At 71.7% G+C, this 115,343-nt stretch carries 89 protein-coding genes, 6 rRNA genes, 2 pseudogenes and 1 riboswitch (1 of these 98 running past the window's edge); of the genes and pseudogenes, 47 read left to right on the top strand and 50 right to left on the bottom strand.

Annotated elements, in window-relative coordinates; all coding sequences use genetic code 11:
- The 5 genes and pseudogenes from QWJ13_RS16640 to QWJ13_RS16620 all read right to left on the bottom strand — a co-directional run.
- A pseudogene (locus QWJ13_RS16640) lies at nucleotides 1–1,521 on the bottom strand (sugar phosphate nucleotidyltransferase); it reaches 907 nt to the left of the window's first position.
- Nucleotides 1,522–1,649: 128 nt separating this feature from the next.
- Nucleotides 1,650–2,220 (bottom strand): annotated as a pseudogene (locus QWJ13_RS16635) (CDP-alcohol phosphatidyltransferase family protein).
- Nucleotides 2,221–2,363: 143 nt separating this feature from the next.
- A 5S ribosomal RNA gene (rrf, locus tag QWJ13_RS16630) occupies nucleotides 2,364–2,480 on the bottom strand.
- Between the two features lie 81 nt (nucleotides 2,481–2,561).
- Nucleotides 2,562–5,640: ribosomal RNA gene (locus tag QWJ13_RS16625) — 23S ribosomal RNA — on the bottom strand.
- A gap of 275 nt (nucleotides 5,641–5,915) precedes the next feature.
- A 16S ribosomal RNA gene (locus QWJ13_RS16620) occupies nucleotides 5,916–7,402 on the bottom strand.
- Together the 16S, 23S and 5S rRNA genes form the textbook arrangement of a ribosomal RNA operon.
- Before the next feature lie 651 nt (nucleotides 7,403–8,053).
- Here QWJ13_RS16620 and QWJ13_RS16615 point away from each other — a divergent pair.
- A complete protein-coding gene (locus QWJ13_RS16615; RefSeq protein WP_316525319.1) occupies nucleotides 8,054–8,503 on the top strand; it encodes a PTS sugar transporter subunit IIA in 450 nt (149 codons plus the stop codon).
- 101 nt (nucleotides 8,504–8,604) lie between these two features.
- Nucleotides 8,605–10,275, top strand: coding sequence for a phosphoenolpyruvate--protein phosphotransferase (gene ptsP, locus QWJ13_RS16610; protein ID WP_316525318.1), 1,671 nt, complete (start codon nucleotides 8,605–8,607; stop codon nucleotides 10,273–10,275).
- Nucleotides 10,276–10,346: 71 nt separating this feature from the next.
- Here ptsP and QWJ13_RS16605 read toward each other — a convergent pair whose 3' ends face one another.
- Genes QWJ13_RS16605 through QWJ13_RS16595 form a run of 3 tightly spaced genes read right to left on the bottom strand, consistent with a single transcriptional unit; the run spans nucleotide 10,347 to nucleotide 14,022 of the window.
- Entirely contained in the window at nucleotides 10,347–12,449 is a 2,103-nt protein-coding gene (locus tag QWJ13_RS16605; protein ID WP_432277537.1) for an acetoacetate--CoA ligase, read from the bottom strand.
- 45 nt (nucleotides 12,450–12,494) lie between these two features.
- Entirely contained in the window at nucleotides 12,495–13,061 is a 567-nt protein-coding gene (locus QWJ13_RS16600) for an NUDIX domain-containing protein (RefSeq protein WP_316525316.1), read from the bottom strand.
- Nucleotides 13,062–13,119: 58 nt separating this feature from the next.
- Entirely contained in the window at nucleotides 13,120–14,022 is a 903-nt protein-coding gene (locus QWJ13_RS16595; protein WP_316525315.1) for an NUDIX hydrolase, read from the bottom strand.
- Between the two features lie 210 nt (nucleotides 14,023–14,232).
- On the opposite strand from QWJ13_RS16595, the gene mmuM reads away from it, so the two are divergent.
- From mmuM to QWJ13_RS16570, 5 genes are all read left to right on the top strand, one after another.
- Entirely contained in the window at nucleotides 14,233–15,162 is a 930-nt protein-coding gene (gene mmuM / locus QWJ13_RS16590) for a homocysteine S-methyltransferase (RefSeq protein WP_316525313.1), read from the top strand.
- 156 nt (nucleotides 15,163–15,318) lie between these two features.
- Entirely contained in the window at nucleotides 15,319–16,083 is a 765-nt protein-coding gene (locus tag QWJ13_RS16585; RefSeq protein ID WP_316525311.1) for an IclR family transcriptional regulator, read from the top strand.
- A 301-nt stretch (nucleotides 16,084–16,384) separates the two neighbouring features.
- Nucleotides 16,385–17,122 (top strand): MIP/aquaporin family protein, encoded by a 738-nt coding sequence (locus QWJ13_RS16580; RefSeq protein WP_432277536.1) that lies wholly within the window; start codon nucleotides 16,385–16,387, stop codon nucleotides 17,120–17,122.
- A gap of 98 nt (nucleotides 17,123–17,220) precedes the next feature.
- A complete protein-coding gene (glpK, locus tag QWJ13_RS16575) occupies nucleotides 17,221–18,741 on the top strand; it encodes a glycerol kinase GlpK (RefSeq protein WP_316525309.1) in 1,521 nt (506 codons plus the stop codon).
- Between the two features lie 172 nt (nucleotides 18,742–18,913).
- Nucleotides 18,914–20,509, top strand: a complete 1,596-nt coding sequence (locus QWJ13_RS16570) for a glycerol-3-phosphate dehydrogenase/oxidase (RefSeq protein WP_316525308.1) — start codon at nucleotides 18,914–18,916, stop codon at nucleotides 20,507–20,509.
- A gap of 186 nt (nucleotides 20,510–20,695) precedes the next feature.
- On the opposite strand, the gene QWJ13_RS16565 is transcribed toward QWJ13_RS16570, so the two are convergent.
- Nucleotides 20,696–21,916, bottom strand: a complete 1,221-nt coding sequence (locus QWJ13_RS16565; protein ID WP_316525307.1) for a metal-dependent hydrolase family protein — start codon at nucleotides 21,914–21,916, stop codon at nucleotides 20,696–20,698.
- 73 nt (nucleotides 21,917–21,989) lie between these two features.
- Here QWJ13_RS16565 and QWJ13_RS16560 point away from each other — a divergent pair, with 73 nt between their 5' ends.
- Nucleotides 21,990–22,610 (top strand): TetR/AcrR family transcriptional regulator, encoded by a 621-nt coding sequence (locus tag QWJ13_RS16560; protein WP_316525306.1) that lies wholly within the window; start codon nucleotides 21,990–21,992, stop codon nucleotides 22,608–22,610.
- Between the two features lie 90 nt (nucleotides 22,611–22,700).
- On the opposite strand, the gene QWJ13_RS16555 is transcribed toward QWJ13_RS16560, so the two are convergent.
- Nucleotides 22,701–24,089 (bottom strand): GntT/GntP/DsdX family permease, encoded by a 1,389-nt coding sequence (locus QWJ13_RS16555; RefSeq protein WP_316525993.1) that lies wholly within the window; start codon nucleotides 24,087–24,089, stop codon nucleotides 22,701–22,703.
- Between the two features lie 2 nt (nucleotides 24,090–24,091).
- A complete protein-coding gene (locus QWJ13_RS16550; RefSeq protein ID WP_316525304.1) occupies nucleotides 24,092–24,646 on the bottom strand; it encodes a gluconokinase in 555 nt (184 codons plus the stop codon).
- A gap of 203 nt (nucleotides 24,647–24,849) precedes the next feature.
- On the opposite strand from QWJ13_RS16550, the gene QWJ13_RS16545 reads away from it, so the two are divergent.
- Together QWJ13_RS16545 and QWJ13_RS16540 are read left to right on the top strand one after the other, a co-directional pair.
- Nucleotides 24,850–25,545, top strand: a complete 696-nt coding sequence (locus QWJ13_RS16545; protein ID WP_316525303.1) for a FadR/GntR family transcriptional regulator — start codon at nucleotides 24,850–24,852, stop codon at nucleotides 25,543–25,545.
- Nucleotides 25,546–25,720: 175 nt separating this feature from the next.
- Nucleotides 25,721–26,218: a hypothetical protein gene (locus QWJ13_RS16540; protein ID WP_316525301.1), complete on the top strand. Its 498-nt coding sequence runs from the start codon at nucleotides 25,721–25,723 to the stop codon at nucleotides 26,216–26,218.
- Between the two features lie 24 nt (nucleotides 26,219–26,242).
- On the opposite strand, the gene QWJ13_RS16535 is transcribed toward QWJ13_RS16540, so the two are convergent.
- The 4 genes from QWJ13_RS16535 to QWJ13_RS16520 all read right to left on the bottom strand — a co-directional run bounded on the left by QWJ13_RS16535 (nucleotide 26,243) and on the right by QWJ13_RS16520 (nucleotide 34,164).
- A complete protein-coding gene (locus QWJ13_RS16535; RefSeq protein ID WP_316525300.1) occupies nucleotides 26,243–27,013 on the bottom strand; it encodes a metallophosphoesterase in 771 nt (256 codons plus the stop codon).
- 41 nt (nucleotides 27,014–27,054) lie between these two features.
- Nucleotides 27,055–31,617, bottom strand: a complete 4,563-nt coding sequence (locus QWJ13_RS16530; RefSeq protein ID WP_316525299.1) for a hypothetical protein — start codon at nucleotides 31,615–31,617, stop codon at nucleotides 27,055–27,057.
- 42 nt (nucleotides 31,618–31,659) lie between these two features.
- Complete coding sequence (locus QWJ13_RS16525) at nucleotides 31,660–32,535, bottom strand: hypothetical protein (RefSeq protein WP_316525298.1); 876 nt, start codon at nucleotides 32,533–32,535, stop codon at nucleotides 31,660–31,662.
- 90 nt (nucleotides 32,536–32,625) lie between these two features.
- On the bottom strand, nucleotides 32,626–34,164 hold the full coding sequence (locus QWJ13_RS16520; RefSeq protein WP_432277535.1) for a hypothetical protein: 1,539 nt from the start codon (nucleotides 34,162–34,164) through the stop codon (nucleotides 32,626–32,628).
- Between the two features lie 185 nt (nucleotides 34,165–34,349).
- Between QWJ13_RS16520 and QWJ13_RS16515 the strand changes: the two genes are divergently transcribed.
- From QWJ13_RS16515 to QWJ13_RS16495, 5 genes are all read left to right on the top strand, one after another.
- Complete coding sequence (locus tag QWJ13_RS16515; RefSeq protein ID WP_316525297.1) at nucleotides 34,350–35,393, top strand: IPT/TIG domain-containing protein; 1,044 nt, start codon at nucleotides 34,350–34,352, stop codon at nucleotides 35,391–35,393.
- A 207-nt stretch (nucleotides 35,394–35,600) separates the two neighbouring features.
- Nucleotides 35,601–36,125 (top strand): hypothetical protein, encoded by a 525-nt coding sequence (locus QWJ13_RS16510; RefSeq protein ID WP_316525296.1) that lies wholly within the window; start codon nucleotides 35,601–35,603, stop codon nucleotides 36,123–36,125.
- A gap of 162 nt (nucleotides 36,126–36,287) precedes the next feature.
- Complete coding sequence (locus QWJ13_RS16505) at nucleotides 36,288–37,064, top strand: LamB/YcsF family protein (protein WP_316525294.1); 777 nt, start codon at nucleotides 36,288–36,290, stop codon at nucleotides 37,062–37,064.
- A complete protein-coding gene (pxpB, locus tag QWJ13_RS16500) occupies nucleotides 37,061–37,687 on the top strand; it encodes a 5-oxoprolinase subunit PxpB (RefSeq protein ID WP_316525293.1) in 627 nt (208 codons plus the stop codon). Before QWJ13_RS16505 ends, pxpB begins: the two co-directional genes overlap by 4 nt.
- An 11-nt stretch (nucleotides 37,688–37,698) precedes the next feature.
- On the top strand, nucleotides 37,699–38,562 hold the full coding sequence (locus QWJ13_RS16495) for a 5-oxoprolinase subunit C family protein (protein WP_316525292.1): 864 nt from the start codon (nucleotides 37,699–37,701) through the stop codon (nucleotides 38,560–38,562).
- Between the two features lie 76 nt (nucleotides 38,563–38,638).
- On the opposite strand, the gene QWJ13_RS16490 is transcribed toward QWJ13_RS16495, so the two are convergent.
- Nucleotides 38,639–39,409: an alpha/beta fold hydrolase gene (locus tag QWJ13_RS16490; protein WP_316525291.1), complete on the bottom strand. Its 771-nt coding sequence runs from the start codon at nucleotides 39,407–39,409 to the stop codon at nucleotides 38,639–38,641.
- Between the two features lie 117 nt (nucleotides 39,410–39,526).
- On the opposite strand from QWJ13_RS16490, the gene QWJ13_RS16485 reads away from it, so the two are divergent.
- The 3 genes from QWJ13_RS16485 (at nucleotide 39,527) to QWJ13_RS16475 (ending at nucleotide 41,901) form a co-directional block, all read left to right on the top strand.
- A complete protein-coding gene (locus QWJ13_RS16485; protein ID WP_316525290.1) occupies nucleotides 39,527–40,060 on the top strand; it encodes a PadR family transcriptional regulator in 534 nt (177 codons plus the stop codon).
- Nucleotides 40,061–40,130: 70 nt separating this feature from the next.
- A complete protein-coding gene (locus tag QWJ13_RS16480; RefSeq protein ID WP_316525288.1) occupies nucleotides 40,131–40,826 on the top strand; it encodes a class I SAM-dependent methyltransferase in 696 nt (231 codons plus the stop codon).
- A gap of 232 nt (nucleotides 40,827–41,058) precedes the next feature.
- Nucleotides 41,059–41,901 carry an undecaprenyl-diphosphate phosphatase gene (locus tag QWJ13_RS16475; RefSeq protein ID WP_432277552.1) on the top strand — a complete coding sequence of 281 codons (843 nt, stop codon included), beginning with the start codon at nucleotides 41,059–41,061 and terminating at the stop codon, nucleotides 41,899–41,901.
- Between the two features lie 87 nt (nucleotides 41,902–41,988).
- On the opposite strand, the gene QWJ13_RS16470 is transcribed toward QWJ13_RS16475, so the two are convergent.
- A complete protein-coding gene (locus QWJ13_RS16470; protein ID WP_316525286.1) occupies nucleotides 41,989–43,500 on the bottom strand; it encodes a HEAT repeat domain-containing protein in 1,512 nt (503 codons plus the stop codon).
- Between the two features lie 289 nt (nucleotides 43,501–43,789).
- Here QWJ13_RS16470 and QWJ13_RS16465 point away from each other — a divergent pair, with 289 nt between their 5' ends.
- Complete coding sequence (locus tag QWJ13_RS16465) at nucleotides 43,790–44,326, top strand: PAS domain-containing protein (protein WP_316525285.1); 537 nt, start codon at nucleotides 43,790–43,792, stop codon at nucleotides 44,324–44,326.
- Between the two features lie 42 nt (nucleotides 44,327–44,368).
- Here the strand turns inward: QWJ13_RS16465 and QWJ13_RS16460 are convergent, their stop codons facing one another.
- Entirely contained in the window at nucleotides 44,369–45,850 is a 1,482-nt protein-coding gene (locus tag QWJ13_RS16460; RefSeq protein ID WP_316525284.1) for a DNA-binding protein NsdB, read from the bottom strand.
- 492 nt (nucleotides 45,851–46,342) lie between these two features.
- Between QWJ13_RS16460 and QWJ13_RS16455 the strand changes: the two genes are divergently transcribed.
- Nucleotides 46,343–47,608 carry an aminoglycoside phosphotransferase family protein gene (locus QWJ13_RS16455; protein WP_316525283.1) on the top strand — a complete coding sequence of 422 codons (1,266 nt, stop codon included), beginning with the start codon at nucleotides 46,343–46,345 and terminating at the stop codon, nucleotides 47,606–47,608.
- Nucleotides 47,609–47,621: 13 nt separating this feature from the next.
- On the opposite strand, the gene QWJ13_RS16450 is transcribed toward QWJ13_RS16455, so the two are convergent.
- From QWJ13_RS16450 to QWJ13_RS16440, 4 genes are all read right to left on the bottom strand, one after another.
- Complete coding sequence (locus QWJ13_RS16450; RefSeq protein ID WP_316525282.1) at nucleotides 47,622–48,965, bottom strand: acyl-CoA dehydrogenase family protein; 1,344 nt, start codon at nucleotides 48,963–48,965, stop codon at nucleotides 47,622–47,624.
- Between the two features lie 166 nt (nucleotides 48,966–49,131).
- The gene (locus tag QWJ13_RS34365) at nucleotides 49,132–49,215 is read right to left on the bottom strand and encodes a putative leader peptide (RefSeq protein WP_350526312.1); all 84 of its coding nucleotides are present in this window, start codon (nucleotides 49,213–49,215) and stop codon (nucleotides 49,132–49,134) included.
- A 77-nt stretch (nucleotides 49,216–49,292) separates the two neighbouring features.
- Nucleotides 49,293–49,787, bottom strand: coding sequence for a hypothetical protein (locus tag QWJ13_RS16445; RefSeq protein ID WP_097235129.1), 495 nt, complete (start codon nucleotides 49,785–49,787; stop codon nucleotides 49,293–49,295).
- A 753-nt stretch (nucleotides 49,788–50,540) separates the two neighbouring features.
- Complete coding sequence (locus tag QWJ13_RS16440) at nucleotides 50,541–50,804, bottom strand: DUF397 domain-containing protein (protein ID WP_432277534.1); 264 nt, start codon at nucleotides 50,802–50,804, stop codon at nucleotides 50,541–50,543.
- Between the two features lie 316 nt (nucleotides 50,805–51,120).
- Between QWJ13_RS16440 and QWJ13_RS16435 the strand changes: the two genes are divergently transcribed.
- A complete protein-coding gene (locus tag QWJ13_RS16435; protein WP_316525281.1) occupies nucleotides 51,121–51,660 on the top strand; it encodes a PTS-dependent dihydroxyacetone kinase phosphotransferase subunit DhaM in 540 nt (179 codons plus the stop codon).
- A gap of 28 nt (nucleotides 51,661–51,688) precedes the next feature.
- Here QWJ13_RS16435 and QWJ13_RS16430 read toward each other — a convergent pair whose 3' ends face one another.
- The 3 genes from QWJ13_RS16430 to QWJ13_RS16420 all read right to left on the bottom strand — a co-directional run bounded on the left by QWJ13_RS16430 (nucleotide 51,689) and on the right by QWJ13_RS16420 (nucleotide 53,253).
- A complete protein-coding gene (locus QWJ13_RS16430; RefSeq protein ID WP_316525280.1) occupies nucleotides 51,689–52,177 on the bottom strand; it encodes an NUDIX hydrolase in 489 nt (162 codons plus the stop codon).
- 10 nt (nucleotides 52,178–52,187) lie between these two features.
- Complete coding sequence (locus tag QWJ13_RS16425; RefSeq protein WP_316525279.1) at nucleotides 52,188–52,736, bottom strand: sugar transferase; 549 nt, start codon at nucleotides 52,734–52,736, stop codon at nucleotides 52,188–52,190.
- A gap of 292 nt (nucleotides 52,737–53,028) precedes the next feature.
- Complete coding sequence (locus tag QWJ13_RS16420) at nucleotides 53,029–53,253, bottom strand: hypothetical protein (protein ID WP_316525278.1); 225 nt, start codon at nucleotides 53,251–53,253, stop codon at nucleotides 53,029–53,031.
- A gap of 479 nt (nucleotides 53,254–53,732) precedes the next feature.
- Between QWJ13_RS16420 and QWJ13_RS16415 the strand changes: the two genes are divergently transcribed.
- Nucleotides 53,733–54,818 carry a polysaccharide deacetylase family protein gene (locus QWJ13_RS16415; protein WP_316525277.1) on the top strand — a complete coding sequence of 362 codons (1,086 nt, stop codon included), beginning with the start codon at nucleotides 53,733–53,735 and terminating at the stop codon, nucleotides 54,816–54,818.
- Between the two features lie 837 nt (nucleotides 54,819–55,655).
- On the opposite strand, the gene QWJ13_RS16410 is transcribed toward QWJ13_RS16415, so the two are convergent.
- Nucleotides 55,656–56,426, bottom strand: a complete 771-nt coding sequence (locus QWJ13_RS16410) for a glutamate racemase (RefSeq protein ID WP_316525276.1) — start codon at nucleotides 56,424–56,426, stop codon at nucleotides 55,656–55,658.
- Nucleotides 56,427–56,483: 57 nt separating this feature from the next.
- On the opposite strand from QWJ13_RS16410, the gene QWJ13_RS16405 reads away from it, so the two are divergent.
- Nucleotides 56,484–57,632, top strand: coding sequence for a glycosyltransferase (locus QWJ13_RS16405; protein ID WP_316525275.1), 1,149 nt, complete (start codon nucleotides 56,484–56,486; stop codon nucleotides 57,630–57,632).
- A 79-nt stretch (nucleotides 57,633–57,711) separates the two neighbouring features.
- A complete protein-coding gene (locus tag QWJ13_RS16400) occupies nucleotides 57,712–58,458 on the top strand; it encodes an SAM-dependent methyltransferase (RefSeq protein WP_316525274.1) in 747 nt (248 codons plus the stop codon).
- 31 nt (nucleotides 58,459–58,489) lie between these two features.
- Here the strand turns inward: QWJ13_RS16400 and QWJ13_RS16395 are convergent, their stop codons facing one another.
- Nucleotides 58,490–59,164: a thiol:disulfide interchange protein DsbA/DsbL gene (locus QWJ13_RS16395; protein WP_316525273.1), complete on the bottom strand. Its 675-nt coding sequence runs from the start codon at nucleotides 59,162–59,164 to the stop codon at nucleotides 58,490–58,492.
- A gap of 124 nt (nucleotides 59,165–59,288) precedes the next feature.
- Nucleotides 59,289–60,488, bottom strand: coding sequence for a glycosyltransferase family 4 protein (locus QWJ13_RS16390; RefSeq protein WP_316525272.1), 1,200 nt, complete (start codon nucleotides 60,486–60,488; stop codon nucleotides 59,289–59,291).
- Nucleotides 60,489–60,967: 479 nt separating this feature from the next.
- Between QWJ13_RS16390 and mscL the strand changes: the two genes are divergently transcribed.
- From mscL to QWJ13_RS16365, 5 genes are all read left to right on the top strand, one after another.
- Nucleotides 60,968–61,414 carry a large conductance mechanosensitive channel protein MscL gene (gene mscL, locus QWJ13_RS16385; RefSeq protein ID WP_316525271.1) on the top strand — a complete coding sequence of 149 codons (447 nt, stop codon included), beginning with the start codon at nucleotides 60,968–60,970 and terminating at the stop codon, nucleotides 61,412–61,414.
- A 438-nt stretch (nucleotides 61,415–61,852) separates the two neighbouring features.
- The gene (locus QWJ13_RS16380; protein WP_316525270.1) at nucleotides 61,853–62,656 is read left to right on the top strand and encodes a DUF6643 family protein; all 804 of its coding nucleotides are present in this window, start codon (nucleotides 61,853–61,855) and stop codon (nucleotides 62,654–62,656) included.
- Between the two features lie 204 nt (nucleotides 62,657–62,860).
- Complete coding sequence (locus tag QWJ13_RS16375) at nucleotides 62,861–63,736, top strand: MOSC domain-containing protein (protein ID WP_316525269.1); 876 nt, start codon at nucleotides 62,861–62,863, stop codon at nucleotides 63,734–63,736.
- Nucleotides 63,737–64,130: 394 nt separating this feature from the next.
- Nucleotides 64,131–66,638, top strand: a complete 2,508-nt coding sequence (locus QWJ13_RS16370) for a right-handed parallel beta-helix repeat-containing protein (protein WP_316525268.1) — start codon at nucleotides 64,131–64,133, stop codon at nucleotides 66,636–66,638.
- Nucleotides 66,639–66,684: 46 nt separating this feature from the next.
- On the top strand, nucleotides 66,685–67,017 hold the full coding sequence (locus tag QWJ13_RS16365; protein WP_316525267.1) for a DUF6191 domain-containing protein: 333 nt from the start codon (nucleotides 66,685–66,687) through the stop codon (nucleotides 67,015–67,017).
- Nucleotides 67,018–67,144: 127 nt separating this feature from the next.
- On the opposite strand, the gene QWJ13_RS16360 is transcribed toward QWJ13_RS16365, so the two are convergent.
- Both QWJ13_RS16360 and QWJ13_RS16355 read right to left on the bottom strand, forming a co-directional pair.
- Nucleotides 67,145–68,263, bottom strand: a complete 1,119-nt coding sequence (locus tag QWJ13_RS16360) for a PLP-dependent cysteine synthase family protein (protein WP_316525266.1) — start codon at nucleotides 68,261–68,263, stop codon at nucleotides 67,145–67,147.
- A 145-nt stretch (nucleotides 68,264–68,408) separates the two neighbouring features.
- Nucleotides 68,409–69,689: an ROK family protein gene (locus tag QWJ13_RS16355; RefSeq protein ID WP_432277533.1), complete on the bottom strand. Its 1,281-nt coding sequence runs from the start codon at nucleotides 69,687–69,689 to the stop codon at nucleotides 68,409–68,411.
- A 17-nt stretch (nucleotides 69,690–69,706) separates the two neighbouring features.
- On the opposite strand from QWJ13_RS16355, the gene QWJ13_RS16350 reads away from it, so the two are divergent.
- Nucleotides 69,707–70,978, top strand: coding sequence for an MFS transporter (locus QWJ13_RS16350; protein WP_316525265.1), 1,272 nt, complete (start codon nucleotides 69,707–69,709; stop codon nucleotides 70,976–70,978).
- A gap of 122 nt (nucleotides 70,979–71,100) precedes the next feature.
- Nucleotides 71,101–71,673, top strand: a complete 573-nt coding sequence (locus tag QWJ13_RS16345; RefSeq protein WP_316525264.1) for a HutD/Ves family protein — start codon at nucleotides 71,101–71,103, stop codon at nucleotides 71,671–71,673.
- 8 nt (nucleotides 71,674–71,681) lie between these two features.
- Here QWJ13_RS16345 and QWJ13_RS16340 read toward each other — a convergent pair whose 3' ends face one another.
- Nucleotides 71,682–72,437: an acyltransferase gene (locus tag QWJ13_RS16340; protein WP_316525263.1), complete on the bottom strand. Its 756-nt coding sequence runs from the start codon at nucleotides 72,435–72,437 to the stop codon at nucleotides 71,682–71,684.
- A 122-nt stretch (nucleotides 72,438–72,559) separates the two neighbouring features.
- Complete coding sequence (locus QWJ13_RS16335; RefSeq protein WP_316525261.1) at nucleotides 72,560–73,333, bottom strand: enoyl-CoA hydratase family protein; 774 nt, start codon at nucleotides 73,331–73,333, stop codon at nucleotides 72,560–72,562.
- 661 nt (nucleotides 73,334–73,994) lie between these two features.
- Between QWJ13_RS16335 and QWJ13_RS16330 the strand changes: the two genes are divergently transcribed.
- Nucleotides 73,995–74,399: a RidA family protein gene (locus tag QWJ13_RS16330; protein WP_316525260.1), complete on the top strand. Its 405-nt coding sequence runs from the start codon at nucleotides 73,995–73,997 to the stop codon at nucleotides 74,397–74,399.
- Between the two features lie 108 nt (nucleotides 74,400–74,507).
- Here the strand turns inward: QWJ13_RS16330 and QWJ13_RS16325 are convergent, their stop codons facing one another.
- Nucleotides 74,508–75,818 carry an MFS transporter gene (locus QWJ13_RS16325; protein WP_316525259.1) on the bottom strand — a complete coding sequence of 437 codons (1,311 nt, stop codon included), beginning with the start codon at nucleotides 75,816–75,818 and terminating at the stop codon, nucleotides 74,508–74,510.
- A gap of 130 nt (nucleotides 75,819–75,948) precedes the next feature.
- On the opposite strand from QWJ13_RS16325, the gene QWJ13_RS16320 reads away from it, so the two are divergent.
- Nucleotides 75,949–76,935: an ArsR/SmtB family transcription factor gene (locus tag QWJ13_RS16320; protein ID WP_316525258.1), complete on the top strand. Its 987-nt coding sequence runs from the start codon at nucleotides 75,949–75,951 to the stop codon at nucleotides 76,933–76,935.
- A gap of 232 nt (nucleotides 76,936–77,167) precedes the next feature.
- Nucleotides 77,168–79,471: a glycosyl hydrolase family 18 protein gene (locus QWJ13_RS16315; protein WP_316525257.1), complete on the top strand. Its 2,304-nt coding sequence runs from the start codon at nucleotides 77,168–77,170 to the stop codon at nucleotides 79,469–79,471.
- A 143-nt stretch (nucleotides 79,472–79,614) separates the two neighbouring features.
- On the opposite strand, the gene QWJ13_RS16310 is transcribed toward QWJ13_RS16315, so the two are convergent.
- On the bottom strand, nucleotides 79,615–80,787 hold the full coding sequence (locus QWJ13_RS16310; RefSeq protein ID WP_316525987.1) for a geranylgeranyl reductase family protein: 1,173 nt from the start codon (nucleotides 80,785–80,787) through the stop codon (nucleotides 79,615–79,617).
- A gap of 394 nt (nucleotides 80,788–81,181) precedes the next feature.
- Here QWJ13_RS16310 and QWJ13_RS16305 point away from each other — a divergent pair, with 394 nt between their 5' ends.
- Nucleotides 81,182–82,546, top strand: a complete 1,365-nt coding sequence (locus QWJ13_RS16305) for a dipeptidase (protein ID WP_316525256.1) — start codon at nucleotides 81,182–81,184, stop codon at nucleotides 82,544–82,546.
- Here QWJ13_RS16305 and QWJ13_RS16300 read toward each other — a convergent pair.
- The 7 genes from QWJ13_RS16300 to QWJ13_RS16270 all read right to left on the bottom strand — a co-directional run bounded on the left by QWJ13_RS16300 (nucleotide 82,522) and on the right by QWJ13_RS16270 (nucleotide 90,296).
- The gene (locus QWJ13_RS16300) at nucleotides 82,522–83,469 is read right to left on the bottom strand and encodes a DUF4184 family protein (protein WP_316525254.1); all 948 of its coding nucleotides are present in this window, start codon (nucleotides 83,467–83,469) and stop codon (nucleotides 82,522–82,524) included. The two genes, QWJ13_RS16305 and QWJ13_RS16300, sit on opposite strands and share 25 nt — an antisense overlap.
- An 80-nt stretch (nucleotides 83,470–83,549) precedes the next feature.
- Nucleotides 83,550–84,617 (bottom strand): NUDIX hydrolase, encoded by a 1,068-nt coding sequence (locus QWJ13_RS16295; protein WP_316525253.1) that lies wholly within the window; start codon nucleotides 84,615–84,617, stop codon nucleotides 83,550–83,552.
- A 487-nt stretch (nucleotides 84,618–85,104) separates the two neighbouring features.
- A complete protein-coding gene (locus tag QWJ13_RS16290; protein ID WP_316525251.1) occupies nucleotides 85,105–85,980 on the bottom strand; it encodes a C40 family peptidase in 876 nt (291 codons plus the stop codon).
- 298 nt (nucleotides 85,981–86,278) lie between these two features.
- On the bottom strand, nucleotides 86,279–87,700 hold the full coding sequence (locus tag QWJ13_RS16285; protein ID WP_316525249.1) for an AMP-binding protein: 1,422 nt from the start codon (nucleotides 87,698–87,700) through the stop codon (nucleotides 86,279–86,281).
- A gap of 210 nt (nucleotides 87,701–87,910) precedes the next feature.
- Complete coding sequence (locus tag QWJ13_RS16280; RefSeq protein ID WP_316525248.1) at nucleotides 87,911–88,873, bottom strand: electron transfer flavoprotein subunit alpha/FixB family protein; 963 nt, start codon at nucleotides 88,871–88,873, stop codon at nucleotides 87,911–87,913.
- A gap of 45 nt (nucleotides 88,874–88,918) precedes the next feature.
- Nucleotides 88,919–89,704, bottom strand: coding sequence for an electron transfer flavoprotein subunit beta/FixA family protein (locus QWJ13_RS16275; RefSeq protein WP_316520395.1), 786 nt, complete (start codon nucleotides 89,702–89,704; stop codon nucleotides 88,919–88,921).
- Nucleotides 89,705–89,969: 265 nt separating this feature from the next.
- Entirely contained in the window at nucleotides 89,970–90,296 is a 327-nt protein-coding gene (locus tag QWJ13_RS16270) for a thioredoxin family protein (RefSeq protein WP_316525247.1), read from the bottom strand.
- A 298-nt stretch (nucleotides 90,297–90,594) separates the two neighbouring features.
- Between QWJ13_RS16270 and QWJ13_RS16265 the strand changes: the two genes are divergently transcribed.
- The 3 genes from QWJ13_RS16265 (at nucleotide 90,595) to QWJ13_RS16255 (ending at nucleotide 93,604) form a co-directional block, all read left to right on the top strand.
- Nucleotides 90,595–91,020, top strand: coding sequence for a DUF4395 domain-containing protein (locus tag QWJ13_RS16265; protein WP_316525246.1), 426 nt, complete (start codon nucleotides 90,595–90,597; stop codon nucleotides 91,018–91,020).
- A gap of 257 nt (nucleotides 91,021–91,277) precedes the next feature.
- On the top strand, nucleotides 91,278–92,048 hold the full coding sequence (locus tag QWJ13_RS16260) for a lysophospholipid acyltransferase family protein (RefSeq protein ID WP_316525245.1): 771 nt from the start codon (nucleotides 91,278–91,280) through the stop codon (nucleotides 92,046–92,048).
- 197 nt (nucleotides 92,049–92,245) lie between these two features.
- Entirely contained in the window at nucleotides 92,246–93,604 is a 1,359-nt protein-coding gene (locus QWJ13_RS16255; RefSeq protein ID WP_316525244.1) for a TolB family protein, read from the top strand.
- A gap of 67 nt (nucleotides 93,605–93,671) precedes the next feature.
- Here QWJ13_RS16255 and rrf (QWJ13_RS16250) read toward each other — a convergent pair.
- From rrf (QWJ13_RS16250) to QWJ13_RS16225, 6 genes are all read right to left on the bottom strand, one after another.
- A 5S ribosomal RNA gene (gene rrf, locus QWJ13_RS16250) occupies nucleotides 93,672–93,788 on the bottom strand.
- A gap of 83 nt (nucleotides 93,789–93,871) precedes the next feature.
- A 23S ribosomal RNA gene (locus QWJ13_RS16245) occupies nucleotides 93,872–96,992 on the bottom strand.
- Between the two features lie 278 nt (nucleotides 96,993–97,270).
- Nucleotides 97,271–98,794 (bottom strand): 16S ribosomal RNA (locus tag QWJ13_RS16240).
- A gap of 422 nt (nucleotides 98,795–99,216) precedes the next feature.
- Entirely contained in the window at nucleotides 99,217–100,293 is a 1,077-nt protein-coding gene (locus QWJ13_RS16235) for a threonine aldolase family protein (protein WP_316525986.1), read from the bottom strand.
- Nucleotides 100,290–101,048, bottom strand: coding sequence for an SDR family NAD(P)-dependent oxidoreductase (locus tag QWJ13_RS16230; protein ID WP_316525243.1), 759 nt, complete (start codon nucleotides 101,046–101,048; stop codon nucleotides 100,290–100,292). The genes QWJ13_RS16235 and QWJ13_RS16230 overlap by 4 nt, the downstream gene beginning before the upstream one ends.
- A complete protein-coding gene (locus tag QWJ13_RS16225) occupies nucleotides 101,045–102,445 on the bottom strand; it encodes a DUF6421 family protein (RefSeq protein ID WP_316525242.1) in 1,401 nt (466 codons plus the stop codon). Before QWJ13_RS16225 ends, QWJ13_RS16230 begins: the two co-directional genes overlap by 4 nt.
- Nucleotides 102,446–102,976: 531 nt before the next feature.
- Here QWJ13_RS16225 and QWJ13_RS16220 point away from each other — a divergent pair.
- From QWJ13_RS16220 to QWJ13_RS16200, 5 genes are all read left to right on the top strand, one after another.
- Nucleotides 102,977–103,864: an ABC transporter substrate-binding protein gene (locus QWJ13_RS16220; RefSeq protein WP_316525241.1), complete on the top strand. Its 888-nt coding sequence runs from the start codon at nucleotides 102,977–102,979 to the stop codon at nucleotides 103,862–103,864.
- Between the two features lie 110 nt (nucleotides 103,865–103,974).
- Nucleotides 103,975–104,853 (top strand): amino acid ABC transporter permease, encoded by an 879-nt coding sequence (locus QWJ13_RS16215; RefSeq protein WP_316525985.1) that lies wholly within the window; start codon nucleotides 103,975–103,977, stop codon nucleotides 104,851–104,853.
- Nucleotides 104,850–105,608 (top strand): amino acid ABC transporter ATP-binding protein, encoded by a 759-nt coding sequence (locus tag QWJ13_RS16210; RefSeq protein WP_316525240.1) that lies wholly within the window; start codon nucleotides 104,850–104,852, stop codon nucleotides 105,606–105,608. The genes QWJ13_RS16215 and QWJ13_RS16210 overlap by 4 nt, the downstream gene beginning before the upstream one ends.
- A gap of 326 nt (nucleotides 105,609–105,934) precedes the next feature.
- On the top strand, nucleotides 105,935–106,489 hold the full coding sequence (locus QWJ13_RS16205; RefSeq protein WP_316525239.1) for a DUF5134 domain-containing protein: 555 nt from the start codon (nucleotides 105,935–105,937) through the stop codon (nucleotides 106,487–106,489).
- Nucleotides 106,490–106,665: 176 nt separating this feature from the next.
- A complete protein-coding gene (locus QWJ13_RS16200) occupies nucleotides 106,666–107,613 on the top strand; it encodes a M56 family metallopeptidase (RefSeq protein WP_316525238.1) in 948 nt (315 codons plus the stop codon).
- Between the two features lie 40 nt (nucleotides 107,614–107,653).
- Here QWJ13_RS16200 and QWJ13_RS16195 read toward each other — a convergent pair whose 3' ends face one another.
- A complete protein-coding gene (locus QWJ13_RS16195; RefSeq protein WP_316525237.1) occupies nucleotides 107,654–108,085 on the bottom strand; it encodes a MarR family winged helix-turn-helix transcriptional regulator in 432 nt (143 codons plus the stop codon).
- Between the two features lie 87 nt (nucleotides 108,086–108,172).
- Here QWJ13_RS16195 and QWJ13_RS16190 point away from each other — a divergent pair, with 87 nt between their 5' ends.
- Nucleotides 108,173–109,687, top strand: a complete 1,515-nt coding sequence (locus tag QWJ13_RS16190) for an MFS transporter (protein WP_316525235.1) — start codon at nucleotides 108,173–108,175, stop codon at nucleotides 109,685–109,687.
- Between the two features lie 237 nt (nucleotides 109,688–109,924).
- Nucleotides 109,925–110,530, top strand: a complete 606-nt coding sequence (locus QWJ13_RS16185; RefSeq protein WP_316525234.1) for a TetR/AcrR family transcriptional regulator — start codon at nucleotides 109,925–109,927, stop codon at nucleotides 110,528–110,530.
- Nucleotides 110,531–110,612: 82 nt separating this feature from the next.
- Here QWJ13_RS16185 and QWJ13_RS16180 read toward each other — a convergent pair whose 3' ends face one another.
- Entirely contained in the window at nucleotides 110,613–111,479 is an 867-nt protein-coding gene (locus QWJ13_RS16180) for a Sco1979 family transcriptional regulator (protein WP_316525233.1), read from the bottom strand.
- 416 nt (nucleotides 111,480–111,895) lie between these two features.
- Between QWJ13_RS16180 and QWJ13_RS16175 the strand changes: the two genes are divergently transcribed.
- The gene (locus QWJ13_RS16175; RefSeq protein WP_316525232.1) at nucleotides 111,896–112,468 is read left to right on the top strand and encodes an ATP-binding protein; all 573 of its coding nucleotides are present in this window, start codon (nucleotides 111,896–111,898) and stop codon (nucleotides 112,466–112,468) included.
- A gap of 389 nt (nucleotides 112,469–112,857) precedes the next feature.
- On the opposite strand, the gene QWJ13_RS16170 is transcribed toward QWJ13_RS16175, so the two are convergent.
- On the bottom strand, nucleotides 112,858–113,121 hold the full coding sequence (locus tag QWJ13_RS16170) for a DUF397 domain-containing protein (RefSeq protein ID WP_316525231.1): 264 nt from the start codon (nucleotides 113,119–113,121) through the stop codon (nucleotides 112,858–112,860).
- A gap of 553 nt (nucleotides 113,122–113,674) precedes the next feature.
- Between QWJ13_RS16170 and QWJ13_RS16165 the strand changes: the two genes are divergently transcribed.
- Nucleotides 113,675–114,634 carry a sirohydrochlorin chelatase gene (locus tag QWJ13_RS16165; protein WP_316525228.1) on the top strand — a complete coding sequence of 320 codons (960 nt, stop codon included), beginning with the start codon at nucleotides 113,675–113,677 and terminating at the stop codon, nucleotides 114,632–114,634.
- A 433-nt stretch (nucleotides 114,635–115,067) separates the two neighbouring features.
- Nucleotides 115,068–115,230: riboswitch (cyclic di-AMP (ydaO/yuaA leader) on the top strand.
- Nucleotides 115,231–115,343 lie beyond the last annotated feature (113 nt).

The following is a 115,343-nucleotide window of genomic DNA, read 5'->3' as shown; positions in this document are numbered from 1 at the left end:
GCTGGACGGGAAGGTCAGGTCCCCGATCTCACCGGGAAGGCCCGTCGGAACTCATGGCGCGCGTAGACGCGATCAGCTTGCGCTGGCCCGGCCTGCGGAGGTCCGCCCGCGCTCGATGAAGAAGGATGTCCAGCGAGTCCGGCACCCCGGCGTGGTCCGCAGAAGATCCCGCCCCGCGCTCCCCCCGCGCCGTGTGCTGCCGGGCCGTATAGGCACGTTCTCAAGGTCGCGGACGTCGATCTTGCCCGGAGGTCTGGAGCGCCGGATCATCGCCCCGTTTGAGCGCGCGCACCCGCGGTGGTCGCGCAATGGTGACGGTGGCGCCCTTCTTCAGCGTCGCGTACGCCCCACTTATGCGGCCAGCTCGGGAGTGATCTCGACGTTCGGGATGCCCGGGCCGCGGACCCCGAACAGGTGCTCCCCAGCCGCGACTCCCCACCGAGGTGTTGACGACGGCGCCGGCCTCGATGTCTTGAACAGGTAGACCCGGACGTTCACCCCCGATGATCGACTCCTCGCCGACCAGGCACTCGTCCCCGTCACCGCGCCGTCCTCGATCCGCGCGGCCCGCAGCCATCGGTGTTCTTGCCGACCGCAGCCCCCACCGTTGCTCTGCACGGCCCGGCTTGTCCACGTTGTCGTGGACCACCGCCTTGTGCAGGAACGCGCCGCGTTTGGCGATGACCACGTGCTGCCCAGCACGGTGCTCGCGGGCTCCGCCGGCCTCGACCTTGGCGTAGTCCCCGATGTACAGCGGCCCGCGGAGCACCGCCTCCGGGTCCACCTCGGCCCCTCGGCCACCCAGACGCCCGGCGAGATCTCGAACCCGTCGAGCTCGACGTCGACCTTAGCGCCCTCCAGGACGTCCGCCTGGGCCTTTGCCATAGCTCGTGGGTACATCCTGCTCCCAGTAGCCCTCGGCGACGTAGCCTGAACCCGCTTGCCTCCTTCCCAGGGTTGTGGGAAGACATCGCTCGACCAGTCGACGGACTCACCCGCCGCGACGTAGTCGAGACCTCCGGCTCCATCGTAGATACCGGTGTTCACAGTGTCGGAAGACCTGCCCCCAGGTCAGCTTCTCAGGAAGCGCTCACCCTCCCCTCGTCGTCCGTGATCGTGATGCCGAACTCCAGAAGTTCGGCACCCTCGTGAGACAGACGGTGATGAAACGTTCTTGCTGCGGTGAAGATCGATCAATTCCGAGAGGTCGAAGTCGGTCAGCGCGTCACGGAGATCACCAGAAGGAATCGTATAGGCGCGTCCTCTGCGTTGACACTCCCCGCAGTGCCCAGTGGCGTCTCCTCGTGGGCATAAGTGAGATGCATGCCCAACTCTTCGCCATCACCGGAAATAGTTCTTGACCAGTGGCCTTAGGAACTGAACCGTGACGACGGTGTCGGAGAAGGCCGTGCCGCTTCAGCCGAAGCACGTGCTCCATGATCGGCTATTGGCGACCAGGCAGCGGCTTCCGGCATGCTGAAGGTCATCGAGCGGAGTCGGGGTGCCCTCGCCCCTGCCCATTACAACTTGGCGTGCAGGTGCGTCCTCCTTCGCGGTGGTGGACCGGCAGGTCCATCAAAGCGTTCCAGAGGATCTGCGGAAGGTATCGTCGACGCACCGAAGGGGCGTGGGAGCTCTCAGATCACGTCTCAGACTGTGGACGCCGAGCCGCAGCATACCCGGGCGATCTGCCTCGCCTGAACCGCGTAAAGGATCGCGGCCCACCAGTGCAGCGTGGTCCCCCGCAGATGAACGCCCAGCTCACCACCTCGGCCGGCCGGGCGATCCAGCTGTCGACGCTGCCGAGCAGCAGAAGCGGAAACGCGTACACATCAGATTGAAGAGTCGCGGCCTTCCCCGGGAAACTCGTCCTGGAGCGGACCGTAGCCGTGCCGGTTCAGAATCGGCAGCAGCGATGGCGATGAAGACCTCACCGGGCCAACAGGATCGCGGTGAGCCACCACGGCAGATCTCACGCCCAGGTCGAATCCGACCAGCGTGGAAAGCACATAGAGCCGGTCGGCCAGCGGGTCGAGCAATTGCCCCGCCCGTGAAGATCTGTCCCCACCGTCGGGCGAGCTTTCCGTCCAGGTAATCGCTGACCCCGCTCCAGCGCCAGGATCAGCAGTGCCCAGACGTCGTTCTTCGGGCCGCCGAACTCCGGCAGAGAATGAGCCAGAGGAAGATCGGAACACCGACCAGCCGGCCCATGCTCAGCATGTTGGGGATGGTGAGGACGCGATCGGTCTGGACCCGCGTCTCCTGGACCCCACCCGGGGGCCTCCTGTCTCTTGTGACGACAATGCATGATGACCCTACAACAAAGCCCCCGACCGGTTTCCCGGCGGGGCTTCTCTAAAATTGTTCGGCTTGGCGTCCTGCTCTCCACAGGTCCCCCTTGCAGTACCATCGGCGCTATGAGGCTTGGCTTCCGGGTTCGGAATGTAACCGGGCGTTTCCCTCACGCTATGACCGCGAAACACTGTAGAGCTGTGCACCGCACACCCCGACAATTCCAGGGCGGGTCGTTGTTTCAGAACAACACAGTGGACGCAAACGGCGAGGACGAAGCCCTCGGCCTATTGGTACCGGTCAACTCCACCCCCTCACAGGGCTTCCATGTCGGCCTATCAACCCAGTCGTCTACTGGGAGCCTTACCCTCTCAAGGGTGGGGTGCTCATCTCGAAGCGGGCTTCCCGCTTGGAATGCTTTTCAGCGGTTATCCCTCCCGAACGTAGCCAGCCAGCCATGCCCTTGGCGGGACAGCACAGCACACCAGAGGTTCGTCCAGGCCGGTCCTCTCGTACTAGGGACAGCCCTTCTCAACACTCCTACGCGCACAGCGGATAGGGACCGAACTTGTCTCGACGTTCTAAACCCAGCTCGCGTACCGCTTTAATGGGCGAACAGCCCAGCGCTTAGGACCTACTCAGCCCCAGGATGCGAACGAGCCGACATCGGGTGCCGACCATCCCGTCGATATGGACTCTTGAGGAAGATCGGCCTGTTATCCCCGGGGTACCTTTTATCCGTTGAGCGACGGCGCTTCCACAAGCCACCGCCGGATCACTAGTCCCCTACTTTTCGTACCTGCTCGACCCGTCAGTCTCACGGTCAAGCTCCTTGTGCACTTACACTCCAGCACCTGATTGCCAACCAGGCTGAGGGAACCTTTGGGCGCCTCCGTTGCACCGCTAGGAGGCAACCGCTGGTTAAACTACCCACCAGACACGCCATCCCTGATCCGGATCACCGGACCCAGGTTAGACATCCAGCACGACCGAAGTGGTATTTCAACGGCGACTCCACAACAACTGGCGTTGCTGCTTCACAGTCTCCCACTATCCTACACAAGCCAGACGAACACCAATATCAAGCTGGTAAAGGTCCAAGGGTCTTCCGTCCTGCTGCGCGAAACGAGCATCTTTACTCGTAATGCAATTTCACCCGAGGCCTATGGTTGAGACAGTCGAAGTCGTTACGCCATTCATTGCAGGTCGGAACTTACCCGACAAGGAATTTCGCACAGCAGGATGGTTATAGTTACCACCGCCGTTTACTGGCGCTTAAGTTCTCCAGCTTCGCCCTGACGAATCAGAGCTAACCGGTCCCCTTAACGTTCCAGCACCGGGCAGGCGTCAGTCCGTATACATCGCCTTACGGCTTCGCACGGACCTGTGTTTTAGTAAACAGTCGCTTCTCGCTGAATCTGCGGCCACCCCCAGCTCAGAGTGCAAGACTCGTCACCAGGAATGGCCCCCTTCTCCCGAAGTTACCAGGCATTTTGCCGAGTTCCTTAACCATAGTTCACCCGAACGCCTCGGTATTCTCTACCTGACCACCTGAGTCCGGTTTGGGTACGGGCCGCCATGAGCTCGCTAGAGGCTTTTCTCGACAGCATAGGATCATCCACTTCACCACAATCGGCTCGGCATCAGGTCTCAGCCTCAATGAGTGACGGATTTGCCTATCACTCGGCCTACACCCTTACCCCGGGACAACCACCGCCCGGGCTGGTTCTTCCTGCGTCACCCCATCGCTCACCTACCCCATTGGGTCACCGGCTCCACCACTTCCCTTTGCCCGAAGGCTCCAGGACGGCTTCACGGGCTTAGCATCCAAGAGGTTCAGCGTTGGCGCTTCAAAGCGGGTGCAGAGATATCAACCCGTTGTCCATCGACTACGCCTGTCGGCCTCGCCTTAGGTCCCGACTTACCCTGGGCAGATCAGCTTGACCCAGGAACCCTTGGTCAATCGGCGCAAGGTTTCCCACTCTTGTATCGCTACTCATGCCTGCATTCTCACTCGTATACCGTCCGACTGGTTTCCACCGCCAGCCACCCGGCACACGACACTCCCTACCCATCACAGCAGGCGTTGGCCCTTCATGCCACAATGACACGACTTCGGTGATATTGGCAGGCCCCGCTACATTGTCAGCGCCCGGAATCACTTGACCAGTGAGCTGTTACGCACTCTTTCAAGGGTGGCTGCTTCTAAGCCAACCTCCTGGTTGTCTCTGCGACTCCACATCCTTTCCACTGCTTGCAGCAAGGACCTTAGTCGGTGTTCTGGGCTGTTTCCTCTCGACCATGGAGCTTATCCCCCACAGTCTCACTGCCACAGCTCTCACTTACCGGCACATTCGGAGTTTGGCTAGGTCAGTAACCCAGTAGGGCCTTCGCCTATCAGTGCTCTACCTCCGGCAGGAAACGTGACCTTTTCATGCATTTTCGGGAGAACCAGCTATCACGGGTTTGATTGGCCCCTTTCACCCCTAACCACAGGTCATCCCCAGGTTTTCAACCCTGGTGGGTTCAGTCCTCCACACGGTCTTACCCCGCGCTTCAACCTGCCCATGGCTAGATCACTCGCTGGTCTTGGGCATGCAGCTCAACCGCCTATTCCGGACTCGCTTTCGCTACGGCTACCCCACGGTTGCCTCGCTACACACCGCAAACTCGCGGGCTCATTCTTTAAAGGCACGCAGTCACGGCCACCAGCAAAGCTGATGAACGACGCTCCACGGCTTGTAGGCACACACGGTTTCAGGTACTATTTCACTCCGCGCTCCGCGGTACTTTTTCTCATTCCCTCACCGGTACTATCCGCTATCGGTCACTAGGGAATATTTAGGCTTAGCGGGTGGTCCCGCCAGATTCACACAAGTTCTCCCGGGCCCCGTGCTACTTAGGTGTTCTCCAAGCGAGCCGCTGAATTTCGTCTGCGGGGTCTTACCCTCCCCCGCGGACCCTTTCGCATGTCGTGACTACCCATACGGTTCTGACTCGCCGACCGGCCAGACCGATCAAGAAGAATCCCACGACCCCGAGAACGGCAACCCCTGCCGGGTCTCCACACCATTCCGGTTTAGCCTCATCCGGTTCGCTCGCCACTACTCCCGGAATCACGGTTGTTTTCTCTTCCTGCAGGTACTGAGATGTTTCACTTCCCCGCGTTCCCTCCACTGCCTATGTGTTCAGCAGCGGGTGACAGCCCATGACGACTGCCGGGTTTCCCCATTCGGACACCCCCGGATCAAAGCTCGGTTGACAGCTCCCCGGGGCCTATCGCGGCCTCCCACGTCCTTCATCGGTTCCTAGTGCCAAAGGCATCCACCGTGCGCCCATAAAGCGGCCACAGATGCTCGCGTCCTGTGCAGTTCTCAAACAACACGACCAGTCGCACACCCTCGGCAACCCGAACCGGGCTACCTCCAAGTGAGGGCCGGCACTGAGACAACGGTCAACCCGTTCCCTCAGGACCCAACAACGTACCCGACACAGTCAATCCCAGAACGCGTTCCACGCCGAGCAGTACTGGCCCCTGGTCTCTTCCTGTGCCGAATAGTCAACGTTCCACCCATGAGCAACCGTGCAGGACGTTCGCCTGCAAGCGGCTTCATATTATCTAGAAAGGAGGTGATCCAGCCGCACCTTCCGGTACGGCTACCTTGTTACGACTTCGTCCCAATCGCTGGTCCCACCTTCGACGGCGCCATCCCCCTTACGGGTTAGGCCACCATTTCCAGGTGTTACCGACTTTCGTGACGTGACGGGCGGTGTGTACAAGGCCCGGGAACGTATTCACCGCAGCATGCTGATCTGCGATTACTAGCAACTCCAACTTCATGGGGTCGAGTTGCGGGCCCAATCCGAACTGAGGCCGGCTTTTTGGATTCGCTCCGCACTCGCGCGCCGCAGCCCTTTGTACCGACCATTGTAGCACGTGTGCAGCCCAGACATAAGGGCATGATGATTTGACGTCGTCCCCACCTTCCTCGAGTTGACCCCAGCAATCTCCTGTGGTCCCCATCACCCCAAGAGAGCATGCTGGCAACACAGAACAAGGGTTGCCGCTCGTTGCGGGACTTAACCCAACATCTCGACACGGGCGCGACAACCATGCACCACCTGTATACCGACCACAAAGGGGCACCTGTCTCAGGTGTTTCCGGCATATGTCAAGCCTTGGTAAGGTTCTTCGCGTTGCGTCGAATTAAGCCACATGCTCCGCTGCTTGTGCGGGCCCCCGTCAATTCGCTGAGTTTCAGCCTTGCGGCCGTACTCCCCAGGCAGGGAACTTAATGCGTTAGCTGCGGCACCGACGACGTGGAATGTCGCCAACACCTAGTTCCCAACGTTTACGGCGTGGACTGCAGGGCCTCTAATCCCTGTTCGCTCCCCACGCTTTCGCTCCTCAGCGTCAGTAATGGCCCGAGATCCGCCTTCGCCACCGGTGTTCCTCCTGATATCTGCATTTCACCGCTACCTGAAATTCCAGTCTCCCCACCACCTCCCTGGCCTGCCCGTATCGAATGCAGACCCGGGGTTGAGCTTTCACATCCGACGCGACGGGCCGCCTGGCTCTTGCGCTAATAATTCCGGACAACGCTCGCACCTACGTATTACCGCGGCTGCTGGCTGCGTGGTTAGCCGGTGCTTCTTCTGTAGGTACCGTCACTTCGCTTCTTCCTACTGAAAGGGTTTACAGCGAAGGCCGTCATCCCTCGCGCGGCGTCGCTGCATCAGGCTTTCGCCCGTGTGCAATATTCCCCACTGCCTCCCGTAGGAGTCTGGGCCGTGTCTCAGTCCCAGTGTGGCCGGTCGCCCTCTCGGGCCGGCTACCCGTCGTCTGGTAGGCCATTACCCACCAACAAGCTGATAGGCCGCAGGCTCATCCTGCACCGCCGGAGCTTTACACCAACCCCCATGCGGAGGAAGGTCATATCGGTATTAGACCCCATTTCCAGGGCTTGTCCCAGAGTGCAGGAGCAGATTGCCCACGTGTTACTCACCCGTTCGCCACTGATCCACCCGGGGGCCTTCACCGTTCACGACTTGCATGTATTTAAGCACGCCGCCAGCGTTCGTCCTGAGCCAGGATCAAACTCTCCGTGAATGTTTACCCGTAATCGGGTCGACACCCGCGTTGACGGCAGCAACCACCGGAATAGGGCGGCCCCGCGCACTGCGTCCTCGCTAGTGTTTTACTTCAAGGAAGGAATCTCCAACCCCAGAGAGCCTGAGGCCGGGGATGTCAACGCCATCTGGCGTGCGGCTTTTGGCACGCTGTTGAGTTCTCCAAAGGAACGGACGCTTCCTTCGGACTGCCTTCCAGCAGGCCCTCGGGCTCGTTCTTTCGTGTTCCCAGCTTATCAGACGTTTTCCGCTCCGTTTACCGGAGCTTTTCGCATCTGAAATCTGGTGTTAACCGCCGACTTGCGGCGACTCGACCAACCATAGCGGGTCGCCAGCCGGAGCGCGAATCGAGGCGCACCCGGAGTCCTCCGGACGGCGGCATGATTTGTTGCTCTCGCGAGCATATACAGCAATGGGTCCGATTCGCCAAGATGCCTGTAGAGTGCGGCGCATCGGCCGAGAGGACTAGACCACTCCGGGTTCGATGGGTCGCCGACCAGTAGGTGGGCGGGGCGGTTCTTCGCCCGGGAATGTCAGCGGATGTCCGAAGTTGACATGATTTAGGCTTCAGTCGTTTGTCGCGCCGCTCCTCGCGGCCGCTCGCTGTACTGCGCACTTGGGAGGCACAACCATGACCACTGTGACGTCGCCGCTGACCGGCAAGGTCGTCGGGCTCGCCGGCGTGCCGGACCCGGTGTTCTCGGGCGCGATGGTCGGCCCGGGCACCGCGATCGACCCGGTTCGCCAGCCGACCGAGGCGGTCGCTCCGGTGGATGGTGTCGTCGTCTCCATGCACCCGCACGCGTTCGTCGTCGTGGACGCCGAGGGCCACGGTGTGCTGACCCACCTCGGGATCGACACCGTCCAGCTGAACGGCGAGGGGTTCGAGCTGCTCGTCAACAAGGGCGACACGGTGACCCGCGGTCAGGCCGTCATCAAGTGGGACCCGGCCGCCGTCGAGGCCGCGGGCAAGTCGCCGATCTCGCCGATCGTGGCGCTGGAGGCCAACGCCGACTCGCTCGGCGGTCTGCGCGAGGACGGCGAGGTCCTCTCCGGCGCCCCCCTGTTCAGCTGGAGCTGAGCTCTCGACCACCGACACACGCCCGCCCCGCAGTAAGTGACGGGGCGGCCCGGCACTCAGCGGTTCCCGGCGGGGCCGCTCCTCTCAGCGGAGACAGGTAGATGGAGAAGACACTGCGCGGCGTGGGTGTCAGCCACGGGGTCGCGATCGGCCAGGTGCGGCACATGGGGACGGCGGTGCTGGAGCCCCCGGCCACCCAGATCCCGACCGAGGACGCCCCGCGCGAGCAGGCGCGGGCCCAGGCTGCCGTGGAGGCGGTCGCCGCCGACCTGATCGCGCGCGGCAACCTCGCGGGCGGCGAGGCGCAGGCCGTGCTGGAGGCCCAGGCGCTGATGGCGCAGGACCCGGAGCTGATGGCCGACGTGTCCCGCCGGATCGCCGTCGGCAGCAGCGCCGAGCGCGGCGTCTACGACGCGTTCGCCGCCTACCGTGCGCTGCTCGCCTCCGCCGGGGAGTACCTGGCCGGGCGGGTCGCCGATCTGGACGACGTGCGCAACCGGATCGTGGCCCGGCTGCTGGGTGTGCCGATGCCGGGTGTGCCGGACAGCGACGAGCCGTACGTGCTGTTCGCGCGGGACCTGGCGCCGGCCGACACCGCTCTGCTCGACCCGGCGCTGGTGCTCGGCTTCGTGACCGAGGAGGGCGGGCCGACCAGCCACAGCGCCATCCTGGCCCGCGCGATGGGCGTGCCGGCCGTCGTCGCGCTGCCGGGGGCGATCGAGGTCGCCGAGGGCACCGTCGTCGCGGTGGACGGCAGCTCCGGTGACGTGCTGCTGGAGCCGTCCGAGGAGAAGCAGGCGGAGCTGCGGGCGGCCGCCGCCGAGCGCAAGGCCGCGCTGGCCGCCTCCTCCGGCCCGGGGCAGACCTCGGATGGGCACCGAGTGCCGCTGCTGGCCAACGTCGGCGGCCCGGCCGACGTGCCGGCCGCGCTGGCGAACGGCGCCGAGGGCGTCGGCCTGTTCCGTACCGAGTTCCTGTTCCTGGACGACTCGGCGAAGGCGCCCAGCGCGGAGAAGCAGGTCGAGGCGTACCGCACGGTGCTGGAGGCCTTCCCGGAGGGGCGGGTCGTGGTCCGGGTGCTGGACGCGGGCGCGGACAAGCCGCTGGACTTCCTGACCCCGGCCGACGAGCCGAACCCGGCGCTGGGCGTGCGCGGTCTGCGCACCCTCCTTGAGCACCCCGAGGTGCTGCGGACCCAGCTCCGGGCGCTGGCCACGGCGGCCGAGGGCCTGCCGGTGCACCTTGAGGTGATGGCCCCGATGGTGGCCGACCGCAAGGACGCCAAGGACTTCGCGGCCGCCTGCCGGGAGGCCGGGCTGGACGCCAAGTTCGGGGCGATGGTGGAGATCCCGTCGGCCGCGCTGCGTGCCAGGGCGATCCTCCAGGAGGTCGAGTTCCTGTCGCTGGGGACCAACGACCTCGCCCAGTACACCTTCGCGGCCGACCGTCAGGTCGGTGCGCTGGCCCGGCTCCAGGACCCGTGGCAGCCGGCGCTGCTCGACCTGGTCGCCGCCGCGGCCGACGCCGCGCGGGCGACCGGCAAGAGCTGCGGCGTCTGCGGCGAGGCGGCTTCCGACCCGCTGCTGGCCGTGGTGCTGACCGGGCTGGGGGTCACCAGCCTGTCGATGGGCGCGGCCTCGATCCCCTATGTGCGCACCGCGCTCGCCAAGTACACGCTGGCGCAGTGCCGCCGGGCGGCCGAGGCGGCCCGGGCCGCGGACAGTGCCGAGGAGGCGCGGGCCGCGGCGCAGCAGGTGCTCTCGGGCGAGTAAGGGCACGGATACGGAGAAGGGGCGCTCCCGCCGATGGGGTGGGGGCGCCCCTTTCGTGTGCCTCGGGCCGGTCAGGCCTGGCGGTCGAGGCGGAGCTGCTCGAAGAAGCGCAGGTGCTCGATGTGGTCCACGGAGCCGGGGTTGACGGCCTGCTCCAGCGGGGTGCCGGAGAGGATGCGCTTGACCGGGACCTCGATCCGCTTGCCGGTGAGGGTGTGCGGGAGGCCGCGGACGACGATGACCTCGTCGGGGACGTGACGCGGGGAGAGTTCGGTGCGCACCGAGGTGCGGATGCGCCCGATGAGGTCGTCGTTCAGTTCGGCGCCGGGGGCGAGCACGACGAACAGCGGCATCCAGTAGCCGCCGTCGGGCTCCTCCAGGCCGATGACCAGGGACTCGGCGATCTCGGGCAGCCGCTCGACCACCTCGTAGATGTCCGAGGAGCCCATCCGGACGCCCTGGCGGTTGAGGGTGGAGTCGGAGCGGCCGTGGATGACGACGGTGCCCCGGGAGGTGACGGTGATCCAGTCGCCGTGGCGCCAGATGCCGGGGTAGGTGTCGAAGTAGCTGTCGTGGTACCGGGTGCCCTCGGGGTCGTTCCAGAAGCCGGTGGGCATCGAGGGGATGGGCTTGGTGACGACGAGTTCGCCGACGGTGTCGGTGTGCGGGTGGCCCTGGACGTCCCAGGACTCGACGGCGGCGCCGAGGCAGGGGGCCTGGATCTCGCCGAGGTACACCGGGAGGGTGGGGACGCCGCCGACGAAGCAGGAGCAGACGTCGGTGCCGCCGCTGACCGAGGCGAGCCAGACGTCCTGCTTGACCTCGTCGTAGATCCAGCGGAAGCCGTCCGGCGGGAGCGGGGAGCCGGTGGTGCCGATGCAGCGGACGGCGGAGAGGTCGAGGTCGCGGCCGGGGTGCAGTTCGGCCTTGCGGCTGGCGATGACGTACGCGGCGGAGGTGCCGAGGACGGTGGCGCCGGTGCGGGCGGCCACCGACCAGAAGGCGCCGGTGTCGGGGTGGCCGGGGCTGCCGTCGTAGGTGACGATCGTGGACCCGGTGAGGAGGCCGGCCAGCAGGAAGTTCCACATCATCCAGCCGGTGGAGGTGTACCAGAGGAAACGGTCCTGCGGGCCGAGGTCCAGGTGCAGGCCGGCCTGCTTGAGGTGTTCCAGCAGGATGCCGCCCTGGCTCTGGACGATGGCCTTGGGCAGGCCGGTGGTGCCGGAGGAGTAGAGGACCCAGAGCGGGTGGTCGAAGGGGACCGCCTCGAAGACCGGTTCGACGTCGTCGGCGACCAGGTCGTCCCAGGTCAGGGCGCCTTCGGGGGCGGGGGCGCCGAGCAGCGGGACGTGGACGACGGTGTGCAGGCTGGGGAGTTCGCGGCACAGTTCGGCGACGACGTCGGTGCGGTCGTGGTCCTTGCCGCCGTAGTGGTAGCCGTCGATGGCGAACAGGACGGCGGGTTCGATCTGCTGGAGGCGGTCGAGGACGCTGCGGGCGCCGAAGTCGGGGGCGCAGCTGGTCCAGATCGCGCCGACGGCGGCGGTGGCGAGGAGGGCGACGGCGGCCTGCGGGATGTTGGGCAGGTAGGCGCCGACCCGGTCGCCGGGCCCGACGCCGCGGGCGCGCAGGGCGGCCGCCAGCGAGCCGACCTGGCGGCGCAGTTCGGACCAGGTGAGGACGACGGGCTGCTCGGTGGTCTCGTCGAGGTGGAGGATCGCGGGGCGGTCGGCGTTGGCCTGGTCCTCCGCCGCGCGCAGGGCGTGCTCGGCGTAGTTGAGGCGGGCACCGGGGAACCAGCGGGCGCCCGGCATGGCCGGGTCGGCGAGGACGGCTTCGGGGGCCTCGGTGAAGCGGACGTCGAACCACTGGGTGACGGCGGTCCAGAACCGGTCGAGGTCCTCGGTGGACCAGGCGTGCAGGTCCGCGTAGAGCTGGGCGGCCTGCTGGTCGTCGGCGGCCGGGGCGAGCGGGGTGGCCGGGGCGCCGTGGTGTTCGGCGGCCCAGGCCTGGAAGGCCACCAGGCTGGTGGCGGCGGCGCGAGCGGGGTTGGGGCGCCAGAGCGGCTGGTCCTGGGATGGGGTGCTCACGGTGGTGGTCTCCCGGCCGGTGGTGGGGACGGGAGGGCTCGTGGCAGACCCGTCCGGTTGGGCTGTCGGTGCAGACCATGCCATGTGATCGCCCGCCGCGCCAGGGTCGGCCGATGGGTGGACGGGAGGTCAGCGGGGGGCGAACTCGCCGCTGAACCAGCGGCGCAGGACGCCGTTGTGGAAGTCCCAGACGAGGGCGGTGTCGGCGTCGGCGAGCAGCCAGCCCTCGGTCTCGTCGGTGGGGCGCGAGGGCGGGAGGTCGGCGAGCGGGCGGGCCGGGAGCAGGCCGCAGAGCATGACGAAGCGGCCGCCGGGGTCGGAGGCGGTGTGGATCAGGGTGACCTCGGCCGGGTCGGCCACGATGCCCGTCTCCTCGTGCAGTTCGCGCACGCAGGCGTGCTGCCAGCTCTCGCCGAAGTCCATGTAGCCGCCGGGGAAGGCGAGTTCGCCGTAGCCGGGTTCGATGGTGCGGCGGATGACGACCAGTGCCGGGTCGGCGTCGGGGCGGGTGACGGGCAGGACGGTGACCGCGACGGGCAGCGGGTTGCGGTAGCTGATCTCGGCGCAGCCGGGGCAGGTGCGGGGCCAGGCCCGGGTGCCGGGCGGGTAGGCCGTTCCGCAGAAGTGGCAGTGGGAGAACGGCCGGTGGACCGCCCGGGTCGCTTCGTCGGCGGGTGTCGCTTCGTCAGTGGTCATGGCCGGATGGTAGCCCGGTGGGTCGGCGGCGTTGCCGGGGGCTGCGGGAGACCGGGGGTCAGCGGGCCTCGGCGTCGTCGACGGCGTCGCGGGTGGGGCGGAGCAGCGCGGGGTGCAGCTGGCGGGCGTCGCCGGCGTGGTAGGTGCGGGCGCGGGGGCCGCCGCGGGCGCCGCCGCGCTCGGTGGTGCTGCCGGTGCTCTCGACGAAGCCGGGCACGGACAGCACCTTGCGGTGGAAGTTGCCGGGGTGGAGCTTCTCGTCCCAGACGGCCTCGTAGACGGCGCGCAGGTCGGGGATGGTGAAGTCGTACGGAAGGAAGGCGGTGGCCAGCGGGCTGTATTCGAGTTTGGCGCGCACCCGGTCCAGGCCGTCGGCGAGGATGCGGGCGTGGTCGAAGGCCAGCGCGAGCGGATCGGGGCCGGTGCGCCCGTCGACACCACCCCCGTGGGTGTCGGCGGGCGCACCGGCGGCTGGGGACCGGCCGTGCGGCCGGAGGTCCAGGTCGGAGACGGGGTGCCAGGCGGCGGCCGCGGCGTCCGTCCCGGCCTGGGGGTCGGGCAGGTCCGGGGCGAAGGCGAGGTAGGCGACGGAGACGACGTGCATCCGCGGGTCCCGCTCGGGGGCGCCGTAGGTGCCCAGCTGTTCGAGGTGGAGGCGGCAGCGCCTGACCTCGGCCTCGGAGGCGCTGTGCAGGCCCGTCTCCTCGGCGAGCTCGCGGGCGGCGGCCTCGTCGAGGCCCTCCTCGCCGGCTCGCAGGAAGCCGCCGGGCAGCGCCCAGCAGCCTTGGTAGGGCGGGGCGCCGCGCTCGACCAGCAGCACGTGCAGGCTGCCCTGGCGCAGGGTCAGGGCGACCACGTCCACGGTGACGGCGATCGGGGTGTAGGCGCGCGGGTCGTACGCGGCGAGCCACTCCTGCTCGGCCTCGGGCCCGGTGGAGGGCTGCCGGCCGTCCGCTGCCATCGCCGGGCTCCTCTCCGTGCCGACCGGCGCGAGGGCGGTGCTCGCCGGTGCTGTCCTGCGGTGGTGCTGGTCTTCGGGGGCCGGCCCCGCCGTTCTTCTCGGACTGAGCACAACGTAGCGACTGCGTGCCCCGGGGGCAAATGGTTTTGCCCTCGGCCGGGTCGCCCGCCTTCTAGGCTGTGACCAGGAACTCTGCCAGAGGAGGCCGTCATGCCCACCACTCCCCCGCCGGACTTCGCCGCCGCGCTGGCCGCCGGTCCGCTGGTGCTCGACGGAGGGATGTCGAACCAGTTGGCGGCGGCCGGGCACGACCTGTCGGACGAGCTGTGGTCGGCGCGGCTGCTCGCGGACGACCCGCAGGCGGTGGCGGCGGCGCACCGGGCGTACTTCTCCGCCGGCGCGGACGTCGCGATAACCGCGAGCTACCAGGCGAGCTTCGAGGGCTTCGCGCGGCGCGGGGTCGGCCGGGCGCAGGCCGCGCGCCTGCTGGCGAGCAGCGTGGAGCTGGCCCGGGAGGCGGCACGGCCCGGACCGGGCGGGCGGCGGCGCTGGGTGGCGGCCTCGGTGGGTCCGTACGGGGCGGTGCTGGCGGACGGCTCGGAGTACCGGGGCCGGTACGGGTTGAGCGTCGCGGAGCTGGCGGCCTTCCACCGGCCGCGGCTGGAGGTGCTGGCTGCGGCCCGGCCGGACGTACTGGCGCTGGAGACGGTGCCGGACGTGGACGAGGCGAGGGCGCTGCTGGGCCTGGTGCGCGGGCTGGGGGTGCCGGCCTGGCTGTCGTACAGCATCGACGGCGACCGGACCAGGGCCGGACAGCCGCTGGCGGAGGCCTTCGCGCTGGCCGCCGGGGTGGACGAGGTGGTCGCGGTGGGCGTCAACTGCTGTACGCCGCAGGACGCCGATCGGGCGGTGTCGGTGGCCGCCGAGGTGACCGGCAAGCCGGTGGTGGTCTACCCGAACAGTGGGGAGTGCTGGGACGCCGGGCACCGGGGCTGGCGCGGGGAACCGACGTTCCGCTCGGCCCGGGTGGGCGGCTGGCTGAGGGACGGGGCGCGGCTGGTGGGCGGCTGCTGCCGGGTCGGGACGGACGGGATCGCGGCGCTGGCGGCGGAGGTGGCGGTGCTGCGGGCGGTGGCCTGACGACGCGTGGGCGGGCGTCGGTCCGTACGGGCGGGTCGGCTCGGGTCGGGGGTCGCTCACCCGGGGGGATGTGCGCGGAGTGAGGGCGGCCTGGCAGACTCGTCCCGTCACCACTGTGGTCGACAATGTCGACCGCCTGTCAGCGCGGAGGTTCCCATGCCCGGCCCGATCCAGTCGCTTTCCCGGGCCGCCGCGATCATGCGCCTGCTGGCCGGCGGTGAGCGCCGGCTGGGCCTGTCCGAGGTCGCGACGGCACTGGACCTCGCCAAGGGCACCGCGCACGGCATCCTGCGCACGCTCCAGCAGGAGGGGTTCGTCGAGCAGGACCCGGAGAGCGGCAAGTACCAGCTGGGCGCCGAGCTGCTGCGGCTGGGCCAGAGCTACCTGGACGTGCACGAGCTGCGGGCGCGGGCGCTGGTGTGGGCGGACGACCTGGCCCGGGCGGCCGGCGAGACGGTCTACCTGGGGGTGCTGCACCAGCAGGGCGTGCTGGTGGTGCACCACGTGTTCCGGCCGGACGACACCCGGCAAGTGCTGGAGGTGGGCTCGATGCAGCCGCTGCACAGCACCGCGCTGGGCAAGGTGCTGGTGGCCTACGACCCGGTCGCGCGCGGGGAGTTGGGCGACGGACCGTACGAGTCGTACACCTTGCGGACGCTGACCGAGGCGGCCGACGTGGACGCCGAGTGCGCGCTGATCCGGGAGCGCGGCTGGGCGGACTCGATCGAGGAAACCTGGGAGGGCGTGGCCTCGATCGGCGCGCTGATCCAGGACCGGCGGCGCAACCCGGTGGGCGCGGTGTGCATCAGCGGAGCGGTCGAGCGGGTCTGCGAGGACGGCTTCGTGAAGCCCTCGCTGGTGGCCTCGGTGCGCAGCGCGGCGCGGGCGATCTCCCGCGACCTGGGCGCCGGGAGGTTCTGAGCGCGGACCGCCGGGGCGGCGGTCGATTCGTCACGCAGAGGCGCGGACGGGCTGGAGGCCTGTCCGCGCCTCTGGCGTTTTGTCCTGTTTCGCGGCACTCCGCTCGGTAACGTCGACGGACCGCCCGAGGCGCGGGTCACAGCTGCGTAACCCCGCCTTGACGCGGGGGCGACCTGGGGAGGAAGCTTCCGCATGACGGTCGACATTGTCGAACGATGGCCGGAGAGATCACTCCCACAAGGCGCTCACCCCGCACGGTGATCGACCGGCCGCCTGCCCCCACCCGCAACCTCCGGGCCTCATGGACAAGGGAGTCTTTGTGTCCGCGTTCTCCACCGGCGACGTCTTCGTCGGCGAAACCCTCGGCACCGCCGCCCTGATACTTCTCGGCGGTGGCGTCTGCGCCGCCGTGACGCTCAAGAAGTCGAAGGCCGTCAACGCCGGCTGGCTGGCGATCTCCTTCGGCTGGGGATTCGCGGTCCTCATCGCCGCCTACATGTCGGCCCCGAAGTCGGGCGCCCACCTCAACCCGGCCGTCACCATCGCGCTCGCCGTCAAGAGCGGCGAGTGGAGCCAGGTGCCGCTCTACCTCGGCTCCCAGCTGCTCGGCGCGATCATCGGCGCGGTTCTGGTCTACGCCACCTACCTGGGCCAGTTCCAGGAGAACAAGGAACCCACCCTGGGCATCTTCGCGACCGGCCCCGAGATCCGGAACCCGCTCCAGAACGTGATCACCGAGGTCATCGGCACCTTCGTGCTCTGCTTCGCGATCCTCACCATCGGCACCAACTCCGGCCTCTCCCAGTCCGGCACCAGCACCCTGATGGTCGCCTTCACCGTCGTCGGCATCGGCCTCTCGCTGGGCGGCCCCACCGGCTACGCCATCAACCCGGCCCGTGACCTCGGCCCGCGCATCGCGCACTCGCTGCTGCCGATCCCCAACAAGGGCACCTCCGACTGGTCGTACGCCTGGGTCCCGGTCGTCGGCCCGATCCTGGGCGGCCTGGCCGCCGGCGGCCTCTACAACGCCATGTTCTAAAGGCCGGGTTCGACCCCGCCGAGCACGGGGACTGACCGAACGAACGTGTCAGGCCCACCCACCCCGTAACCCCCGAACCCGAGCCGAGGACCCTCCCCATGACCTCCACCGGTAACTACATCGCCGCGATCGACCAGGGCACCACCTCCAGCCGCTGCATCATCTTCGGCGCCGACGGCCGGATCGTCGCCGTCGACCAGCAGGAGCACCGGCAGATCTTCCCCCAGCCCGGCTACGTCGAGCACGACGCCGCCGAGATCTGGACCCGGGTGCAGTCGGTCGTGCGCGGTGCGCTGGAGAAGGCCGGCCTGACCAAGGACGACATCCGCGCGATCGGCATCACCAACCAGCGCGAGACCACCGTCCTGTGGGACAAGAACACCGGCGAGCCGGTGCACAACGCGCTGGTGTGGCAGGACACCCGCACCGAGGGGCTCTGCCGCGAGCTGGGCCGCAACGTCGGCCAGGACCGCTTCCGCCGCGAGACCGGCCTCCCGCTGGCCAGCTACTTCGCCGGCCCGAAGATCCGCTGGCTGCTGGACAACGTCGAGGGCCTGCGCGAGCGCGCCGAGGCCGGCGACATCCTGTTCGGCACCATGGACACCTGGGTGATCTGGAACCTCACCGGCGGTGTCAACGGCGGCAAGCACGTCACGGACGTCACCAACGCCAGCCGCACCATGCTGATGAACCTCCACACCCTCCAGTGGGACGAGAAGATCGCCGAGTCGATGGACGTGCCGATGGCCGTCCTGCCGGAGATCCGCTCCTCCGCCGAGGTGTACGGCGAGGCCGTCGGCGACCTGGCCGGCGTCCCGGTCGCCTCCGCGCTCGGCGACCAGCAGGCCGCGCTGTTCGGCCAGACCTGCTTCGACGAGGGCGAGGCCAAGTCCACCTACGGCACCGGCACCTTCCTGCTGCTGAACACCGGCGAGAAGATCGTCAACTCGTACCACGGCCTGCTGACCACCGTCGGCTACCGGATCGGCGACCAGGCCCCGGTGTACGCCCTGGAAGGCTCGATCGCCGTCACCGGCTCGCTCGTCCAGTGGCTGCGCGACCAGCTCGGCATCATCTCCACCGCCGCCGAGATCGAGACCCTCGCCAACACCGTCGAGGACAACGGCGGCGCCTACTTCGTCCCGGCCTTCTCCGGCCTGTTCGCCCCGTACTGGCGCTCCGACGCCCGCGGTGTGATCGCCGGTCTGACCCGGTACGTCACCAAGGGCCACCTGGCCCGGGCCGTCCTGGAGGCCACCGCCTGGCAGACCCGCGAGGTCGTCGACGCCATGCAGAAGGACTCCGGGGTCGAGCTCACCGCCCTCAAGGTCGACGGCGGCATGACCAGCAACAACCTGCTCATGCAGAACATCGCCGATGTCCTGGACGCCCCGGTCGAACGCCCGTACGTGGCCGAGACCACCGCCCTCGGCGCCGCCTACGCGGCCGGACTCGCCGTCGGCTTCTGGAACGACCTCGACACCCTGCGGGCCAACTGGCACCGCGCCGCCGAGTGGACCCCGCGCATGGACGAGGACACCCGGGAGCGCGAGTACAAGAAGTGGCTCAAGGCCGTGGAGCGCACCATGGGCTGGGTGGAGGAGGAAGAGAACAACTGACCGACAAGCCGGTCGGGGCCCCGGCCCCGGCCGGCTGCCCGCTGTTCCGGCAACGGGTGTCACCGAGTTCCACCGGCCCGCCGCACCGGGCCGACCGGCCTCTCCCAAGAGGCCGCACCGCACACGAGAGGAGTAACGGCGCCGCCCGACCCGCGCGCCGTACACAACCACCATGGCAACCATCCCGACCCTGGGCGCCGAGCGCACCGCCGGCCGCACCGCCTCCCGCGCCGAGACCCGCGAGCTGCTCGGCAAGGCCACCTACGACCTGCTGGTGATCGGGGGCGGCATCCTCGGCACGGCCGTCGCCTGGACCGCGTCCCAGGCCGGCCTCAAGGTCGCCATGGTCGACGCCGGCGACTTCGCCGGCGCCACCTCCAGCGCCTCCTCCAAGCTCGTCCACGGCGGTCTGCGCTACCTCCAGACCGGTGCCGTCAAGCTGGTCGCGGAGAACCACAAGGAGCGCCGCGCGCTCTCCACCGACGTGGCCCCGCACCTGGTCAACCCGCTGACCTTCTTCGTCCCGGTCTACAAGGGCGGCCCGCACGGCGCCGCCAAGCTCGGCGCCGGCGTCTTCCTGTACTCGGCGCTGTCCGCGTTCCGCGACGGCATGGGCCGGGTCTCCACCGCCGCGCACGCCGCCCAGCAGGTGCCCGCGCTGCGCACCGAGGGCCTGCGCTCGGTGGCCGTCTACGGCGACCACCAGATGAACGACTCCCGCGTCGCCGTGATGACCGTGCGCGCCGCCGTCGACGCCGGCGCCGTGGTGCTCAACCACGCCGAGGTCACCGGGCTGCGCTTCACCGGCGGCCGGGTCACCGGCGCCGAGCTGCGCGACCGCCTGGACGGCACCGAGTTCGGCATCGACGCCCGCCTGGTGCTCAACGCCACCGGCCCGTGGGTGGACCACCTGCGCAAGATGGAGGACGCCGGCTCCGCGCCGTCGATCCGCCTCTCCAAGGGCGCGCACGTGGTCGTCAAGCGCCGCTCGCCGTGGCGTGCCGCGCTGACCATCCCGATCGACAAGTACCGCGTCTCCTTCGCCATCCCGTGGGAGGACCACGTCCTGCTCGGGACCACCGACGAGGAGTACACCGGCGACCCGAAGGACGTCCGGGCCACCGAGGCGGACATCGACCAGATCATGGGCGAGGCCGCGCACGCGATCCGCGACGAGCACCTCGACCGCGACCTGATCACCTACTCCTTCGCCGGCCTGCGGGTGCTGCCGGGCGGCCCGGGCGACACCGCCGCCGCCAAGCGCGAGACCGTCGTCACCGAGGGCCGCGGCGGCATGCTGTCGGTCTCCGGCGGCAAGTGGACCACCTACCGGCACATCGGCCGCACCGTGCTGGAGAAGCTGGCCCACGTGCCCGGCACCAGCCTCGGCGAGGACATGTCCCCGATCGCCCCGACCGTCCCGCTGCCGGGCGTCGGCGCGCCGAACGCGGTGGCGCACCGCCTGCTGATCGACCGTGAGCCGGGCTCGCGGATGGAGCCGCTGGTGGCCAAGCACCTGGCCAGCCACTACGGCACCCTGTCCTTCGAGATCGCCCGCATGATCGACGAGAACCCGGAGCTCGGCCGGCCGATCCACGAGGACGGCCCGGACGTCTGGGCCCAGGTCGCGTACGCGGCGGACAACGAGTGGGCCTACACCACGGACGACGTGCTGCGCCGCCGCACCACGATGACCGTGCGCGGGCTGGACACGCCGGAGATCCGGGCCGAGGTCGAGGCCTTCCTCGCGAAGCGTGGAACCAAGTAGGCACAGCCTCGCGAAGCGTGGAACCAAGTAGGCACAGCCTCGCGAAGCGTGGAACCAAGTAGGCACAGCCTCGCGAAGCGTGGAACCACGTAGGCACAGCCTCGCGAAGCGGTCCAAGGAGCGGTCCGAGTAAGTCGTTCGTAGCGGGCGGGCGTCCGGGGTTTCCCCGGGCGCCCGCCCGCTTCTTCACACGACGACGCCGGCCTTGACCACCCGCTTCGGGTGGAGGTCGGCGCGGGTGAGCACGGTGAGGTCGGCGAGCGGGTCGCCGTCGAGCACGAGCAGGTCGGCGTGGGCTCCGGGGGCGAGCGTGCCGATCTCCCCCTCCAGGCCGAGCAGCCGGGCCGCCGTGGTGGTCGCCGAGCGCAGCACGTCCGCGATCGGCTGGACCTGGGCGCGCAGGGTGAACTCCTCCAGCTGGGCCGGGTGCAGCGGGCCGAGCAGGTCGCTGCCGTAGACGAGGCTGACGCCCGCCCGGTGGGCGCGCTCCAGCGCCTCCAGGCCCCGGTCGCGGACCTCGGCGAGCTTGGCCAGTGAGGCAGCCGGCAGGCCGGAGGCGGTGCCGAGCCTGGCGGTCTGCTCGTAGGCGACCAGGGTGGGCACCAGGAAGGCCTCCTTCTCCAGCAGCAGGGCGATCGTGCCCTCGTCCAGCAGGTTGCCGTGCTCGACGCAGCGCGCCCCGGCCCGAAGCGCCCGGTCGATCGCGCGCGGATGGTAGGCGTGCACGGTGACGTAGCGGTTGTGGTTCTCGGCCTCCTCGACGGCCGCGCGGATCTCCTCCTCGCTGTACTGGACGGCGCCGATCTCGTCGTGCGGGGAGGCGACGCCGCCGGAGAGCAGCACCTTGAGGTGGCGGGCGCCCTTGCGGAACTCGTCCCGGGCGGCGGCCCGCACCGCGTCCACCCCGTCGGCGATCCGGCCGAAGTGCGGGCGGGCCTCGCAGCAGGGCAGGGAGTCGTCGCCGAGCGGGCGCAGGTCGCCGTGGCCGCCGGTCTGGGAGAGGGCCTTGCCGCCGTGCAGCAGGCGCGGGCCGGGCACCAGGCCCTCGGCCAGCGCCCGGGCCATGCCGTGGTCGGCGCCGCCGACGTCCCGGACGGTGGTGAAGCCGCGGCGCAGCATGCGCTCGGCCTCGGCGAGGGCGCGCACGGTGGCGTAGCCGGGGGTCCAGTTCGCGACGTCGGGCAGGTCGAGCGAGGTGACCAGCAGGTGGACGTGGGCGTCGATCAGGCCGGGCAGGACGGTGCCGCCGGCGGCGTCGAGGACCCGGACGCCCTCGGCGGCCGTGGGCGGGCGGCCGGTGCCGGTGGCGACGATCCGGCCGTCGGCGGCCTCCAGCCAGCCGAGGTCGGTGCGGGTGCCGTCCTCGGGGTGGAACAGGTGGGCGTTGGTGATCAGCAGTCGACTCACGACTTGACCCCTCGTTTCAGTACGGCTCGTATTGAATACGACCCGTACTGAATACACCATGTACCGTTCTGCTGTGAACCCACCCCCGACCGATGGCGGCGCCCCCCGACCGCCCCGACGCCGCATCCACACCCGCGCCCGGCTGCTCGCCGCGGCCCGCGAGCTGTTCCTCTCCGCCGGCTTCGCCCGGACGAGCATCGAGGATGTCTGCGCCGCCGCCGGATACACCCGCGGCGCCTTCTACTCGAACTTCGGCGGCAAGGAGGAGCTGCTGCTGACGCTCTTCGACGACCAGGCCGCGCGGCGGATGGCCGAGCTGGCGGACCTGGCCGCGGCCTGCGAGGGGCTGGCGCCCCGGGAGCGGGCGCGGCGGCTGGTCGAGGCGCTGATGCGGGTCGATCCGGCGGACAGCGGGTGGATCCTGCTGTTCCTGGAGTTCCGGCTGGTCGCGGCCCGGACGCCGGCGCTGGCCGAGCAGGTCGCCGCACACGACCGGGCGGTCGCACGGGCGCTGGCGGAGGTCCTGGAACGGGAGCTGCCGTCGCTGGTGCCCCCGGGCGCGAGCGCCGCCCAGGCCGCGGCGGTGATCCTGGCGGCGCGCGAGGGGCTGCTGGCCCGGACGGCGGCCGGCGGCACGGTCGCGGAGGACCTCCTGGCGGCGACGGCCGCGGTGCTGTCGGGGCTGCTGGACTGAGGGGCCCAAGGGCACGTGGAAACGCCGAGGGGCGGCACCCGTACGGTCACGGGTGCCGCCCCTCGGCGTTGGCGCTTGGCGCTTGGCGCGCTAGATGATCAGGCTGAGCGGCAGGATCAGGGCGATGGCGACCACCGAGATCACCGTCTCCATCACCGACCAGGACTTCAGCGTCTGTCCGACGCTCATCCCGAAGTACTCCTTCACCAGCCAGAAGCCGGCGTCGTTGACGTGCGAGAGGAACAGCGAGCCGGCGCCGATCGCGAGCACCAGCAGGGCCGCGTGGGTCGAGGACATGTTCGCGGCGAGCGGGGAGACGATGCCGGCCGCGGTGATCGTGGCGACCGTCGCCGAGCCGGTGGCCAGGCGGATCAGCACGGCGATCAGCCAGCCCAGCAGCAGCGCCGAGATGTGCCACTTGCCGGACCACTCGCTCACCGCGTTGCCGACGCCGACGTCGATCAGGGTCTGCTTGAAGCCACCGCCGGCGCCGACGATGAACACGATGCCGGCGATCGGGCCGAGCGACTTGCCGACGGTGTCGGAGATCCGGGCCTTGTCGAAGCCGGCCGCCTTGCCGAGGGTCACCATGCCGAGCAGGGTCGCGGCGAGCAGCGCGATCAGCGGGGAGCCGATGAAGTCGAACACCCGCTGGCCCAGCGCCTTCGGGTTGTCGATCACCACGTCGGCCAGCGCCTTGCCGAGCATCAGCACGACCGGCAGCAGGATGGTGGCCAGCACCGCGGCGAAGGACGGGGTGCGGTCGCGCTTGGCCGTCTCCTCGGGGGCGGTGGCCGCCGGGATCTCCAGCGGGCCGACCCAGCGCTCGGCCAGCCGCGCGAACAGCGGACCGGCGATGATCAGGGTCGGGACGGCGATCAGCAGGCCGAGGGCCAGGGTGATGCCGAGGTCGGCCTTCAGCGCGTCGACGGCGACCAGCGGGCCCGGGTGCGGGGGCACCAGGCCGTGCAGCACCGACAGGCCGGCCAGCGCCGGGATGCCGATCCGCATCAGCGGCACGTTGCCGCGGCGGGCGACCAGCAGCACGATCGGGATCAGCAGGACGACGCCGACCTCGAAGAACAGCGGCAGGCCGAGCACGGCCGCGATCAGCGCCATCGCCCAGGGCAGCGCCTTGTTGCCCGTGCGGGAGAGCACGGTGTCCGCGATGATGTTGGCGCCGCCGGAGTCGGCGAGCAGCTTGCCGAGCATCGCGCCGAGGCCGATCAGCAGGCCGACGCTGGCGACGGTGGAGCCGAAGCCCGTGGAGAAGCTGCTGAGCAGCTTGTCGAAGGGCGCACCCGCGACGGCGGCCAGCAGACCGGAGCCGAGCGTGAGGGCGAGGAACGGGTGCAGCTTCAGCTTGGTGATCAGTACGACGATCGCACCGATGCTGAGCAGCACCGCGATCAGCAGCTGGGAGTCGCTGCTGGTGTGCGGCAGGACCGGTGAGGCGGCTGCCAGCAGGGTGGGGGACATACTCACGCGAGGTCTCCATTGACGGGCCGCAGCAGCGCCGCGGCCATCTCGACGAGTTCTTCGGGGGACGGGCCCACGTCCAGGACGGCACCGCGCTCGTCCGCCGCCAGGGGTTCCAGGGCGGCGTACTGCGAGTCGAGCAGCGAGGTCGGCATGAAGTGGCCGGTGCGGTGGCTGAGCCGGTCCTCGACCAGCTCGTGACCACCGCTGAGGTGCAGGAAGAAGGCGCCCGGGCAGGCCGCGCGCAGGGTGTCGCGATAGCGGTGCTTCAACGCCGAGCAGGTGACCACGCCGCCGGTACCGGTCTCGGTCCGCTCCTTGAGCCAGGCGCCGATGGCGCGCAGCCAGGGGGCCCGGTCCTGGTCGTCCAGCGGGGTCCCCGCGGACATCTTGGCGATGTTGGCCGCGGGATGGAAGTCGTCCGCCTCGGCGAAGGGGAGGTCGAGGCGGTCTGCCAGCAGGCGGGCCAGGGTGGTCTTGCCGACGCCCGAGACGCCCATCACCACGATGGTGAGAGGGGTCTGCGGGAGGTCGTGGTTCTCGACGTTGAGAGCCATGGGGTGGTGCTCCTTCGTTGCCTGGCCGCCACTATCGCCTCAAAGATATGACGTATTCAAGTGATGGAAACCAAATCGTCATACTTTTGCGGTGTGGTCTGGGTCGCAGGGCGGAGTGACGGCTCGCGTCACGGCGCGTGGGGAGGCGTGACGGCGCGCGGGGCGGCGGAGGCTCGCACCCGGCGGACGTCTAGGCTGGGCGGATGGAGATCCAGGGGCTGCCCGGGCGGCTGCTTGACGAACTCGGGCCGTCGATCGCGTCGGGGGAGCTCCCCGAGGGGGCGGTGCTGCGCACCGAGGAGCTGGAGGAGCGGTTCGGGGTCTCCCGGACGGTCGTCCGGGAGGCGGTGCGGGTCCTGGAGGGGATGCGCATGGTGGCGTCCCGGCGGCGGGTCGGGATCACCGTGCAGCCGAAGTCGCTCTGGGACGTCTTCGACCCGATGGTGATCCGCTGGCGCCTGGCCGGCTCGGACCGCTCCGCCCAGCTGCGCTCGCTCGGCTCGCTGCGGATGGCCGTCGAACCGGCCGCGGCCGCGCTCGCCGCCACCCACGCGAGCGACGACGACCGGCGTGAACTCAGCTCACTGGCCGTGGATCTGACGGTCACCGCACGGGCCGCCGACCTGACCACCTTCCTCAAGCACGACATCGCCTTCCACTCGCTGGTGCTGCGCGCCTCGGGCAACGAGATGTTCGCCCACCTCGGGGACACCGTCGCGGCGGTGCTCACCGGCCGGACCGAGTACCATCTGATGCCTCATCAGCCGGAGCCGTACGCGATCCGGCTGCACCGCGAGGTCGCGGAGGCGATCTGCGCCGAGGACGCCGCCCACGCCGAGCAGGCGATGCGGACGATCGTCACCGGCGCGCTGGAGGAGCTCAACCTCCAGCTGGGCTGAGCCCGGTCGCCGTCGGCCGCTCCGGGTTTCCCGGATGACACGATTTGGCGGCAGTTCGGCGCTTTCGGACGCATAGTCCCGGTTCGACGGGGCAGAGTGTGGCGAGGGGCGCTTTTGGTGTGCGCCCGTTCCGTATCCTTCACCGAACACGCGCCACGCGCCTGGGGGTCGCTCGATGTCCGTGCCACGCCGCCGCCGTCGCCGCCTGCCCGACGAGGTGCGCGCCGCCGCAGTCCGGGCGGTCCTGTGCCTGTCCTTCACCCTGGTGGGCGTCGTGGTGGCGACCCTGGCCTCGTACGCGGGCAGTTGGCTGCTGACGCCCGCGCTGCTGGCGATGGGGCTCGGGGTGTTCGGCACCATGTGGTGCCTGCTGGAGATCCTGATCTCCCGCCAGATCGCCGCCCAGCGGACGCGGGCGCCGGGCTCGGCGCACCCGATGGCGGGCAGCCGGGCGCCGTCCGGGCCGCCGGCCGCGCGGCCGCTGCCCCGGCCCGCGTCCTCCTCGGTGTACCGGCAGCCGTACGAGTCGCCGCAGCCCCAGCCGTACCCGTACCCGTACCCGTACCCGTACCCGTACCAGCAGCCGCAACCGCCGTACGGGCCGGGGCAGCAGACGCACCCCCAGCCGTACCAGCCGCCGTACCAGGCCCGAGTGCGGACCAACCATCCGTAACGCGGAGCCCGTTGGCGCGCACCGTCAGCCCTGGAGCGGCAGCGCCCGGTAGTGGGTGGTGAGCCGGCCGTCCCCGTCCAGGACGTGGAAGGCCGGCATCGGCGGGTGGTCGAAGGAGATGCCGCGCCCGCCCTCGCAGGGCAGCGTGATGGTGGAGACCACGCCGGGCGCGACCAGCAGCGGCAGGCCGGCGAAGGTGGTCGCCGCGGGGGTGTGCGAGTGACCGCAGAGCAGGGCGGCCACCCGGGGGTGCCGGCGCAGCACCCGCGCCAGGCCTACCTCGCCGAACTGGCGGAGCCCGTCGACGTAGGGGATGTGCTCCACCGGCGGGTGGTGGAAGGCCACCAGGGCGGGCAACTCGTCGCGGCCCTCGGCCAGTTGCGCGTCCAGCCAGTCCAGCGTCGGCTCGTCCAGCCGGCCGTCGTCCCGCCCGGGCACGGAGGAGTCGAGCATCAGCACGTCGGCGCCGGGCAGTCGGTGCAGCCGGTTGACCGCCTCCTCCCCCGATGCCTCGCCGAGCAGCACCTCCCGGTAGGGCGAGCGGCGGTCGTGGTTGCCGGGGCAGGTGAGCACCGGGTACCGGGAGACCAGTACCTCCACGACCTCCCGGTACTCCTCCGGCAGGCCGTGGTCGGCGAGGTCCCCGGTGACCAGCACCGCGTCCAGCGGGCCGGGCAGGGCGTCGAGGTACGCCATCACCTGCTCGGCCCGCCGCCGGGCGCGCTTGCCGCCGTCCCCGCCGCGGACCTGGCCGGTGGGGGCACCTCCCGGCCGAAGGCTGGGGGAGGATGTCACTGAGGTGCGCGATCGTCAACATGGCGGCCACGCTAGTGACTTCACGCCTGGGCCGGAACCTCCGCGGGGCGCTTGAACATCCGGGTGGCGGTGATCTCGCCGTGGATGGTCGGGCCGTCCGGGTCCGGCGCGGCGGGCAGGCCGGGGCGCAGGTGCTCCTCGACCGAGATGTACTTGAGGCCGGCCCGCAGGTCGGCGTCGTTGCGCAGCCTGATCACCAGCGGGAACTCGGCGAGCGCGGTGGTGTCGAACAGGCCGGTGGTGTAGATCAGTTGGACGCCGAGCGCGTCGGCCACGGCCCGCTGGAGCTCCAGCAGGTAGGTGGCGTTGGCGCGGCCGATCGGGTTGTCCAGGAACAGCGTGCCGGCGTGCCGCAGCTGGGACTGGCCGCGGTCGTTGGCGCGCAGCGCGGCCATCGTGCAGTACAGCGCGATGGCGGCGGTGAGCAGCTGGCCGCCGGAGAAGACGTCGGACATCTGGCCGACGCTGACCCGCTCGGCGCGCAGCACCGCGTCCGGCTTGAGGATCTCGACGCTGACGCCCTTGGGGCCGATCGCGGCGGCGACCCCGCGCAGCAGCAGGGACATGCCGTCGCGGCGCAGGTCGCTGTTCTTCTTGACGGCGGCGCGGGTGGCCTCGTCGATGACCTCGCCCAGGCGCTCGACCAGGGTGGCGTGGTCCGGGTCCTCGAAGCGGATCCGGAGGAACTCCTGGCCGGACCACTCCCCCAGGCCCTCGGGCAGCCGGGACAGCCGCTGGGCGGCGCGCAGGGTGGTCAGCGAGGACTCGACCAGGCCGCGCAGCCGGTCCACGATCGAGCCGCGGTTCTTCTCCAGCTGGGTGAGCTCGTCGGTGAGCACCCGCAGCCGGGGGGCGAAGGCGGCGGCCCAGGCGGCGGCGTGCTCGGGCAGCGCGGAGGCGGGCAGTTCGCGGATCTGCTGGCGGGCGGGGGTGCGGACGGCCTCGTAGCGGGCGGCGTTGGCGTGCCGGACCAGGGCGTCGGCGGCGTCGCGGACGGCGAGTTCGGCGGAGGACAGTTCGCCGGCGGCGGTGCGCAGGGAGCGGCGGGCCTCGGTGGCGCCGGTGCGGGCCTCGGCCAGCGAGCCCAGGTACGGCTCGACCGGGTCCTCCTGGTCCTCCTGGTGGTCGCGCAGGCCGTCACGGAGCTGGCCGGCCAGCTCGTCGAAGTCGGCGGCGGCCGCCTGGGCGCCGTCGAAGGTGCGCTGGAGGTCGGCGTGGGCGGTGCGGGCCGCGTCCAGGGCCTCGCGGCGTTCGGCGAGACGGCTGGTGGCGGTGCGCAGCAGGGTCTGGGCGTGCTCCGGGTCGGTGGGGACGAGGTCCTCGGGCAGGTCGGTGTGCGCCTCGCCCTCGGCGGGGGCGGAGCGCTCGGCGTCGCCGCGCAGGCGGCCGAGCTGCTCGCTGGCGGCGGCGGAGCGGGCCTCGATGGTGGCGACCAGCTCCTCGGCGCGGGCGGCGGCGGCCTGGCGGGCCGGGCCGTCGGCGCCGTCGGGGCTGCCGAGGAGTTCCTCGGCGCGGGTGCGCACCTTGTTGGTGAGGCGGTCGAGTTCGGCCGCGGCGCCGGCCTCGTCGCCCTCGGCGCGGGCCTGCTCGGCGCGCAGGTCGGCGCCGACGCCGACCTTCTCGTACAGCTGGGAGGCGGCGCGGTAGGCCTCGCGCAGTGCGGGCAGCGCGGCGGGGGCGGTCTCGGTGGGCTCGTCGGACTGCTCGGCGGCGGGGATCTCGGCGCGTTCGGCTCGCAGCGCGCGGGCCGTGCGGCGGGCGTCGTCGGCGGCGCGCTGGGCGGCGCGGCGGTCCTCGTCGCAGGTGCGGGCGCGGTCGGCGCACAGCGCCTGGCGGCGGTCGCACTCGGCGGCGTCCTCGGTGAGTTCGCGCTGGCGGCGGGCCCAGTTGCCGCGCTCGCGCAGCCGGAAGGCGAGGCCGGAGAGGGCGTCGGCGCGGCGGCGGGCGCGCTGGGCGGCCTCGCGGTGCTCCTCGTGGGCGGAGGCGGCGACGGCGTGGTCGGTCTCGGCCTCGTCGTGGTCGGCGCGCAGGGTGGCCAGGGCGGCGGCGGCCGCTTCGGCGTGCTCGCGGGCGGCCTCGGCGGCGGCGGCGAGTTCGGCGAGGGTGCCGGGCGGGCAGCTGGCGTGCCAGGAGGCGAGGCGGGCGGCCAGGGCGCGGTCGGCGCCGAGGCGGCCGGCGAGTTCGCGGATGTGCTCCTCGCGGGCGCTCGCCCGGGCGCGCAGGTCGCGGCGCTCGCCGTCGGCGGCGGACTCGTCGTGCATGGCCGGGTTCGGCGGGACGAGAAAGAAGGCGGGCTCGTCGGTGATCGGGGCGATCAGCGAGGCGGCGGCGCCGACGGCCACGGTGGAGCGCGGCAGCAGGGCGGCGGCTTGCAGGGCCTCGCGGGCGCGCTCCAGCGCGGACGGGTCGGTGACGACGACGCCGTCGACCAGTTCCGGGCGGGCGGCGAGGATCGCGTCGTGGTCGGCCGGGTCGACGGACTGGGCGAGGTAGCGCCAGCCGGGCAGCGCCGGGATGCCGTGCTCGGCGAGGTACTCGACGGTCGCGAGCACGTCCGGGCCGGGCGGCAGCAGGCCGCCGTCGCCGAGTGCGGCGAGGATGCGGGAGTCGTCGGCGGCGGCCGTACGGAGGTCGAACAGGGTGCGCTCGGCGGTGGCGATGGACTCGTCGAGCAGTTCGCGCAGGTACTCGGCGTTGCGGTCGAGCACGGTCGGGGTGAGGAAGCCGGCGTCCTCCTCGGCGCCCTCCTGGTACGGAGTCAGGGAGAGCAGGTCGGCGAGGCGCTGCTCGGTGGCGAGCAGGGCGGCGGTGCGCTGCTCGGCGGCGAGCGCCCGGGCGGCGTCCTTGCGGGCGTCGCCGGCGCGCTCGGCGGCGAGTTCGGCGCGCGAGGTGGCGGCGGCGGCCTCGCGCAGCCGGGTGGCGGCGGACTCGGCGGCGGTACGGGCCTGGGCGAGCGCCGCGGCGGCGGCCTTCTCGACGTCGGCGGCGTGCAGGGCGGCGCGGGCCGGGTCCACGTCGCCGTCGGCGTCGATGAAGCCGGCCGCGACGGCGGCCTCGGTCTCCTGCTCGACCTCGGCGAGGCGCTGGCGCAGGTGCTCGACCTCGCTGCGGGCCTTCTGGGCGGCGGTGGCGGCCTCGGTGGCGCCGCTCTGCGCCTTGGCGCCGTCCTCCTGGAGCTCGCTCGCGCGCTGCTCCTCGGTGTCGGCGCGGGACTCGGCGGCCGTGGCGGCCGCCTCCAGGGCGCGGGCCAGGGCGGTGGCGGCGCGGGCGCGGGCGGCGAGCGCGGGGGCCGCGTCCAGCTCGGCCTCGCGGATGGCGGCGGCGACCCGGGCGACCCGGTCGGCGGCGGCGCGCTGGCGCAGTACCGCCTCGGCGGCCTGCCAGGCGGAGTGCAGGGTGCGGGCGTCGATGAGTTCGCGGCGCAGCGCGGCGGCCTCGGCGGTGGCCGCGGTGAGGCTCAACGTGGCGTGCCGGTGGGTGAGTTCGTCGGTGATCAGGCTGTGCCGGGTGCGGTCGGCCTCGGCCGCGGTGACGGCGCTCGCGGCGGCGGCCACCTCGATGGCGAGGTCCTGGGCGCGGTCGCGTTCGGCGGCGGCGCGGGAGGCGAGGGCGTGGGCGAGGCGGCGGGTGCGGCGCTCGGCGGTGCGGTGGGCCTCGCGGACGGTCTCGCGGGCGGTGGTGGCCTCGGCGATGCGCTCCAGCAGGTCCAACGAGCCGGCGGTGAAGTCGCGTTCGGCGGTGAGTTCGGAGCGGCGGCCGAGCTTGGCGGCGAAGCCGTGCACGAGGTCGGCGAGGCCGTCGGTGTCCCGGGTGTCGGTGACGGCGCGCAGCAGGAGGTCGGTGAAGTCGCTGTCGTGCTTGACCGCGAAGAGGCCGGCCGCCTCTCCCTCGTCGGCGTTCATCTCGCGCTGGTAGCGGAAGAGTTCGGGGTCGAGGCCGAGTTCGCCGAGGTGTTCGGTCCAGCGGTCGTGGCCGTCCTCGAAGACCAGGTCGAGGTGCGGGTGGCCCTTGCCGGCCTCGGTGAGGGCGTCGCGGAAGCCCTTCATGGTGCGGCGGCGGCCGCGGGCCTTCTGGTCGCCGGCCAGGCTGATCCGCTCGGCGACCGGCAGCGAGTCGAGCGTCAGGCCGGGGCCGGGGCGGAAGGAGTACCAGGTCTCGGCGAACTTGCGCGGGTCGGAGGAGACCTGGCGGCCGCGCCACTCGCTGACCTTGCCGACCACGATCAGCTCGCCGGTGACGGTGTGCTGCCACTCCAGGGCGACGTGGCCGCAGTCGTCGGCGAGCAGGAACTTGCGCAGCACGCCGGAGCTGGCGCCGCCGAGGGTGTTGCGATGGCCGGGGAGCATGACCGAGAAGATCAGCTTGAGCAGGACGGACTTGCCGCCGCCGTTCTCCAGGAAGAGCACGCCGGCCGGGGCGGGGCGGCGGACCGGGCCTTCGGTGTCCTCGCCGAACAGGCCGATCTGCTGCGGGGCCGGGTCGGCGACGGGGTCGCCGACGCCGCGCAGGTCGAGCACCGTGTCGGCGTAGCGGGCGCCGGCCGGTCCGATCGAGTAGAGGCGGACCCGGTTGAGCTCGTACATGTGCGGCGGTTCTCCGTGCTGTCTACGTGAGTCGGACGGGGGTCAGAGCGAGTGGAACGGCAGGCCGGCGTCGGCGACCAGCTCGTCGCCGGTGTCCGGCGGCAGCAGGCTGGCGGTGCCGTCGGAGACCGGGACGATGCCGAGGTCGAGCAGTTCGGCCATGGCCGCGCTGCCGGCCAGGTCGCGGACCTGGAGCTGGTAGCGGGCGGTGGTGCGGTAGGTGCCGCCGGAGTCGTCGGAGACCTTCTGGAGGAAGCCGGAGTCGACCAGGAACAGCACGGCCTTGGCGACGATGCCGATGGTGGAGCCGGAGAGCCGGCGGGCGTCCTTGGTGGCGCCGGTGGCGGTGCGCCGGGCCCACACCCGCCAGGCCGCCTCCAGGCCGGGGGCGTCGGAGGCCGGGTCGGTGTTGGCGCCCTCGGCGTCGGCCTGCTCCTCCAGGCGGCGGCAGGCCTGGCGGACGAAGGAGTCGACGCCGTTGACGGTGATCCGGCCGAGGTAGCCGTCGTCGGCGAGGTCCTCGGGGCGGGGGAAGGCCATCGCGGCGACGGCCAGGTGGGCGAGGCCGTGCAGGAAGCGGTCGGTGGACTCGGAGGCGGCGCGGCGCGAGTAGTCGCCCATCCGGACGGCGAACAGCGAGTCCTCGGCGGCGGCGACGGCCATGCCGGCCCGGGGGGAGACCTCCAGGACGACCAGGCCCATGCCGGTGGCGATGGCGTCGGCGAGCCGGGCGAACGGCGGGTCCTCGCGGTGGCGGCGCACCAGCTCGGCGTACTCGACGTCGCGGGCGGGCAGCAGCTTGGCCTGGAGGCCGAAGGAGACCAGTCGGGCGGCGTCCGCGACGTCGGCCGGGGTGATCGGCGCGGGGGCCGCCGGTTCGGTCTCGGCCGCCCAGGACGTGTCGTGGTGGGTCGTCACGGGCGGTGCTCCTCGGGGGTGGCGCGGTGGTTACGGTTCGTCAAGGTCGGTCCCGGCAAAGTCTGTTCCCGGCGGGTCTGGTCCGGCCGGTCAGCCGGCGTCCTTGCGGTCGGCTGCCATGCCGACCGCGTCGAGCAGGGCGCTGCCCACGATCAGGTCGGCGCCGCCGAACTCCCGGTCGCGCAGCGGGGTGCCGTCGTCCACGGCGAACAGCAGCCGCTCCTCGCCCTGGCGGTAGGCGGTGCCGACCGGCGGGCTGGCGGCGTGCACGGCGAGCAGGGCGACCAGGTACGGCAGGTCCGGGTCCTGCTTGCGGGCGTCGGCGAGCAGGCCGGAGAGCCGGCGCGGGGCGTCCGGCGGCAGGTCGAGCAGGAGCATCGCGGACTCCAGCTGGGCTTCGGAGAACCGGCTGTCGTCCGGGGTGGCGACCAGGTCCGGGTCGGGCAGCTCGGCGCCGAGGTGTTCGCGTTCGACCGGCGGGGTGAGCAGCAGGTCGACCAGGTCGGCGACCCGAACGGAGACCGGGGTGCGCAGCCCGGCGCCGCGGGCGAAGAACGCGCCGGTGGGGCGGACGGCCTGCTCTATCGGCAGCCGCAGCACGGGGGCGAGCAGCTGGCCGTAGAGGTCGATGCCGCTGCGGGCGCCGGGGGTGGCGAAGGCCTGCCGGTCCTGTTCGGCCCGGAACAGCGGGCCGGCCTCCAGCAGACGGGTCTGGAGCTGGGTGTGGCGGCGGATGCAGTCCTTGACGATGTCGACCAGCTCGGCGGCGCGGCGCTTGTGCTCCGGCTCCTCGGCCTCGTCGCGGGCCTTGCGGATGTTGGTGAGAATCGCGTTCTCGTGCCGGTAGCGGTCGGCGATGTGGTCCAGCGCCTCCTCGATGAGGTCGGGGATGGCGCGCATCCAGTCGACCGCTCGGACGTTGCGGCGGGTGGCGTCCAGGGCGCGGCGCAGCGTCTCGGCGTACTGGACGGTGCGGTAGCGGGCCTGCTCGGCGGCGAGCTGGGCGTCGGCCAGGCGGCCGCGGCGGATCAGCACCTCCAGCTTGACCTCGGCGGCGATCTGGGCCGAGGTGACGTCGGTGTCGAGCGCGCCGACCAGGACGTTGACCGCCTCGTCGGTGGTGCGCAGGTAGACGCCGCCGTCGGGGCCCGGGACCTCCTCGATCAGCTTGAAGTCGTAGTCGCGGCGGATGTACTCGCCGTCGGCGCCGAAGGTGCCGTAGACGGCGCGGAAGCCGCGGTCCACGCTGCCGACGTTGATCATCGACTCCAGCACCCAGCGGGCGACCCGCTCGTGCTCGGCGGCGGGGCGGCCGACGGCCTGGGCGGCGACCCGGGGCAGCAGCCGGGCGAGGACTATCTCGCGGTCGGCCCCGGTGTCGAAGTCCATGTGCAGGGTGACCAGGTCGATCGCGGCGAGGCCGACCTCGGCCATCGCGTAGCCGCCGTACTCGCCGGCCAGGTTGACCTTGCGGTTGTCCAGGTCATGCAGCGGGGCGGTGCAGGCCAGTGCCTTGAGCCGGCGGGCCAGGCCCTCGTCGGCGGCGGGGCCGGGCGCGGGACGCACGGCGGCCGGGCCGGCGGGTGGACGGAGGCCGGGCTCGGTGGGCGGGTCTGCGATGGCGGTCACGGGGGACAAGATTAGAGGTTCGCACCGACATCGACCGAAACGGACCTTGCGGCCGGGCACAGCGGCAGGTGGGCGGTGGTGTGCGCGGCTGATTCAGAGCGTGGTTTCGACGGGATTCCGCCATTCCCGAACCCGTATTCGAGAAAGCCGTGAGGACGGCGCGTTGATTCGGTGATGATCGACCTATGATCACTCGACCGGCCAAAGCGGGCCTCGCCGCCGCGCTGTCCGTGACCACCCTCGCCACCGGGGCCGTCCTGGCCACCGGCGCGACCGCCACCGCCGCCACCCCGTCGCCCTCCGCCCAGCACGTGACCGTGTCCCAGGGCGGGAACTACCCCGGCGGCTTCTTCACCACCGGCAACATGTCGGTGGACTGGACCACGTCCGGCACCGCGGACCTGACCGGGCCGACGCACATCACCCTCGACCTGCCGCCGGGCGTCACCACCGACGGCGTGATGTTCTTCCCCACGCCACAGGACTACGTCTTCACCTCGACCCTCTCCCCCGACCACCGCCATGTGGAGGTCGTGTTCACCGCCACCCGGGCACCCGGGTCGTACAACTTCATGAAGCTCAACCTGGCCACCACCCCCGGGGTGCCGATCGTCGGCGCGATCACCGCGACGGTCTCCAACCCGAACGACACCGACCCGACCGGGCACGTCTCCGGCTACGACCTCGGCAGCAAGAGCTACCTGCCGGCGACCGTCCAGGCCGCACCGGCCGTCACCGGCCTCGACACCACCACCGGCCCGGCCGCGGGCGGCACCGCGGTGACCGTCAGCGGCAGCGACCTGGCCAACGGCATGGTGCTGGTCGGCGGCCTCCCGGCGCCCGGCCGCTGCACCGACACCTCGTGCACGGTGACCACGCCCACGGGCTCGGGCAACGCCCCGGTCAGTGTGGCGACGCCCGGCGGCACGGCCGCGGCGCCCGCCACCTTCGACTACACCGGCACCCCGCCGACCCCGGCCGCCCCGGCGGTCAGCACCCTCGACACCACCTCCGGCCCGGTCACCGGCGGCACCCGGGTGACGGTGAGCGGCAGCAACCTGACGTACGGCACGGTGGCCTTCGGCGGGGTGCCGGCCACCCACGTCTCCTGCGGTGCGACCTTCTGCACGGCCACGGCCCCGGCGGGCGCCCAGCCCGGCCCGGTGGACCTCACGGTCACCACGGCGGGCGGGACCAGCGCGCCGGTGACGTACACCTACACGGCGTAACGGCCGGCTGCGATCGGTGCCCGGGTTCCTGGGGAGCCCGGGCACCGGTGCGTTCCGCGCCGAATGCCCCGGGACGGGAGCAGGGGGAGGGGCAGGAGCAGGAGCATGGAGTTGAACGCGTTCAAAAGATCGGTCTGGAGTCGGTTCCGCACAGGCGGGACAAGGCTCCGCCTGCCCTTCGACGTGCTCGGCATGGAGGTGTGCGAGATGGACGGCGACCCCGCGGTCATCCTTCGCAAGGTCCGACGGTGGCTCTGGTTCTTCCTGGTCTGCCTGGTGCTCAGCGGCCTGACCGCCTTCCCGCTGGAGGCGGAGACCCGCTGGCTGCTCGACATCGCCTCCGGCCCCGCCGCCCCGCTGAGCGACCGCTTCCCCGCGGCGACGGCCTGGCTCGAACGGGTCCACACCGGCCTCGTCGAGACCAACGAGCGCTACCCCTTCCTGGCCTACGGCACCGACTGGCCGGCCTTCGCCCACCTGGTGATCGCCGCCGCCTTCTGGGGCCCGCTCAAGGACCCGGTCCGCAACATCTGGGTGATCCGCTGGGCCGCACTCGCCTGCGGGGCCGTCATCCCGCTGGCGCTGATCTGCGGACCGGTGCGCGGGATTCCGGTGCCATGGCGATTCATCGACATGTCGTTCGGAGTCTTCGGCGTGATCCCGCTGCTGATCGTGCTGCGGACGCTGCGCCCGTTGGAGCGCGCCTTCCGGGAAGCGGCGCCCGCGCCCTGAAGCGAGCCGTCCCGTGGCCGCGCACCACCCCTAGCGGCGCCGCCCCGGGGCGTGCACGCCCGAGCACACGCCGCGGCGCCCGCGGGGCTCCGGGTCTCGGGCAACGGCCTTCATCCGCAGGCCCTACCATCTGGCTCAACAGCTGCTGGGAGGCGGACGGGCGTGGCCGATGCGGTGATCGATCTCAATGCGGACCTCGGCGAGGGGTTCGGGCGCTGGACGCTGACCGACGACGAGGCGCTGCTGTCCGTGGTGACCAGTGCCAACGTCGCCTGCGGGTTCCACGCCGGAGACCCGTCGACGATGCGCCGGGTCTGCGCCCTGGCGGCCGAGCGCGGCGTACGGATCGGCGCCCAGGTCTCCTACCGGGACCTGGCCGGCTTCGGCCGCCGCTCGATGGACGTGCCCCCGGAGGAACTCGCCGACGAGATCGCGTACCAGATCGGCGCCCTCCAGGTGTTCGCCCGCGCGGCCGGCTCCAAGGTCTCCTACGTCAAGCCGCACGGCGCCCTCTACAACCGGGTGGTCGGCGACTCCGAGCAGGCCGAGGCCGTGGTGGCCGGGGTGCTGCGGGCGGGCGCGGTCTGCGACGGGCCGCTGCCCGTGCTCGGCCTGCCCGGCTCGCTGCTGCTGGAGGTGGCGGAGGGCGTCGGGCTGCCGGTGGTCGCCGAGGCCTTCGCCGACCGCGCGTACACCCGCAACGCCACCCTCGTCCCGCGTCGCGAGCCGGACGCGGTGGTGCACGACCCGGAGTCAGTGATCACCCGCGCCGTCGGCATCGCCCGGGACCGCGCGGTGGAGGCCGTCGGCGGCGAGCGGATCGCCGTCGAGGCCCGCTCGCTGTGCGTCCACGGCGACACCCCCGGCGCCGCCCAGCTCGCCTGGCGGATCCGCGGCGCCCTGGCCTCCGCCGGGGTCCGGGTGGAGGCCTTCACGTGACGGCCGGGGCGGTGCGGCGGGTCGGCGAGCGGGCGCTGCTGGTCGAACTGCCCGGGACGGCCGAGGTGGCGGCGCTGTACGGCTGGCTGAGCGAGCGCCGGGAGGCGGGGGCGCTGGGCGCGGTGGAGGAACTGGTGCCGGCCGCGCGCACCCTGCTACTGGACGGCGTCGCGGACGTCGACACGGTGGCGGCGCTGCTGCGCACCGCCCGTCCGGCGGCGGCCGGGGCGGCGCACGGGCCGCTGGTGGAGGTCCCGACCGTGTACGACGGCGCCGACCTGGCCGAGGTCGCCGCGCTCTGGGAGGTCTCCGAGGAGGCCGCCGTCCGGATCCACACCGAGCCCGAGTACGTCGTCGCCTTCTGCGGCTTCGCCCCCGGCTTCGGCTACCTCACCGGCCTTCCGGCGCGGTACGAGGTGCCGCGCCGGGCCACCCCGCGCAGCTCCGTACCGGCCGGCTCGGTCGCCCTGGCCGGCCCGTACACCGGCGTCTACCCGCATCCCTCCCCCGGCGGCTGGCAGTTGATCGGCCGCACGGCGCTCACCCTCTGGGACACCGACCGTGAGCCCCCGGCCCTGCTCGCACCGGGCACCCGGGTCCGCTTCACGGCGGAACGGGCCTGAGGGGGCCGGAGTTGAACGAGCTGCTGGTGGTCCGACCGGGTCCGCTGACCACCGTCCAGGACCTCGGGCGGCGCGGGGTCGCACACCTCGGGGTGCCCCGGGCCGGGGCGCTGGACGAGCCGGCCCTGCGCGCGGCCAACCGGCTGGTGGGCAACGAGCCAGGGGCCGCCGGGCTGGAGACCACGCTCGGCGGGGTCGCGCTGCGGGCCGTCGGGGCTGCGCTGGTCGCCGTCACCGGAGCGCCCTCGCCCGTACGGGTGGACGGGCGGGCGGCCGCCTGGGGCGCGCCGGTCCTGGTGCCGGACGGGGCGGTGGTCGAGGTGGGGGCCGCGACGGCCGGGGTGCGCGGCTATCTGGCGGTGGCCGGCGGGATCGCCGTCCCGCCGGTGCTCGGCAGCCGCTCCGCCGACCTGCTCGCCGGGCTCGGGCCGGCCCCGCTGGCCGCCGGGGACCGGCTGCCGGTCGGCCCGCCGCCCCCGCACCGGGCCCGCCCCGAGCTGGTGCCGCTGCCCGCTCCCCCGGCCGAGTTGGTGCTGCGGCTGCGGCTGGGGCCGCGCGCGGACTGGTTCACCGCGGCGGCGGTGGCCCGGCTCGGCCGTGACCGGTACCTGGTCTCCCCGACCGGCAACCGGGTCGGGCTGCGCACCGAGGGCCCGCCGGTCGAGCGCGCCCGGGAGGGCGAACTGCCCAGCGAGGGCATGGTGGTGGGCGCGGTGCAGATCCCGCCGGACGGGCAGCCGGTGGTGTTCCTGGCCGACCATCCGACCACCGGCGGCTACCCGGTGATCGGCGTCGTGCCGGCCGCCGACCTCCCGGCCGCCGCGCAGGCCCGGCCGGGCACGCCGGTGCGGTTCGTGCCGCTGCGGGAGCACTGAGCGCTCCGCGGGCTCAGGGTCGACTCACCCGCCAGGGTGGGCAGTCGGGATGCCCGGACGCGGCCGGCGCGCTCACTCACCCCAGCCCGAGCGCCTCGGCCGCGGCGACCGCGAAACCGTCCGGGTTGTCGAGCATGATGTTGTGCCCGCAGTCCGGCACCGCGACCACCCGTACGCCCGCCGCCCGCAGGGCGTCGGCGCCCACCGGTTCGCCGTCCGCCGCCGGGTGGAGGAAGGTGCGCGGGAGGTCGAGGCCGAGCAGCAGCTCGCGCATGGTCGGGACGGTCGCCCGGGCCAGGTGGCGGGCGCTGCGATGGAGCGCCTCCGGGCCGGCCAGCCGCATGGTGGACCACCAGAACGGGCCGACGCGCTCGGCGACTTCGTCCCGGCCGCCGGCCAGGAACTCCGCCTCGGCGTAGGCCGCGATGCCGCTGCTGCCGGGGCGGCGAGGGTCGGGGTCGATCCGGTCCAGGTTGGCGTCCACCAGGAGCAGCCGCTCGACCAGTCGCGGGTGCCGCCGTGCGAGGACGATCGCGACCGCGCCACCCATGCTGTGGCCGACCACCTCGACCCGGTCCGGTCCGGCGGCCGCGACCGCCGCCGCGACCGCGTCCGCGTGTTCCTCCAGGGTGTAGCCGAAGCCCGTCGGCCGGTCGCTGAGGCCGAAGCCGAGCAGGTCCAGCAGCAGCGAGCGCCGCCCGGCGAGCAGGGGGTGGGCGGCGGCGCCCGCGAAGTAGGCCGGCGAGCTGGCACCGAGCCCGTGCAGATAGAGCCGGGCCGGTTCGGAACCCGGCAGTTCGGCCCAGCGGATCCGGTCGCCGTTCGGGGTGACGGGGGCCTCGCGCATGCTCACTCGCTCCTGTTCCAGGGGGTCCGGTGGACGGCAAGGACCATACCTCGGTATCGAGGTATCGCGAAAGCGAGATACCGCCATGTCGAGGGAAGGATCTGAGAGAGTGGTCCCATGCTGAAGCTCGCCATCCTCGGGTTCCTGTACGACCGGCCGCTGCACGGCTACGAACTGCGCCGCCACCTCGCCGCCCTCACCGGCCACGTGCGCCCGATCAGCGACGGCACGCTCTACCCCGCGATCAAGCGCCTGGAGGCGGACGGCCTGCTGGTCCGGGAAACCGAGCCGGGCAGCGCCGCCGCGCCCCGGCACACCCTCCACCTCACCGAGGCCGGACGCGCCGCCCTGCTCGACCGGCTGCGCGAGCCCGAGCCGCTCGACGTCAGCGACGAGAACCGCTGGTTCACCCTGCTCGCCTTCCTGCGGCACCTCGCCGACCCCGCCGCCCAGGCCGCCGTGCTCCGCCGCCGGCTGGCCTTCCTCGCCGAACCGGCCAGTTTCTTCTACGAGGGCGACCGCCCGGTGGACGCCGAGGAGTTCGCCGACCCGTTCCGGCGCGGCCTGCTGCTGGTCGCCCGCGCCACCACCGAGGCCGAACTCGACTGGCTGCACGCGACCTTGTCCGACCTGGAGGACGGCCCGCGCTGAACCGCGCCCGGCCCCGCGGCGCTTGGAGGCCCTCTTCCCCCGCCCACCCGTCCGTGTTCGGATGAATGGCATGGCGACTGAGCGACGCGAGGGTTATGACGGAACGGGCGAGGGCGCGATCACCCCGGACGGCTGCGCCGTCGAGGTGTGGAGCCGGCTCCCGGTGGGCGACGCCCCGGACGTGATCGAGGCCGCGGTGCCACCCAACGCACGCATCCTCGAACTGGGCTGCGGCGTCGGCCGGATGACGCACCCGCTGACCGATCGCGGCTTCACCGTGACGGCCGTGGACGAGTCCGCCGAGATGCTGGCCCGGGTGCGCGCCGACGTCCGCACGGTGCGCAGCCCGATCGAGAAGCTGGACCTCGGCGAGCGCTTCGACGTCGTCATGCTCGCCTCCTTCCTGGTGCACGCCGGTGATGTGACGGTCCGCCAGGGGCTGCTGGAGACCTGCCGCCGGCACGTCAGCGAGGACGGCTGCGTGCTGGTCCAGCGCGAGGGCGAGAACTGGCACCGCGACGTCCCTCGGGAGACCGCGATCGGCCCGGACGCGCGTGCCCGGCTGGTCTCCGCCACACCGGTCGGTGACGGCGTCAACTCCGTCCACTTCGAGTACGAGTTCCCGGACGGCACCTGGAGCCAGACCTTCCTGTCCCGCCCGCTCAGCACCGAGGCGTTCGAGCGGGCGCTCACCGAGGCCGACCTGGTGGTCGAGCGCTACCTGACCGCGGACCGCACCTGGGTCCGGGCGCGGCCGGTGCTCTGACGCCGGCCTCGGGGCGGCTCCGGACCGGGCGGGAGCCTGTGCGCAAAGGTCGAACAAAGAGGGAACAAAGAACTGTCACTTTCACCCCGTACCATCAGCCGCGCGCCGGGCCCGTGCGCGGCCCGTGGGCCGGGCGGGCCGCGGCGGTTCCGCATGCCCTTCCGACCCGCAAGGACCCGCCCATGCCGCCCCTGCCCCACACCCGACGGATATCCCCGGCGGGTGCCCGGTGATCGACTGGTTCCACGGGGCCGTCCTCGGCCTGATCCAGGGACTCACCGAGTTCCTGCCGATCTCCTCCAGCGCCCACCTGCGGGTCTTCTCCGCCCTGCTGGGCTGGGACGACCCGGGTGCGGCCTTCACGGCCGTCACCCAGCTCGGCACCGAGACGGCGGTGCTGATCTACTTCCGCCGGGACATCGCCAAGATCATCAAGACCTGGGCGCTGTCCCTGTTCCGACCGGCCCTGCGCTCGGACCCGGACGCGCGGATGGGCTGGTTCGTGATCATCGGCACCCTGCCGATCGGCATCCTGGGCAAGCTGTTCCAGGACACCATCGAGAACCACCTGCGCGACCTGCGGATCATCGGCACCACGCTGATCGTCTTCGGCCTTGTCCTGGCCTTCGCCGACCGCACCCGGGCCGTCCGCCGCGCCCGTCCGATCTCCGACCTCACGCTGCCGCACGCGGGCATCTACGGCTTCGCCCAGGCGCTGGCGCTGATCCCGGGCGTGTCCCGCTCCGGCGGCACGATCAGCGCGGGCCTGCTGCTCGGCTACAGCCGGGAGGCGGCGGCCCGCTACTCGTTCCTGCTCGCCATCCCGGCGGTGCTCGCCTCGGGGGCGCTGGAGCTGTTCAAGATCGGCGAGGGCCCGGCACCGGCCTGGGGCCCGACCATCCTGGCCACCGTGATCGCCTTCGTGGTCGGCTACGCGGCGATCGCCTGGTTCCTGAAGTACATCTCGAACAACAGCTTCATGCCGTTCGTGGTCTACCGGGTGCTGCTCGGCATCCTGATCATCGGACTGGTCGTCGGCGGCGTCCTGGCCCCGGACGCGGGCGCGGTGAAGTAGAACCAGGTTTCGGATTCAAGGATCCACGGGAAGCAAGTGGGCCGGGACACCGTAGTCGGCGTCCCGGCCCACTGAACGTTGTGGACCCTAGCGCCCGACATCCCGGGCGGCGGTCAATCGGCCGCGCACGGCGGCGTGGACCTCGGCCTCCTCGGCCGGGTCGGCGGCGAGCCTGCGCAACCGCTCCAGCACACGCGCGTCGCCCGTGGTGGCGACATGGCGCGCGGCGAGCTCACGCGTGGACTCCTCGCAGTCCCAGAGGCACTCGACGGCGGGCCCCTCGGGAAAGTGCACATCGGTCGCGGCGAGCGCCCGGGCGGCGCGGCCGCGCAGTTCGGAGGAGGCGGCCTCCCCGTAGATGTGGCGCAGGACCGGTACGGCGTCGGCGGCGGCCAGCCGCCCCGCGCCGTCCACCAGCGACCCGAGCCCGGTACCGCTGACCCCGCGCACCGAGACCCAGCGGCGCAGCCCGGCCACCACCAGCGGCCCGTCGGCGGGCTCCCCGGCGTCGGCGAGCAGCTGGACGGCGGCCTCGCCGAGCGCGCTGTCGGCGCCGCCGGTGGCCGGGTCGGCCCAGCGGCGGGCGTGCGCCAGCACCTCGGGGCCGCGCATCCGGCCGAGCAGCTCCAGGGCCGATCGGACCATCCGGTCGTCCACGTCCGCGGCGGCGGCCTCGATCAGCTCGATGGCGGCCGGGTCCCGTTGGTCGACCAGATAGCGCAGGGCGGCCCGGCGGGCGCCCGGCAGGCCGTCGCGCGCCGCCTCCAGCAGCAGCGGGCGGTCCTCCGGCCGGACCACGGCGGTCAGACAGCGGGCGGCCGCGGCGGCGCGGCGGTCCACCGCGTCGGGGCCGGTGGGCGACTCCGGGCCGCGCGCGGGCTCCGGGTAGGCGTCGGGCCGGCCGAGGAAGGCGCCGACGCCGAGGCCGCCGAGCTCGCCCTGGTCGGCCCAGGCCAGCACGTCGCCGGTGGACCAGCCGGGGGTGACGCCACTGCGGTTGATCTGGCGTTGCCACAGGTCGAAGGGGGATTGCTCGCTGGCCGCGGCCACTCTGGGGTGGTAGGCGGCCCAGAGCCGCCAGGGCCGGGGCTCGTACGCGTTGCGGATGAACTCGCGCAGCTCGGCGTCACCCTCGGGGCCCGGCGGGAAGTGGTCGAGCACGGCGGTGCCGAGCAGCAGCAGGCCGCGGTCGTCGTCGCGCAGGGCGAGCTCGTCGAGGGCCCAGGACCAGTTGGCGCCGGTGGCGGCGTACTCGCGCAGCATCAGCAGCGCGTCGCGCCGGCCGTACGCGGCGAGGTGGCCCAGGACGGAAAGGGCGAGGCCGGTGCGGCACTCGTCGTCGGTGACCAGGTCCTCGGCGGAGTGGAGGTGGTCCTCGATGCCGTCGAGGGGGGCTTCCAGCTCCATGTAGATGCGCGCGTAGTACAGGGAGCGGCTCTCGACCTGCCAGTCGGCCCGCGGGTCCCTGGTGACGCACTCCTCCAGCGCGGCGATGGCCTCGGCACGGTCGGCGGCCAGCGCATGGAGCTGCCCGTCACCCCGGCCCCGCTGAAGGAGGCCTAGGAGGCTGGCACTGGGTGCTATCACTGGCTCGAACATGAGGTCAGCATCCGTTGCGGCGGTCGTAGTGGCAACGGGATTTCCGTCGCCGGGGTCTCTGATGGGTACTGCGGTGGGCGCCCGGGCGCCGGAATCACCGAAGGTTACCGCCTCGGGACCCGGTCCGCACACAGGGCGACGAGGGGTCCGGCCACAGTGGCATATGCCAGAGGAACTTTGCCGGCGTTCTGTCCAAATCGCCCCCAGGGGTGACGACGCTGTGCGACAGTCTTCTCACTGTCCGAACGACCCGCACACCCGCGGGCCGCACCCGAGCGATGGGCCCGCCATGAACATGCCGTTAGGCGCCACCCGCCCACCGGAAGCCGCCGTCACGGACGGCGCCCGGGCAGGCGGGAGCGGCGCCCCCGGCAGCGGCGGCGGTACGGGCGGCGAGGCCGACGCCGACAGCGGAACGGACGGCAGAGTGGACGGCACCACCCAGGAGCCGTACGGCCGCTACCTCGACGCGGGCGGCGACCGCCGCGGGACCGACGACGACCCGACCGGCGCGGCCGAGTGGGACCTGCTGACCGATGCCGCCCACTGGAGCCCGGAGGCCTACCTCCTCCTCGGGTGCGACCCGGAACACGGCCCGCTCAGCCTCGACCGGCTGCCCGACCGCCTCCCCGAGGCGGACCGGCCGCTGCTGCGACGGATGATGACCGACGCCCTGGTGCACGGCCGCTCCGCCGCCGGCACCCTGCGCGTCCACCGGCCCGACGGCCGGTACCAGGGCGTGGAGTGCGCGGGCGAACCCGTCCTCGGCACGGACGGCACCGTCACCGCCCTGCGCATGCGGTTCCGCGCGACGCCCTCGGCCTGAGCACCCGAACCGCCCCACCCACCCGACGACGCCCGGCCCCCGTCAGACCAGCCGCGGCCGGTTCTTGGCGTCCGCCGCCCGCAGCGCCCGGCCCAGCTCCTCCCGCAGTTCGTCCACCACCGCCAGCCCCCGGTACTGCGCGGTCAGCCGGTACATCTCCCGCAGCCGGTCCCAGGTCCGGTGCGAGGAGTTCTGGCCGATCAGGCCCATCACCTGCTGGGCCTGGGCCTGTGCCGCGTCCGGCTCACCGGTGATCAGGTGCACCGAGGCCAGGGTGATCCGGTCGAACAGCGCCGAGCGCAACTGCCCGGTGCCCTCCCGCAGGGTGATCACCCGTTCCGCGTGCCCGCGGGCCAGCGGGGCCGCCCGCGGGTCGTGCTCGGACAGCGTGCGCAGCACCAGGGCCTGCATGCCGCGCAGTTCGGCCTCGTCGAAGACCTGCATCCAGGACGGCGCCGGCTCCGACGCCTCCTCGGCGAACAGGTCCTCGGCCTCCCCGAGCAGCCGGTAGGTCTCCTCGGAGTGCCCGATCGAGGCGTGCGCCCAGGCCTCCACGGTGTTGAGCATGGCGCGCGTTCTGGGCATCAGCCGCCCGCCGGTCGCGTTGGCCGCCCCCATCAGGTCGAGCGCGTCGTCGGCCCGGCCCAGGTGCACCATCTGCCGCGCCGCCCGGGAGATCGCCTCACCGGCCCGCGGCCGGTCGCCAGCCTCCTTGGCCGCGTCGGCCGCGATCATGAAGTACTTCTGGGCGGTGGGCTCCAGGCCCACGTCGTGCGACATCCAGCCCGCCAGCACCGCCAGGTTCGCCGCGACCAGCCACAGCCGTTGCTCCACGGGCGGCGCGTGGCGGTGCGTCAACAGGCCGCCGACCTCGTTCAGTTGACCGACCACCGCCTTGCGCTGCAAACCGCCGCCGCGGGCCGCGTCCCAGGCCCGGAACACCTCCACCGAGTGCTCCAGCGACTCCACTTCGTCGGTCCCGACCGGGCCCGCGTCGTACACGTCCACCGCCGGGTGCACGCCGCTCCCGGCCACCACCTGTCGCGGCCCGGGAACCGAGGCCGCGTACGCGACCGCGTCCCCGCTCAGCCAGCCCTTCAGCGAGTCGGCGATGACCGCCCCGGCCGTGAGCGCGGCTCCGGCGCCCACCAATCCACGTCGGTTCAGCATGAGGTCCATTCCCGTGAACTCGGTGAGGACCGCGGCTGTTCGATCCGGCGACCATGGCACTGCCGCGGACGCGTCCGCTCCGGACCTGGTGGGCCGGTGTCGTTCCAGACCGAGGTCCTCAGTGGTGACGACACGGCCGAGCCGCTCCGTGAACACGGCAGCCAGCACCCTCGGCACCGGATCGCGCGGGATCTCCCCCTGCTCGATCCAACGCCGTACCCTCGACGTGTCGGTGGACAGCTGCTGCTGCCCCATCGCGGCACCCCGACGGTTGACCAGCCGTGCCAGCTCGCCCTTCGACCATCCGGTCAGGACGAACAGGTCGGCCAGTCGGGTGTTGGGTTCCCTGCTCAACGAAGCCCCCAGGTTCCTCGGCTGATCCGAGGCTAGAGGCTCCGGGAAGGACCGGGCGAGCATTCGCCACCGTTCGCCAGGGCCCGCCAGACTACTAAGCCAGTGCCCGAGGGGTGTGTTGTAGGGGTGCGTCACCTCGCCCCCCGGGTCGGGCGGCGTCCCACCAGCGTCGGGGCTGTCCCCCGACGGTGTCACGGGGCGCTCCCGGTCCTCACCCGAGGGGGTGGCGCGGCCGGGTGGCGCGGGAGCGCCGGGCACGGCCACGGCAGTCCGGCCGACCGCATTCCCCAGGGTGCGGACGGCCGGAGCACCGTCGAACAGGGGTTCCTGACCCCGCGTCCGTGCCCGGCGCCCGCGCGCCACCCCCCGCAGCAGGTGCCGTAGCGCACCACCCGCAGGGCCGCCGTCACGCCGGGAAGCACACGGCACCGGCCCTCCCCGCCCCCGCGGGGCAGCACCCGCCGATGGACCGGAAGGGACCACCCTCAGCCCATGTACTCCTCAGCGACGACCCCCACGCCCACCGCGACCCGCCCCGCGCTGCGCCCCCCCACCGCGGCCGCCGGCCGGCCCGGCCCCAAGCCGGTGCCCCCGGCGAGCCGTCCGGTGGCACCGCGCGGCGTCGAGGGCCGGGCCACGGACACCCGGGTCGTCCCGACCGGCCGCACCGCGCTCGGCCCCGCCGGCCGAACCGCGCTGGGCCCGAACGGCCGTACGGCGCTGGGGCTGCGCGCCCCCGAGACCGTCCTGCCGGGGGCCGGCCGGATGCCGCTGGCCCGGCAGGCCGACGGCCAGGTGCTGCGGGCCCGGCGGCCCGGACAGCCCGTCGGCGGCCCGGAGCGGATCGACCCCTCCGCGCTCCAGACCCCGGCGGTCCGGGCCGCGCTCGCCGGCGTCTCGCGGATATGTCCCGCGTTCACCCCGCGCCAGGTCCTGCGCGAGGGCAGCCGCCACATCCTGGTGGCGGGCACCATCGGGCGGGCTCCGGTGGTCGCCAAGTGCCTGGCGCCGCAGGCGGTGCGGAGTGACTACATCGAGCAGCTGGTGGCCGACTTCCATCACGAGGTGGCGGTCTACCGGGCCTTCGTCCGGCACCGTCCGCCGGTGCGGCTGCCCCGGCTGGTCGCGGCCGACCACGACCGCTGCGTGCTGGTCATGGAGCGCGTCCCGGGGCGCCCGGCCGCCCGCGAGCGCCACCCGGTCAACGCGCCCACCCCTGGCGAGGTGCGGGCGCTGCTCACCGCGGTCCGCACGCTGAACCTCTGGCGGCCGCCGACCGACGTCTTCCAGCCGCGCCTGGACTACCAGTTGGAGATCGCCCGCTACCACTCGGTGGGCCAGCTCACCGACCGGGACGCCGGAGACCTGCGCGGCCTGCTGCACGGCCTCGGCAGCACCCCGCTCCAGTTCTGCCACGGCGACGCCCTGCTCAGCAACATGCTGCTGGCGCCGTCCGGCCCGGTGCTGGTCGACTGGGAGCAGGCCGGCTGGCACCTGCCCGGCTACGACCTGGCGGTGCTCTGGAGCGTGCTGTCCGGGGACACCGCGGCGCGCCGTCAGATCAGCCAACTCGCCCAGAGCGGCGGCACCCTGGCCCGGGACGCGTTCCTGGTGAACCTGGTGCTGGTGCTGATGCGCGAGATCCGGCTGTACGACGTCCCGGGTGCCGGCGAGGAGCAGCGGATCATGATCCGCCGGCTCTACGACGACGCGGCGCTCGCCCGCCGGGCCGTCCGTGCCGCGGTCGGCACCCGCTGAGCCGCGGGGTTCGCTACGGCCGGGCACCCCGTTCCAGGGCGGCCCGGCCGGCGGCCTCCAGCACGGACTCCTCCGGGGCCAGGTGCACCCGGCTGCTGAGCACGTCCCGCAGGTAGCGCTCCAGCGGGTGGCGCCGGCTCAGGCCGGGGTTGCCGGTGAGGGCGACGGCCTGCTGCACCACCGCCGTCGCGGCCCGGGTGGCCAGCAGGTGGGCCGGACCGGTCCGGGCGACGGCCTCCGGCTCGCCCCGGTCCACCCGGGGAGCCAGGCCCCCGATCAGCTCCTCGGCGCCGATCAGCTGGGCCTCGATCTCACCGAGGGCCGTCCGGTAGCGGGGCAGGGTGCCGAGCGGCTCGGTCAGATTGGCCGGAGTGCGCTGGTTGAGGAAGCGGATCAGCCAGCCCTCGGCGGCCCGGGCGACGCCGATCGCCACGGCGGAGAGGGCCAGATCGTGCCAGGCCAGGGAGAGTTCGGCCGCCGGGTCGACGTCCTGACTCGTCAGCAGGTGACTTGCCGTCAGGCCGAGCGCGAGGTCGGACGGCACCCGGACCCGCTCCAGCACGACGTCATGGCTGGCGCTGGCCCGCAGTCCGAGCTGGTCCCAGGTCGGATCGATCTCCACGCCCTCGCTCTCGCCGCGGACCAGGAAGGTACCGACCCGGGGCTCCTCCTCGTCGGTCCGCGCGGTCACCGCCATCCAGGCGAGTGCCTCGGCTCCGGCGCAGTACGCCTTCCGGCCCGTCAGCAGCCAGCCGTCGCCGTCCCGCCGAGCAACCGTCCCGGGCTGCTCGCCCGCCCCGCAACCGGGCTCCGCCCGCAGGGTGTTGACCAGCGCCGGGCCTCGGCGCGATTCGGCGAGCAGCCGCCGGTAGCCGGCCGTCGGCCAGTCGGCGCGGCGGGCCTGCTCGGCGTGCCGGAGCAGGGTGAAGGCGGTGACCACGGCCACCGAGGCGTCCCCGCGGCCGAGTTGGGACAGCACCTGAACGGTGTCGGCGAGCGTTCCGCCCGGACCGCCGTACCGACCGGAGACGGTGAGGGTGAGCAGTCCGGCCTCGTGGACGGCCTCGATCCCCTGGTACGGGAAGGTCGCGTCGCGGTCGTGCTCCTCGGCGCGGGCGGCCAACAGGTCGACCACCCGGGGCAGTCCGGCCAGCGCGGCCTCGATCGCCGCCCGGTCGGACGCGGGAGCGGGGTCGGCGGGTACGGAAGCGGCGGATTCGGGATGGCCGGAACTCGTCGGCGGCGCGGTGGTCCGCGAACGGCGCGCGGTGGAAGCCTTCTCGGCGAAGCGTTCGTCGCGGTCGCCGTCCTCGGACGGACGGTCGACGGTCGAACGGTTGGCGGCACGGGTCGTCATGATGCGATGCCTCCGGGCGGCAGCGTGGGCTCGACGGATGCGGGCGGCACGCCGGACGGGCGCGCGAACCGAGTGGCGGCCCCGGAGGTCGGCTCACGGCCCGCCCCCTGGTGTCGGCGCCGACCGGATCCGGCCGACCGCCCGCCGCCGGGGGACGGAATCCCCCTCAGCGGCCCGGACACGCAGCGCTGGCGGTGCGCCGCAGGTCGAGATGCCTGCGACGGGTCAGCAGCGGAAGACGGCACGGCATGTCCGCGACTGTACGAACCGTTGATCGATACCGTCAAGCAGCGGCCGAACCGGGGGGCGCGGTCCGCCCGGCCGGAATCAGCCCTGCTGGAACATGTCCGCCGGGAGCGGCTTCAGCAGCTGATACAGGTCGTCCGAAATCGGTCGGTCCCAGGACGCGATGGTGACCAGCACGCCGTCGCTGCGGCCGAACTGGGCGCAGAACACGCGCTCCTCGCTGACCTTGACCTTCTTCACGATCAGCAGGTCGTCCCCGAGCATCACCGGGAAGTCCTCGGCCGAGACGAAGTCGACCGGCTCGTCGTTCTCCAGCGCCGCGAGCAGCTGCCGCACCTCGAAGGGCACGTCGTCGCCGGTCTCCCGGGCGGGCGAACCCTCGGGGAGGTTGCCGATGAACATCGCCGGGCCTCTGCCGCCGAACAGGTCGTAGCGCAGGAAAATCCCCTGGCAGGAGCCGTCCGGGCCGGTCATCATGGCCGCACCGAAGTCACCGGGCCAGTCGCCCGGGTCCATCGCGAGCACGTCGAAGTCCGGGCCGGCGGGCTGTCCGGAGCGACGGCGGAGAAAAGACATGGGACCATCGTACGTGTCCGGCACACCGCGCTCGCGAGGTGGGTGGGGCACCGCCGGGGGACGGTCGGGAGATCGACGCTCAGAGACCAATGTTGACTCTGAGCAACCGTCCGGGCTACGTTCGGTTCTGCACGACAGCCGTTCTGGGTGTCACCCTCCGGGGGGCGGCATGTCGCAAACGCGGCCCTACACGCGTTTTCCCTCACTGTGCACGTGTCGTGCCGAACTGCCAAGCACCCAGCTTCGTCGTCGCACACTCGCACAGAGCACGAACACACAAGCCAACAGTTCCATGCACCACAAGCCAGATCCGCGGGGCCCCGGCCCGTCGCTCCCGTGGATCTTGCTCGGGACGCCGCCGCGTGGGGGCGTGCGGGTCCCGAGCATTCGGTGCCGTCGCCGAGTCGCTCTCGGCTTCGACACCACCCTCCCGGCGACTGCCGACCCCTCGCGGGGTCGGGACCGGCCGACGCACCCCGGTGCGCAGGGGATGACTGGGAGGATGGCTCGGCAGCTTGCCGGGCCGCACAGCAGGCGCCGTGTCTGGCCGCGTGGGGGCGGTGGGCACGGCGTCTGCCTGTGCTCATACTCTGAGCTGCGTTTGTCTAACAGTCAACAGAAATCCTGACGGGGCGCGCTCAATAGATCATCAGTTGTGATGTTCCGACCCCAAAAACCCTCCAACGGAAGCGGGCCCCGTCGATTCGGGGCCCGCTTCCGTGACGAGAGGCCCTGGGAGAGCCCCGGCGGACCTCAGGTGAGGTCGAACTCGCCATCCCGGGCGCCGAGCACGAAGGCCCGCCACTCGGCCGGCGTGAAGACCAGGATCGGCCCGTCCTCCTGGCGGCCGTCCCGCATCCCGATGTAGCCGTCCACGAAGGCGATCTGCACGTCCCCGGGGCCCTGGCTGCTGCACAGCCACTCCGCGCCGGTGAAGTCCACCTTGGGCTTGCCGTTCGGCGCCAGCTCCGGCTGCGCCGCGACGGCCTCCGTGTCCGTTCCGCTGTTGGATCCCACTGACCGATCTCCTCCCGACGATGTTTCGGAGCCAGCCTAGCCACACCGCCCGGGCCCGGTCAGCGGGTTGACGAGGACTCCTCCGGCCGGGGGCGGGAACCGCCGGAGGGAGGGTTGAGGCGTGTCCCGACCGGCGGGGGCGGCGGGCAGCTGCCAGAGTGCTGCCAGGGTGCCGGGGAGCCCCCGACGGCCCCGCTCCCGCCGCACGGAGCACTTCGCCGAGCACCCCGCAGCCCGCCGCACAGACCGCCTCGGGGACAACCCCGCCGATCCACCCCACCGATCCGCTTCGCCGATCCGTTCAAGGGAGCAGCCGATGAGCCGCCGGGACGGCACCCGCGCCGATGTCATCCCCATCTCCGACGCCCCCTCGGCCCACCCCCCGGCACCCCGTACGCCTCCCTCGCCCACCCCGCTGCCCCGGCCGGCCTCCGCCCGGCCCGCCACACACGGACGGGTCGGGATCGTCCTGGTCTCGCACAGCCGGGAACTGGCCACCGCCGTGCGCTCGCTCGCGCTCGCATTGACCGGATCCGACTCCCCCGCACCGGTCGCCGCGACCGGCGGCGACCCGTCGGACGGCCCGGGTATCAGCGCCGTCCTGGTGGCCGCCGCGACCCGCCGGGTGGACCAGGGTCACGGCGTGGTGCTGCTCGCCGACCTGGGCGGGGCGGTCACCACCGTCCGCGCGCTGCTGTCCGACGCGGACGAGCACGGCCTGCCGTTCCCGGTCCGGTTCGCCAACGCCCCGTTCGTCGAGGGGGCGGTGGCCGCCACCGCGACCGCGACGGCCGGCGGCGACCTGGCCGCGGTGCTGGACGCGGCGGAGGAGGCCTACCGGCAGTACAAGGGCTGATGCCGCCGGGGGCCGCGGTGGCCGCGGCTCAGGGGCGCTCCTGACCCTCCCGAGTGAAGATCGCCGGGCCCTTGCACTCCAGGGCGTGGCGCAGCCGCTCGTGCTCGATGTCGATCATCGGCGGCAGCTCGTCCAGCCCGAACCAGCCGACCTCCAGGGACTCGTCGTCGTTCACCCGTGCCTCGCCGCCGACCGCGCGGCAGCGGAAGGTCAGCACCAGGTACTGCGTCACATCGCCGTTCGGGTACGTGACCTGCGGCGAGACGGTGACGGAAGCCAGCAGTTCGGGTACGACCGCCACCCCGGTCTCCTCCGCGCACTCGCGCACCACGCCGTCGGCGGGCTGCTCGCCGGGGTCGAGGATGCCGCCGACCGGCGCCCACCGGCCGTCGTCGACCCGGCGGGCGAGCAGTACCCGGTCGTGGTCGTCCAGGACGACGGCGACGACGGCGCTCAGCCACAGCGGGCGGGTGCCCACGACGGCGCGGAGCTCGGCGAGGAAGGGGGGAATGGCCATGCGCCTCAGCCTATCGGGGCGGCTTCGGGCCGACCCGGCGCGTCCGGCCGGCGGCGGGGCCGCGCAGCGCGGCGAGCGCGGTGAGCCCGAGGATGTGCAGATCGAGCCGGAACGAGCGGTGCTCGACGTACCAGAGGTCGAGTTCGGCCCACTCGGGGCGGGTGAGCGGGCTCCGGTCGCGGCCGAGGGCGTGCAGCTGGGCCCAGCCGGTGAGGCCGGGCCGCACCGCGAGCCGGCCGCGCTCGCGACGGGAGTAGCGCACCACCTGGTCGGGGCTGGCGGGCCGGGGCCCGATCACCCCCATCTCGCCGCGCACCACGTTCCACAGTCGCGGCAGTTCGTCCAGGCCTGTGTGGCGCAGCAGGGCCGCGAACCGGCCGTCGTCGGAGGTCCGGAAGCGGAGGACCCGGAACTCGCGGCCGTGCCGGCCGGTCCGGGTCTGCCGTTGGAGGACCGGCCCGTCGGTGGTGCAGCGGAGCAGGACCGCGATCAGCAGCGCCAGCGGCAGTGCGACGATCGCGGCCAGAGCAGCGATGGCGAGGTCGCCACCGCGTCTCATGAGGCGGCCACGGCATGATCCGGTCTGCCGCCCATGGCTCCCCCTCCGCGGCGATTCGAGCCGGAGAACGCATTCACAGTAGGGGCGGGATGGAGTCTTCGTCTGGGAATGGTGAAAGAAGAGCGCGTGAGATTGTCAGACTGGACGATATTCAGTCGGTCTGACCAATTTCGCTCGATCGGCCGTTTCGGAATGCCGAACGCGATCGACGCAACAGGTGGGGGCGGCTTCCGTACGGCCGTCGGCCCGCCCGTACGGGGACGGGGGTGGGTGTGGTCCGGGCGCCGCCGTCTCAGAGCGCGGTGCGGCGCCGGTCGCGGAGCACTCCGAAGGCGATCCGGCCGAGCAGCAGGACCCCGGCGGCCAGACAGCCGGCCACCGCCATCGCCCAGGCCGGACCGTCACTGTCCGGAACGAACACGGCCACGACGATGCCGAGCGCCAGGCAGGCCAGGCCCACCACGGTCAGCGGGAGCTGGTAGGTGACCAGGGCTCCGCCACTGCACGCACGAGTCATCCGGGAGGCCCCGTGGAGGTGAAAGGGGTCACGGTCCGCATCTGCCATGAGCCCAAGGTACCCCGGGGCGGACCGGGCGGCAGCCCGCACGGAGTGAAGTTTCGAGCACCCCGCGCGACCGGGGAATCCGGGCCGGTCAGAGGCTCGCCGGGGCCCGGTCCGAAGTGTGTCGGAGACGTCCGCACGGGCATTCCGGCTCCACAATCAGTCCACGAAAAATCCTCGTCCCCCCGGTACAACCATCCACCGAGTGCAGCGGTCTCAATGGCATTGAGTGATCCAGGAGCCGTTCGAGGGACGGGTGTGACCCCCCACCGAGAACAGGAATATCCAGGGGCGGAGCCTCCACCCCTGGAGTCGGAGGCCGGGCTCCGTCCTCCGGCGGTACCGCCACGCCGCTCGGCGAACGAGGGGGAACCGTGCCGCAGTCCCAGTCCAGTACATCGATCTCCAAAGCCCGCGCCCGGCCGATGCCCGGCATGCGCGCGCTGTCTCCGCCCGCCGGATGGCCGGCGGACCGGCCCGACATCGGTCGGCTCGTCGACCGTCTGCACGGCCTCGGCCGACCGGCCGACGTGCTGGCCGGCCAACAACGGGACGGCCTGAACTGGTACGGCGGGGGCCGTCACCGTCCGGCCGTCGAAACGGAACAGCAGGACGCTCGGGGCGAATGGCTGCGGTTCGCCCCCGTCCAGCCGCTGTTCCGGGCCCGGGCGGCCCAGCGGCTCGCCGTGCTCGCGTACCACGGGGTGACCGACCACCGGTCCTTCGGCGCCCAGCTCGACCGGCTGCAACGGCTCGCCACGCCCGTCTCGCTCGACGCGGTCCTCCAGGCCGTGGCCGAGCGGCGGCCGCTGCCACCCCGGAGCGTCCTGGTCACCTTCGACGACGCCGACCGGAGCGTGCTCACCCACGCCCTGCCGGCCCTCAACGCCCGGGGCATTCCGGCCACCGCGTTCGTCATCTCGGAGCTCATCGGCACCGAACGGCCGTTCTGGTGGCACGAGGCCGACTTCCTCGCCCGGCACGGGGGCCGGGCCCGCTCGCTCGACTGTGGGCACCCGTCCCAGCTGCTCCACCGGCTCAAGGCCATGCCGGACCCGGACCGTCGGCGCAGCCTGCACGAGCTGCGGGTCAGCGCCGACCGCCGGCCGCCCCGCCAGGAGCAGCTCACCCCGGCCGACCTGCTCGCCCTGCGGGAGGGGGGCGTCGCCATCGGCAACCACACCCAGGGGCACCCGTGCCTCGGGCGCTGCGACGACGACACCGTGCGCACCGAGATCACCGGCGCCCACGAGGCCCTCACCCGCTGGCTGGGGGAACCTCCGATCGCCTTCGCCTACCCGGACGGCGGCCACGACGTCCGTGCTGAAACCGTCCTTCAGGAGCTCGGCTACCGCCTCGGCTTCCTCTCCGACCACCGCCTCGGCCCCCGACTTCCCTCCCATCCCCTCCAGATCAGCCGCCTCCAGGTCGACTCCACCACCAGCACCCGCCGCTTCGACACCATCCTCTCCGGCCTCGAACCCGCCTACCGCCGCTGGCGCCGCCAAGCCGTCGCGTAGTCCAGTGCGCGGGAAGTCGGCCCAGCCGACTTCCCGCGCACGTCCATGTCTGGAGCAGCCCCGACACCTCGCGCACCCTCCGCCGGTGAACCGGCTTCGCGCCGCTGCCCGCCGGGCCCGCCCACTGTTGCACCAAAAGTCGGCCAGGCCGACTTCCCGTGCACACCTATGCCGGCGGAGCCTCTCGCAGAAATCTACGCGCATAGATTCACCTGGGCTGTGTTGCCAAACGGCCGCTGCACCAAAAGTCGGGCGGGCCGACTTTCCGCGCACCCAAGTGGTCGGGATCCATCCACAGGCCAGCCCCGCAGCCATCGCATACGAACGCGAGAAGCAGAACCCCACGCAGGGGGGTGGGCACAACCGCGCCAGAAGTCGGCCGGACCGACTTTCCACGCACAGTCGCATCAAGGGAGCCTCGCCGGGCGATGAATCCGCGCGCATAGATGCGTGGCGGCCGGGCGGGCGCCACTGCGGCAACGCGGCCGCCGCACAGGAAGTCGGGTGGGTCGACTTCCTGTGCGACTGGAGCAGGTGGGATGCGCCCACGAGTCGGCCTCGTAGTCGTCGCCACGAGCGGCACGGGAGGCGTGGGCGGCGGGAGGCGCGGGCGGCGCGGGAGGTGTGGGAGGCGCGGGAGGTGTGGGCCGCCATCGCGCGCGAAAAGTCTGGCGGGCCGACTTTCCGCGCAAACCCCCGCCCCGGATCCCGCCACCGCGTCGTCTACGCGCATAGCGCCTGGCGCGAGAAGTCGGGCGGGCCGACTTTCTGCGCGCCAGCGTGGGTTGGTGGAGCTACGCGCGTGGGAAGTCGGCTGGGCCGACTTCTCGCACGGCGTCAGCCGATGAAGGCAGCGAGGGCGTTGCCCTGGGGGTAGAGGGCGGCGGCTGGGGGGAGGTGGGCGGGGGTGCCGGCGTGGAGGACGGTGAGGGTGCCGCTGCCCGTTCGGGTGGGGTCGGCGACACGGCGGAGGGCCTGGGCCGCGACCGCGTCGGCGGAGCCGTGCAGGACGAGCGTCGGGGAGGCGGTCGGGGCGACGGCGGCGCGGATGCGGTCGTCGACGAGCTCGTAGTGGGTGCAGCCGAGCACGAGCACATCGGTGCCGACCGGCGTACGGGAGGCGGCATCGGCGATGGCCGCCGTGATCGCCTCGTCGTCGCCGTGCTCGACCGCGTCCGCGAGGCCCGGGCAGGCGACCTCGGTGACCTCTGCCGAGCCCCCGAAGTCACGGATCAACCCGCGCTGGTATTCGCTCCCGGTGGTGGCCGGGGTGGCCCAGATGGCGACCCGACCGCCCAGCGCGGCGGCGGGCTTGATCGCCGGAACAGTGCCGATCACCGGCAGTCCGGGCTCCAGTTCGGCCCGCAGGGTGGCGAGCGCGTGGACGGATGCCGTGTTGCAGGCGACCACCAGCGCATCGGGTTCGAGCGCGGCGGCGGCCCGGCAGCAGCCGAGCGCCAGCTCGGTCACCTCTTCGGGCGTTCGAGGCCCCCACGGCATCGAGGCCGGGTTGGAAGAGAGCACCAGATCCACGTCCGGGCGCAGCTTCCGAAGGGCGGCGGCGGCGGCCAGCAGACCGATTCCGGAGTCCATCAGTGCGATCTTCACAGGTCAAGACTTTAGTCGATCCGCCCGCGCGGCCCGGTTCTGCGGCAGACTGCCGGGGTGACCGTCCTGCTGTGGATCGCCGCGTTCTCCCTGCTGGTCTGGCTCTGGTTGGCGTGCTGCCACGGCCTGTTCTGGCGCACCGACGTACGGCTGCCACCGCGCCGCCCGCCGGTTCGGTGGCCACAGGCGGCGATCGTGGTGCCGGCCCGGGACGAGGCGTCGGTGCTCCCGGTGAGCCTGCCGACGCTGCTCGCCCAGAAGTACCCGGGACGGGCCCGGGTGATCCTGGTGGACGACCACAGCTCGGACGGCACCGGCGCGCTGGCGGCGGAGCTGCGCACGGTCGACGGGCTGGAGCTGACCGTCACCACCCCTCCCCCGCTGCCGCCGGGCTGGACCGGCAAGTTGTGGGCACTGCGACACGGTGTGGAGCTGGCCGGTCCGGATGCCGAGTACCTGCTGCTGACGGACGCCGACATCGCGCACGGCCCGGACTCGCTGGCCGAGCTGGTGGCCGCCGCCGAGAGCAACGGGCTGGACCTGGTGTCGCAGATGGCCCGGCTGCGGGTGGAGACCCGCTGGGAGCGGCTGATCGTGCCGGCCTTCGTGTACTTCTTCGCCCAGCTGTACCCGTTCCGCCGCAGCAACCGTCCCGGCGCCCGGACGGCGGCCGCCGCCGGCGGCTGCTCCCTGGTGCGGCGCGAGGCACTGGAGCGGGCGGGCGGGGTCGCGGCGATCCGCGGCGCGGTGATCGACGACGTATCGCTGGCCCGGGCGGTGAAGGCCACCGACGGCCGGATCTGGCTGGGCCTCGCCGACGACGTGGACAGTGTCCGCCCGTACCCGCGGTTGGAGCAGCTGTGGCGGATGGTGTCGCGCAGCGCGTACGCCCAGCTCAGGCACTCGCCGCTGCTGCTGCTCGGGACGGTGCTGGGGCTGGCGCTGGTGTACCTGGTGCCGCCGGTGGCGACGGCGGCCGGGCTGGTGGCGGGGGCCCCGGCGGTGGCGGTCGCGGGCGGGGCGGCGTGGGCACTGATGGCGGGTACGTACCTGCCGATGGTCCGGTATTACGGGCAGCCGGCCCCGGCCGTGCTGTTGCTGCCGTTCACCGCGGGGCTGTACCTGCTGATGACGGTGGACTCGGCGGTGCAGCACTGGCGCGGCCGGGGTGCCGCGTGGAAGGGCCGGACCTACTCGCGGGCCTGAGCGGACCCCGGCCCGGGAAAAGCAGACCCCGGCCCGGGAAATCGCTCCGCGCCGCGCGGCCCGGATCCATACTGCTCGGGTGGACCGTCAGCAGATCTCCCGCCTCGCCCATGCCCGTCACCCGATCGCGGCCCCGCTGGCCGACGAGTCGGTGGCCCGCCTGCTGGACCGCGCCACGGCCGGGACGGAGCGGGGCCGGGCCGTGGACCTCGGCTGTGGCGAGGGTGCCTGGCTGGTCCGGACGCTGGCCGCCCACCCGGAGTGGCACGCGGTGGGCGTGGACCTGGACGCGGCGGCGCTGACCCGGGCCCGGGAGACCGCGACCGCGCTCGGTGTGGCCCGCCGGATCGGCCTGCACCACTTGGACGCACGGGAGTTCACCCCGAGGGAGCCCTTCGACCTGGTGCTGTGCGTCGGCGCCACCCACGCCTTCGGCGGCCTGCTGCCGACGCTCGCCGCGGCCCGCGAACTCCTGGCGCCGGGCGGCTGGTTGCTGGTCGGCGAGGGCTTCTGGCAGTGCGAGCCGTCCCGGGCGGCGCTGGACGGGCTGGGTGCGACCCGGGACGACTTCGCGGACCTGGCGACGACCACCGACCGGGTCGTCTCGGCCGGTTGGACACCGGTGTTCGGGCATGTCAGCACCGAACAGGAGTGGGACGACTACGAGTTCTGCTGGACGGGTTCGCTGGCCGAGTGGGCGCTGGACCAACCCGACCACCCGGACGCGGCCGCCGCGCGGGAGGCCGCGGACCGGCACCGCACCCAGTGGCTGCACGGCTACCGGGGGACGTTCGGCTTCGTCACCTACCTGCTGCGCCGGAGCTGAACGCCCAACGGCGGCCCGCCACTTCCCGGGCTCAGTGGCGCTTCGCCTGCGCCTGCTGCACCAGGCGGTCGAGCACGCCGGGCATCTGCTCGGCTCCGCCGGCCCTGGTCGGCGAGGTGCGGTACTCGCCCTCGACGACGACCGTCGGCAGCTCGTCGACCTTGTAGCGGACGAAGGCGGCGGCGGCCCCGTCGACCGACTTCTGTACGGCGTCGGAGCGGTAGGCGCTGCCGAAGAGCTGGGTGTCCACGCCCTGGCTCGCGGCCCAACCGGTGGCGGCCGCCTCGGTGGTGAGGTCGGTCCGGTCCTCGCGCACGGCACGGAAGACCTCGGTCTGGAGGCGGTCGACCAGGCCGAGCCGCTCCAGCGTGTAGTACAGGCGCGCGTGGTCGCGCTGGACGGCCTCCTGCGGGCTGCCCGGCCAGATCGCCGGGACGCGGCGCAGCACCACATCGGTGCTGTGCCTCCCGGCCCAGGCCTGCAGGGGCCGCTCCAGCGCCTGGGAGTGGCTGCAGTCGTACCAGAAGAACTCGACCGCCTCCGTACGGGCGCTCTCGCGCACCGGTTTCGGATGGTCGAGCTTGACGAACTTGGCACCCTCGGCGGGGGTTTGGTGGGTCTTCGCGCCGGCCTGGACCGGGGACGCGGCAATCCCGGCGGCGACGGCGAGCAGGACGGTGGACCGCAGCAGCGACTTCGAGTTCACACCGGGCAGTGTGCTGATGACGGTTGGCTACCGGCCGGTTGCGACGGCGCGAACGGGCCGGGTTCGCCCGAACGGCGCAACCGGGCCACACGGACGGGCTGGTGAGGTCAGCGGTCCGGTGAGGTCAGCGGGCCGCCCCGGGGCTCGCCGTCCACACCTCGGCGACGAGTTGCTGCCAGGCGTCCACGACGGCGCCCAGCTCGAAGTGCTCCAGCGCGTGCGCCCGGGCCGCCGCGCCGAGGCCCGCCCGGTTGACCGCCAGCACCTTGCCCAGCGCCTCGGCGAGAGCGAGCGGGTCCCCGGGCGCGACCAGCGCACCGGTGGCACCGTCCCGGACCACCTCGCGCACCCAGCCGACATCGGTGGCCACGGCGGGCACCCCGGCCAGCGCCGCCTCGATCAGCGCGCCCGGGACGCCCTCGCTGTCGCTGGTGAGCAGCAGCGCGTCGGCGGCGCGGTAGAGCGGGGCCGGGTCGGGCAGCGGGCCGAGGAAGTGGGCGCGGGCGGCGGCCGGGTGGCGGGCCAGCGTCTCGCGCAGCGGGCCGTCCCCGGCCACGGCGAGCCGCACGTCCGGCAGCCGGTCGAGCACGTCGAGGGCGAGGTCGAGCCGCTTCTCCGGGGATATCGCCCCGATCCAGGCGACCAGCAGCACATCGGCCGGCAGGCCCAGCGCGTGCCGCGCGGCGCGCCGGTCGTCCCGACCGTCGGCGGGCGGATAGCTCTCGGCGGCACGGGAGTTGGGGATCACGCGCACCTTCCCCTCGGGCAGCTGGAACTGTTCCTCCAGCACGGCGCGCGCCTCGTCGGTGAGCGTGGTGACGGCGGCCGCCTGGTGCATCAGCGCGCCGCCGCGCACCCGGCGCAGCCGGGTGGCGGTCCAGTAGCGCGGGTGGCCGACCGAGACGTAGACGAAGGGCGTACCCGTCCCGGCGAGGGCGAGGGCGCAGGCGGCCAGGGTGTCCGAGCCGTGGGCGAGCACCACGTCGGCGGCGCGGGCGGCGGAACGCAGCGCCCGGAGCGTACTCGGGCGCAGTCGGCCGGGGCCGAGCACGACGGCGGAGCGCAGGCCGGAGGTGTCCGAGCAGTCGGCGGACGGCCGGGCCGCGGGGCCCTGGCCTGCGGAATCCGATCCCGCGTCGGCGGGGCCGGGGTGGACGGCCGGGTGCGGGGCGAGGGCGCACAACGCGGAGGACTGGCCCCGACGCCTCAGTTCCCGGTGGAGGTCACGGGCGAAGTTCTGGGCGCCGCCACGGCGTGAGTCGCTGATCAGATGCAGGACACGCGGACGGTTTCCGGCCGGATCGACCGACAAGTGGTGGGGCATGGACCGACCTTGGCACAGTGCCCCGCCTGGTACATCCCCTTCGCGCAACCTGATGGTGGCCCATCCGCCCGTGCTTGTACACCCGATGTGCGCCACGAGGCCTCCGCCGCGCGCTGGTTGCGACCACTGTGCGCCCCGTCTCGCCCCCGGCCACGCCCCGGTCCGCCCCGTCGCGCCGGGTCGCCGCCGTACCCGACCGGCGAGCACGGGCGCCCCGGACCAGTGGACGACAGATCCAAATGCCGCACACAACTTCCGAGTTGCGCCGAGAAGGACCACCGGTTGTTCGACCGTCGAAGGACGGTGCGCGTAACTCGCCTCCGCACCGGGACGGTTGGCACCGGATGTCGGGGAGGTTACGCGGATCGGGTGAACGCGGTTGGACCTCGGACCGAGCCGATCGGCAGGATGTCCGGCCGGGGAGGCGCCCGCCGTGCCGCCCCATCTCCCCCTCCCCCGTAAGGATTTGGAGTCACCCGGTGTTCAAGGGATTCCGCAGCTTCCTGCTGCGCGGCAACGTGGTGGACCTCGCGGTCGGCATCGTGATCGGCGCGGCCTTCACCGCCGTCGTCACCGGGTTCGTCACCGCCTTCCTCACCCCGCTGGTCGGCGTCGCGTCCGGCGCCGTCGGCGACTTCACGGAGAAGACCTTCGACGTGGCCGGCACCCGGTTCCCGTACGGCGTCTTCGTCAACGCGGTCATCGGCTTCGTGCTGACCGCCGCCGTGATCTACTTCGCCGTGGTGCTGCCGGTCGGCAAGCTCCAGACGCGCTTCGAATCGGCCAAGCCCGTACCGGCCGCGAAGACGGACTGCCCGGAGTGCCTGAGCTCCATCCCGGCCGCCGCGACCCGGTGCTCCTTCTGCACCTCCGAGGTCGGCAAGCCGGCCCTGCCCGCGCAGGCCCAGGCGTTGCAGTCGCACTGACCGTCAGCCTCGGACGACGGCGCCGCACGAGGCGTGCCGGACGTCGGTACCGGAGCGCGGCGCGGGGTCGACGGCGCAGGTCGCGGGGCATGAACCGAACACCCGGCGAACTGACGGGACCTTTATTCCCGAAACATTCACGAGCCTCCGCCGCATCCCGGCGGGGGCTCGAACGCGCCGGCGCACGCCGTCGCCGGAAGAAGTTTCTCCGCAGGGCCCCTGACCATCCACCGGCCGGTCACCGCAAGGTCTCCGGGCGGCTCCGTCCGCGCGCTGTTCGATCTTTGACGGCCCGCCAAGGTTGTCCGGAAGCGGACGCCGGTATGTCCGGCTTTCCTACTTTCGAAACTTTTGTGCGAGCGAAGACTGTGTAAACAGTCGAACTGCTCCCCCTCCCGCACTCCTCAGCAGGCTCATTGTGGGCTTACCGTATGCCCCATGACCTCGCCCCGCTCCTACGACGGAGTCGGCTACCCCTCTCCGTCCTTCTCCTCCAGCACGCCGATCTACGACAGCCTCGTGGCTGAGCGCGGCGTCCCGCAGATCGCTCCCATCAATGTCCCGGCCGCCCTGCCACCGGCGCTGTCGTCCGGTTACGGATCCAGCCTCGGCCAGACCCCCGACAACCGCTACGGCAACGGGTACGAGAACGCCGGCAGCAACCTCCCCGCGCTGCCGCCCGCCCGCCTCGCCCTGGGCCCCGGCCCGAGCAGCGCCCCCTCCGCCGGCCCCGCCACGGCGTACATCCCCGCGCAGCCCGCGCCAGCGTACGCCGCCCCGCAGCCGCCGGTCCCCGGCTACGGCTCCCCCCAGCCGTACCAGCGACCGCAGCCCGTCGCCCCCGGTTTCACCCAGACCGCCAGCGGCGGCTACCAGCCGTCCGGCGGCCAGAGCTTCGGCGGCCAGAACACCTTCGTCGGCGCCCAGGGCGGCCCGCAGACCTTCGGCGCGCAGCCGGCCGGCAACCCGGGCGGTTTCGGCCAGGGCCAGCCCGCCGGTCCGCAGGGCTTCGGCGGCCAGCAGTCGTTCGGCGGCCCGACCGCCGGCGGCCCCGGCCTCCCGAGCCAGGGCGGCGACCAGTCCTTCGGCGGCGCCCAGCTGCGCCCGGCCATGGCGCCGGTCGCTCCGGTCCGCCCGATGCAGCCGCAGCGGCCCGGCCCGTACGGCGAGCCCGGTCCCGGCTCCTTCAACGCGGCGGGCCAGGGCAACGGCGGCTACCAGCCGCAGAGCCAGGGCTACTGACAGCCCGCTGACAACCCCGAGGCCGGCCCCCACGCGGCCAGCACCCGCACCACCTGAGCACCACCCGGCGCCCCCCGTACGCCGGGCGAACGGAGAAACGGGTCATCCACGGACCGCCCGGAACGCCCCCCACGGCGTCCCGGGCGGTCCGTGCGCGTACGGGGGCCTTCGTGTCGGCCGGAACCGGACTGGCAGGATGGAGGGATGCAGCTCACCGGACTCCACGTCTACCCCGTCAAGTCCATGTACCGCCTGAGCCCGGCCAGCGCCGTGGTCCAACCCTGGGGCCTGGCCGGAGACCGCCGCTGGATGCTGGCAGACCCGACCGGGCGCTTCGTCAGCCAGCGCGAGAACCCGGCCATCGGACAGATCCGGACGGGGCTACTGCCCGACGGCGTCCTCACCCTGACCGCCCCCGACGGCTCCCGGATCGAGGTCCCGGCCCCCGCCGTCTCGGCCGGCGCACCGCTCACCGAGGTCGAGGTCTGGGGCACCCGCTTCCACGCCGCCCAGGCCCCCGAGGAGGCTCAGCGGTGGATCGCCGAGCACCTCGACGACTACCGCCTGGTGCACCTGGACGACCCGCGCGCCAGGCCGGTCGACCCCGAGTACGGTGAGCCCGGCGACAGCGTCTCGATGGCCGACGGCTTTCCGCTGCTGCTCACCACCGACGCCTCGCTCGACCGGCTCAACGAGCTGATCGCCGCCGAGAACCCGGACGGCCACGAGGCCCTGCCGATGGAGCGCTTCCGCCCGAGCGTGGTGATCGACGGCTCCGAGCCGTGGGCCGAGGACACCTGGCGGCGGATCCGGATCGGCTCGGTCACCTTCAAGGTGGTCAAGCCGTGCGGCCGCTGCGTGGTCACCACCACCGACCAGGAGACCGGCGAACGGCGCGGCAAGGAGCCGCTGCGCACCCTGGCCCGGCACCACCGGCTGCTGCGCAAGGCCTCCTTCGGACAGAACCTGATCCCCGAGCGGCCGACCGGTGTCGAGGGCGACGCGCTCGGCACGCTGCGGCTGGGCGACGAGGTGGAGGTGCTGGAGGACGGGGCGCACTGGCCCACCGACGGGCGCTGAGCCCGCCGGATCGGCTTCGTGCTTCGGTGGGCGGGCCGCTTCGTGTTCCGGCGGGGGACCCACGTCGTGTTCCGGCGGGAGGCCTGCTTCGTGTTCCGGTGGACGGCCCGCGTCGACTGCTCGTGCCGGACATCGGGGCGCACCGGCCCGCCGAGCGGCGCCGGACACCGGCCGCGCTCTGGAACCGGCGCGTCCGGACGGAACCACCGGTGTGCGCGCTCGTTGAAACAAGTGGTCGGAAGCTGTGGCGCCGGTGAGCGCTACCGGGGTCCGCGCGACCGCGGGCGGCCGGACCACCCACGTGGGCGCGCTACGGTGGGCGGGCGGCCCGCGCACCCTCGCGCATTCGGCCCGTTGATCGCCGGCTCGACGAAGGTGGGGACGACAGACCGTCATGGCTGAGCACAGGGTCCGGGTCACCCAGGACAGCGCATCCCGCTGGCGTCGCCGAGCGGGCGAGTACGACACGCTCGCGGAGGCCCTCGCGGCCGCCGAACCGGGCGACACCGTGACCGTCCGGCCGGGCACCTTCCGGGAGAACGTGCTGGTGGACAAACCTGTGACGATCGTCCCCGCCCAGGGGCCCGGCACCGTCCGGATCGACCCGCCCTCCGGGGTGGCGCTCACCGTGACCGCCGCCGCGACCGTACGCGACCTGGTGGTCGAGGGCGGCGACAGCTCCACCCCGGCCGTCCTGGTCACCGGGCCGCAGGCGTCGCCCGCCTTCAGCGGCTGCCGGATCGAGACCCGCTCGTCCACCGGGATCGAGGTCACCGGCGGCGCCCGCCCCACCCTGCGCGGCTGCGTCGTCACCAATCCGGGCGGGCTCGGGCTGCGGCTGCGCGGCGAGTCCACCGCCGCCGCCTTCGAGGACTGCGAGGTCGCGGCCGCCGGCCAAGCCGGGCTGGCCGTCCTCGGCGGTGCCACCGCCGCCCTGGACCGCTGTCGCGTGCACCACGCCTCCGGCGCCGGCGTCCTGCTCTCCGACCCCGGCAGCGCGGCCGAGCTGACCGGCTGCGAGATCTACGAGATCCGCGGCAGCGGCGTGCAGGCCGAGGCGCAGGCGGGCGGGCGGCTGGTCGACTGCGAGATCCACCGGGTCACCGGGAACGGCCTCACCCTGGACGGCGAGGCCGAGCTGGTGCTCACCGGCTGCCGGGTGCACGACCTGCCGGAGAACGGCGCTGACCTGCGCGGACGCGCCCGGCTGAGCCTTTCGAACAGCACCATCCGGGACTTCGGGCGCGGGGCGCTGTCGATCTGGGACCAGGGCACCCAGGCCGTCGCCGAGTCCTGCCAGATCCACGGCTCGACCGGCGAGTACCCGGCGCTGTGGGTCAGCGACGGCGCCCGGCTGACCCTCACCGACTGCTCGCTGCACGACCTGCCGGACGCCCTGTTCGTCCTCGACCGGGACTCCGCCGCCACCGCCGAGGGCTGCTCGTTCAGCCGCATCCGCAGCTCGGCGGTCTCGGTCAGCGGCGGGGCCACCGTCTCCCTGGCCTCCTGCCGGGTGCAGGAGGCGGGCACCGGGCTGTGGTTCCGCGACCACGGCAGCGGCGGACTGCTCACCGACTGCGAGATCTCCGACGTGGCCACCGGGGTGATCGTCACCAAGGGCGCCGACCCGGTGCTGCGCGACTGCACCGTACGGGCCAGCACGGACGCGGGGGTGTACGTCTCCGCGCAGGGGCGCGGCACCTTCGAGGACTGCCGGGTCTCGCAGGGCAGGGGCTTCGGCTTCCACATCATCGACGGCTGCCGAACCCAGCTCACCCGGTGCCGGGCGGAGCACAACCAGCGGGCCGGGTTCGAGTTCTCCGAGCCGGGGCCGGTCGCGGAGGGCTGCACCTCGGACGACGTCGGGACGGCTCCGGCGTCGGCCGGTCCGGGCGGTCCCGGTGCGCCGGGCGCTCCCGGTGGTCCCGGTTCTCCGGGGGGCGGGGCGGGGGCCGGGCGCGGGTCGGCGCCGTCGTTCGGGTCCGCCGAGGTGCCGGCCCCGCGATCGGGCCAACTGACCGCGGCCGTGGCCGCGTTGGCACCGTCCGCGGCCGCCACGGCGGCGATCGCGCCGATCCCGGACTGCCGGCCGGCCGAGGAGGCGCTCGCCGAACTGGACTCGCTGGTCGGGCTGGCCACGGTGAAGCAGGAGGTGCGCACGCTGATCGACCTGATCTCGGTCGGCCGACGTCGCCGCCAGGCCGGGCTCAAGGCGCCCTCGCTGCGCCGGCACCTGGTCTTCACGGGCGCACCGGGCACCGGCAAGACCACCGTCGCCCGGCTCTACGGCGAGATCCTCGCCTCGCTCGGGGTGCTCCAGCGCGGGCACCTGGTCGAGGTGGCCCGGGTGGACCTGGTCGGCGAGCACATCGGCTCCACCGCGATCCGCACCGCGGCCGCCTTCGACCGGGCGCGCGGCGGGGTGCTCTTCATCGACGAGGCGTACGCGCTCGCGCCCGAGGACGGGGCGCGGGACTTCGGGCGCGAGGCGATCGACACCCTGGTCAAGCTGATGGAGGACCACCGCGACGAGGTGGTCGTGATCGTGGCGGGCTACACCTCCGAGATGGAGCGCTTCCTCTCCGCCAACCCCGGCGTGTCGTCCCGTTTCTCACGCACCATCGGGTTCCCGGACTACACGGCGGACGAGCTGCTGGAGATCGCCCGGGCGCAGTGCGCGGAGCACGAGTACGCGCTGTCCGAGGAGACCGAGCAGGCACTGCTGGAGCACTTCGGCGGGCTGGAGCGCGGCCCCAACTTCGGTAACGGGCGCACCGCGCGGCAGGTCTTCGAGACCATGGTCGAGCGGCACGCGGTGCGGGTCGCCCACCTTGCCGACCCGTCCACCGAGGAGCTCCAGCTGCTCGTCCCGGCGGACTTGCCGGCGGCATCGCTGCCGTAGCGCGGCGGCGGGGAACTCCCCGACCGCGACGGGCCGTTGGGTGGGCATGGGCGTACTTCTGACGGGCGCGGCGGGCGGGTTGCTGCTACCGGCCGGACTGGTCGTGGTGTTCTTCTTCGGCGCGGTGCTGCGGCGGCTGCGCACCCGTCCGACGGCGGCGGGGGCCGGATTGGGGTCGGGGTCAAATGGTGGGCGCGGCGCGGGTGCGACCGCGACGGAGGAGCTGCACGCGCTGCTCTACCCGAGCAAGCGGGTGCAGCTGGAGCAGCGGCGAGTGGAGCTGGTCCTGCGGGACGACGAGCACGACGGCGCGCCGAAGCGTACGGGGATCGACCTCGCGGGTGGGCGGGCGGTGATCCGGCCGACAGATGACAGCTGACAGATTTCAACATCTGTCAGCTGTCATCTGTTATCTGTGATCTGTTACCTGTCAGCTGTTTGCTGTTCGCTGTTTGCTGTTCGCTGTTTGCTGCTCGGGCGACCGATCGGCGCCTGGGCGACCCGGGTCAGTCCGCCCAGGGGCCGCCGGCGAGGAAGGACTCCAGCGCCGCCCGATAGGGTCCGATGTCGATCCGCTCGCCCGCCAGCCAGTCGTCCGAGTAGTACTTGTCCAGGTAGCGGTCCCCCGGGTCGCAGATCAGGCCGACCACGCTGCCCGTCCGCCCGGCCTCCCGCATCTCGGCGACGATCCGCAGCGCGCTCCAGAGGCCCGTCCCGGTGGAGGCGCCCGCCTTCTTGCCGAGCACCCGCTCCAGCACCCGCACCGCGGCGATCGACGCGGCGTCCGGCACCCTCATCATCCGGTCGATCGCCCCCGGGACGAAGCTCGGCTCCATCCGCTGCCGTCCGATCCCCTCGATCCGCGAGCCGCTCTCGCAGACGGCGTCCGGATCGTTGCGCACCCAGCCGTCGAAGAAACAGGAGTTCTCCGGGTCCGCGACACAGATCCGGGTGTCGTACTGCATGTAGTGCACGTACCGGGCGATGGTCGCCGAGGTGCCGCCGGTGCCCGCGGTGGCCACGATCCAGGCCGGTTCGGGGTGCGGCTCCAGGCGCAGCTGGGCGAAGACCGACTCGGCGATGTTGTTGTTGCCGCGCCAGTCGGTGGCCCGCTCGGCGTAGGTGAACTGGTCCATGTAGTGCCCGCCGGTCTCCTCGGCGAGCCGGGCGGACGCCTCGTACACCTCGTCCGGACGCTCGACCAGGTGACACTCGCCGCCGTGGAACTGGATCAGGTCGATCTTGGCCTGGCTGGTGCTCTTGGCCATCACGGCGATGAACGGCACGCCCACGAGCTGGGCGAAGTACGCCTCGGAGACGGCGGTGGAGCCGCTGGACGCCTCGATCACCGGCTTGCCGGGCCGGATCCAGCCGTTGCAGAGCCCGTAGAGGAACAGCGAGCGGGCCAGGCGGTGCTTGAGCGAGCCGGTCGGGTGGGTGGACTCGTCCTTGAGGTACAGGTCGATCCCCCACTCCGCGGGCAGCGGGAAGCGCAGCAGGTGGGTGTCGGCGGACCGGTTGGAGTCGGCCTGGACCTTGCGCACCGCCTCCTTGAGCCAGGCACGGTACTCCGGGTCGGAGCGGTCGACGTCGATGGTCGGCACGATGCCGGGCTGGGTGCTCATGGTCGCTGTCTCCCTCGCGGTGAACCCTGCTGCTCACTACGAGTGTAGGAGAGTCACGATAAGTGACCTTTTCTGAAGGGCCAGGTTCCGCTTATCGCCGTCGGACTCACGCCCCGGAGCGCCCGCTTCGGGCCCCGTCTTCGCGTCAGGGCAGCACCGGCACCGACTGCGGGTCCACCAGGTACGGCCCCCAGCCCAGTTCGGCCGCTCCCGCGAGCGCGCCGTGCGCCAGCTCGGCGCCGACGATCGGCACCCGGCCGCTACGACCCCACAGGCTGCGCTCGGCGACCACCGACCGCAGCCGGTCGGGCGCGGCCTCCAGCAGGTCGAGGTGCAGCCCGCTGAGGACCACCCGGTCGGGGTTGAGGATGTTGGCGACGCCGGCCAGCCCGAGCCCGAGCCGGTCGATGACGTGCTCCACCGCCGCCCGCGCCCGGTCGTCCGTCGCGGCCGCCCGGCACAGCTCCCACGCCTGGTCCAGCAGCGGACGGCCCGGCTCGGGGGTGAGTCCGGCGGCGGCGAACAGCGCGTCGGGGTCGGTCTCGGAATTGAGGCAGCCCCGGTTACCGCACATGCAAGGCCGGCCTTGCGGGTCGACGGCGAGGTGACCGACCTCCAGGGCGAGGCCGGCGCTGCCGGTGTGCAGATGGCCGTCGATGACCAGCGCGCCGCCGACGCCGCGGTGGCCGGAGGTGACGAAGAGCAGGTGGCGGGCACCGCGGCCGGCGCCGTGCCGGTACTCGGCGAGCGCGGCCAGGTTGGCGTCGTTGGCGACGGCGGTGGGCAGCGGGCGCAGCGCGTTCGGGCCGTGGTCGGCGCGGCCGACCTCGACGTCGTACAGGTCGGCGACCGGGGTGCCGCTGGGCCAGGCGAAGTGCAGCGCTGCGAGGGCGGCGCCGTCCGGTTCGGTGACCGGATTGGGCAGCGCGAGCGCGGCGCCCAGGCAGCGGCGGTCGGTCGCTCGGGCGAGCTCGGCACCCGCCACGGCGACGGCGCGCAGCATCCGGACCGGGTCGGTGGCGGCGGGCAGCGGCAGGTGGACGGGCGGGTCGAGCAGTCCGCCGAGGCCGGCCAGGGTGACGCTCAGCCCGTCGGCGTGGATCTGTCCGGCGATCACGACCGGGCCGTGCGGGTCGATCGCGAGGCGGTGCGAGGGACGTCCGCGGCCGCCGCCGGCCGGGCGTGAGTCGACGGCGATCAGGCCGAGCGCCTCAAGTTCGGCGGTGACCGCGCCGGCCGTGGCCCGGGTCACGTCCAGTGCGCGGGTGAGCGCCGAACGGGTCGGCGTCTGACCGGTGTGGATCAGGGAGAGCGCCGGGCCGAGCAGCGTCCGCCCCCGGTCGGGAGCCGCGCGGCGGTGGCTGTCGCGCTGCGCGTCGGATTCGTTCCCGGTACCGGGCCTCGGGCTTGATGGTGAGAGCTGCACACCCCTATTGTGACTTTGTGTCGCTTCGAAACAAAATCGGTTCACACACTCGACCCGACCTCCCGCCCTCCCAGTCTCGCAGCACACCCCCGGCGACCGACAGCCCCTGGGGGCCTGCACGTATCGCCCTCACCGCATTCTTCGCCGTCGACGGCTTCCTCTTCGCCGCCTGGGTCGTCCGCATCCCGGACGTCCGCAGCCAGGTCAGCGCCTCGCACAGTGCCCTCGGGCTCGCGCTGCTCTGCCTGTCGATCGGCGCCGTCCTCACCATGCCGCTGGTCGGCCGGCTCTGCCTGCGGTACGGCTCGCGCCCGGTGACCGTCGGCTCGCTCGCCCTGCTCAGCCTCGCCGTGCCGCTGCCCGCGCACACCCACTCGGTCACCGCGCTCGGCGGGGTGCTGCTCCTGTTCGGCGCGGGGTACGGCGGGGCCAACGTCGCGATGAACAGCGCCGCCGTCGACCTGGTCCCGCAGCTGCGGCGGCCCGTGATGCCCAGCTTCCACGCGGGGTACAGCTTCGGCGGGCTGGTCGGCACCGGCGTCAGCGGGTTGCTCGCCGGGCCGCTGAACACTTCATGGGCGCTCGCGCTCAGCGCCGCGCTGGGCATGGCCGTCACCGTCGGCGCGGGGGTCGTCCTGCTGCGCAGCCCGGCGGTGCCGACGGTCGTGCCCGAGCACGCGAACCGTACGGCGGGGCCGCCCGACAGCGCGGGGGCGCACTCGGGTTCGGCCCGTACCCACACCCGGATGCTCGTCCTGCTGCTCGGCCTCACCGCGCTGTGCACCGCGTACGGCGAGGGCGCGATCGCCGACTGGACCACGCTTCACCTCACCGACGACGTCCATGCGAGCTCCGTGGTGGCTGCCACCGGGTACGGCGCGTACGCGTTCGCGATGGCCGGCGGGCGGGTCAGTGGCACCTGGCTGTCCATCAGGCTCGGCCAGACCCGGCTGATGCTGTTCGGCGGGTTGACGGCGGCGGCCGGCATGTTGATTGCCGCGTTGGCCCCGGTGGTGCCGGTGGCGATCTGCGGGTTCGTCCTGGTCGGCCTCGGCTTGGCCAACCTCTTCCCGCTCGCCATCGCCCGGGCCGGCACGGCGGGCGGGCCGCAGGGCGTGGCGTTCGCTTCCTCGCTCGGCTACGGGGGGATGCTCATCGGCCCGGTGGTGATCGGCTTCCTCGCCGACGCGGCCGGACTGCCGCTGGCCCTCACCACGGTCGCGCTCGCGGCGAGCGTGGCGGCGCTCCTGCCGCTGTCGGTCGGGCCGCGGGGGACAGACGGCGGGTGACGGGACACGGATGACGGCGGACAGATGACAGACGACGGATTGCAGATAACAGATGACGGATGACAGATGTTGAAATCTGTCATCTGTTATCCGTCCGCCGTCATATGACAGGATGCGGCCCCATGACGACCAGCGAAGGCTTCCAGGTCCTGCGGGCGAGCGGGCGCCCGGCAACGGCGTGGCTCAACGGGGGCGGGGTGACCAGGGAGGTCGCCGGGTTCCCGGCGGGCGCCGGGCTGGACGCCTTCGACTGGCGGGTCAGCCTCGCGGACGTCGCCGCGGCCGGACCGTTCTCCCCGTTCCCCGGCATCGACCGGGTGATCACCCTGGTCGAGGGCCCCGGCATGGCGCTCACCGTCGACGGCACCGAGCACCTGGTCGATACGCCGCTCCGGCCGTTCGCCTTCTCCGGCGACGCCACCACCGACTGCCGCCTGTCGGCCGGCCCGGTGGTCGACTTCAACGTGATGACGCGCCGCGGACGGGTCGAGGCCACGGTGGAGCTGGCCTCCTCGGCCGCCACGCTCGACGTCCCGGACGGGGGCACCGTCCTCCTCGCCTGCCTCGTCGGCACCGCCATCGTCGACAGCGCCGAACTCGCGCGCTACGACGCCGCGTTGCTCGACACCCCGGGCAAGCGCGAGCTGCGCCCGAACGGCACCACCGCCGTCGTCACCTTCCGCACCGCGCCCTGACGGCCGCCTCAGCCCTGCTCACCCGGCAGCCGCAGGTCCCAGCCGACCAGCGCCCGCAGTTGCTCCGCCGTCACCCCGTCCGGCACCGGCTGCGGAGCGTCGTGGCGCAGCGGCGGCTGCCAGCCCTCCTCCTCGGTCCAGCGGCGCACCACCTTGGCCGGCGCCCCGGCGACGACACTGTGGTCGGGCACCTCGCCGCGCACCACCGCCCCCGCCGCGACCACCACGTTGCGGCCGATCCGCGCCCCCGGCAGGACCACCGCGCCGGTGCCGATCCAGCTGCCCGCCCCGATCTCCACCGGTTCGTTGCGCGGCCACTGCTTGCCGATCGGCAGCTCGGTGTCCCGGTACTCGTGTGCCTGGTCGCTGATGTAGACGCCCGGCCCGGTCCACACGTCGTCGCCGATGACGATCGACTGGTGGCCGACGATGTGGCTGTCGCGGCCGATCACGCAGCCGCCACCGATCCGGACGATCGGCTCCGGCCCGAGGTCGAGTCCGGGCAGGAACCCGGCGCTGATGGTGACTCGCTCGCCGATGATCGAGAACGGCCCGACGGTGATCCACTGTTCGTTGAACACCGCCCCGAGCGGAAACGCGAGGCTCGTGCCGTCGCCCAACTCGCCGAACCGGTACGGGCCGGGGTTGCGATTGGTGACCGCGCCGGTCCGCTGCACCCAGCGCCAGCCCCGGTGAACGAGGCGTCCGGCGACGCGGCGGCCACCGGCCCGGACGGCTGAGACGAGGGAACGGGTTATCGGCATGCGCTCACGTTACCGGCCCGTAGCGTCCGCCCGTCCGTCGGGAGGCCGACATCACAGCGGCCGCGGCCACGCGTGACGGCCAGGCCCCGGGCGGGCCGACGGAACACCCGGGGCCCTCGCCGTCAGCGCACCCAGCGGGCGGGCCGCTTCTCCAGGAACGACCGCATCCCCTCCTGCGCCTCCGCCGAACCGAACAGCCGCGCCGACAGCTCCACCAGCTCCTCCGCGTCCCGCTCGAAGGAACGCACCACCTCGGCGTTGGCCAGCCGCTTCGACTCCGCCAGGCCCTGCGGGGAGCCCAGGCGCAGCGCGTCCAGCAGGCCCTTCAGCACCACATCGGTGTCCTCGGCGGACTCGGTGGCGCTGGTGATCAGCCCGATCCGGGCGGCTTCGACGGCGTCGAAGACCTCACCGGTGAGGTAGTAGCGGGAGGCCGCGCGCGGCTCCAGCTTCGGGCGCAGCGGCAGCGAGATGACGGCGGGCGCCAGGCCGAGCCGGACCTCGGTGAAGGCGAAGGTCGAGGCCGGTCCCGCGACGGCGAGATCCGCCGCGCCGACCAGGCCGAGGCCGCCCGCCCGTACGTGCCCGTCGATCACGGCGATCACCGGCTTCGCGCAGTCGACGATCGCCCGCTGGAGCTCGACCAGGCCGCGCGGGCCGACCGTCGGATCCGCGCCGGTCGCCTCGGAGAGGTCCGCGCCCGCGCAGAACACCTTGCCGGCGTGCCCGAGCACCACCGCGCGGACCTCCGGGTCGGCCGCGGCGGAGGCCAGTCCGGCGTGCAGCTCGGCCATCAGCCGGGTGGAGAGCGCGTTGCGGTTGTGCGGCGAGTCGAGGGTGAGCGTGGTGACGGCGTCGGCGGTGCTGACGCGGACGAGGGGCGCTGCGCTGGTCATCGGCGGGGCCTGCCTTCCGGCTGAGGGTGGGTCGGACTGCGGGCGCGGTCCGGAACTGCCCGGACGACGCCCGCACGACTCTGGCACGCCCACCCGCCCCTCGGCCAGAGCCAATCCCGTCCGGTGGCCGGAGATGGACGGCCCGGCGACCGGAGTCGGCAGGCGTTCGCGCCGGGCCGACATCCGGTGGTGACGGTCGGCGCGCCGGCGCCAGCACGGTGGCCCTTCCCACCGCCACCCCTGTCCTGCTGCTCGCGCCGCGCGACAACGAGATGGGCCTGCAACTACGCACCGCCCCCGGACGAAGGCCCGGCGGGACGCCTGAGGGGAGGCCGCCGACGTGTTCGTGTTCGCCCGTGACGTCCTGGCCGACGCTGCGGCGGGCACACCGCCGCCGAGCCCTGCCGTGGTCGACATTGGGCGGAGAAGCAACGGGAGTTGGGCCTCGGCGGAGGCGAACGCGGCCTGGGACAGTGGGGGTTACGCCGCCGACCCGGGACGCGTCCTCGACGTAGTGCCTCGCGCGGCCGGACGGGCTGAACAACTCCCCTCCTCCGAGCGGCCGTTCCTCCGCGAGCTGCCCGAGGTGGTGCGCTGCGAGGTGGGAAGCGATAGCTCGGTGGCTTGCGGGAGCGATGGATCATGGCCCAGGATCCGCCTCATGACCACCTCTCACCTCACCCACATCACCGAACCGCCGGGGGTCGCCCCCGGTACCGGTTACACCCAGGTCGTCACCGGCACCGGGCGGCTGGTCCAGATCTCCGGCCAGGTCGCCTTCGACGAGCACCGCAACGTGGTCGGCGTGGGCGACCCGAAGGCGCAGGCCCATCAGGTCTTCGAGAACCTGCGCCGCTGCCTGGCCGCCGCCGGGGCCGGGTTCGAGGACGTCGTGAAGTTCACCTTCTTCATGACCGACATCGCCTACCTCCCTGCCATTCGTGAGGCCCGTGACGAGTACCTGGGCTCCGGCCCCCTGCCCGCGGCCTCCGCCGTCCAGGTCGCGGCGCTGTTCCGGCCCGAGGTGCTGATCGAGATCGAGGCGCTGGCGGTCGTTCGGGAGTAGTGCGCGGGGAGCGGACGGAGGACAGCGAACAGACGACAGATATCAGATAACAGATGACAGACATTGAAATCTGTCATCTGTTCGCCGTCACCTGTCGCCCGCCCTCCGTCATCTGCCCCGCCGCCCGGCCCAGCGCACGGCGGGGCGCATGCCCAGGCCCGCCGCCGCCAGCAGCCCGCCCAGGACCATCCACCCGGTCATGCCGTACCCGATCACCAGGGTGCTGACCAGCGCCGGGCCGGCCATCATCGCGGCGGCCGTGCCCGCGTTGAACACGCCCTGGTAGGCGCCGTGGTCGCGTTCGCCCGCGAGGTCGTAGCTGAGCGCCCAGCCGCCTGCCTGCCCGACCACCTCGCCGAGCGACTGGAGGGCCACCCCGCCGATCACCACCACCGCCGCGAGGACCGCGGGCAGGCCATGGGCGAGCGCGATGACCAGGCAGGAAGCAGCAAGCAGCAGCCCGGCCCGACCACAGGCCCGGGTGGCGCCGGCCCGCTCCTCGGTGCCCCGGGTGGCCCGCATCTGAAGGGCGATCACCAGCAAGGTGTTGACGATCAGGGTGCCGGCGACGGTGATCCGCGGCGCGTCGGTCTCCTGGACGATCCAGAGCGGCACACCGACCTCCAGAACGGCGAACTGTAGGCACAGCACGGCGTTCAGCACCGTCACGGCCAGGAACGGTCCGTCCCGCAGCGCCGGGTTCCGACGGCTGCCCTGGTCGGCGCCCTCGCTGGAGGGGGTCGGCAGACTCACCACGCCGTCCTCCACCGGCTCGCCCGCCGACGGTTGCCGCAGGTCGGCGAGGCGGTGGAACAGCACGGCGACGACCGTGAAGGAGGCGGCATCGGCCAGGATCGCCGTCAGGTAGACCGGTCGGGTGTCCAACTGGAGCGCGACGGCCCCCAGGGCGGTGCCCCCGCAGAGGCCCACGTTGGTGACCACCCGCAGGTAGGCCCGGCCCGCCACCCGGCGGTCGGCGGGCAGCACCTGGGCGTAGAGCGCGTTTCGTACCGCGGCGGACCCCCGGTCGACGGCGGACACCAGGCAGGCCAGCGCCACGAAGGCCGGGTAGCTGTGCACCAGCGCGTACCCGGCGGTGCCGATCGCCTGCACCGAGACCAGCGCGACCAGTACCCTCCGGGCACCCCAGCGGTCGGCGGCCCGCCCGGCCGGCACGCTGGCGACCACCCCGCACAGTCCGGCGGCGGTCAAGCCCAGGCCCAGCTGGGCGGCACTCAGACCGAGCACCCGGGTGAAGAACAGCACCGCGACGGCGAGGGACAGTCCGTTGCCCACCGTGTTGATCAGGGTGATCCCGGCCAGCCGACGGACCGCCGGATCGGGGTGCAGGCGCCGCCGCAGAGCGGCGAGGGCTCCGTCGGCACCCGTCTTCGCGGTCACCGCGGGACCTTCGGGCATGGCAGGGGAAGGTGCGGAGGACTCCGCCGTCGGGGTGGTCATGCGGCGATCCCACCTCTCGACGGACCGGTCCGGCTACTCCTTTAGGCTCTGGCTGAATCCAAGGCCCGATCCCGTAGAAGGACGCCCCGTGCACCGGTTCACCCTCCGCCTGGCCGACCTCGCCACCACGTGGTTCGCCGCCTCCCCGATCCACGAGGCGGTGCTGAGCCTGCGAATGTGGACCCACCCGGGCGTCTACCACCTCCAGACCCGGACCTTCGAGCAGCTCAGGCCCTCCTTCGAACGTCTGGACTCACGCCTGCTGCTCGCGCTCGTCGCCGAGAGCCGTTTCGTCCCGGACTTCCTGACGCCCCGCCCGACCTCCCCCTCCCCCGAATTCCGCGCCGAACTCGCCACCGTCCGCGCACTTCCGCCGGAGCAGCTGCGGCCCGAACTGGAGCAGACCTTCTCCCTGCACGGTCAGGCGATGCCGACCGTGCTCGCCTCCGGACTCGCCGACCCGGAGCGGTTGTTGGCGCGGATCACCGATGCCCTGGAGGAGTACTGGGAGCTGTGCCTCGCGCCCAACTGGTGGCCGCAGGCCCGCGCGGTGCTGGAGGCCGACCTGGTCTACCGCGCCCGGCTGCTCGCCCGACACGGCGCGGCGGCCCTCTTCGCCGACCTGGACCACCGGCTCCACTGGGAGGACGGGGTGCTCTCGGTCGACCGGCAGTGGACGGACGGGAACGTGGAGACCCCGGTGGACGGACGCGGCCTCGTGCTCTGCCCGACCTTCTTCGTCCGCGGCGCGATCACGATGATCAGCAACGAGCGTGCGCCACAGATCAGTTACCCCGCCCGCGGCCAGGCGGGCATGGCCGTCGGGGGCGTGCCGACACCGCCACGGGCCCTGGAGGCGCTGGTCGGCGCGCCGAAGGCCCGACTGCTGGGCCTGCTGGCCGAGGCCGCCTCCACCACCGACCTCGCCTACCGCCTCGGCGTCACCCCGGGCGCCGTCAGCCAGCACCTGTCCGTCCTCGCCGCCACCGGCCTGGTCACCCGGGCCCGTCACGGCCGCTCGGTGCTGTACCGCCGCAGCCCGCTCGGGGACGAGCTGACGGGGACGAACAGCTGACGGACGACGGGTGACAGAGAACAGAAAACAGATGACAGGCGACAGATAACAGAAGTTGAAATCTGTCACCTGTTCCCTGCCGCCCCTCAAGTGGTACAGACCTGTTGACGCATTGGTCCAGTCCTCCTACAGTGCCCATGCCCCGCCTCCCCACGGCGCAGGCACCGATCGCACACGGATCACCCCCGGTTCTACGTCACCCTGTTCAACCCCCACGATCACAGGGAGAACCATGTCCGCTCGATCCCGGGCCGGACGCCCGCGCGTGCGCAGCAGACTGCTCGCACTGCTCAGCGTCCTGCTCCTCCCCCTCGCCGCGCTCACCGCGCTGGCCGCCCCGGCGAACGCCGCCGGAAAGCTCACCGCCACCTTCACCACCGCCAACAACGGCTCCTGGTGGCAGGGCACCTACATCGTCCACAACGACAACGCGACCGCGGTGAGCGGCTGGACCCTGGAGTTCGACCTCCCGACCGGCGTCACCATCGGCAACAGCTACAACGGCACCGCCACCGTCAACGGCCAACACGTCACCGCCACCGCCGCGTTCTACAACTCCACCGTCAACGCCCACAGCACCACCGAGCCGTACAGCTTCTGGTTCGTCGGCAACGGCCCGGTCTCCACCCCGCTCAACTGCCGGATCAACGGCGACAAGTGCGACGGCACCCCCGACGTCCCGCCGTCCGCTCCGGGCACCCCGACGGTCACCGAGTCCACCGCGCACACGCTCGCCCTGAACTGGTCGGCCGCCACCGGCGGGGACTTCCCGGTGGCCTCCTACGACGTGCTGAACGGCAGCACCGTCCTCGCCTCCAGCACGACCACCAGCGCTCTGGCCACCGGCCTCACCCCGGCCACCTCGTACACCCTGACCGTCCGGGCCAAGGACAGCCGCGGCAACACCGGTCCGCTCAGCGGGTCCGTCACCGCGTCCACCTTCGACCCGTCCACCGACACCTCACCGCCCACCGCGCCGACCAACCTCCGCTCCACCGCCGTCAGTTCGTCGGACGTGACGCTCGCCTGGAACGCCGCCACCGACAACGTCCGGGTCGCCGCGTACGACGTCTACCAGGGCGGCACCCTGGTGGCCACGGTCACCGGCAGCACGCTCACCGCCACCGTCGGCAGCCTCTCACCGTCCACCACCTACACGTTCACCGTGAAGGCCCGCGACGCCGCCGACAACGCCTCGCCCGCCTCCGCCCCGCTCACCGTGACCACCTCGGACCTGGTCGGCGCCGGCAAGTACGCCCGGGTCGGCTACTTCGTCCAGTGGGGCATCTACGGCCGCCAGTACTTCGTCAAGAACCTGGACACCTCCGGCGCCGCCGCCAAGCTCGACGTCATCAACTACGCCTTCGAGAACATCGATCCGGTCAACCTGACCTGCATGGCCGGCGTCACCAAGGGCACCACCAGCAACCCGGAGGACCCGGACCAGGGCACCGGCGCCGGTGACGCCGACGCGGACTACGGCCGGCCCATGAGCGCCGACCAGTCGGTGGACGGCGTGGCCGACGACGGCTGGGGCAAACTCCGCGGCAACCTCAACCAGTTGAAGAAGCTGAAGGCCAAGTACCCGAAGCTGAAGGTGGTCGTCTCGCTCGGCGGCTGGACCTACTCCAAGTACTTCTCCGACGTCGCCGCCACCGACGCGTCCCGCCAGAAGTTCGTCAAGTCCTGCGTCGACACCTGGATCAAGGGCAACCTGCCCGCCTACAACGGCGCCGGCGGCGACGGTGTGGCGGCCGGGATCTTCGACGGCTTCGACATCGACTGGGAGTGGCCCGGCTCCGGTGACGGCCACCCGGGCAACCACTGGAGCGCCAACGACAAGGGCAACCTGACCCTGCTGCTCGCCGAATTCCGCAAGCAGCTGGACGCGTTGGGCGGCTCGCACAAGCTGCTCACCGCCTTCACCCCGGCCGACCCGGCGAAGGTCGCCGCCGGCTGGGACCTCTCGAAGATCTTCGGCTCGATGGACATCGCCAACGTCCAGGGCTACGACTTCCACGGCTCGGGCAGCGACAACTCCTGGGAGCCCAACCGCACGGGCCACGCCTCCAACCTCTACAACGACCCGAACGACCCCTACACCAACCACTTCAGCGTGGACACCGCCGTCCAGACCTACCTGAACGCCGGGGTCAACCCGCGCAAGCTCACCATCGGCTTCCCGTTCTACGGGCGCGGCTGGCAGAGCGTCGCGGACGGCGGCGCGAACGGCGCTTGGCAGTCCGCGAACGGCGCCGCACCGGGCCAGTTCACCGACGAGGCGGGTACCCGCGGGTACAACAACCTGATCACCAGCCTCTCCAACCTCACCGTCTACCACGACCCCAAGTCCGTTGCGACGTACGGCTACACCGGAGCCGGCGGCCAGTGGTGGACCTTCGACGACGCCTGGTCCATCTCGCAGAAGACGGCCTACCTCAAGTCGAAGAACCTGCTCGGCGGCATGATCTGGGAGATGTCCGGTGACACCCCGTCCGGCACCCTGATGTCCGCCCTGGACACCGGGCTCAAGTAGCCCCTGCCCCAAGGGAAACGGGGCCGGTGTCCTTCCTCCCGCCGAAGAAGGACACCGGCCCCACGTCACACCGGCCCCGCATCACGCCGGCCCCCCCCATCACGCCGACGCCAGGCCCTGACACAAGGCCCTACGGCGAAGCCCTACCGCGAGGCCATCGCCGTCAGCCGCCGCGCCGCCCGGTACTGCCGCAGCACCTGGGAGAAGGACATGTGTCCCTGGGTCGTCCGGGCGAAGGCCCGCCAAGCCGCCGGCACCAGGCAGACCGCCGCGTGGAACAGGTACGGCCGCCGCTCGAAGGCGCCCAGCAGCTGCTTGCCCGCACGCATTTCCACACCCAGCCCAGCCTTGACCGCGAAGGCGTAGTTCAGCGCCTCGCGCCGCACCGTCGCCGCGTCACCCGCCTCGGCGACCTGCACCGCCCACTCGCCGGCCAGCCGGCCCGAGCGCAGCGCGTACGAGATGCCCTCGCGGGTCCACGGCTCCAGCAGTCCGGCCGCGTCCCCGGCGACCAGCACCCGGCCGCGGGAGAGCGGCGAGTCCTCGGCCCGGCAGCGGGTCAGGTGCCCGGACTCGACCTGGGGGGTGAACCCGGACAGGCCCAGTCGGCGGATGTAGTCGGCCAGGTACTGCTTGGTCCGCTCGCCGTCGCCGCGGGCCGAGATGACGCCGACGGTCAGGCTGCTGGTCTCGGTCTTCGGGAACACCCAGCCGTAACTGCCGGGCAGCGGGCCCCAGTCGAGGTGGACCCGGCCCGCCCAGTCGGCGGCGACCTGCGCCGGCACCGGGATCTCCGCCTCCAGGCCGAGGTCGATCTGGTCGAAGGTGACGCCGACGTGCCGGGCGATCCGGCTCGCGCTGCCGTCCGCGCCGACCACCGCGCGGGCCTCGAAGGTGCGCCCGTCGGCCGCCGTCACCAGTGCCGTCCGGTGCTCGCCGCCGCGCTGCTCGACGCCGGTGACGGTCACTCCGGTGACCAGCACCGCCCCGGCCTGCTTGGCGGCCTGCACCAGGCGCAGGTCGAACTCGTCCCGGTTGACCAGGCCGAACAGCATCTTCTTGGACCGCCGCGTGCGGGTGTACTTCCCGTCGTAGGCGAAGGTGACGGCGTGCACCCGGTCCTGCAGGGGCAGCCGGAAGTCCGGCGGCAGGCTGTCCCGGGAGGGGCCGATGATGCCGCCGCCGCAGGTCTTGTACCGGGGGTGTTCGGCCTTGTCGAGCAGCAGCACCCGACGGCCCCGGGCCGCGGCGGCGTGCGCGGCCGAGGAGCCCGCCGGTCCGGCGCCGACCACCACCACGTCCCAGACGCCGTCCAGCGGCGAGGCCGCGTCATCGGTCGCACTGGCATCGGCCGTGCTGGCAGCGGTCGTACTCGCGTCGGTCGCGCCGGCCTCGGTCGGACTGGCGTCGATCGGACCGCCCTCGATCGGGCTGTCGAGCGGGCTGCGGGAATCGGAGCTTCCGGAGTCAGTCACGACGAGCAATCCTATGCGTCCGCCCGCACCCCTCGGGCGCACCGCCCCGACACCCGCCGCCCCGACACCCGCCGCCCCGTCACCCGCCGCTGCGACGCCCACCGCCCGGCCCGCACCACACCCTCGGACCCCGTACCCGGGAGCCCCCCGCACCGCTCCGCCTATGATCGGCACTACCCCAACCACTTCCTCCGCCCACCCCACCCCCAGGGCGGACCGCCCCCTCGGAGCCCCGATGTCACAGCCCCTGGCCGACGCCGTCCGGTCCCTGATGGACCGTGCCCGCACCGACCTCGCCGAGCTGGTCGCGTTCCCCTCGGTCGCCGACCCGCGCCAGTTCCCGGTCGAGGAGTGCGAGAAGGCCGCGCGCTGGGTCGCCGACGCCTTCGCCGCCGAGGGCCTGACGAACATCCGGCTGCTGGACACCCCCGACGGCACCCAGTCCGTGTACGGCGAGCTGCCCGGCCCCGAGGGCGCGCCGACCGTACTGCTCTACTCCCACTACGACGTCCAGCCCCCGCTGGACGAGGCCGCCTGGATCAGCCCCGCCTTCGAGCTGACCGAGCGCGACGGCCGCTGGTACGGGCGCGGCGCCGCCGACTGCAAGGGCAACATCCTGATGCACCTGACGGCCCTGCGGGCGCTGCGTCAGGTCCACGGCGACACCTACCCGGTCGGCCTGAAGATCATCGTCGAGGGCTCCGAGGAGCAGGGCACCGGCGGTCTGGAGCGCTACGCCGAGGCCCACCCCGAGCTGCTCACCGCGGACGCCATCATCATCGGCGACACCGGCAACTTCGCCCCGGGCCTGCCGACCGTGACCGCCTCCCTGCGCGGCATGACGGTGGTCGAGGCCACCATCACCACGCTGGCCGGCAACCTGCACTCCGGTGCCTTCGGCGGCGCCGCCCCGGACGCGCTCCAGTCCCTGGTCCGGGTGCTGGCCTCGCTGCACGACGAGCACGGAGACGTCGCGGTGGCCGGCCTGGCCGCCGACCAGAGCTGGACCGGTGTGCAGTACCCGGAGGAGCAGTTCCGCGCCGACGCCAAGGTGCTCGACGGCGTCGCCCTGACCGGCACCGGCAGCATCGCGGACCGCCTCTGGGCCCGCCCGTCCGTCACCGTCCTCGGCATCGACGCCCCGCCGGTGATCGGCGCCACCTCGTCCGTCCAGGCCACCGCCAAGGCCCTGATCAGCCTGCGGATCCCGCCGGGCGTGGACGCGGGCGCCGCCCAGGACGCCCTGGTCGCCCACCTGGAGGCGCAGGTCCCGCTCGGCGCCCGGCTCACCGTCGAGCGCCAGGGCACCGGCTCCCCGTTCCGCGCCGACACCAGCGGCCCGGCGTACGAGGCGATGGGCGAGGCGATGGCCGAGGCCTTCGGCACCGAGATGGTCGCCTCCGGCGAGGGCGGCTCGATCCCGCTCTGCAACACGCTGCGCTCGCTCTACCCGCAGGCCGAGATCGTGCTGATCGGGGTCGAGGAGCCGACCACCCAGATCCACGCGGTCAACGAGAGCGTCGACCCGCAGGAGCTGGAGCGGATGGCCCTCTCCGAGGCGCTGTTCCTCCGCCGCTACGCCGAACTGCGCTCCGTCTGACGAACGCTCCGGCGAACACCCTGACGATCACCCTGACGAACGTCCTGACGGGCGTTCTGACGGGCGCTCGAACCGACGCCCCGCGAGGCCTCCCGAGGAACGTCCCGAGGAACGTCCCGGGAAACGTCCCGAGCGCCGTCCCGCCGCCCGCCGCGCAAGCGGCGGGCGGCCGCCACCACGGCCGCATAGCCGACCGCGCCCACCGCGAGCCCGGCGCCGGCGCCGAAGCAGACCTCCGGCACCAGGTTCCGCCGCAACGGGCTGAGCCGGTGCAGCACCCCGGCGGCCGTCGCCGCCCCCAGCACCGCGACGGCCGCCCGCCGGGCCCCCGGCGCGAGCCGCACGGACGGCCGCACCGGCTCGACGGCCCGCACCGCACGCGCCGCCCAACCGCTCATCGCCGCCAGGGCGAGGGCCGAACTGCCGTACTGCAACGCCTCGTACAAGGGGACGCCGGCCACCGGCCGGTCCAGTACGGGCAGCAGCCGCACCCCCAGCCGGCCCCCGTGGGTGAACGCGTCCCACCCGACGTGGGTGGCCGCACCGATCGCCGCCGAGGCCGCGAACCACGCCGCGGTACCCACCGGGCCGCTGCCGGTACCGGCTGCGGTCCGCCGGACCGTCAGTGCCTCGGCACCGCCCGCCCAGCGTTCAGGCAGCAGCGCCACCAGCGGACCGCGCAACAGCCCGTGCCAGCCGGCCACCAGCGCTCCGGCGATCGCCACGTCCAGCGTCGGCACCGCCCACCAGCGGTGCGTCAGCCCGCCGTGGCCGTACACCCCGGGCAGCAGCGACTCGGCGAAGAACGGCACGTCCGGCGCCATCGACCCGGCGACCAGCGCCGACGCCACCAGCGGCCCGCGCACCCCGGCGGCACGCAGCAGGGGCAGGACGGCAGCGGGGTGGCTCAGCGTGAACGGCATGCCCCCATCCTCCCGCCCACGCCCGCCACCCGACGAACCGGGAGGACCGGGAGGACCGGGAGACTCCCGGCGGCCGACCGCTACGCCACATCCGCCGCGCGAGCCAGCCCGACCGCCACCCGGCTCCCCGCCTCCAGGTACCGCAGCTCACCGCTGCGCCGCGCGTCCAGCGCCGCCGCCAGCCGCCGGTAGCGCCCCGGTGGCAGCAGCTCGCCGGCCTCGTCCAGGGTGACGAAACGCCAGCCGCGCAGCTCCTCCTGCTGGAGCAGCAGGCTCTGCCGACCTTCCGCGCCCAGCAGGCCGCCGTCGTACATCAGCCGCAGCCCGCCGCGCCGCGGTCCGGTGCGCGGCTCCCAGTCGACGGCGAGCAGCCGCAGCGCGGACGGGTCCAGGCGCAGGCCCAGTTCCTCGGCCGTCTCGCGCAGGGCGGCGTCGGTGGGGGCCTCGCCGCGCTCGACCACCCCGCCGGGGAAGTCCCAGTCCGGTTTGTAGACGGGGTCGACGAGCAGCACCCGGTCCTGCTCGTCGAAGAGCAGGACGGCGGAGGCCACGGTGTCCCCGGTCGGGTCCGGGGTCTGGACGATCGGGCAGCGGGCGGCGCCGACCCGGACCAGCTCGGCGATCCGCAGCGCGGTCTCCCGGGGGGAGAGCGCGCTGGTGTCGATCATCCGGGCGTCCCCGACCAGCCAGCGGCGGGCGGCGCGGTAGGTGGGCAGGTGTTCGAGGCACCAGGTGCGGACCCGCTCGCTGGCCTCCGGATCGCCCGGACACTCCTCACGGTGGGCTATTCGGTCACGCAGGATCGTTTCTTCAGGGTCCAGCGCGAAGTGGTGCACCGCGATCCCGTGCGAGGCCAGGCCGCCGAAGATCTCGTCCCGGTAGTCCTCCCTGAGCAGGGTCATCGGAACCACCAGCGGGCCCCCGACCTCCCCGATCAGCGCCGCCGCCGTCTCGGGGACGAGTCGGCGCCAGGCCGCCAGGTCCTGGAAGTCGGACACCGTGGTCAGCCGGTCGTCCGGGAGCAGTCGACGCAGGCCGAAGCCCACCAGCTCGGGATCGAAGAGGACGCTCCCCGGCAGCAGTTCCACCAGCTCACGACAGGCACTCGTCTTGCCCGCCCCGAATGTGCCATTGACCCAGACGATCACAACGTCCCCTGCCCTCGACTTCCCCCGATGCCGTTCGCACCGGGCAGCGCCCCCGTCGGCCGAACCAGCGCCACCCGTGGTGGTACCCGCGCCACGCCGCTCCCCATGCCTCCGGTCACCCCTGCCCACGTGCTCCGGCCCGCCCCATGACAGCGGCATGTGCCCAGGTCAGGCACCCATGGACGGGAATATGCAGACCGGTCAACATCAAAATTGCACCCCTCCCCCACTGCTCGGGCACAGGAGGCCAGGTGGGTCGACTTCTCGCGCACGCCCCACTCATACGCCCCTTGTGCGCCCCGCACACCCCTCGCGCTGCCACCCGTCCGCTCCCCGCACGCGTCGTGCACGCCCCGCGCACGGAAGCGCCTGCCGGGGGCGCCGGACGAACCAGCGCCCCCGGCGGACGGATCAACGCCCCCATGCCGGCGCCCCGGACCGGCGCCCCCGGATCAATCGGATCAACGCCCCCGGGCCGGCGCCCCCGCTACGGCCGTCCCATGTACGCCGGGTAGTAGCCGCTGCTGATCCGCGAGACCCGGATGTTGGTCCCCGGCCGCGCGGCCTCGACGTACTCGTTGTCACCCAGGTAGATCGCCACGTGCTGGATGCCCCGGGGAGTCCCGTCCGGGGACCAGAACAGCAGGTCACCGCGGCGCAGCTGGCTCGCACTGATCGGCGTGGTCGCCGCGTACTGGTCGTTGGCGACGCGTGGCAGGTCGATCCCGCCGCGCCGGAAGGACTGCTGCACCAGGCCCGAGCAGTCGTAGCCGTCCGGCCCGTTGCCGGCCCGCCGGAACGGCACGCCCAGCTGGGCGAGCGCGAACTGCACGGCGGTCTCGACGTCCCGGTCCTCCGCGACCTCGTCGAAGTAGCCCGCGCGCACGGTGCCCGCCGATTCGGAGCCGCCCCCGGTGCGGTCCAGGTAGATGTCGTAGTGCGAGGTCCAGCGCCATTCGCCCCTGCTGTTGCGGAACCAGTACCGCTCGCCGTCCCAGCCCTGCTGGATCCCGCCGGAGGAGGACCTGGTCGTGGACTTGGCGCCCGACGAGCCGGACCCGCCCCCGGTGCGCGCCAGGTAGACGTCATAGTGCGAGGTCCAGCGCCACTCGCCCTGGCTGTTCTTGAACCAGTACCGCGAGCCGTCCCACCCTGCGTGCGCCGGAGCGCTCTCGGCGGCCGCGGGGCTGACGGCGGTGCCGAGCCCGATCACGCCCACCCCGGTCGCGATCACGGCCACCATGGCTATCCCCCGACGGAGCCGCGCGGTGCGGGACGGGCGGGGGGCAGGAGCGGTGGCAGCGTCCTGCTGCCCGGTCGGTTCGCCGGGCGCGGTCGGCGCGCCGGTGTTGACGGTGGTCATCGTGCTGACTTCCTTCACTGCTGCGGATCGCTGCGGTTTGCAGCGGCTTGCTGTGGCCGGCCCTGGCCGGCCGTGCGGTCCGGCAGAGCCCCGCCCGGCACGCCGTGGCTTCCGGTCCTGCGACCGGAAGCCACGGCGCGTCGCCCAGCGATTCGGTTCTGCCTGCGTGTCACGTTAGGCACGCGTCCGCTCACAGCGCGCAGTGGAGTGCGCCAATGGAAGGGTCACGGGTGGTGAGCACCGACGGCGCATCAGAGTGAACGTCCGTCATCGCCGGCGGTCTCCGACACGCCCTCCGTCACCGGCCGCCGGCCTGCGCCAGCAGCTGCTTCTTCAGCACCTTGCCCAGGGCGTTCCTGGGCAGTTCGGGCACCAGGACGACCTTGCGCGGCCGCTTGTGCACCGAGAGCCGCTCCGCCACGAAGGCCGTCAGCTGGTCCCCCGTCACGGCACCCTCCGCGATGACGTACGCGACGATCGCCTGTCCGAGGTCCTCGTCCGGCACGCCGACCACCGCCGCGTCGGCCACCGCCGGGTGGTCGCGCAGCGCGGCCTCCACCTCGCCCGCGCCGATCCGGTACCCGCCGCTCTTGATCAGGTCCACCGAGGCGCGGCCGACGATCCGGTGGAACCCGTCCGCGCCGATCACCGCGACGTCGCCGGTGCGGAACCAGCCGTCCGCCGTCCAGGCCTCGGCGTCCGCGTCCGGCCGGTTGAGGTAGCCGCTGAACAGCGTCGGGCCGCAGACCTGGAGCTCGCCGACGCTCTCCCCGTCGTGGGGCACCGGCGCGCCGTCCTCGCCGACCAGCCGGGTGCTGACCCCGTCCACCGGCAGCCCGACGCTGCCGGGGCGCCGCTCGCCGTCCGCCCGGGTGCTGACGGTGATCAGCGACTCGGTCATCCCGTACCGCTCGATCGGGGCGTGCCCGGTGAGCGCCGCCAGCTTCTCGAACACCGGGACGGGCAGCGGCGCGCTGCCGGAGACCAGCAGCCGGGCCGGGGCGAGGCGGGCCGCCGCCTGCGGGTCCGCCGCCAGCCGGGACCAGACGGTGGGCACGCCGAAGTACAGGCTGCCGCCCGCCGCCGCGTACCCCGCCGGGGTGGGCCGCCCGGTGTGCGCCAGGGCGCTGCCGGTGCGCAGGGCGCCGAGGACGCCGAGCAGCAGCCCGTGCACGTGGAACAGCGGCAGGCCGTGCACCAGGGTGTCCTCGGCGGTCCACTGCCAGGCGGCGGCCAGGGCGTCCAGGTCGGCGGCGATCGCCTCGCGCCGGATCACCGCGCCCTTGGGCGCGCCGGTGGTCCCCGAGGTGTAGAGCACGAAGCCGGTCGACGCGGCGGCCGGCTCGGCGTACGTGGTGGCGGAGCGCTGCACCGGGTCGACCGGCAGCCCGGCCACGGAGGTCCCTTCCGGCAGCGCCTCCCCGGCGGCGTGCGCGAGCAGCGCCGCGCCCGAGTCGCGCAGGATGTGCTCGCGCTCCTTCGGCCCCGAGTCGGGCGGCAGCGGCACCACCGGGACGCCCGCCAGCAGACCGCCGACCACGGCCGTGACGGTCTCGACGGTGGGCCGGGCGAGCACCGCGAGCGCCGGGGCGCCGGCCACCCGGTCGGCGACGGCGGTCGCCGCGCCCAGCAGTTCCTCCCGGGAGAGCGTCCGCCCGTCGATCCGCAGCGCGTCCGCCGCGTCGCCGAAACCGCCCTGAAGTGCCGTCAGCAGTGCCATGCCACCGTCCTCGCCTCGTCCCCTGCCGTCCGCGCCGCGCCCGTGCGCCACGCGCTCACCGCGCGTGCCCGCCTCCGCGTCACGCGCCGGCGCCGACTCTACGGGCCGTCGCCCCGCCCACCGCGCTTCGGGGACCGTCGAACGGCTCCGGGGACGGCGAAGGGCGTGGCACCGAGCACTCGGCGCCACGCCCTTACGGCTGTGCGGCGATCAGGCCTTGCGGGCCTTCACCTCGGCGGTGAGCTGCGGCAGCACCTGGAACAGGTCGCCGACCACGCCGTAGTCGACCAGCTCGAAGATCGGGGCCTCGGGGTCCTTGTTGACGGCCACGATGGTCTTCGAGGTCTGCATGCCGGCCCGGTGCTGGATGGCGCCGGAGATGCCCGCCGCGATGTACAGCTGCGGGGAGACCTGCTTGCCGGTCTGGCCGACCTGGCTGCTGTGCGGGTACCAGCCGGCGTCCACGGCGGCGCGCGAGGCACCGACCGCGCCGCCCAGCGCGTCCGCGAGCTCCTCGACCACGCCGAAGCCCTCGGCGGCACCGACGCCACGGCCGCCGGAGACCACGATGGCGGCCTCGGTCAGCTCGGGACGGCCGGAGGACACCCGCGGGGTGCGCGAGGTGACCTTGGCGGCGTTGCCGGTGAACTCGACGGCGACGTTCTCGACGGCGCCCGCGGCCGGGGCGGCCTCGGGGGCGACGGCGTTCGGCTTGACGGTGATGACCGGCGCGCCCTTGGTGACCTTGGACTTCACCTGGAAGGACGCGGCGAACACCGACTGGGTGGCGACCGGACCGCCGTCACCGGCCTCCAGGTCGACGGCGTCGGTGATGATGCCGGAGCCGAGGCGCAGCGCGACGCGGGCGGCGATCTCCTTGCCCTCGCCGGAGGACGTGACCAGGACGGCGGCGGCGTCGTTGGCCTTGGCGATCTGGGCCAGGGCGTCGACCTTGGGGACGACCAGCTGGTCGGTGAACTCGGCGCCGTCGGCGACGTACACCTTGGCCGCGCCGTACTCGCCGGCCTTGGCGGCGATGTCGGCGGCGGCCGCACCGGCGCCCAGGACGACGGCGGACGGCTCGCCGATGCGGCGGGCCAGGGTCAGCAGCTCCAGGGCCGGCTTGCGGACCACACCGTCGGCGTGGTCCACCAGAACCAGGATCTCAGCCATGATTCGTTGCTCCTGATCGATCGTTGGATGCGCGAGCGGGTGGGATTAGATGAACTTCTGGTCGGCGAGGAAGCCGGCGAGCTGCTTGCCGCCCTCGCCCTCGTCCTTGACGACCGTGCCCGCGGTACGCGCCGGACGCGCCGCCACCGACTCCACCGCCGTCCACGAGCCCGCCAGGCCGACCTCGTCCGCCTCGATGCCCAGGTCGTCCAGGTCCAGCGACTGCACCGGCTTCTTCTTCGCCGCCATGATCCCCTTGAACGACGGGTAACGGGCCTCGCCCGACTGGTCCGTCACCGAGACCACGGCCGGCAGCGAAGCCTCGACCAGCTCGGTCGCCGCGTCACCGTCCCGACGGCCCTTCACCACACCGCCCTCGACCGACACCTCCGACAGCAGCGTCACCTGCGGCACACCCAGACGCTCCGCCAGCAGCGCCGGCAGCACACCCATCGTCCCGTCCGTCGACGCCATACCACCGATCACCAGGTCGAACCCGACCCGCTCCAGCGCCTTCGCCAGGATCGCCGACGTCCCGATCACATCCGAACCGTGGATGTCGTCGTCGTTCACGTGCACGGCCTTGTCCGCACCCATCGACAGCGCCTTGCGCAACGCGTCCTTCGCGTCGTCCGGCCCCACCGTCAGCACCGTCACCTCGGCGCCCTCGTTCGCCTCCGCGATCCGCAGCGCCTGCTCCACGCCGTACTCGTCCAGCTCCGACAGGAGGCCGTCCACGCCCTCCCGGTCCGTGGTGTGGTCGTCCGCGAAACGACGGTCACCCGTCGCATCCGGCACGTACTTCACACAGACAACGATCCTCAAGCTCACGGCCTTGTCTCCTGTACTGGTCTCGTCCGGCGGCTGCGGCGGTGCAAGCGGGCACGAACACGGAAGGCACCCGCTCCGGGCAGCGAATTCCCGTGCCGGTCCGGAACTTCCTGGCAGCATACTCGCCGGTAGCGCAGTGGTCACTACTGGCCAGTAGCTTATGCCGTACGGCTGCTCCGCCGCCTGCGCCCATCCTGCCCCAGCCAGGGGCCCACTCCACCCGACGGGGCGGAACGAAGTGGCGGAACACGGACGGCCGGATTCCTCACATCGCGTGGCCGAGCGCCGCGATCACGTCCACCGTGCGCGGCTGACCCGCCGCCCGCCGCACCACCCGGCCGGCGCCGTCCAGCACCAGGACGGTCGGTGTCCGCCGCACCTCCAGCCGGCGGACCAACTCCAGCCGCTCCTCGGCGTCCACCTCCACGTGCTCGACCCCGTCGACCATCCCCGCCACTTCGGAGAGCACCCGCCGAGTGGCGCGACAAGGCTGACAGAAGGCCGTCGAGAACTGCACCAGCGTCGCCCGCGCGCCCAGCGGCCCGCCCAGCTCCGCCTCCGACAGCCGTACCGCCCCGTCCTCGGTGCCCACCCTCGGCCTCCCGTCATCCCTGTCGAGCCCTGCGCCGACCCTGTTCGAGTCCTGTTCCAGGCGGGACAACGCACGCCACCGGCCCGGCCATCCCCCCAGTCTGCGGCAGCCTTCGCCGGGCCCGAAAGGCAGTCGACCGCCGAGACCCGACCGCGTACGATCGGCCGACGGACTCCGACCCGCGCTCGACGCCGCACCCGGCCTCCCGCCGCACCGTCGACCCGGCCGGGGCCGCCGTCCGCCGAAGGCGCTGAAGCACCACCGTTGCCGCCGCCCGTCGCGACCCCCGGAGGCCCCGTTGCAGATCGACCCCCGCGGCCCCCGCCTGGCCGCCGCGCTCAGCTCGGTCGTCCTGCTCCTCACCCTCCACACCGGCAGCCGTCCCCTGCTGGCCGCCCAGACGCTCGTCTTCGCGCTCGGCGCGATCGGCGGCCTGCGCCTGGCCCCTTACATCCGGCTGTGCCAGGTACTGGTGCTCCCCCGGCTCGCCCCGCCCGCCGAGACCGCGGACGAACGGACGCTCCGCTTCGACCAAGGCGTCTGCCTGGTGTTCGCCGTGGTCGCCACCCTCGGCTGCTACAGCGGCGTGACCTGGCTCGGCCTGCTGGCCGGCGCGGCCGCGTTCACCGCCTCCTTCGTCAACGCCGCGTTCGGCTACTGCGTGGGCTGCGAGGTCTACCTCGTGCTCCGGCGCGCCCAGGGCCGCCCCACCGCCGGCACCTGACCCGTCAGCCTGCGAACCCACCCCCACCCCGCCGAATATGGGAAGCGGAAAAGTTCCCTTCCGATTCATCACGGAGATCACATCGCCAATATTCGCTTGACCGCACGGCTCAGGTGACAGCAGGCACCCATTCGGGGGATCATCTCCGTGTATCACCCGTGACCGCCGCGGAGTGCCGTGCTCCGGTCGGCACCGCCCGCGCAACGGCTCGGGTACCCGCCGAACCGGGCTCCGGCCCGTGGAAGTCAGGACTGACCGTGGCAGAGTTCGTGTACCCGCCGGTGATCGGCGCCGCACTCACCGCCTTCCGCGCGCTCGACGTGCGGATCAAGATCGTTGGCGCCGAGCACATCCCCGCCAGGGGGGGAGCGGTGCTGGTCAGCAACCACATCAGCTACCTGGACTTCCTCTTCGCCGGCCTCGGCGCGTACAGCGGCGGCAAGCGCAAGACCCGCTTCATGGCCAAGGATGACGTCTTCAAGCACCGGATCTCCGGCCCGCTGATGCGCGGCATGAAGCACATCCCGGTGGACCGCACCGACGGCCAGCCCGCGTACGAGGCCGCCGTGCGCGCCCTCAAGGCCGGCGAGGTGGTCGGGGTGTTCCCCGAGGCGACCATCAGCCGCTCGTTCATGCTGAAGAAGTTCAAGACCGGCGCCGCCCGGATGGCCGCCGACTCCGGCGCCCCGCTGCTGCCCGTCGTGCTCTGGGGCACCCAGCAGCTCTGGACCAAGGGCCGCCCGAAGACCCTCACCAAGCGGCACGTCCCGGTCACCATCATGATCGGCGAACCGATTCACCTCGGACCGGACGACAAGCCCGTGATGGTCACCCGACGCCTGCGTGCCGCCATGAGCGAGATGCTCGACCGGGCTCAGAGCGAGTACCCCGGCAAGCCCTCCGGCCCGGACGACACCTGGTGGCTGCCCGCCCAGCTCGGCGGCACCGCCCCCACCCTGGAGGTCGCCGAGGCCGAGGACGAGGCGGAGGCCCTCGCCAAGGCCGAGCGCCGAGCCGCCCGGGGCTGACCCGCGCTCCTCCCCCCCTACCGCCCTCCGCCACTTTCCGCACCTACTCCACGCGACCGAGTGAGCGCGTTCCGTCGCGTGTCGCCCGACCGTCGGCGCTCCCCGTCTGACACAGTGACAGCTCCTTTCAGGGGCCTTCGTCCTGAATCCTCGGCGGGGGCCACACGTCGGAGCGGTCGAAAGGCTCGGAGGCGGAGATGGCACGGATCACCGGCACACGGCAGTCACCCAGGGGCAGAGCCCGCACCCGCGCAAGCGCCGGTGCGGGCCTTCTTCTTCTCGGCACCCTGCTCACCGGCTGCGGGGCCGAACCCGGGGAGATCCCCCTCTCGGAGATCCGACCGGAGACCCCCGCCACCACCCCCGAAGCGACGCCCGCCGCCACCCCCGGCGTGGTCGGCGCGGCCGTCGGAGCCCCCGCGGCCGCCGCACACAACGGGCTGATCGTCAGCCGCGCCTACACCGACTCCTCCCGCACCACCAGCGCGATCGTCACCCTCTCCCCCGACGGCACCGGCCAGCACCAGGTCACCCAGCCACCGGCCCGGACCCGCGACGACCGCCCGGACTGGTCACCCGACGGCGCCACCATCGCCTTCGACCGCACCGACCCGCAGACCGGCAACGCCCGGCTCTGGACCGTGCCCACCGCCGGCGGCACCGAGCACCAGGTCGACCGGCTCTGCGACGGCGGCACCACCGACTGCGCCAACGAGGACGAGCGCGCCCCCGCCTTCTCACCCGACGGCAAGCAGATCGCCTTCAGCCGGTCGTGGGGCGCCCTGGACCCGTCCGGCAACCACCAGATCCAGTACTCGGACCTGTACCTGATGAGCCCCGACGGCACCAACGTCCAACGGCTCACCTTCCTCACCAACGACAAGCCCTACTCCGGCGCGGTCAGCAATCCCAGCTGGTCCCCCGACGGCAAACTCCTCACCTTCGAGTACCGCACCAGCGCCACCGGACAGCCCGCCAACAGCCGCTCCATCTACGTCGTCAGCGTGGACGGCACCGGGCTGCGCCAGCTGACCCCCTGGGAGCTGCGCGCCGGCGACCGCGCGAACTGGTCACCCGACGGCACCCAGATCCTCTTCACCACCTACCCGGCCGGCCCCGACAACGCCCCCGGCGGCGGCATCTACACCGTCCACCCCGACGGCAGCGCCATCGGCGCCCTCACCCCCGCGCCCTCGGACGCCTTCTACGGCACGGCCGCCTATGCACCCGACGGCAAGTCCATCGTCTTCACCCAGGCCCCCGCGGGCGCCGGCGCCGACCTCTACAGCATGCGACCGGACGGTACGGGCGTCGCCCGCCTCACCAACAGCGCGGACAAGTGGCTCAGCCGACCGGCCTGGGGGACTGCCGACCCTACGGCCGCACCCGCCACCGCGGCGGCGTCCGCCGCTCCCGGCGCTCCAGCCGCTTCCGCTACGTCCGCTACGTCCGCTACGTCCGCTGCTCCGAGTGGGGCGGCGGCTCAGGCCCAGGGGCAGGCGCCGTCCCCGCGGCCGCAGGTCGACTCCGAAGCCGAATCCGATTCCGACGAATAGGTTGCCCGGCCCTGGAAATGCGAAGAACCCCCATCCGGATCCCGGATGGGGGTTCTTCAGAAGAATTGTTCGGCAGCGTCCTACTCTCCCACAAGGTCCCCCTTGCAGTACCATCGGCGCTATGAGGCTTAGCTTCCGGGTTCGGAATGTAACCGGGCGTTTCCCTCACGCTATGACCACCGAAACACTATGAAACTGTGCACCGCACACCCCGACAATTTCAGGGCGGGTCGTTGTTTCAGAACAACACAGTGGACGCGAGCAACTGAGGACAAGCCCTCGGCCTATTAGTACCGGTCAACTCCACCCCTCACAGGGCTTCCATATCCGGCCTATCAACCCAGTCGTCTACTGGGAGCCTTACCCTCTCAAGGAGGTGGGAGTGCTCATCTCGAAGCAGGCTTCCCGCTTAGATGCTTTCAGCGGTTATCCCTCCCGAACGTAGCCAACCAGCCATGCCCTTGGCAGGACAACTGGCACACCAGAGGTTCGTCCGTCCCGGTCCTCTCGTACTAGGGACAGCCCTTCTCAACACTCCTACGCGCACAGCGGATAGGGACCGAACTGTCTCACGACGTTCTAAACCCAGCTCGCGTACCGCTTTAATGGGCGAACAGCCCAACCCTTGGGACCTACTCCAGCCCCAGGATGCGACGAGCCGACATCGAGGTGCCAAACCATCCCGTCGATATGGACTCTTGGGGAAGATCAGCCTGTTATCCCCGGGGTACCTTTTATCCGTTGAGCGACGGCGCTTCCACAAGCCACCGCCGGATCACTAGTCCCTACTTTCGTACCTGCTCGACCCGTCAGTCTCACAGTCAAGCTCCCTTGTGCACTTACACTCAACACCTGATTGCCAACCAGGCTGAGGGAACCTTTGGGCGCCTCCGTTACCCTTTAGGAGGCAACCGCCCCAGTTAAACTACCCACCAGACACTGTCCCTGATCCGGATCACGGACCCAGGTTAGACATCCAGCACGACCAGAGTGGTATTTCAACGGCGACTCCACAACAACTGGCGTTGCTGCTTCACAGTCTCCCACCTATCCTACACAAGCCGAACCGAACACCAATATCAAGCTATAGTAAAGGTCCCGGGGTCTTTCCGTCCTGCTGCGCGAAACGAGCATCTTTACTCGTAATGCAATTTCACCGGGCCTATGGTTGAGACAGTCGAGAAGTCGTTACGCCATTCGTGCAGGTCGGAACTTACCCGACAAGGAATTTCGCTACCTTAGGATGGTTATAGTTACCACCGCCGTTTACTGGCGCTTAAGTTCTCAGCTTCGCCCCACCGAAGTGGAGCTAACCGGTCCCCTTAACGTTCCAGCACCGGGCAGGCGTCAGTCCGTATACATCGCCTTACGGCTTCGCACGGACCTGTGTTTTTAGTAAACAGTCGCTTCTCGCTGGTCTCTGCGGCCACCCCCAGCTCAGAGTGCAAGACTCGTCACCAGGAATGGCCCCCCTTCTCCCGAAGTTACGGGGGCATTTTGCCGAGTTCCTTAACCATAGTTCACCCGAACGCCTCGGTATTCTCTACCTGACCACCTGAGTCGGTTTGGGGTACGGGCCGCCATGAAACTCGCTAGAGGCTTTTCTCGACAGCATAGGATCATCCACTTCACCACAATCGGCTCGGCATCAGGTCTCAGCCTCAATGAGTGACGGATTTGCCTATCACTCGGCCTACACCCTTACCCCGGGACAACCACCGCCCGGGCTGGACTACCTTCCTGCGTCACCCCATCGCTCACCTACTACCCCGTTGGGTCACCGGCTCCACCACTTCCCTTTGCCCGAAGGCTCCAGGACGGCTTCACGGGCTTAGCATCAAGAGGTTCAGCGTTGGCGCTTCAAAGCGGGTACGGGAATATCAACCCGTTGTCCATCGACTACGCCTGTCGGCCTCGCCTTAGGTCCCGACTTACCCTGGGCAGATCAGCTTGACCCAGGAACCCTTGGTCAATCGGCGCAAGAGTTTCCCACTCTTGTATCGCTACTCATGCCTGCATTCTCACTCGTATACCGTCCACGACTGGTTTCCACCGCCGCTTCACCCGGCACACGACGCTCCCCTACCCATCACAGCAGGCGTTGGCCCTTCATGCTGCAATGACACGACTTCGGTGATGTGCTTGAGCCCCGCTACATTGTCGGCGCGGAATCACTTGACCAGTGAGCTATTACGCACTCTTTCAAGGGTGGCTGCTTCTAAGCCAACCTCCTGGTTGTCTCTGCGACTCCACATCCTTTCCCACTTAGCACACGCTTAGGGACCTTAGTCGGTGTTCTGGGCTGTTTCCCTCTCGACCATGGAGCTTATCCCCCACAGTCTCACTGCCACGCTCTCACTTACCGGCATTCGGAGTTTGGCTAAGGTCAGTAACCCGGTAAGGCCCATCGCCTATCCAGTGCTCTACCTCCGGCAAGAAACACGTGACGCTGCACCTAAATGCATTTCGGGGAGAACCAGCTATCACGGAGTTTGATTGGCCTTTCACCCCTAACCACAGGTCATCCCCCAGGTTTTCAACCCTGGTGGGTTCGGTCCTCCACACGGTCTTACCCGCGCTTCAACCTGCCCATGGCTAGATCACTCCGCTTCGGGTCTTGGGCATGCAACTCAACCGCCCTATTCGGACTCGCTTTCGCTACGGCTACCCCACACGGGTTAACCTCGCTACACACCGCAAACTCGCAGGCTCATTCTTCAAAAGGCACGCAGTCACGGCCCACCAGCAAGCTGATGAACGACGCTCCCACGGCTTGTAGGCACACGGTTTCAGGTACTATTTCACTCCGCTCCCGCGGTACTTTTCACCATTCCCTCACGGTACTATCCGCTATCGGTCACTAGGGAATATTTAGGCTTAGCGGGTGGTCCCGCCAGATTCACACGGGATTTCTCGGGCCCCGTGCTACTTGGGAGATGAGCAAGCAAGCCGTACAGATTTCGTCTACGGGGGTCTTACCCTCTACGCCGGACCTTTCGCATGTCCTTCGACTACCCATACGGTTTCTGACTCGCCCAGCCGCCGGCAGACGACTGAAGCTCATTCCCACAACCCCGCATTGGCAACCCCTGCCGGGTCTCACACCAATACGGTTTAGCCTCATCCGGTTTCGCTCGCCACTACTCCCGGAATCACGGTTGTTTTCTCTTCCTGCGGGTACTGAGATGTTTCACTTCCCCGCGTTCCCTCCACACTGCCTATGTGTTCAGCAGCGGGTGACAGCCCATGACGACTGCCGGGTTTCCCCATTCGGACACCCCCGGATCAAAGCTCGGTTGACAGCTCCCCGGGGCCTATCGCGGCCTCCCACGTCCTTCATCGGTTCCTAGTGCCAAGGCATCCACCGTGCGCCCTTAAAAACTTGGCCACAGATGCTCGCGTCCACTGTGCAGTTCTCAAACAACGACCAGTCACACACCCTCGGCAACCCGAACCGGGCTACCTCAAGTGAGGCCGGCACTGAGACAACGGTCAACCCGTTCCCTCAGGACCCAACAACGTGCCCGACACAGTCAATCCCAGACCGCTTTCCACGCCCCAAGGGGCAGTACTAACCTCTGATCTCTTCCTGTGCCGAATAGTCAACGTTCCACCCATGAGCAACCGTGCAGGACATTCGCCTGCAAGCGGCTATGTGCTCCTTAGAAAGGAGGTGATCCAGCCGCACCTTCCGGTACGGCTACCTTGTTACGACTTCGTCCCAATCGCTGGTCCCACCTTCGACGGCTCCTCCCCTTACGGGTTAGGCCACCGGCTTCGGGTGTTACCGACTTTCGTGACGTGACGGGCGGTGTGTACAAGGCCCGGGAACGTATTCACCGCAGCATGCTGATCTGCGATTACTAGCAACTCCAACTTCATGGGGTCGAGTTGCAGACCCCAATCCGAACTGAGGCCGGCTTTTTGGGATTCGCTCCGCCTCACGGCATCGCAGCCCTTTGTACCGACCATTGTAGCACGTGTGCAGCCCAAGACATAAGGGGCATGATGATTTGACGTCGTCCCCACCTTCCTCCGAGTTGACCCCGGCAGTCTCCTGTGAGTCCCCATCACCCCGAAAGGCATGCTGGCAACACAGAACAAGGGTTGCGCTCGTTGCGGGACTTAACCCAACATCTCACGACACGAGCTGACGACAACCATGCACCACCTGTATACCGACCACAAGGGGGCACCTGTCTCCAGGTGTTTCCGGCATATGTCAAGCCTTGGTAAGGTTCTTCGCGTTGCGTCGAATTAAGCCACATGCTCCGCTGCTTGTGCGGGCCCCCGTCAATTCCTTTGAGTTTTAGCCTTGCGGCCGTACTCCCCAGGCGGGGAACTTAATGCGTTAGCTGCGGCACCGACGACGTGGAATGTCGCCAACACCTAGTTCCCAACGTTTACGGCGTGGACTACCAGGGTATCTAATCCTGTTCGCTCCCCACGCTTTCGCTCCTCAGCGTCAGTAATGGCCCAGAGATCCGCCTTCGCCACCGGTGTTCCTCCTGATATCTGCGCATTTCACCGCTACACCAGGAATTCCGATCTCCCCTACCACACTCTAGCCTGCCCGTATCGAATGCAGACCCGGGGTTAAGCCCCGGGCTTTCACATCCGACGCGACAGGCCGCCTACGAGCTCTTTACGCCCAATAATTCCGGACAACGCTCGCACCCTACGTATTACCGCGGCTGCTGGCACGTAGTTAGCCGGTGCTTCTTCTGTAGGTACCGTCACTTGCGCTTCTTCCCTACTGAAAGAGGTTTACAACCCGAAGGCCGTCATCCCTCACGCGGCGTCGCTGCATCAGGCTTTCGCCCATTGTGCAATATTCCCCACTGCTGCCTCCCGTAGGAGTCTGGGCCGTGTCTCAGTCCCAGTGTGGCCGGTCGCCCTCTCAGGCCGGCTACCCGTCGTCGCCTTGGTAGGCCATTACCCCACCAACAAGCTGATAGGCCGCGGGCTCATCCTGCACCGCCGGAGCTTTACACCAACCCCCATGCGGAGGAAGGTCATATCCGGTATTAGACCCCGTTTCCAGGGCTTGTCCCAGAGTGCAGGGCAGATTGCCCACGTGTTACTCACCCGTTCGCCACTGATCCACCCCGAAGGGCTTCACCGTTCGACTTGCATGTGTTAAGCACGCCGCCAGCGTTCGTCCTGAGCCAGGATCAAACTCTCCGTGAATGTTTACCCGTAATCGGGTCGACACCCGCGTTGAGCGGCACGGCAACCACCGGAATAGGGCGGCCCCGCGCACTGCGTCCTCGCTAGTGTTTTACTTCAAAAGGAATCTCCAACCCCAGGAAACCTGAGGCCGGGGATGTCAACATATCTGGCGTTGACTTTTGGCACGCTGTTGAGTTCTCAAGGAACGGACGCTTCCTTCGGACTGCCTTCCAGCAGGCCCTCCGGGCTTCGTTCTTTCGTGTTCCCAGCTTATCAGATGTTTTCCGCTCCGTTTTCCGGAGTTTCATTCATCGGATTCGCTTTCCGCTTTGTCGCCCCGGTCTCCCGCGGCGACTCCGGAACTGTACGGGCACCGGCCCGCCACATGCAAATCGTCCCGCCCTGCTGGCGCAGGGCGGGACGATCTTGTTCCGGCACCGTCAGGCGCGGCCCATCTCCTCGGCGATGGCCGCCGCGAAGGCGTCGATGTCGGCCTCCGTGGTGTCGAAGGAGCACATCCAGCGCACCTCTCCGGTGTGCTCGTTCCAGAAGTAGAAGCGGTAGCGCTTCTGGAGCCGCTCGCTCACCTCTCGCGGGAGGATCGCGAACACCGCGTTCGCCTGGACCGGGCGGACCAGCTCGACGCCCTCGATCTCGCGGACCGCGGCCGCCAGACGCTCGGCCATCGCGTTGGCGTGGCCGGCGTTGCGCAGGTACAGGTCCCCGGAGAGCAGCGCCTCGAACTGGACCGAGACGAAGCGCATCTTCGACGCGAGCTGCATCGAGGTCTTGCGCAGGTACTTGATGTTGCGCACCCGCTCCGGGTTGAGCACCACCACGACCTCGCCGAACAGCAGGCCGTTCTTCGTGCCGCCGAAGGACAGCACGTCGACGCCCACGTCGGTGGTGAAGGCGCGCAGCGGCTGGCCGAGCGAGGCCGCGGCGTTGGCCAGGCGGGAGCCGTCCACGTGGACGAGCATGCCCAGCTGGTGGGCGTGCTCGGTGATCGCGCGGATCTCGTCGACGGTGTAGAGGGTGCCGAGCTCGGTGCTCTGGGTGATGGAGACCGCGAGCGGCTGGGCACGGTGCTCGTCACCGAAGCCCCAGGCCTGCTGGTCGAGCAGTTCGGGGGTGAGCTTGCCGTCCGGGGTGGGGACGGTGAGCAGCTTGATGCCGCCCATCTTCTCCGGGGCGCCGCCCTCGTCCACGTTGATGTGGGCCGACTCCGCACAGACCACCGCGCCCCAGCGCGGGAGCAGCGCCTGGAGGGCCACCACGTTGGCACCGGTGCCGTTGAAGACCGGGTAGGCCTCGGCCTTCTCGCCGAAGTGGCGGCGGAAGACGTCCTGGAGGTGGGCCGTGTAGTCGTCCTCGCCGTAGGCGACCTGGTGGCCGCCGTTGGCGAGGGCGATCGCGGCGAGGACCTCCGGGTGCACGCCGGCGTAGTTGTCGCTGGCGAAGCCGCGGACGGCGGGGTCGTGCCGCCGTACCGCGTCCGTACGGGTGAGGTCGGTCATCGGGCTGTCAGCCACAGGTGCTGTCCGTTCAGTTCTGCTGCGGGGCGGTCCCAGAGGCCCGCCAGGTGGCCGGCGAGGTCGGCGGTGTCGGTGAAGCCGGCGAACTTCGCCTCCGGCTTCTCGGCCCGCATTTCGGGACTGACCAGCGCCTTGATGACCAGGATCGCAGCTGCCGCGGTGGGCTCGCCGTCGGGGTCGGTGGTCTCCTTCTTGAAGGAGTCCGCCATGGCGAGGGTCCACGCCTCGGTGGCGGCCTTGGCGGCCGCGTAGGCGGCGCCGCCGGCGGTGGGCTTGTGCGCGGCCGCGGCGGAGATCATCGCGTAGCGGCCGGCGGAGCTGCGGACCAGCGCGGGCTGGAAGGCGAGCGAGGTGTGCTGGAGGGTGCGCACGACGGTGTCGTGCAGGAAGTCCCAGTCGTCCAGGCGGGTGTCGAAGAAGGTCTTGCCGCCGCGCCAGCCGCCGACCAGGTGGAACAGGCCGTCGACGTGGCCGTGCTCGGACTCCAGGTGGTCGGCCCAGTCGTGGACCTCCTGCGGGTCGAGCAGGTCGATCACCTGGCCGCTGACCTTGGCTCCGCGGACGGCCACCCGGGTGGCCTCCAGGGCGGACTCCAGGCGCTGGGCGTCGATGTCGGCGCCGATCACGGTGGCGCCGTCGGCGGTGAGGCGGCGCAGCACGGCGCGCCCGGCCGGGCCGCTGGCTCCGGCGACGGCGATGACCTTGCCGGCCAGCGGGGCGTTGGTGGAGGTGGTCACGCGGCGGCTCCCTGGATCCCGGTGCCGGTGATGCCGGCGGTGGCGGCGATGACGCCGCTCAGCTTCTTGTTGAGGGCCTCGTAGAACATGCTCAGCGGGAACTCGTCCGGGACCACGGCGTCGCACAGGGCCTTGTTGAGGGCCTTGCCGTCGGTGATGTCGAGCGGCAGGGCCTCGGGGCCCTTGGCCCAGGTGGAGGCCGGGTGCGGGGTGAGGTAGCGCGAGACCAGCTCGTAGGCGGCGATCCAGTGGGCCGACTTGGGCCGGTCGATGCCGTCGCGGTACAGGGTCTCGATCTCGGCGCAGAGCGCGTTGGTGACCTTCGGGGCGCGCTCCCAGTCGATGCTGAGGCGGTTGTCGCGCCAGCGCAGCGCGTCGTGCTTGTGCAGGTAGGCGAAGAGCAGCTGGCCGCCCATGCCGTCGTAGTTGCGCACCCGGTCGCCGGAGACCGGGAAGCGGAACAGGCGGTCGAAGAGGACCGCGTACTGGACGTCGCGGGCGTGCGGGTTGCCCTCGGCCTCCAGCTGCACCGCCTCCTTGAAGGTGGTGAGGTCGCAGCGGAGCTCCTCCAGGCCGTACATCCAGAACGGGCTGCGCTGCTTGATCATGAAGGGGTCGAACGGCAGGTCGCCGTGGCTGTGGGTGCGGTCGTGGATGAGGTCCCACAGCACGAAGGTCTCCTGCGCGCGCTGCTGGTCCTGGAGCAGGCCCTCGGCGTCGGCCGGGATCTCCAGGCCGAGCTGCTGGACGGCGCTGGTGGTGACGGCGCGGAAGCGGGCGGCCTCGCGGTCGCAGAAGATGCCGCCCCAGGTGAAACGTTCCGGCGCCTTGCGCACGGCGACCGTCTCGGGGAAGAGCACGGCGGAGTTGGTGTCGTAGCCGGCGGTGAAGTCCGTGAAGGTGATCGGCACGAACATCGGGTTGTCGAAGCGGGTGCGCTCCAGCTCGGCCAGCCAGTCGGGCCACACGACGCTCAGCAGGACGGCTTCCAGGTTGCGGTCCGGGTTGCCGTTCTGGGTGTACATCGGGAACACGACCAGGTGCTCAAGCCCGTCCTCGCGCTGGTCGGCGGGGTGGAAGGCGAGCAGCGAGTCCAGGAAGTCGGGCTCGCGGTAGCCGGTGTCGGCCCACTTGGCGAGGTCCGCGTCGACGGCGGCCAGGTAGGCGGCGTCGTGCGGGAAGTTCGGAGCGAGCTCCTTGACGGCGTCACGGACGGTGGCGACCAGCGGGTCGACGGTGTGCCGCTGGACGGCGGCCAGGTCGATCGAGCCGTCCTTGGACTGGAGCGGGCGCAGCGTCTCGACGGCCTCCTTCAGGCGCAGCCAGGCCGGGTGGCCGGCGAGGGTCGAGACCGGGGCGTCGGCCGCCACAGCGAGCCTTGGCGAAAGATTCTGCATCGTGGACTCACTTCGACAGGAGTTATTTCAACGGGGACACCATAAGTACGAAAGGTTCTCCTGTTCAAGAGGGTCCGGGCCGACAAAGTTCCGGCGCGCCGCCGCCCTGGCGCCGATTCCTTCGGCGAGAAGCCTGCTGTCCGTCATGTGGACAGTGATCTGGATGTTCTGGACAGATGTGCCGTTCTGATGCGAACCTCCCCGCATGCTCCCGGCGGTGATCACGGTGGCCGAAGGCCACGACAACCCATTCCGGGTGCCCTCCCGTCGGCACGTCGGCCCTTGCTGTCGCGCGCGCGGCCTCCGCTGCCGCCATCGCCGCTGCTGTTGACCGCTCGCCGCCGATTCCGGCTGCCGCCGGTCCGGCCCGGGGGGCGCCGCGGACGCGGGCCCGTACGCCGACCATGCCGCGTGTGTTCCGACACCGCCACCCGGGGGAAGTGACCCGCCGGGTCGCGGGTCGCCCGGTCACGGCCCTCCCGCGCCCCTCCCTGTTGTTCCCCCACGCCGGTCCTTCCCTGGAGCCCCACCATGACCATCCGCAAGCCGTCCGCCGCACTGCCCCTCGCCCTGCTGGTCGCCGCCGCGGCCGCGCTGACCGCCTGCGCGCCGCAGGACTCGAAGTCCGACGCCGCCTCCGGCGCCTCGGGCACGGCCGGGGCCGCGGCGAGCTGCGCGCCCGGGGCGCTGGCGACGCGTACCGCCGGGACGCTGACCATCGGCACCGACAAGCCCGCGTACGACCCGTGGTTCTCCGAGGACAAGCCTGAGAACGGCAAGGGCTTCGAGTCCGCCGTGGCCTACGCCGTGGCGGAGAAGCTGGGCTACCCGAAGGAGAAGGTCAGCTGGGTGGTCGCGCCGTTCAACAAGGCGACCTCGCCGGGCGCCAAGGACTTCGACTTCGACCTCAACCAGGTGTCCATCAGCGACGAGCGCAAGCAGGCGGTGGACTTCTCCTCCGGCTACTACGACGTGCGCCAGACCGTCATCGCGCTGAAGAACTCCAAGGCGGCGAACGCCAAGAGCATCGCCGACCTCAAGGACGCCAAGCTCGGCGCGCAGATCGGCACCACGAGCCTGGAGACCATCACCGACACCATCAAGCCGAGCACCCAGCCGGCCGTCTTCGACTCCAATGACCTGGCCAAGGCGGCCTTGAAGAACGGCCAGGTCGAGGCGCTGGTGGTGGACCTGCCGACCGCCTTCTACATCACCGGCGCCGAGGTGCCGGAGGCCCAGGTGGTCGGCCAGTTCGAGGCGACCGCGAAGGCCGAGCAGTTCGGCCTGGTGCTGGACAAGGGCTCCAAGCTGACCGGCTGCGTCTCGCAGGCTGTGGACGCGCTGCGCGCCGACGGCACGCTGGCGAAGCTGGAGAAGCAGTGGCTCTCCGACGCCGTCTCGGCACCGGTGCTGAAGTGAGCACCGAGCTGAGCCCCGGGGCGGACGGGGAGACATCGAGCGGCCCGGCGGTGGGGCCGACCGAGGTGGGTCTGACCAAGGTGGGGCCGGCCGCGTCGGGTCCGGTCAAGGTGAGGCCGGCCGAGTCGGCGACGGCGCAGGACGACTACCGCCCGTCCGAACGGCGGCTGGCGCACGAGGCCTACCGGCGCTCCCGTGCCCGCCGCTCGGCACTGATCGCCACCGCGTCGACCCTGGTGACGGCGGCCGTCCTCTATCTGCTGGTCGTCAACTCCCCCGGCTGGGCGGTGACTCGACGGACCTTCTTCAACCTCGACTACGCCCGCCAGGCGCTGCCCGAGGTGCTGAAGGGGTTGCGGCTCAACCTGGAGCTGATGCTTGGCTGCGGGGTGCTGATCCTGCTGTTCGGGCTGCTGCTGGCGGTGCTGCGGACGCTGCGCGGGCCGGTCTTCCTGCCGGTGCGGCTGCTGGCCACCGCGTACGTGGACTTCTTCCTCGGGCTCCCGATGATCATCTGCCTGCTGGTGATGATCACCGGGGTGCCGGCGCTGCGGCTGACCGGGGTGACCACCGACCCGCTGCTGCTGGGCGGCGGTGCGCTGGTGCTCACCTACTCGGCGTACGTGTCGGAGGTGTTCCGCTCCGGCATCGAGTCGGTGCACCCGAGCCAGCGGGCCGCGGCGCGCTCGCTGGGGCTGACCAACGCGCAGGCGATGCGGTACGTGGTGCTGCCGCAGGCCGTCCGGCGGGTGGTGCCGCCGCTGATCAACAACCTGGTGAGCCTCCAGAAGGACACCGGGCTGGTCTCGATCGGCGGCGCGATCGACGCGGTGTACGCGGCGAAGATCATCGCGGCCCGGTCCTTCAACTTCACGCCGTACCTGGTGGCGGGGCTGGTGTTCATCGTGCTGACCATTCCGCTGACCCGGTTCGCCGACTGGCTGACCGGCCGGATGAACCGCCGCGAGCTCCAGGGAGGTGCGGTGTGACGTCGAACGAGGTGCTCCGACTGGAGTCGGTACGCAAGACCTTCGGCAGCCAGCTGGTGCTGCGCGACGTGGACCTCGCCGTGGCCGAGCACTCGGTGACGGCGCTGATCGGGGCGTCCGGCTCCGGCAAGTCCACGCTGATGCGGTGCGTCAACCTGCTGGAGGGGATCGACGACGGGGCGATCTTCCTGGACGGCGAGGAGATCACCGATCCGCGTGCGGACGAGGACGCCGTGCGGCGCCGGATCGGTGTGGTCTTCCAGTCGTACAACCTGTTCCCGCACCTGACGGTGCTGGAGAACATCACGCTCGCCCCGCGCCGGGTGCACCGGGTCGCCCGGGCCGAGGCGGAGGCGCGGGCGCTGGAACTGCTCGACCGGCTCGGGCTGGCGGCCAAGGCGAAGGAGTACCCGGACCGGCTCTCCGGCGGACAGCAGCAGCGGGTCGCCATCGTGCGCGCGCTGGCCACCGGGCCCCGACTGCTGCTCCTGGACGAGATCACCGCGGCGCTCGACCCGGTGCTGGTCGGCGAGGTGCTGTCGGTGGTGCGGGACCTCAAGGAGCAGGGGATGACGATGGTCCTCTCCACCCATGAGATGGGCTTCGCCCGCGAGGTCGCCGACCGGGTCTGCTTCCTGGACGGCGGGGTGGTGCTCGAACAGGGCCCGCCTGAGCAGGTGTTCGACGATCCGCAGGAGGAGCGGACCCGGCAGTTCCTCAGCCGGGTGGTCGCCTCGGGGCGGCTCCAGGGCTGAGCGGCGGCTCCGGGGCCGAGCGGGCGGCTCCGGGGCTGAGCGCGGCCGAGCGCGCTCGACGGGGTGTGCGACCCGGTGCGCGGCCAGGGCTCCCGCGACGATGGGCACCCCTGTGCGCCCCCGTACGCGCCTGGCCGCCTCCGGGCGGGGGCGGTGATCGTGGACCGGACGTCCGTCGGGGCGCACGAGGGGGCGGCGAACGGCGAACAACTGACAGCGAACAGATAACAGCTGACAGATTTCATCATCTGTTCGCTGTCGTCTGTTCGCCGACCACTGTTCGCTGTTCGCCGCCCTCCGGCGCCCACCGCCCCGGGAGGCCGCCGTTGCACGGACCCGCCCTGGTCAATTGGCTCCTCGCCCTCCTCACCGCGGGCGCCGGCTCCTCCTGTCTGCTCCGGCTGCGCCACTCCCCCTGCGCCCCGCACGGCGCACACCGGCCGCTCGCCCGCGAGTCCGATGCCGCCGAGGCCCTGATGGGACTCGGGATGGCCGCGATGGCCGTCACCGGCGCCACCGTTCCGGCCACCGTCTGGGCCGGGCTCTTCGCGCTCCCCGCCACCGCCTTCCTGCTCGCCGCCATCCACGCCCAGGCGGGCCGAGTGCACCGGCTGCACCACGCGGTCGGCGCACTCGCCATGACGTACATGGCCCTCGCGATGGCGACCGCCTCCGGCCACGAGCACCACCACGCCGCCACCCTGGGCCTTCCGGTGCTGACCGGTGTCCTCCTCCTCTACTTCGGCGGATACACCCTGTGGACCGGCAGTCGCCTGCTGCGCACCCCGACGGGCACCCTCGCGCTGGGCACCGCCGGCCTGCCGCAGGCCTGCCGACTCACCATGGGCATCGGCATGTTCGCCATGCTCCTGACCATGTGACGACCACGCGGCACCATGTGCCGACCATGCGGCGCTCCCACCCGGCACTCCAAGACCCTCACCCGGGCGTGGCGTTGGTCACTGGCCCGTCGAAAGCCGTTCCACCGGGCGTCGCCAGCGCATAGGTTGGCGGGGAGCGCGCTGTCGCGTGCCGTGCGTACTCGGGGAGCCCATCGATGCCCGCCCTGATCGGCCTGCTGCTGCTCGGACTGCTGCTCTCGACCGTCGCGCCCAGGCTGCTGGCCCGGGCCCGCTGGGCGGAGCGCGAACCGGTGCTGGCACTGCTGGTGTGGCAGTGCCTGGTGGTGGCGGTGCTGCTCTGCTGCGCGCTGGCCCTGCTGCTGGCGGCCTCCGCCGCCCTGCCCGAACTGCGCTCGCTGCTGTTCGCGGGCGCACCGCACGGCGTCGAGGCGGCGTACGGCCTCCAGGGCGCCGAGGGCTGGGGCCGGCTGTGCGCCGCGGTGCTGGCGGCGGGCGGGCTTCAGACGGTGCTCGCGCTCACCCGGGAGGTCCGTACGGCCAAGGCCCTTCGCCACCGGCGGCACGCCCAACTGGCGACTCGGGCACCGGAGTTGCCCGACAGTATGGAAGCCGACCGAAGCCGCCGGGAGCGGCTGGTGGTGCTGGAGAACGTCCGCCCGGAGGCCTGGTCACTACCCGGGCCGGACTCCCGGCTGGTGGTCACCACCGGCGCCCTCCAGCAGCTGACCGACCGGGAGTTGGCGGCCGTACTGAGTCATGAGCGCGGCCACGTCCGGGCCCGACACCACTGGCTCCAGCAGTTCGCCCAGGCGCTCGCCTCCGGTTTCCCCGGGGTCGGCGTGTTCAGCACCTTCCGCAACCAGGTCGCGGAGCTGGTCGAGCTGGCCGCCGACGACCGGGCCGCCCGTCGGCACGGCCGGCACACCACCGCCCTCGCGCTGGCCGAACTCAACCTGGACCGCGGGGTGTTCGGCTCCTGCCCACCCGGCCTGGCGCAGTCCCCGAAGCGGGTGGACCGACTGCTCGCGGGCCGTCCCCGGCTCTCCGTCCCGCACCGACTGCGGCTCACCGTCGCGGCCCTCGCCACGCCCGCCGTGGTCGTCCTGCTGGCCGCCGCTCCAGGGCTTCACTCACTGCTCTGAGAACCCAGCAGCACGCCACCGAAACAGTATTGACGCCGGGTCAGTCCGAGGATGCACCACGGGCCGGGTCGATCCCGTCGCCGAGGGTCAGCGCCAACACCTCGCGATGGAGCGGCCTGGCCTGAACGTAGCGGTCCCGGCCGGCCTCCGTCAGGGTGAGCTGGACGCCCCGCCGGTCGCTCTCGCACATCGCCCGGACGACCAGTCCGGCCTTCTCCAGGCGGGCGATCAGCCGCGAGAGGGCGCTCTGGCTCAGATGGACGGTGGGGGCCAGCTCGTTCACCCGCACGGCATCCCCGCCGCCCTGGCATGCCTCGACCAGGCGTTCCAGCACCTCGAACTCGCTCATGCCCAGCCCGTACCGCTCACCCAGCTCGCGATCGAGCATGCAGGACGCGGAGGCATGCCGAGCCAGCAGCTCGCGCCACTGCGCGACGAGACCGGCCTCCGCCGGGGAGTCGAGTTCAGCCACGCCGCCACCCTAGCACGTGCATAGACAATTATTGTGTTCACATCTAATTCATTTGCATTGAATGCACGTGCATGTACTGTCCTCCCCATGACCACCGCGACCGTCACGCCACCTGGCGCCCCGTCAACCAGTGGGCCGCACTGGACTCCCCACCTCTGGGGCACCCTGATCGTGCTCTGCGCCGCCATGTTCCTGGACGCCCTGGACGTCTCCATGGTGGGCGTCGCCCTCCCCTCCATCGGCTCCGACCTGAACTTGTCCACCGCCGCCCTGCAATGGGTGGTCTCCGGTTACGTACTCGGCTACGGCGGCCTGCTGCTGCTCGGCGGCCGCGCCGCGGACCTGCTCGGCCGCCGCCGGGTGTTCCTGGTGGCCCTGGGCGTCTTCGCCGCCGCCTCGCTGCTCGGCGGCCTGGTCGACGACGGCGGCCTGCTGATCGCGGCCCGCTTCCTCAAGGGCGTCAGCGCCGCCTTCACCGCCCCGGCCGGCCTGTCGATCATCACCACGACCTTCGCGGAAGGCCCGGCCCGCAACCGCGCCCTGTCGATCTACACCACCTGCGGCGCCAGCGGATTCTCGCTCGGCCTGGTGCTCAGCGGCCTGCTCACCTCGGTCGGCTGGCGCTGGACCTTCCTGATGCCCGTCCCGGTCGCACTGCTCGCCCTGCTCTTCGCGATCCGGCTGCTTCCCCGGTCGGCCGAGGAGCGCGCCAAGGGCGGCTACGACATCCTGGGTGCGATCACCGGCACCTCGGCCGTGCTGCTGCTGGTGTTCACCGTCACCGAGGCCCAGGGCGCCGGCTGGTTGAGCCCGCGCACCCTCGGCTCGCTGCTGGTCGTCGCCGCGCTTGCCGCCGCCTTCCTCCTGGTGGAGAGCCGCACCGCGCACCCGCTGGTCCGGCTCGGCATCTTCCGCAACGGCTCGGTCGCCCGCGCCAACGTGGTCGCCTTCGCGATGACCGGCGCGTACGGCGGGTTCCAGTTCGTGGTCACCCTCTACCTCCAGCACCTGCTCGGCTGGTCCGCTCTTGAGATGGCCCTCGGGCTGCTCCCCGCCGGGGCCTTCATCGCGCTCTCGGCACCGTTCATGGGCCCGATCGTGGACCGCTTCGGCACCGGGCGGCTGCTGCCGATCGGCCTGCTCTCGCTGGTCGCCGCGTTCGCGATGTTCCTGCGGCTGGACGAGCACAGCTCGTACGTCGGCCTGGTGCTGCCCTCGATGCTGCTGCTCGGCGTGGGCTTCGCGTTCGCCTTCCCCTCGGTGAACATCGCCGCCACCGACGGCGTCTCCGACGAGGAGCAGGGCCTGGCCTCGGGCCTGGTGAACACCGCGATCCAGGTCGGCACCGCGGTGGTGCTGGCCGGGGCGACGGCGATGATCACGGCCGGAAGCGCGGGCGGTGACAGCCCGCAGGCCCAGCTGGACGGCTACCGACCGGCCCTGCTGTTCGTCACGGCGGTCGCCCTGATCGGCCTGGTGGTCGCGACGGTGGGCGCTGTGGTGGACCGGCGCAGGAATGCAACTCCCGTGCGAGTGCCGAACTATGATGGCGCCTCAGAAGAGTCGACCGCGGCCCGGGTCGAAGTCCTGGCCGAGCGCTGACCGACCGTCTCCGACTACGGACGGCCTCCGAGCCTCCGGGCCGCCAGGCCATGGCGCCGGCTCCACCAAACCCCCGTGTTGGTGGAGCCGGCCGTTTTCATGGCGGCCGCCCGGGCAGCGCCCGTCGGGGCACGGTTCCCCGGTGCGGCTGTCGGCTCCGCCAGTATATTGGCTCGGAGCCAACGAACGTTCGGAGCAGACACGATGGCACCTCGCGGGGATTCGGTCAATGAGGAGATGCGGCAACGCTCCCGCCGACGCATCATGCGGGCCACCGTCGAGCTGGTTGACCAGCACGGTTATGCGGGCACCACGCTGACGGACATCGCCGAGCGGGCCGGGCTGGCCCGCGGGCTGCTCTCGTACTACTTCGACGGCAAACGGCTGCTGATGCAGTCCGCGACGCACCGGATGATGCACCAGGCCCTCTCCGGCGCGCTCGCGGAGCTCGCGCCCGGCACCTCCCCCGAGGCCCGGCTGGCCCGGGCGATCGACACCGTGCTCGGGCTGGCGATGGACCACCCCCGGGTGATGCGCTCGCACCTGGCGCTGATCCTCGACCCGGACACCGGCGCCTTCGTCCAGGACCCGGAGCAGCAGCAGCTCGGCGCCATCCTCCAGGAACTGCTGCGGGACTGGGGCGCACCCGATCCGGTCGCGGAGCACGCGGTGCTGCGCAGTGCGCTGATGGGCGGCTGCATCGGGGTGCTGCTGCCGGACGCCGAGATCCCGTTGGCGCCGATCCGGGCCGACCTCTTCCGCCGCTACGACCTGGACTGGAGGCTGGGCCTCCCGCCGCAGCCGTGCCCGCCGGAACGCGAACGGCCGCCGGCCCGCGACTGACGGCGGGTGGGCGGCCTGGTCGGACCGACTGCCGGAGGGGCCTCGCGAGGGAGGGATCTCACAGGCCCCTGACGGCAGTTGCTCAGCGCTCCTTCAGGATCGAGGCGAGCAGGTCGATGGTGCGCTCCGGTGTGAGACTGTCCACACAGAGCCGCTCCATGACCTGGATGTAGGCGTCCACGTCGTCCCGCTTGTCCAGGTAGAGCGCGCTGGTGAGCTGCTCCAGGTAAACCACGTCCGCGAGGTCCTGCTCCGGGAAGCGCAGGATCGTGAACGCCCCGGACTCGCCCGCGTGCGCGCCGAACCGGAACGGCATCACCTGGATCACCACGTTGGCCTGCTCCGCGATGTCGATCAGGTACTGCACCTGACCGCGCATCACCTCGGGCCCGCCGACCGGCCGCCGCAGCGCGGCCTCGTCGATGACCGCCCACAGCCGCGGGTTGGCGCCCTCGGTGAGCAGCTTCTGACGGCGGAGCCGCAGGCTGACCCGCCGCTCCACCTCCTCCTCGTTGATCGCCGGTCGACTCTGGCCGAAAACCGCCCGCGCGTACTCCTCGGACTGGAGCAGTCCGGGGATGAACTGCACCTCGTAGGTGCGGATCAGCTGGGCGGCCTCCTCCAGGCCGACGTAGGTCTGGAACCAGCCCGGCAGCACATCGTTGAAGCTGTGCCACCAGCCGGACTTGTTGGCCTCGCGGACCAGGCCGAGCAGGGCTTCCCGCTCCACGCCGTCGTCCACGCCGTACAGGCTGAGCAGGTCGGCGACGTCACGCTCCTTGAAGCTGACGCGGCCGAGTTCCATGCGGCTGATCTTGGACTCGGAGGCTCGGATCGCGTACCCCGCGTCCTCGCGGGTGATGCCGCGCGCCTCACGCAGGCGCCGCAACTGCGAGCCGAGGAGGATCCGGCGGACCATCGAGCCGCCGCCCGGCTGAACTGTGGTCATGCGGTCGAAACCTCCACCTAGGGCAAACAGCGCACAGTCTGCCATCAGTTGAGCGCTCACGGTGCCGATACTGACGGATGTTCCTATCAGTTCCGCACTCCATGCACCAGGATGCACGTGCATCCGGCGTTTGCATATGCCAATAGTGCGACTGCACGTGAATCGACTCTTGCATCTGCCGTGAGCGCACACCACCATGGTGCACGTGCACCTGCACACCCCTGGCATTCCCGCGGGCTCCGCGTCGACCCCACGCGCGACTCCGTGCACCGACCCGACGGCGTCCCCGCGCCATCGGGCGTTCGAGTGCGCGCGCGCCTGGTCGAGGGGCGGCCGAGCGGCCGAGCGAGTCGGAGGTGACCGGCATGACCCCGGCGGGTCCAGCCGTGTCCGCCCCCTTATGGGAGGAGCTCTTCATGAGCACCGGTACGGCTTTGGCGGTTGACCCCCATGTGGTCACCTGTACGCTCGCTCCTCGCTTCGAAGCCGTCAGAACCGCGCGCGACTTCGCCCGGACCACGCTCCAGCGCTGGGGCCTGACGGAACTCTTCGACGACGTGGCGCTGGTGGCCTCGGAACTCGTGACCAACGCGCTCCGGCATGCGATCGGCGCACGACCCGACCCGTCGGGCGGCAACCAGGGCGAGTACGACTTTCCCATACAGCCGACTCCCGAGGGCCGGCTGCCGATCCGAATAAGCCTGGTTCACCGCGCGCCCCAGGTGGTCTGCGCGGTGAGCGATCCGAGCAGCCTCGGTCCGATCGCCCGGGAGGCGGACTTCGTCGCCGAGTCAGGCCGCGGACTGCACCTGGTGGAGTCGTTCAGCCGCTCCTGGGGCTGGCACCCGCTGGGCAGCGGCAAGGTCGTCTGGGCGATGTTCGAGGCCGAGTCGATCGGCGCCCCGTTGAACGGACATCCGGAGCTCGGCGGCCGCTCACCGCTCGACGGCCCGGTCGACGTCGGCGGACGGCATCGGCGTTCGGCCTAGGGCCAGCCCTGCGGCCGGGCCAGGTCCTGCGGCTGGGTCGGATCCTGTGACCGGAAGCAGCCCTGCGGTCGGGCTCCGGGCAGGCCGGGTTCGGAACGGATCAGGTTCAGGCGTATCAGGTTCAGGCCGGTCAGGTCCTGCGCCTGGAGCGGCCCCTGTGTCGGACGGCGCGCGGCCGGTCGCGGAAGTCCCGGGAGGACCACACCCCGGGCCCCCTCCCCAGGGCAAGGCGATGCCCTTCCGGCGCCCTGGACCCGCGAGCTCTCCGGGCTCCCGAGGCCGGCCGGACGGGTCGGCAGGACGGGTCGGCAGGACAATCAGACAAAGACAAAGGCCGTCGTGGTGTCGGCACCCACGACGGCCCCCCGATGATGGAGCGCGACGGTCGGTCAGACCGCCAGGTGGTCGAACTCCCCGTCCTTCGCCCCCAGCAGCAGGGCGGCGATCTCCGCCCGGGTGTAGATGAGTGCCGGACCATCCGGGAACCGCGAGTTGCGCATCGCCACATCGCCGCCCGGGAGGGCCGCGAACTCGACGCAGTTGCCCTGGGAGTTGCTGTGCCGGCTCTTCTGCCAGACCACTCCCCGGAGATCGGCGGCGGCCATTCCGTTGTAGGTGTCGTACGAGCCGTGCGTGTCCTGCGAGTCGTGCATAGAAATCTCCCGAAGAGCTCCGGAGTTGTCGTCCAGCGCGGCGCCTCCGGCACCGCCGAACGAACGGACCGGCCCCGTACCGGCCCGGCACAACGCCTCACTTGACGCGATGATAGCCGCAGTGCACGTGCATCAGCACGGGACATTGCAGGTGCAGGAGGCTTTTCACCGGCAGTCGCGAACTCTTCACGGACCCTTCTCCTGACGGCACGTAAACGGACATAGCCCATGGAATCGTCGAGCTCGCAATAACCGGCCGTGAGCACCTCCCCGCTGAATGTTGATCTTCGAATGCCGGGAGTCGCGTCCCCGTGACCCTCCGTCAGGCCTCCCCCCAGCTGTGAGACATCTCACGCGCCACAGGTGCAACGCCCGCCCCCTGGGGCGACGTCAAGACCGTGACCGTCCACGCGGGGCTCGAAGAGGAATGTCCGGATTGTAGGCAAAGCGCCCGAACGGCGGCGGAGACACACCGGGTCCGCACCATGATCGCGTGAAACCCGTACGGCAGCCGACTGCAAGCCGGACCGGCCGATGTCCTACGATCTCCGGCATGAGCACCGCAGCCATCCCGGGCGCGCCACTGCCCGTCCGCACTCCAGGCTCCCGTGCGCGGGGGCGCCATCGTCGTCCCGAGCGCCCCGAGATCCCGGCCGGCGCCCCGGCCCTGGTGCTCGCCGTGCCCGCGACCGCCGGGCCCGAATCCCGGTCGGTCGTCGAGGAACTGCTCTCGATCGTCCGTACCGAGCAGAACGGCGTCCGGACCGCGGTCGGCTACCTCCCGGGGAACGGTACGGAGGCCGGAGGCGGCGAGGAGCGCACGGTGGCCGAGCTGCTGGCGATGGCCGCCGAGACCGGGCTGCCGATGCCGGTCCTGGTGCCCCTGGTGCCCGGCCCGCACACCTTCCTGACCGAGCTTCACGCGCTCGCCGCCGAGTACGGCGCGCCCGTCACCGACCCGCTGGGCCCGCACCCGCTGCTGGCCGAGGCCGTGCACGTCCGGCTCTCCGAGGCCGGTCTGGCCCGAGCCGACCGCGCCCGGCTGTTCGCCATCGCGACCGCCGCGGACGGCGTGGTGCTGACCACCGTCGGCGGAGAGGACGCGGCCGCCGCGGCCGGCATCACCGGCGTGCTGCTGGCCGCCCGACTGGCCGTGCCGGTCGTCGCCGCCGCGCTCGACGTGCCCGGCTCGGTCGCCGCGGCCGTCAACCACCTCAAGGAGACCGGCTCCCAGCGCCCGGCGCTGGCCCCGCTGGTGATCGGCCCGGAGGCGGACTCCGAGCTGCTCGCCACCGCCGCCGAGGAGACCGGCTGCCCGTCGGCCGCGCCGCTGGGCGCTTACCCGTCCGTCGGCCAGCTGATCGCCTCCACCTACCTGGCCGCGCTGCCCGCGCCGTCCGCGGAGGACCTGGCGCGGGCCGAGGCGCAGGCAGCGGCCGCCGCCGAGGCCGAGGGGGTCCTGGAGGGCACTCGCGGCGCCCACGCGGCCGCCGAGGGGCGCGCCAGGCAGTAGTCGACACCGCGCGCGGGTTCGCGCGCGCCGAAGGGCACCGAAGGGCCTGGAGCGGTTTGCGCTCCGGGCCCTTCGTTTTGCCGTGACGGAATGAAATGTCCGTTCTGGTGTCATTTGAAAGGAAACGGGCCGGGCGGACTCGGGCGCTCGGGCCGCTGCCCGCTCCCGGCTTTCCACGGTGCGTCGCTCCACGCGTCGATGCGTCGTCACCGTTCAGCTGAAGCGGAGCCAGTTGTCGAATTCCTCAACAGCATTGCTTGAAAACGATCATTTGCCATCATGATCAAATGTGCATTTAGCAGTTCCCGCCAAACCGTGATGCGCATCACAGGGTTTGCTATGTGAACTTGAGTCTGATTAACGTGCTCCCCGTTCGTGACCACACGAACCCGGTTCATCCGCAACGCCGAGTCCTGCCGTCGGATGTCCTGGCAGCGAAATAACGCACCACGGCAGGAGCGGGGGACCCACAGGTAAGTCGCCCCGGACCGATCCCCGGAACGGTCCAGGGCTAGGGGTGAAGCCGCGCTCACCGCGCGGCCGGGCAACTCCAGCCCGAATCCGACAGCTCACCTCGCAGGCGTGGGAGAGGACCGCGTCTTCATGCTGCCCACCAACGGCACTCGCCTGTCCAGTCGCACCAGCCGCGTGATCGCCGCCCTCGGCGTCGCGGGCGTCGGACTCACCGTCCCCTGCATCACCTCCGGCA

This window comes from Kitasatospora brasiliensis, assembly GCF_032654805.1.
Taxonomy (GTDB): domain Bacteria; phylum Actinomycetota; class Actinomycetes; order Streptomycetales; family Streptomycetaceae; genus Kitasatospora; species Kitasatospora brasiliensis.
The sequence above is the reverse complement of the archived record's forward strand: the minus strand, read 5'-3'. Positions and strand labels throughout refer to the sequence as shown.

What these genes read in the sequence shown, in the direction of transcription:
- QWJ13_RS16425 (WP_316525279.1), bottom strand. Translation starts at nt 52,736, where the DNA reads ATGAGACGCGGTGGCGACCTCGCCATCGCTGCTCTGGCCGCGATCGTC.
- QWJ13_RS16170 (WP_316525231.1), bottom strand. Translation starts at nt 113,121, where the DNA reads ATGCACGACTCGCAGGACACGCACGGCTCGTACGACACCTACAACGGA.
- QWJ13_RS16540 (WP_316525301.1), top strand. Translation starts at nt 25,721, where the DNA reads ATGTCCGTGCCACGCCGCCGCCGTCGCCGCCTGCCCGACGAGGTGCGC.
- QWJ13_RS16465 (WP_316525285.1), top strand. Translation starts at nt 43,790, where the DNA reads ATGAACATGCCGTTAGGCGCCACCCGCCCACCGGAAGCCGCCGTCACG.
- QWJ13_RS16485 (WP_316525290.1), top strand. Translation starts at nt 39,527, where the DNA reads ATGCTGAAGCTCGCCATCCTCGGGTTCCTGTACGACCGGCCGCTGCAC.
- QWJ13_RS34365 (WP_350526312.1), bottom strand. Translation starts at nt 49,215, where the DNA reads ATGCCGTGCCGTCTTCCGCTGCTGACCCGTCGCAGGCATCTCGACCTG.
- QWJ13_RS16285 (WP_316525249.1), bottom strand. Translation starts at nt 87,700, where the DNA reads ATGGCACTGCTGACGGCACTTCAGGGCGGTTTCGGCGACGCGGCGGAC.
- QWJ13_RS16225 (WP_316525242.1), bottom strand. Translation starts at nt 102,445, where the DNA reads ATGCAGAATCTTTCGCCAAGGCTCGCTGTGGCGGCCGACGCCCCGGTC.
- QWJ13_RS16600 (WP_316525316.1), bottom strand. Translation starts at nt 13,061, where the DNA reads ATGACCACTGACGAAGCGACACCCGCCGACGAAGCGACCCGGGCGGTC.
- QWJ13_RS16595 (WP_316525315.1), bottom strand. Translation starts at nt 14,022, where the DNA reads ATGGCAGCGGACGGCCGGCAGCCCTCCACCGGGCCCGAGGCCGAGCAG.
- QWJ13_RS16325 (WP_316525259.1), bottom strand. Translation starts at nt 75,818, where the DNA reads ATGCCCGAAGGTCCCGCGGTGACCGCGAAGACGGGTGCCGACGGAGCC.
- QWJ13_RS16180 (WP_316525233.1), bottom strand. Translation starts at nt 111,479, where the DNA reads ATGACCACAGTTCAGCCGGGCGGCGGCTCGATGGTCCGCCGGATCCTC.
- ptsP (WP_316525318.1), top strand. Translation starts at nt 8,605, where the DNA reads ATGGAGAAGACACTGCGCGGCGTGGGTGTCAGCCACGGGGTCGCGATC.
- QWJ13_RS16375 (WP_316525269.1), top strand. Translation starts at nt 62,861, where the DNA reads ATGCAGCTCACCGGACTCCACGTCTACCCCGTCAAGTCCATGTACCGC.
- QWJ13_RS16305 (WP_316525256.1), top strand. Translation starts at nt 81,182, where the DNA reads ATGTCACAGCCCCTGGCCGACGCCGTCCGGTCCCTGATGGACCGTGCC.
- QWJ13_RS16290 (WP_316525251.1), bottom strand. Translation starts at nt 85,980, where the DNA reads ATGACCACCGTCAACACCGGCGCGCCGACCGCGCCCGGCGAACCGACC.
- QWJ13_RS16220 (WP_316525241.1), top strand. Translation starts at nt 102,977, where the DNA reads ATGACCATCCGCAAGCCGTCCGCCGCACTGCCCCTCGCCCTGCTGGTC.
- QWJ13_RS16200 (WP_316525238.1), top strand. Translation starts at nt 106,666, where the DNA reads ATGCCCGCCCTGATCGGCCTGCTGCTGCTCGGACTGCTGCTCTCGACC.
- QWJ13_RS16360 (WP_316525266.1), bottom strand. Translation starts at nt 68,263, where the DNA reads ATGAGCACCCAGCCCGGCATCGTGCCGACCATCGACGTCGACCGCTCC.
- QWJ13_RS16585 (WP_316525311.1), top strand. Translation starts at nt 15,319, where the DNA reads ATGCCCGGCCCGATCCAGTCGCTTTCCCGGGCCGCCGCGATCATGCGC.
- QWJ13_RS16455 (WP_316525283.1), top strand. Translation starts at nt 46,343, where the DNA reads ATGTACTCCTCAGCGACGACCCCCACGCCCACCGCGACCCGCCCCGCG.
- QWJ13_RS16370 (WP_316525268.1), top strand. Translation starts at nt 64,131, where the DNA reads ATGGCTGAGCACAGGGTCCGGGTCACCCAGGACAGCGCATCCCGCTGG.
- QWJ13_RS16280 (WP_316525248.1), bottom strand. Translation starts at nt 88,873, where the DNA reads ATGGCTGAGATCCTGGTTCTGGTGGACCACGCCGACGGTGTGGTCCGC.
- QWJ13_RS16470 (WP_316525286.1), bottom strand. Translation starts at nt 43,500, where the DNA reads ATGTTCGAGCCAGTGATAGCACCCAGTGCCAGCCTCCTAGGCCTCCTT.
- QWJ13_RS16365 (WP_316525267.1), top strand. Translation starts at nt 66,685, where the DNA reads ATGGGCGTACTTCTGACGGGCGCGGCGGGCGGGTTGCTGCTACCGGCC.
- QWJ13_RS16430 (WP_316525280.1), bottom strand. Translation starts at nt 52,177, where the DNA reads ATGGCCATTCCCCCCTTCCTCGCCGAGCTCCGCGCCGTCGTGGGCACC.
- QWJ13_RS16450 (WP_316525282.1), bottom strand. Translation starts at nt 48,965, where the DNA reads ATGACGACCCGTGCCGCCAACCGTTCGACCGTCGACCGTCCGTCCGAG.
- QWJ13_RS16380 (WP_316525270.1), top strand. Translation starts at nt 61,853, where the DNA reads ATGACCTCGCCCCGCTCCTACGACGGAGTCGGCTACCCCTCTCCGTCC.
- QWJ13_RS16555 (WP_316525993.1), bottom strand. Translation starts at nt 24,089, where the DNA reads ATGTCCCCCACCCTGCTGGCAGCCGCCTCACCGGTCCTGCCGCACACC.
- QWJ13_RS16300 (WP_316525254.1), bottom strand. Translation starts at nt 83,469, where the DNA reads ATGCCGTTCACGCTGAGCCACCCCGCTGCCGTCCTGCCCCTGCTGCGT.
- QWJ13_RS16175 (WP_316525232.1), top strand. Translation starts at nt 111,896, where the DNA reads ATGAGCACCGGTACGGCTTTGGCGGTTGACCCCCATGTGGTCACCTGT.
- QWJ13_RS16345 (WP_316525264.1), top strand. Translation starts at nt 71,101, where the DNA reads ATGACGACCAGCGAAGGCTTCCAGGTCCTGCGGGCGAGCGGGCGCCCG.
- QWJ13_RS16330 (WP_316525260.1), top strand. Translation starts at nt 73,995, where the DNA reads ATGACCACCTCTCACCTCACCCACATCACCGAACCGCCGGGGGTCGCC.
- QWJ13_RS16490 (WP_316525291.1), bottom strand. Translation starts at nt 39,409, where the DNA reads ATGCGCGAGGCCCCCGTCACCCCGAACGGCGACCGGATCCGCTGGGCC.
- QWJ13_RS16510 (WP_316525296.1), top strand. Translation starts at nt 35,601, where the DNA reads ATGGACGGCGACCCCGCGGTCATCCTTCGCAAGGTCCGACGGTGGCTC.
- QWJ13_RS16235 (WP_316525986.1), bottom strand. Translation starts at nt 100,293, where the DNA reads ATGACCGACCTCACCCGTACGGACGCGGTACGGCGGCACGACCCCGCC.
- QWJ13_RS16530 (WP_316525299.1), bottom strand. Translation starts at nt 31,617, where the DNA reads ATGTACGAGCTCAACCGGGTCCGCCTCTACTCGATCGGACCGGCCGGC.
- QWJ13_RS16515 (WP_316525297.1), top strand. Translation starts at nt 34,350, where the DNA reads ATGATCACTCGACCGGCCAAAGCGGGCCTCGCCGCCGCGCTGTCCGTG.
- QWJ13_RS16420 (WP_316525278.1), bottom strand. Translation starts at nt 53,253, where the DNA reads ATGACTCGTGCGTGCAGTGGCGGAGCCCTGGTCACCTACCAGCTCCCG.
- QWJ13_RS16185 (WP_316525234.1), top strand. Translation starts at nt 109,925, where the DNA reads ATGCGGCAACGCTCCCGCCGACGCATCATGCGGGCCACCGTCGAGCTG.
- QWJ13_RS16550 (WP_316525304.1), bottom strand. Translation starts at nt 24,646, where the DNA reads ATGGCTCTCAACGTCGAGAACCACGACCTCCCGCAGACCCCTCTCACC.
- QWJ13_RS16390 (WP_316525272.1), bottom strand. Translation starts at nt 60,488, where the DNA reads ATGCCCCACCACTTGTCGGTCGATCCGGCCGGAAACCGTCCGCGTGTC.
- QWJ13_RS16480 (WP_316525288.1), top strand. Translation starts at nt 40,131, where the DNA reads ATGGCGACTGAGCGACGCGAGGGTTATGACGGAACGGGCGAGGGCGCG.
- QWJ13_RS16255 (WP_316525244.1), top strand. Translation starts at nt 92,246, where the DNA reads ATGGCACGGATCACCGGCACACGGCAGTCACCCAGGGGCAGAGCCCGC.
- QWJ13_RS16435 (WP_316525281.1), top strand. Translation starts at nt 51,121, where the DNA reads ATGAGCCGCCGGGACGGCACCCGCGCCGATGTCATCCCCATCTCCGAC.
- QWJ13_RS16570 (WP_316525308.1), top strand. Translation starts at nt 18,914, where the DNA reads ATGGCAACCATCCCGACCCTGGGCGCCGAGCGCACCGCCGGCCGCACC.
- QWJ13_RS16340 (WP_316525263.1), bottom strand. Translation starts at nt 72,437, where the DNA reads ATGCCGATAACCCGTTCCCTCGTCTCAGCCGTCCGGGCCGGTGGCCGC.
- QWJ13_RS16545 (WP_316525303.1), top strand. Translation starts at nt 24,850, where the DNA reads ATGGAGATCCAGGGGCTGCCCGGGCGGCTGCTTGACGAACTCGGGCCG.
- QWJ13_RS16335 (WP_316525261.1), bottom strand. Translation starts at nt 73,333, where the DNA reads ATGACCAGCGCAGCGCCCCTCGTCCGCGTCAGCACCGCCGACGCCGTC.
- QWJ13_RS16315 (WP_316525257.1), top strand. Translation starts at nt 77,168, where the DNA reads ATGTCCGCTCGATCCCGGGCCGGACGCCCGCGCGTGCGCAGCAGACTG.
- glpK (WP_316525309.1), top strand. Translation starts at nt 17,221, where the DNA reads ATGACCTCCACCGGTAACTACATCGCCGCGATCGACCAGGGCACCACC.
- QWJ13_RS16165 (WP_316525228.1), top strand. Translation starts at nt 113,675, where the DNA reads ATGAGCACCGCAGCCATCCCGGGCGCGCCACTGCCCGTCCGCACTCCA.
- QWJ13_RS16445 (WP_097235129.1), bottom strand. Translation starts at nt 49,787, where the DNA reads ATGTCTTTTCTCCGCCGTCGCTCCGGACAGCCCGCCGGCCCGGACTTC.
- mmuM (WP_316525313.1), top strand. Translation starts at nt 14,233, where the DNA reads ATGCCCACCACTCCCCCGCCGGACTTCGCCGCCGCGCTGGCCGCCGGT.
- QWJ13_RS16615 (WP_316525319.1), top strand. Translation starts at nt 8,054, where the DNA reads ATGACCACTGTGACGTCGCCGCTGACCGGCAAGGTCGTCGGGCTCGCC.
- QWJ13_RS16415 (WP_316525277.1), top strand. Translation starts at nt 53,733, where the DNA reads ATGCGCGCGCTGTCTCCGCCCGCCGGATGGCCGGCGGACCGGCCCGAC.
- QWJ13_RS16580 (WP_432277536.1), top strand. Translation starts at nt 16,385, where the DNA reads ATGGACAAGGGAGTCTTTGTGTCCGCGTTCTCCACCGGCGACGTCTTC.
- QWJ13_RS16605 (WP_432277537.1), bottom strand. Translation starts at nt 12,449, where the DNA reads ATGGCATGGTCTGCACCGACAGCCCAACCGGACGGGTCTGCCACGAGC.
- QWJ13_RS16190 (WP_316525235.1), top strand. Translation starts at nt 108,173, where the DNA reads ATGACCACCGCGACCGTCACGCCACCTGGCGCCCCGTCAACCAGTGGG.